General features: G+C 35.1%; 101 protein-coding genes and 1 pseudogene (2 of these 102 running past the window's edge). 52 read left to right on the top strand and 50 right to left on the bottom strand.

Annotated elements, in window-relative coordinates:
• The 6 genes and pseudogenes from CLV90_RS07970 to CLV90_RS07950 all read right to left on the bottom strand — a co-directional run.
• A protein-coding gene (locus tag CLV90_RS07970) for a B12-binding domain-containing radical SAM protein (protein ID WP_133686931.1) crosses the window boundary here: on the bottom strand, positions 1 to 39 show its beginning. Its footprint begins 2,142 nt before the window's first position; only the first 39 of its 2,181 coding nucleotides appear in the window; its start codon is at positions 37 to 39; its stop codon lies off the left edge, out of view.
• A gap of 40 nt (positions 40 to 79) precedes the next feature.
• Entirely contained in the window at positions 80 to 1,024 is a 945-nt protein-coding gene (locus CLV90_RS07965; RefSeq protein WP_133686930.1) for a tRNA dihydrouridine synthase, read from the bottom strand.
• Between the two features lie 7 nt (positions 1,025 to 1,031).
• Positions 1,032 to 2,096, bottom strand: a complete 1,065-nt coding sequence (locus tag CLV90_RS07960) for a flavin monoamine oxidase family protein (protein WP_133686929.1) — start codon at positions 2,094 to 2,096, stop codon at positions 1,032 to 1,034.
• Between the two features lie 30 nt (positions 2,097 to 2,126).
• A pseudogene (locus CLV90_RS07955) lies at positions 2,127 to 2,495 on the bottom strand (DinB family protein); the annotation flags it as partial.
• Positions 2,496 to 2,507: 12 nt separating this feature from the next.
• Positions 2,508 to 2,642: a hypothetical protein gene (locus CLV90_RS19580; protein ID WP_341777684.1), complete on the bottom strand. Its 135-nt coding sequence runs from the start codon at positions 2,640 to 2,642 to the stop codon at positions 2,508 to 2,510.
• Positions 2,643 to 2,669: 27 nt separating this feature from the next.
• Entirely contained in the window at positions 2,670 to 3,407 is a 738-nt protein-coding gene (locus tag CLV90_RS07950; RefSeq protein ID WP_133686928.1) for a CDP-alcohol phosphatidyltransferase family protein, read from the bottom strand.
• 393 nt (positions 3,408 to 3,800) lie between these two features.
• Here CLV90_RS07950 and CLV90_RS07945 point away from each other — a divergent pair, with 393 nt between their 5' ends.
• The 12 genes from CLV90_RS07945 (at position 3,801) to CLV90_RS07895 (ending at position 20,212) form a co-directional block, all read left to right on the top strand.
• Complete coding sequence (locus CLV90_RS07945; protein ID WP_133686927.1) at positions 3,801 to 7,253, top strand: pyruvate carboxylase; 3,453 nt, start codon at positions 3,801 to 3,803, stop codon at positions 7,251 to 7,253.
• Positions 7,254 to 7,424: 171 nt separating this feature from the next.
• Positions 7,425 to 8,606 carry a lipoprotein N-acyltransferase Lnb domain-containing protein gene (locus tag CLV90_RS07940; protein ID WP_133686926.1) on the top strand — a complete coding sequence of 394 codons (1,182 nt, stop codon included), beginning with the start codon at positions 7,425 to 7,427 and terminating at the stop codon, positions 8,604 to 8,606.
• A 16-nt stretch (positions 8,607 to 8,622) separates the two neighbouring features.
• Complete coding sequence (locus tag CLV90_RS07935; RefSeq protein ID WP_133686925.1) at positions 8,623 to 10,494, top strand: ABC-F family ATP-binding cassette domain-containing protein; 1,872 nt, start codon at positions 8,623 to 8,625, stop codon at positions 10,492 to 10,494.
• A 155-nt stretch (positions 10,495 to 10,649) separates the two neighbouring features.
• Positions 10,650 to 10,910, top strand: a complete 261-nt coding sequence (locus CLV90_RS07930) for a hypothetical protein (RefSeq protein ID WP_133686924.1) — start codon at positions 10,650 to 10,652, stop codon at positions 10,908 to 10,910.
• 361 nt (positions 10,911 to 11,271) lie between these two features.
• Positions 11,272 to 11,532 (top strand): hypothetical protein, encoded by a 261-nt coding sequence (locus CLV90_RS07925; RefSeq protein ID WP_133686923.1) that lies wholly within the window; start codon positions 11,272 to 11,274, stop codon positions 11,530 to 11,532.
• 164 nt (positions 11,533 to 11,696) lie between these two features.
• On the top strand, positions 11,697 to 12,206 hold the full coding sequence (locus CLV90_RS07920; RefSeq protein ID WP_133686922.1) for a hypothetical protein: 510 nt from the start codon (positions 11,697 to 11,699) through the stop codon (positions 12,204 to 12,206).
• A 30-nt stretch (positions 12,207 to 12,236) separates the two neighbouring features.
• Positions 12,237 to 12,383 carry a hypothetical protein gene (locus CLV90_RS19210; protein ID WP_166638546.1) on the top strand — a complete coding sequence of 49 codons (147 nt, stop codon included), beginning with the start codon at positions 12,237 to 12,239 and terminating at the stop codon, positions 12,381 to 12,383.
• A 79-nt stretch (positions 12,384 to 12,462) separates the two neighbouring features.
• Positions 12,463 to 13,038, top strand: coding sequence for a cob(I)yrinic acid a,c-diamide adenosyltransferase (locus tag CLV90_RS07915; RefSeq protein WP_133686921.1), 576 nt, complete (start codon positions 12,463 to 12,465; stop codon positions 13,036 to 13,038).
• A 134-nt stretch (positions 13,039 to 13,172) separates the two neighbouring features.
• Positions 13,173 to 13,397: a DUF2795 domain-containing protein gene (locus CLV90_RS07910; protein WP_027064442.1), complete on the top strand. Its 225-nt coding sequence runs from the start codon at positions 13,173 to 13,175 to the stop codon at positions 13,395 to 13,397.
• 216 nt (positions 13,398 to 13,613) lie between these two features.
• Positions 13,614 to 16,973 (top strand): preprotein translocase subunit SecA, encoded by a 3,360-nt coding sequence (gene secA / locus CLV90_RS07905; RefSeq protein ID WP_133686920.1) that lies wholly within the window; start codon positions 13,614 to 13,616, stop codon positions 16,971 to 16,973.
• Positions 16,974 to 17,287: 314 nt separating this feature from the next.
• Positions 17,288 to 18,508 (top strand): sensor histidine kinase, encoded by a 1,221-nt coding sequence (locus tag CLV90_RS07900; protein WP_133686919.1) that lies wholly within the window; start codon positions 17,288 to 17,290, stop codon positions 18,506 to 18,508.
• A gap of 144 nt (positions 18,509 to 18,652) precedes the next feature.
• Positions 18,653 to 20,212, top strand: a complete 1,560-nt coding sequence (locus CLV90_RS07895; RefSeq protein ID WP_243835314.1) for an amidohydrolase family protein — start codon at positions 18,653 to 18,655, stop codon at positions 20,210 to 20,212.
• Here the strand turns inward: CLV90_RS07895 and CLV90_RS19535 are convergent.
• From CLV90_RS19535 to CLV90_RS07885, 3 genes are all read right to left on the bottom strand, one after another.
• Complete coding sequence (locus CLV90_RS19535) at positions 20,209 to 20,331, bottom strand: hypothetical protein (protein ID WP_279586544.1); 123 nt, start codon at positions 20,329 to 20,331, stop codon at positions 20,209 to 20,211. The two genes, CLV90_RS07895 and CLV90_RS19535, sit on opposite strands and share 4 nt — an antisense overlap.
• Before the next feature lie 50 nt (positions 20,332 to 20,381).
• Positions 20,382 to 20,639, bottom strand: a complete 258-nt coding sequence (locus tag CLV90_RS07890) for a hypothetical protein (RefSeq protein WP_133686917.1) — start codon at positions 20,637 to 20,639, stop codon at positions 20,382 to 20,384.
• A 273-nt stretch (positions 20,640 to 20,912) separates the two neighbouring features.
• On the bottom strand, positions 20,913 to 22,268 hold the full coding sequence (locus CLV90_RS07885) for a DEAD/DEAH box helicase (protein ID WP_133686916.1): 1,356 nt from the start codon (positions 22,266 to 22,268) through the stop codon (positions 20,913 to 20,915).
• 288 nt (positions 22,269 to 22,556) lie between these two features.
• Here CLV90_RS07885 and CLV90_RS07880 point away from each other — a divergent pair, with 288 nt between their 5' ends.
• Positions 22,557 to 23,078: a hypothetical protein gene (locus CLV90_RS07880; protein WP_166638545.1), complete on the top strand. Its 522-nt coding sequence runs from the start codon at positions 22,557 to 22,559 to the stop codon at positions 23,076 to 23,078.
• Positions 23,079 to 23,135: 57 nt separating this feature from the next.
• Here the strand turns inward: CLV90_RS07880 and CLV90_RS07875 are convergent, their stop codons facing one another.
• The 3 genes from CLV90_RS07875 to CLV90_RS07865 are packed head-to-tail and all read right to left on the bottom strand — an operon-like array spanning position 23,136 to position 28,093.
• Entirely contained in the window at positions 23,136 to 24,794 is a 1,659-nt protein-coding gene (locus CLV90_RS07875; RefSeq protein ID WP_208295103.1) for an amidohydrolase, read from the bottom strand.
• A gap of 60 nt (positions 24,795 to 24,854) precedes the next feature.
• Positions 24,855 to 27,356 carry an ABC transporter permease gene (locus CLV90_RS07870; protein WP_133687047.1) on the bottom strand — a complete coding sequence of 834 codons (2,502 nt, stop codon included), beginning with the start codon at positions 27,354 to 27,356 and terminating at the stop codon, positions 24,855 to 24,857.
• Between the two features lie 47 nt (positions 27,357 to 27,403).
• Positions 27,404 to 28,093 (bottom strand): ABC transporter ATP-binding protein, encoded by a 690-nt coding sequence (locus CLV90_RS07865; RefSeq protein WP_133686914.1) that lies wholly within the window; start codon positions 28,091 to 28,093, stop codon positions 27,404 to 27,406.
• A 62-nt stretch (positions 28,094 to 28,155) separates the two neighbouring features.
• Here CLV90_RS07865 and CLV90_RS07860 point away from each other — a divergent pair, with 62 nt between their 5' ends.
• Positions 28,156 to 28,863: an arylesterase gene (locus tag CLV90_RS07860; protein ID WP_133686913.1), complete on the top strand. Its 708-nt coding sequence runs from the start codon at positions 28,156 to 28,158 to the stop codon at positions 28,861 to 28,863.
• A gap of 25 nt (positions 28,864 to 28,888) precedes the next feature.
• Here the strand turns inward: CLV90_RS07860 and CLV90_RS07855 are convergent, their stop codons facing one another.
• The 4 genes from CLV90_RS07855 to CLV90_RS07840 all read right to left on the bottom strand — a co-directional run bounded on the left by CLV90_RS07855 (position 28,889) and on the right by CLV90_RS07840 (position 31,072).
• Entirely contained in the window at positions 28,889 to 29,128 is a 240-nt protein-coding gene (locus CLV90_RS07855) for a hypothetical protein (protein ID WP_133686912.1), read from the bottom strand.
• 245 nt (positions 29,129 to 29,373) lie between these two features.
• The gene (locus CLV90_RS07850; RefSeq protein ID WP_133686911.1) at positions 29,374 to 29,586 is read right to left on the bottom strand and encodes a hypothetical protein; all 213 of its coding nucleotides are present in this window, start codon (positions 29,584 to 29,586) and stop codon (positions 29,374 to 29,376) included.
• An 89-nt stretch (positions 29,587 to 29,675) separates the two neighbouring features.
• On the bottom strand, positions 29,676 to 29,912 hold the full coding sequence (locus CLV90_RS07845; protein WP_133686910.1) for a hypothetical protein: 237 nt from the start codon (positions 29,910 to 29,912) through the stop codon (positions 29,676 to 29,678).
• Positions 29,913 to 30,382: 470 nt separating this feature from the next.
• The gene (locus CLV90_RS07840; protein ID WP_133686909.1) at positions 30,383 to 31,072 is read right to left on the bottom strand and encodes a peptidoglycan DD-metalloendopeptidase family protein; all 690 of its coding nucleotides are present in this window, start codon (positions 31,070 to 31,072) and stop codon (positions 30,383 to 30,385) included.
• 101 nt (positions 31,073 to 31,173) lie between these two features.
• On the opposite strand from CLV90_RS07840, the gene msrA reads away from it, so the two are divergent.
• Together msrA and CLV90_RS07830 are read left to right on the top strand one after the other, a co-directional pair.
• On the top strand, positions 31,174 to 31,881 hold the full coding sequence (gene msrA / locus CLV90_RS07835) for a peptide-methionine (S)-S-oxide reductase MsrA (RefSeq protein WP_133686908.1): 708 nt from the start codon (positions 31,174 to 31,176) through the stop codon (positions 31,879 to 31,881).
• A gap of 215 nt (positions 31,882 to 32,096) precedes the next feature.
• The gene (locus CLV90_RS07830; RefSeq protein ID WP_133686907.1) at positions 32,097 to 32,831 is read left to right on the top strand and encodes a sugar-binding protein; all 735 of its coding nucleotides are present in this window, start codon (positions 32,097 to 32,099) and stop codon (positions 32,829 to 32,831) included.
• Here the strand turns inward: CLV90_RS07830 and CLV90_RS07825 are convergent, their stop codons facing one another.
• From CLV90_RS07825 to CLV90_RS07815, 3 genes are read right to left on the bottom strand one after another with little or no spacing between them, the layout of a single operon-like run.
• Positions 32,832 to 34,277 carry a DNA-binding protein gene (locus CLV90_RS07825; RefSeq protein WP_133686906.1) on the bottom strand — a complete coding sequence of 482 codons (1,446 nt, stop codon included), beginning with the start codon at positions 34,275 to 34,277 and terminating at the stop codon, positions 32,832 to 32,834. It abuts the gene before it with no gap.
• A complete protein-coding gene (locus tag CLV90_RS07820) occupies positions 34,249 to 34,833 on the bottom strand; it encodes a hypothetical protein (RefSeq protein ID WP_133686905.1) in 585 nt (194 codons plus the stop codon). The genes CLV90_RS07825 and CLV90_RS07820 overlap by 29 nt, the downstream gene beginning before the upstream one ends.
• Positions 34,817 to 35,362: an RNA polymerase sigma factor gene (locus tag CLV90_RS07815; protein WP_133686904.1), complete on the bottom strand. Its 546-nt coding sequence runs from the start codon at positions 35,360 to 35,362 to the stop codon at positions 34,817 to 34,819. The genes CLV90_RS07820 and CLV90_RS07815 overlap by 17 nt, the downstream gene beginning before the upstream one ends.
• A 104-nt stretch (positions 35,363 to 35,466) precedes the next feature.
• Here CLV90_RS07815 and CLV90_RS07810 point away from each other — a divergent pair, with 104 nt between their 5' ends.
• From CLV90_RS07810 to CLV90_RS07790, 5 genes are all read left to right on the top strand, one after another.
• A complete protein-coding gene (locus CLV90_RS07810; RefSeq protein WP_133686903.1) occupies positions 35,467 to 36,381 on the top strand; it encodes an aldose epimerase family protein in 915 nt (304 codons plus the stop codon).
• Positions 36,382 to 36,409: 28 nt separating this feature from the next.
• Positions 36,410 to 36,982 (top strand): DUF2911 domain-containing protein, encoded by a 573-nt coding sequence (locus CLV90_RS07805; RefSeq protein ID WP_133686902.1) that lies wholly within the window; start codon positions 36,410 to 36,412, stop codon positions 36,980 to 36,982.
• Positions 36,983 to 37,020: 38 nt separating this feature from the next.
• Positions 37,021 to 38,010, top strand: coding sequence for a methylmalonyl Co-A mutase-associated GTPase MeaB (gene meaB / locus CLV90_RS07800; protein WP_133686901.1), 990 nt, complete (start codon positions 37,021 to 37,023; stop codon positions 38,008 to 38,010).
• 83 nt (positions 38,011 to 38,093) lie between these two features.
• Positions 38,094 to 39,053 carry a glycosyltransferase family 2 protein gene (locus tag CLV90_RS07795; protein ID WP_133686900.1) on the top strand — a complete coding sequence of 320 codons (960 nt, stop codon included), beginning with the start codon at positions 38,094 to 38,096 and terminating at the stop codon, positions 39,051 to 39,053.
• A complete protein-coding gene (locus tag CLV90_RS07790; protein WP_133686899.1) occupies positions 39,037 to 39,927 on the top strand; it encodes a lysylphosphatidylglycerol synthase transmembrane domain-containing protein in 891 nt (296 codons plus the stop codon). The genes CLV90_RS07795 and CLV90_RS07790 overlap by 17 nt, the downstream gene beginning before the upstream one ends.
• A gap of 6 nt (positions 39,928 to 39,933) precedes the next feature.
• Here CLV90_RS07790 and CLV90_RS07785 read toward each other — a convergent pair whose 3' ends face one another.
• From CLV90_RS07785 to CLV90_RS07770, 4 genes are read right to left on the bottom strand one after another with little or no spacing between them, the layout of a single operon-like run.
• On the bottom strand, positions 39,934 to 41,592 hold the full coding sequence (locus tag CLV90_RS07785) for an ArnT family glycosyltransferase (protein WP_133686898.1): 1,659 nt from the start codon (positions 41,590 to 41,592) through the stop codon (positions 39,934 to 39,936).
• Positions 41,589 to 42,158, bottom strand: coding sequence for a phosphatase PAP2 family protein (locus CLV90_RS07780; protein WP_133686897.1), 570 nt, complete (start codon positions 42,156 to 42,158; stop codon positions 41,589 to 41,591). Before CLV90_RS07780 ends, CLV90_RS07785 begins: the two co-directional genes overlap by 4 nt.
• Positions 42,159 to 42,161: 3 nt before the next feature.
• Complete coding sequence (locus CLV90_RS07775; protein WP_133686896.1) at positions 42,162 to 42,389, bottom strand: hypothetical protein; 228 nt, start codon at positions 42,387 to 42,389, stop codon at positions 42,162 to 42,164.
• A 53-nt stretch (positions 42,390 to 42,442) separates the two neighbouring features.
• The gene (locus tag CLV90_RS07770; protein WP_133686895.1) at positions 42,443 to 43,810 is read right to left on the bottom strand and encodes an MATE family efflux transporter; all 1,368 of its coding nucleotides are present in this window, start codon (positions 43,808 to 43,810) and stop codon (positions 42,443 to 42,445) included.
• Between the two features lie 383 nt (positions 43,811 to 44,193).
• Between CLV90_RS07770 and CLV90_RS07765 the strand changes: the two genes are divergently transcribed.
• Positions 44,194 to 44,598 carry a response regulator gene (locus CLV90_RS07765; protein WP_133686894.1) on the top strand — a complete coding sequence of 135 codons (405 nt, stop codon included), beginning with the start codon at positions 44,194 to 44,196 and terminating at the stop codon, positions 44,596 to 44,598.
• 3 nt (positions 44,599 to 44,601) lie between these two features.
• On the opposite strand, the gene mazG is transcribed toward CLV90_RS07765, so the two are convergent.
• On the bottom strand, positions 44,602 to 45,378 hold the full coding sequence (gene mazG / locus CLV90_RS07760; RefSeq protein WP_133686893.1) for a nucleoside triphosphate pyrophosphohydrolase: 777 nt from the start codon (positions 45,376 to 45,378) through the stop codon (positions 44,602 to 44,604).
• Between the two features lie 164 nt (positions 45,379 to 45,542).
• Here mazG and CLV90_RS07755 point away from each other — a divergent pair, with 164 nt between their 5' ends.
• Both CLV90_RS07755 and CLV90_RS07750 read left to right on the top strand, forming a co-directional pair.
• Positions 45,543 to 46,376 carry a sugar phosphate isomerase/epimerase family protein gene (locus CLV90_RS07755; protein ID WP_133686892.1) on the top strand — a complete coding sequence of 278 codons (834 nt, stop codon included), beginning with the start codon at positions 45,543 to 45,545 and terminating at the stop codon, positions 46,374 to 46,376.
• A gap of 8 nt (positions 46,377 to 46,384) precedes the next feature.
• Positions 46,385 to 47,287, top strand: a complete 903-nt coding sequence (locus CLV90_RS07750) for an SMP-30/gluconolactonase/LRE family protein (protein ID WP_133686891.1) — start codon at positions 46,385 to 46,387, stop codon at positions 47,285 to 47,287.
• A 2-nt stretch (positions 47,288 to 47,289) separates the two neighbouring features.
• Here the strand turns inward: CLV90_RS07750 and CLV90_RS07745 are convergent, their stop codons facing one another.
• Positions 47,290 to 47,754, bottom strand: a complete 465-nt coding sequence (locus CLV90_RS07745; RefSeq protein WP_133686890.1) for a hypothetical protein — start codon at positions 47,752 to 47,754, stop codon at positions 47,290 to 47,292.
• A gap of 228 nt (positions 47,755 to 47,982) precedes the next feature.
• Between CLV90_RS07745 and CLV90_RS07740 the strand changes: the two genes are divergently transcribed.
• From CLV90_RS07740 to CLV90_RS07725, 4 genes are read left to right on the top strand one after another with little or no spacing between them, the layout of a single operon-like run.
• The gene (locus CLV90_RS07740; RefSeq protein WP_279586546.1) at positions 47,983 to 48,744 is read left to right on the top strand and encodes an MIP/aquaporin family protein; all 762 of its coding nucleotides are present in this window, start codon (positions 47,983 to 47,985) and stop codon (positions 48,742 to 48,744) included.
• Positions 48,745 to 48,755: 11 nt separating this feature from the next.
• Entirely contained in the window at positions 48,756 to 49,631 is an 876-nt protein-coding gene (locus CLV90_RS07735; RefSeq protein ID WP_133686888.1) for an alpha/beta hydrolase, read from the top strand.
• Between the two features lie 26 nt (positions 49,632 to 49,657).
• Complete coding sequence (locus tag CLV90_RS07730) at positions 49,658 to 50,326, top strand: GDSL-type esterase/lipase family protein (protein ID WP_133686887.1); 669 nt, start codon at positions 49,658 to 49,660, stop codon at positions 50,324 to 50,326.
• A 12-nt stretch (positions 50,327 to 50,338) separates the two neighbouring features.
• Positions 50,339 to 51,949, top strand: a complete 1,611-nt coding sequence (locus tag CLV90_RS07725) for a family 20 glycosylhydrolase (RefSeq protein WP_133686886.1) — start codon at positions 50,339 to 50,341, stop codon at positions 51,947 to 51,949.
• Positions 51,950 to 52,003: 54 nt separating this feature from the next.
• On the opposite strand, the gene CLV90_RS07720 is transcribed toward CLV90_RS07725, so the two are convergent.
• The 5 genes from CLV90_RS07720 to ruvX all read right to left on the bottom strand — a co-directional run bounded on the left by CLV90_RS07720 (position 52,004) and on the right by ruvX (position 55,212).
• A complete protein-coding gene (locus CLV90_RS07720) occupies positions 52,004 to 52,390 on the bottom strand; it encodes a response regulator (protein WP_133686885.1) in 387 nt (128 codons plus the stop codon).
• 33 nt (positions 52,391 to 52,423) lie between these two features.
• Complete coding sequence (locus tag CLV90_RS07715; RefSeq protein WP_133686884.1) at positions 52,424 to 53,512, bottom strand: sensor histidine kinase; 1,089 nt, start codon at positions 53,510 to 53,512, stop codon at positions 52,424 to 52,426.
• Between the two features lie 212 nt (positions 53,513 to 53,724).
• Complete coding sequence (locus CLV90_RS07710; RefSeq protein WP_133686883.1) at positions 53,725 to 54,150, bottom strand: DUF5606 family protein; 426 nt, start codon at positions 54,148 to 54,150, stop codon at positions 53,725 to 53,727.
• A 60-nt stretch (positions 54,151 to 54,210) separates the two neighbouring features.
• A complete protein-coding gene (gene def / locus CLV90_RS07705; protein ID WP_133686882.1) occupies positions 54,211 to 54,801 on the bottom strand; it encodes a peptide deformylase in 591 nt (196 codons plus the stop codon).
• Positions 54,802 to 55,212 carry a Holliday junction resolvase RuvX gene (ruvX, locus tag CLV90_RS07700; RefSeq protein ID WP_133686881.1) on the bottom strand — a complete coding sequence of 137 codons (411 nt, stop codon included), beginning with the start codon at positions 55,210 to 55,212 and terminating at the stop codon, positions 54,802 to 54,804.
• 99 nt (positions 55,213 to 55,311) lie between these two features.
• Between ruvX and CLV90_RS07695 the strand changes: the two genes are divergently transcribed.
• Positions 55,312 to 56,127 carry a 2,3,4,5-tetrahydropyridine-2,6-dicarboxylate N-succinyltransferase gene (locus CLV90_RS07695; protein WP_133686880.1) on the top strand — a complete coding sequence of 272 codons (816 nt, stop codon included), beginning with the start codon at positions 55,312 to 55,314 and terminating at the stop codon, positions 56,125 to 56,127.
• A 3-nt stretch (positions 56,128 to 56,130) separates the two neighbouring features.
• Here CLV90_RS07695 and CLV90_RS07690 read toward each other — a convergent pair whose 3' ends face one another.
• Positions 56,131 to 57,093, bottom strand: a complete 963-nt coding sequence (locus CLV90_RS07690) for a beta-1,6-galactofuranosyltransferase (RefSeq protein WP_243835298.1) — start codon at positions 57,091 to 57,093, stop codon at positions 56,131 to 56,133.
• A 214-nt stretch (positions 57,094 to 57,307) separates the two neighbouring features.
• Between CLV90_RS07690 and glf the strand changes: the two genes are divergently transcribed.
• Together glf and CLV90_RS07680 are read left to right on the top strand one after the other, a co-directional pair.
• A complete protein-coding gene (gene glf / locus CLV90_RS07685) occupies positions 57,308 to 58,420 on the top strand; it encodes a UDP-galactopyranose mutase (RefSeq protein WP_133686878.1) in 1,113 nt (370 codons plus the stop codon).
• Positions 58,421 to 58,579: 159 nt separating this feature from the next.
• Complete coding sequence (locus CLV90_RS07680; RefSeq protein ID WP_133686877.1) at positions 58,580 to 59,374, top strand: glycosyltransferase family 2 protein; 795 nt, start codon at positions 58,580 to 58,582, stop codon at positions 59,372 to 59,374.
• Here CLV90_RS07680 and CLV90_RS07675 read toward each other — a convergent pair.
• A complete protein-coding gene (locus tag CLV90_RS07675) occupies positions 59,356 to 60,174 on the bottom strand; it encodes a glycosyltransferase family 2 protein (RefSeq protein ID WP_133686876.1) in 819 nt (272 codons plus the stop codon). The two genes, CLV90_RS07680 and CLV90_RS07675, sit on opposite strands and share 19 nt — an antisense overlap.
• Positions 60,175 to 60,272: 98 nt before the next feature.
• Here CLV90_RS07675 and CLV90_RS07670 point away from each other — a divergent pair, with 98 nt between their 5' ends.
• From CLV90_RS07670 to CLV90_RS07645, 6 genes are read left to right on the top strand one after another with little or no spacing between them, the layout of a single operon-like run.
• Complete coding sequence (locus CLV90_RS07670) at positions 60,273 to 61,103, top strand: glycosyltransferase family A protein (protein WP_133686875.1); 831 nt, start codon at positions 60,273 to 60,275, stop codon at positions 61,101 to 61,103.
• A 16-nt stretch (positions 61,104 to 61,119) separates the two neighbouring features.
• A complete protein-coding gene (locus CLV90_RS07665; RefSeq protein WP_133686874.1) occupies positions 61,120 to 61,680 on the top strand; it encodes an L-threonylcarbamoyladenylate synthase in 561 nt (186 codons plus the stop codon).
• A 4-nt stretch (positions 61,681 to 61,684) separates the two neighbouring features.
• Positions 61,685 to 63,109: a CCA tRNA nucleotidyltransferase gene (locus tag CLV90_RS07660; protein ID WP_133686873.1), complete on the top strand. Its 1,425-nt coding sequence runs from the start codon at positions 61,685 to 61,687 to the stop codon at positions 63,107 to 63,109.
• A 14-nt stretch (positions 63,110 to 63,123) separates the two neighbouring features.
• Positions 63,124 to 64,158: a COX15/CtaA family protein gene (locus CLV90_RS07655; protein ID WP_133686872.1), complete on the top strand. Its 1,035-nt coding sequence runs from the start codon at positions 63,124 to 63,126 to the stop codon at positions 64,156 to 64,158.
• A 26-nt stretch (positions 64,159 to 64,184) separates the two neighbouring features.
• On the top strand, positions 64,185 to 64,682 hold the full coding sequence (locus CLV90_RS07650; RefSeq protein ID WP_133686871.1) for an IS1096 element passenger TnpR family protein: 498 nt from the start codon (positions 64,185 to 64,187) through the stop codon (positions 64,680 to 64,682).
• A gap of 55 nt (positions 64,683 to 64,737) precedes the next feature.
• Positions 64,738 to 65,796: a nucleoid-associated protein gene (locus CLV90_RS07645; RefSeq protein WP_133686870.1), complete on the top strand. Its 1,059-nt coding sequence runs from the start codon at positions 64,738 to 64,740 to the stop codon at positions 65,794 to 65,796.
• A gap of 97 nt (positions 65,797 to 65,893) precedes the next feature.
• Here CLV90_RS07645 and CLV90_RS07640 read toward each other — a convergent pair whose 3' ends face one another.
• Positions 65,894 to 66,982, bottom strand: a complete 1,089-nt coding sequence (locus CLV90_RS07640; RefSeq protein ID WP_133686869.1) for a hypothetical protein — start codon at positions 66,980 to 66,982, stop codon at positions 65,894 to 65,896.
• Positions 66,983 to 67,144: 162 nt separating this feature from the next.
• Here CLV90_RS07640 and CLV90_RS07635 point away from each other — a divergent pair, with 162 nt between their 5' ends.
• The 8 genes from CLV90_RS07635 (at position 67,145) to CLV90_RS07600 (ending at position 91,000) form a co-directional block, all read left to right on the top strand.
• Entirely contained in the window at positions 67,145 to 79,933 is a 12,789-nt protein-coding gene (locus tag CLV90_RS07635) for a T9SS type B sorting domain-containing protein (RefSeq protein WP_133686868.1), read from the top strand.
• A gap of 144 nt (positions 79,934 to 80,077) precedes the next feature.
• Positions 80,078 to 82,129 (top strand): DUF11 domain-containing protein, encoded by a 2,052-nt coding sequence (locus CLV90_RS07630; RefSeq protein WP_133686867.1) that lies wholly within the window; start codon positions 80,078 to 80,080, stop codon positions 82,127 to 82,129.
• Positions 82,130 to 82,194: 65 nt separating this feature from the next.
• A complete protein-coding gene (locus CLV90_RS07625) occupies positions 82,195 to 83,097 on the top strand; it encodes an ABC transporter ATP-binding protein (RefSeq protein ID WP_133686866.1) in 903 nt (300 codons plus the stop codon).
• Positions 83,098 to 83,109: 12 nt separating this feature from the next.
• Positions 83,110 to 83,943, top strand: coding sequence for an ABC transporter permease (locus CLV90_RS07620; protein WP_133686865.1), 834 nt, complete (start codon positions 83,110 to 83,112; stop codon positions 83,941 to 83,943).
• A gap of 95 nt (positions 83,944 to 84,038) precedes the next feature.
• A complete protein-coding gene (locus CLV90_RS07615; RefSeq protein WP_133686864.1) occupies positions 84,039 to 85,808 on the top strand; it encodes a T9SS type B sorting domain-containing protein in 1,770 nt (589 codons plus the stop codon).
• 15 nt (positions 85,809 to 85,823) lie between these two features.
• A complete protein-coding gene (locus CLV90_RS07610; protein WP_133686863.1) occupies positions 85,824 to 87,290 on the top strand; it encodes a T9SS type B sorting domain-containing protein in 1,467 nt (488 codons plus the stop codon).
• A gap of 59 nt (positions 87,291 to 87,349) precedes the next feature.
• On the top strand, positions 87,350 to 89,338 hold the full coding sequence (gene uvrB / locus CLV90_RS07605) for an excinuclease ABC subunit UvrB (protein ID WP_133686862.1): 1,989 nt from the start codon (positions 87,350 to 87,352) through the stop codon (positions 89,336 to 89,338).
• A gap of 135 nt (positions 89,339 to 89,473) precedes the next feature.
• A complete protein-coding gene (locus CLV90_RS07600; protein ID WP_133686861.1) occupies positions 89,474 to 91,000 on the top strand; it encodes a M20/M25/M40 family metallo-hydrolase in 1,527 nt (508 codons plus the stop codon).
• Between the two features lie 74 nt (positions 91,001 to 91,074).
• Here CLV90_RS07600 and CLV90_RS07595 read toward each other — a convergent pair whose 3' ends face one another.
• Positions 91,075 to 91,500, bottom strand: a complete 426-nt coding sequence (locus CLV90_RS07595; protein ID WP_133686860.1) for an Hsp20/alpha crystallin family protein — start codon at positions 91,498 to 91,500, stop codon at positions 91,075 to 91,077.
• Between the two features lie 205 nt (positions 91,501 to 91,705).
• On the opposite strand from CLV90_RS07595, the gene CLV90_RS07590 reads away from it, so the two are divergent.
• Complete coding sequence (locus CLV90_RS07590) at positions 91,706 to 92,974, top strand: DUF2254 domain-containing protein (RefSeq protein ID WP_133686859.1); 1,269 nt, start codon at positions 91,706 to 91,708, stop codon at positions 92,972 to 92,974.
• On the opposite strand, the gene CLV90_RS07585 is transcribed toward CLV90_RS07590, so the two are convergent.
• Positions 92,971 to 93,372 carry a TerB family tellurite resistance protein gene (locus CLV90_RS07585; protein ID WP_133686858.1) on the bottom strand — a complete coding sequence of 134 codons (402 nt, stop codon included), beginning with the start codon at positions 93,370 to 93,372 and terminating at the stop codon, positions 92,971 to 92,973. The genes CLV90_RS07590 and CLV90_RS07585 overlap by 4 nt on opposite strands.
• A 336-nt stretch (positions 93,373 to 93,708) precedes the next feature.
• On the opposite strand from CLV90_RS07585, the gene CLV90_RS07580 reads away from it, so the two are divergent.
• Positions 93,709 to 94,110, top strand: coding sequence for a DUF1456 family protein (locus CLV90_RS07580; RefSeq protein ID WP_133686857.1), 402 nt, complete (start codon positions 93,709 to 93,711; stop codon positions 94,108 to 94,110).
• Positions 94,111 to 94,158: 48 nt separating this feature from the next.
• Here CLV90_RS07580 and CLV90_RS07575 read toward each other — a convergent pair whose 3' ends face one another.
• The 4 genes from CLV90_RS07575 to CLV90_RS07560 all read right to left on the bottom strand — a co-directional run bounded on the left by CLV90_RS07575 (position 94,159) and on the right by CLV90_RS07560 (position 97,408).
• Positions 94,159 to 94,494: a hypothetical protein gene (locus tag CLV90_RS07575; protein WP_133686856.1), complete on the bottom strand. Its 336-nt coding sequence runs from the start codon at positions 94,492 to 94,494 to the stop codon at positions 94,159 to 94,161.
• Between the two features lie 366 nt (positions 94,495 to 94,860).
• On the bottom strand, positions 94,861 to 95,196 hold the full coding sequence (locus tag CLV90_RS07570; protein ID WP_133686855.1) for a hypothetical protein: 336 nt from the start codon (positions 95,194 to 95,196) through the stop codon (positions 94,861 to 94,863).
• Positions 95,197 to 95,424: 228 nt separating this feature from the next.
• A complete protein-coding gene (gene sucC, locus CLV90_RS07565; protein WP_133686854.1) occupies positions 95,425 to 96,618 on the bottom strand; it encodes an ADP-forming succinate--CoA ligase subunit beta in 1,194 nt (397 codons plus the stop codon).
• A 151-nt stretch (positions 96,619 to 96,769) separates the two neighbouring features.
• Positions 96,770 to 97,408 (bottom strand): LON peptidase substrate-binding domain-containing protein, encoded by a 639-nt coding sequence (locus tag CLV90_RS07560; RefSeq protein WP_133686853.1) that lies wholly within the window; start codon positions 97,406 to 97,408, stop codon positions 96,770 to 96,772.
• Between the two features lie 151 nt (positions 97,409 to 97,559).
• On the opposite strand from CLV90_RS07560, the gene lysA reads away from it, so the two are divergent.
• Together lysA and CLV90_RS07550 are read left to right on the top strand one after the other, a co-directional pair.
• The gene (gene lysA / locus CLV90_RS07555) at positions 97,560 to 98,798 is read left to right on the top strand and encodes a diaminopimelate decarboxylase (RefSeq protein ID WP_133686852.1); all 1,239 of its coding nucleotides are present in this window, start codon (positions 97,560 to 97,562) and stop codon (positions 98,796 to 98,798) included.
• Between the two features lie 60 nt (positions 98,799 to 98,858).
• Positions 98,859 to 99,395 (top strand): thioredoxin family protein, encoded by a 537-nt coding sequence (locus CLV90_RS07550; protein WP_133686851.1) that lies wholly within the window; start codon positions 98,859 to 98,861, stop codon positions 99,393 to 99,395.
• A gap of 35 nt (positions 99,396 to 99,430) precedes the next feature.
• Here the strand turns inward: CLV90_RS07550 and CLV90_RS07545 are convergent, their stop codons facing one another.
• The 8 genes from CLV90_RS07545 to CLV90_RS07510 all read right to left on the bottom strand — a co-directional run bounded on the left by CLV90_RS07545 (position 99,431) and on the right by CLV90_RS07510 (position 110,754).
• Positions 99,431 to 101,110 carry a BACON domain-containing protein gene (locus CLV90_RS07545; RefSeq protein ID WP_133686850.1) on the bottom strand — a complete coding sequence of 560 codons (1,680 nt, stop codon included), beginning with the start codon at positions 101,108 to 101,110 and terminating at the stop codon, positions 99,431 to 99,433.
• A 47-nt stretch (positions 101,111 to 101,157) separates the two neighbouring features.
• Positions 101,158 to 102,630 (bottom strand): IMP dehydrogenase, encoded by a 1,473-nt coding sequence (gene guaB / locus CLV90_RS07540; protein ID WP_133686849.1) that lies wholly within the window; start codon positions 102,628 to 102,630, stop codon positions 101,158 to 101,160.
• 164 nt (positions 102,631 to 102,794) lie between these two features.
• Entirely contained in the window at positions 102,795 to 105,269 is a 2,475-nt protein-coding gene (locus tag CLV90_RS07535; RefSeq protein WP_133686848.1) for a TonB-dependent receptor, read from the bottom strand.
• Positions 105,250 to 106,617: an HTTM domain-containing protein gene (locus CLV90_RS07530; protein ID WP_133686847.1), complete on the bottom strand. Its 1,368-nt coding sequence runs from the start codon at positions 106,615 to 106,617 to the stop codon at positions 105,250 to 105,252. The genes CLV90_RS07535 and CLV90_RS07530 overlap by 20 nt, the downstream gene beginning before the upstream one ends.
• Positions 106,617 to 107,747 carry an imelysin family protein gene (locus tag CLV90_RS07525; RefSeq protein WP_133686846.1) on the bottom strand — a complete coding sequence of 377 codons (1,131 nt, stop codon included), beginning with the start codon at positions 107,745 to 107,747 and terminating at the stop codon, positions 106,617 to 106,619. The genes CLV90_RS07530 and CLV90_RS07525 overlap by 1 nt, the downstream gene beginning before the upstream one ends.
• Positions 107,748 to 107,833: 86 nt before the next feature.
• Positions 107,834 to 109,066 carry a DUF4856 domain-containing protein gene (locus tag CLV90_RS07520; protein WP_133686845.1) on the bottom strand — a complete coding sequence of 411 codons (1,233 nt, stop codon included), beginning with the start codon at positions 109,064 to 109,066 and terminating at the stop codon, positions 107,834 to 107,836.
• 144 nt (positions 109,067 to 109,210) lie between these two features.
• A complete protein-coding gene (locus CLV90_RS07515) occupies positions 109,211 to 110,080 on the bottom strand; it encodes a hydroxymethylglutaryl-CoA lyase (protein ID WP_133686844.1) in 870 nt (289 codons plus the stop codon).
• A 53-nt stretch (positions 110,081 to 110,133) separates the two neighbouring features.
• The gene (locus CLV90_RS07510; RefSeq protein WP_133686843.1) at positions 110,134 to 110,754 is read right to left on the bottom strand and encodes a LysE family translocator; all 621 of its coding nucleotides are present in this window, start codon (positions 110,752 to 110,754) and stop codon (positions 110,134 to 110,136) included.
• 86 nt (positions 110,755 to 110,840) lie between these two features.
• On the opposite strand from CLV90_RS07510, the gene CLV90_RS07505 reads away from it, so the two are divergent.
• Positions 110,841 to 111,251 (top strand): Dabb family protein, encoded by a 411-nt coding sequence (locus tag CLV90_RS07505; protein ID WP_133686842.1) that lies wholly within the window; start codon positions 110,841 to 110,843, stop codon positions 111,249 to 111,251.
• A gap of 77 nt (positions 111,252 to 111,328) precedes the next feature.
• Here CLV90_RS07505 and CLV90_RS07500 read toward each other — a convergent pair whose 3' ends face one another.
• Complete coding sequence (locus tag CLV90_RS07500; RefSeq protein WP_133686841.1) at positions 111,329 to 112,372, bottom strand: quinone-dependent dihydroorotate dehydrogenase; 1,044 nt, start codon at positions 112,370 to 112,372, stop codon at positions 111,329 to 111,331.
• Between the two features lie 58 nt (positions 112,373 to 112,430).
• Complete coding sequence (locus tag CLV90_RS07495) at positions 112,431 to 112,877, bottom strand: hypothetical protein (RefSeq protein ID WP_133686840.1); 447 nt, start codon at positions 112,875 to 112,877, stop codon at positions 112,431 to 112,433.
• 75 nt (positions 112,878 to 112,952) lie between these two features.
• Here CLV90_RS07495 and pepT point away from each other — a divergent pair, with 75 nt between their 5' ends.
• Both pepT and CLV90_RS07485 read left to right on the top strand, forming a co-directional pair.
• The gene (gene pepT, locus CLV90_RS07490; protein ID WP_133686839.1) at positions 112,953 to 114,176 is read left to right on the top strand and encodes a peptidase T; all 1,224 of its coding nucleotides are present in this window, start codon (positions 112,953 to 112,955) and stop codon (positions 114,174 to 114,176) included.
• 4 nt (positions 114,177 to 114,180) lie between these two features.
• Entirely contained in the window at positions 114,181 to 114,780 is a 600-nt protein-coding gene (locus CLV90_RS07485; protein WP_133686838.1) for a YdeI/OmpD-associated family protein, read from the top strand.
• Between the two features lies 1 nt (position 114,781).
• On the opposite strand, the gene CLV90_RS07480 is transcribed toward CLV90_RS07485, so the two are convergent.
• Positions 114,782 to 115,343: the 3' portion of a Gfo/Idh/MocA family protein gene (locus CLV90_RS07480; RefSeq protein WP_133686837.1), read on the bottom strand. 788 nt of this gene lie beyond the right edge of the window; the window shows 562 of its 1,350 coding nt (coding positions 789-1,350); the start codon falls outside the window, past its right edge — the gene reads right to left on this strand; the stop codon is at positions 114,782 to 114,784.

Below are 115,343 nucleotides of genomic sequence, written 5' to 3'. Positions count from 1 at the left end.
TTGGGTAAAAGGTGGTGTTATTAAAAGAAGGTCTTTCACAAAGTTATTTTAGAACAATGCCGCAAAGATAACTGTTCGCTTATTCATTATTCAATATCTCACGTACCGCTTGTTGATACGCCTTTGGATTATTTGCTTTTTTTATTTTCTTGAATGCCTTTTGCGGATTGGAAGTTGACAATGAAAAATATTCCCAAAAGCCACGCATTTTCATTTTTATAGGTGTCGGCCCTGATAATGCCTCAGCATATTGCTGATAAATAGTATCATGAAATTCTGAGAAAATCTTCCAGCGGTCTTTTGGGTATTCGGTAGTATTATTCTTAATCATATTAGGTAGAAATGGGTCGGCAATTAATCCTCTTCCCATCATAAAATGGTCAATTGAAGGGAAGCGCTCTTGCATTTCTTTAAACTTTGATACTGTAGTTATATCGCCATTATAGTATAGTTTATGCTTAGTATTTTCAACACATTTCTGAAAGGCATCAAGATCTACTCCGCCTTTATACAATTGCTTACCGATGCGGGCGTGAATGGCAATATTCTTTAATGGATACTTGTCTAGAATAGGAAATACGTCTAATATTTCTTCTGCATTCTCGTACCCCATTCGCATTTTCATAGAAACCACCACATCGGTTTCTTCGTGTGTTCGTTTTAAAATATGGTCAATTTTTTCAGGATTACAAATAAGTCCGCTACCCATACCTTGCTTCGTAACCATTGGGTAAGGGCAACCTAAATTCCAGTTGAGTTCTTTGTACCCTAAACTTTGAATGTATTTTACAACGAACAGAAACTCATCAGCATCGCCCGTCATTACCTGCGGAATAACTTCTAGGGTAGTATTATTCTCTAGTTGTAGATCTTTTTGATACGAATTCTTTATCACCATTTTACCATTCAAACGAATGTATGGCGCGTAAAACGTATCAATACCACCAAAATATTTATGGAACGCATTGCGAAATCTAAAATCGGTAAAACCCTGTAATGGGGATGATAATAAGGTAACTGACATGTATGTATTACTGCGTTAGGTGCAAACTTTTAAGTTTTGCAACAACAGATTTAGCTGCAAAAATAGCGCCTTCCATGTAACCAGAGTGATATTTTGATGTTTCTGCACCAGAAATAAATAATTTATTCTCGAATAAGGGTGCCTGATACAGTGCATGACCGCCATTTTGATGGGAAAATAAGTTACGTTCTTGCCTGTTCGATTTGGTAAATTCTTCATTGTACCAAGCCGTTTCTAGATACGATTCGTATTGTAAAGCCTCTTCACCGAACACCATTTTCAATTGCGCTTCAATTTTTTCTATTCGTTGTTCTTTAGTGAAACGAGCACAACTTCCAGAAGCAAATCCAACAAGTGCGTACGACTCCATCTCTAGATTCGACTGATCGTAAAACTCGGTAAGCGGACCAACATTACTAAATATAGTGCCCGATTTGCCTTGATCTCTCCAAAATGGCTTTTTATAGGTTAAGGCAACTTTAATGGAATCTTGCATCCAAGTGTGGGTTTGTTCTGCTAAAGAAACTATATCATTTGGCAGCGCAGGAGAAAATTCTATTTGATCTATTAATGCCGCAGGTGGTAATGTAGTAATTACAATATCTGCATATAATGTGCGGGAATTGGTTTTTATCTCATTATTGTTATCAAGCACATTTACCTCGTTAACCACTTCATTTAAAAAAATAGTATTTGGTTTCAATTTACCAGCTATCGAATTCAGTAAATCAATAGTTCCGTTTTTAAATCGGTAACTAGGGCTGTCGTTAGGTACAGCAATTTCTTGTGGCGGAACATTAGAGAAAGTTTGAAAATATGAGATACCGGTCATAAATTGTTCGAAGTACGGAACCTTGAATTCTTCAATAACATCTAATAAATGGTAGTGACTTTCATTAAACCAAGTAGCACCCATTTCAACTTTGGCCTTCCCAGATTCTATAGTGTTAATTCTACCACCAATTCTTTCTCGTGCTTCTAAAACCTTCACATCAAAACCTAGATCTTGCAAACGATATGCAGTTAGCAAACCCGTTAATCCTGCGCCGATTATTACTACCGATGTATTCATGCTATAAAGTTATTCTGATTAAATGACGGACTAAGATATTTTTGATTGCAATACACTGGCAGTTACTAATAATTGCCCGATATGCCTTTGGCTGTGCTCTGCAGCGTGAAAAAGGAGTCCGATTACCGTTGATGGTAACTTCTTTCTGCCAACCGTTCTTTTCTCTGAAAGTGTCTGTTCTGGCATCGTTTTGAAATATGCTAGCGCTTCTAACACTTTAACCGAAAATTGCTCTTGTAAATCAGCAACTTCAGTAGTTAAATTAAAGGCGGCTTCTTGTTTAAGAAATTGAAATTGTGCTTCGGATAGTGATTCCCCCTTTGCGTAGGTCAACATTCTATCTAAAACTCCTGTAATATGATTCATATGAAAACCCACAGAAGCTCTACCTGCCGTTTTTGCCCATAATAATTATTTAGGGAAATCCGCAGTATATTTTTTCAGTTCACGCTCAGATTGCAACAATGCATGAGCTGCTGGTTGCAGCAAATCTGGCACACCTTGAATAGGTCCGCTTAACCAAAACTCATATTCTTCATTTTCCATAATCGTTTTTCCTAAATAAATCTACGTTTAAAGTCTCTCTTGTATGACAGAACTTACTACATAAAATAGAATAATTAAGGGAATAGCCATGAATTTCATGGTAACGATTAGCACAAGACTAATGATAAGAAAGATATAACGCATAGCATTATCCTTGAAGCTTGTATTCTTGAATTTTAAAGCAAATAGCGGCAAATTAGCATTTAGTAAATATGCACTCACTAATGTTAAGATGATCAAGAACCATTGATTAAGAATGATTCTATTTAAAAAATCATTGTTTTGGTATAAAAGGATAAGTGGTAATGAAAGTATTAAAAGTGCATTTGCTGGTGTTGGCAAACCAATAAACGAAGATGTCTGGTTTTCATCAATATTGAATTTCGCCAAACGATACCCAGAAGCCATAGTCACTATAAACCCTAAAAAGGGTATTAAATGTATGAATTGGAATTTACCAGCTTCCATAAAAAAGTGAGAGCCATCTCCCCATCCGCTAGTTTGCGACATTGCCAATAATTGAAACATTACAATACCAGGTACTAATCCGCTAGTAATCATATCTGCCAAAGAATCTAACTGTAGACCTAATTCGCTTTTTACATCTAAAACACGCGCAGCTAATCCGTCAAAAAAATCAAAGAAAATACCAAGTGCAACGAATATTGCAGCAAGTTCTAATCTATTCATAACAGCGAACATGGTAGCCACACAGCCACAAAAGACGTTCAAAAGAGTAATAAAATTAGGAATATGCTTTTTCATAATAGTCGGTCTAATATCATAAATGCAGAAAGGCACACTACCCCAGCACAATTATGGCTCTAAATTAATATAATTATGTGGTGGTAGAGGTATTCCGCTCTAAAAAGCACTAAGCTCACCAATATTTTGCGAGACCTCGAAAACTATTTTGCAAATTAAAGGGACGACAACCATCAAATTTGCAACCACTTAGACATATCATATTGAAATATAAACTACCTTCTCTGAGATCATATCACAAATTAGTTCTCAAATGAAAAATATTATGCATGCATAGCATTGTTTAGTTGATATTTTAGAATTAAATTATAGCCTTTGTAACAATTTCAGATGAAAAATGAAGTTTTATAACAAATACAATTAAACACTAACCATTAAATACATTGCCCAAAAATGAAGATTAAAAAGGTTTTAGTAGCCAATAGAAGTGAAATTGCAATTCGTGTATTGCGCGCCTGTTCTGAGCTGAACATTAAAACAGTTGCCATTTACACTTATGAAGATCGTTATTCGCAACATCGAAATAAAGCCGATGAATCTTACCAAATCGGTGAAGACAATCAGCCTTTAAAACCTTATTTAGACATTCCGCAAATTATAGCTTTGGCAAAGGCTAAAAATGTAGATGCCATACACCCAGGTTACGGATTTCTTTCTGAAAACTCAGAATTTGCAAGACAATGCGCTGCAAACGACATTATTTTCATTGGTCCGGATCCAAAAGTAATGGATGCCCTAGGTGATAAAATTACCGCCAAAAAAGTTGCTGTAAAATGTAATGTTCCTATCATTGAAAGCAATAAGAAAAAATTAACCTCGCTTAAAGTTGCGCTATCCGAAGCGGCAATAATTGGGTACCCAATAATGCTAAAAGCTGCCTCTGGTGGTGGTGGTCGTGGTATGCGTATCATAAGAAAAGACGAAGATCTAGAAATGAATTTTGATTCTGCCAGAAACGAAGCATTAAACGCTTTTGGCGATGACACCATGTTTCTAGAAAAGTATGTAGAAGACCCTAAACATATAGAAGTTCAAATCGTAGCCGATAACCACGGTAATATTCGCCATTTACATGAGCGCGATTGCTCTGTGCAGCGTCGCCACCAGAAAGTGGTTGAGATAGCACCGTCACACAACGTTAGTGAAGATGTAAAACAGAATCTTTACAAATATGCCGTTGACATTGCCAAAGAGGTAAACTATAACAATATAGGTACGGTAGAATTTTTGGTTGACCCAAATGATAATATTTACTTTATTGAAGTAAACCCAAGAATACAGGTAGAGCATACCGTTACCGAAATGGTTACTGGTATTGACTTGGTAAAAACTCAAATTTTCGTTGCAGGAAATTATAAGCTAGACAGTCAGCAGATTAAAATATTTGGTCAAGATACGATTGCTACCTATGGTTTTGCATTACAATGTCGTTTAACCACAGAAGATCCGGGCAATAATTTTACTCCCGATTATGGTACGGTAACTACGTATAGAAGTGCCTCTGGTATGGGCATTCGGTTAGATGCCGGTAGTATTTACCAAGGGTATCAAGTGAGTCCGTTTTTTGACTCGATGCTAGTAAAAGTATCGTCTCATGGTAGAACCTTAGATGGTGCTACCCGTAAAATGGTACGTGCATTAAAAGAATTTAGAATTAGAGGAGTTGAAACCAATATCCATTTTCTACAGAATGTAATTCAGCATCCTATTTTTAAAGATGGTAAGGCAACTGTCAATTTCATACAGAACACCCCTGCCCTATTCAAAATCAAATTACCACAAGATAGAACATCGAAAGTGGTGAACTTTTTGGCAGAAGTAATTGTAAACGGAAATTCTGATGTTAAGTATATTGATCAGAATAAAGTTTTCAGAAATCCGAAAGTTCCAAAATTTAATCCGTTAGAAGCACATCCGAAGGGAACAAAAGATATGCTGACCGAAATGGGTCCCGAGAAATTCTGTGCATGGTTAATGGATGAAAAGAAAATTCATTTTACAGATACTACCATGCGTGATGCGCACCAATCATTATTGGCAACAAGAATGCGTACCTATGATATGTTGCGTGTTGCAGAAAGTTATGCGAAGAATCACCCAAACACCTTTAGTATGGAGGTTTGGGGTGGCGCAACCTTCGATGTTAGTATGCGTTTCTTACATGAGAGTCCGTGGACACGTTTACGTGAATTACGTAAAGCAGTACCGAACATATTATTTCAAATGCTACTTCGTGGATCTAACGGAGTCGGGTACAAAGCATACCCTGATAATTTAATTGAAAAATTCGTTGAGAAATCTTGGGAAAACGGCGTCGATATTTTTAGAATTTTCGATTCGTTGAACTGGGTGAAAGCGATGGAACCAAGTATTAATTATGTACGTAATAAAACGGGTGGTATTGCAGAAGCAGCTGTAAGTTACACGGGTGATATACTAAATGTAAACGAAACAAAATACACTCTAAAATACTACACGCAACTTGCAAAAGATTTAGAAAACGCAGGTGCACATATGATTGCCATTAAAGATATGGCAGGTCTATTGAAACCATATGCCGCTACTGAATTGGTTTTAGCATTAAAAGACACAGTAAAGTTGCCAATACATTTACATACGCATGACACCTCTTCGTTACAGACGACAACATACATGAAAGCAATTGAAGCCGGTGTTGATGTGGTTGATGTCGCTCTAGGCGGATTATCAGGATTAACTTCTCAGCCGAACTTCAATTCGGTTGTAGAGATGATGAAAGGTCAGCCACGAGCACATGAGTTCGACATGCCGAAGCTGAATCAATTTTCTAACTACTGGGAAGATACAAGAGAATTGTACTACCCTTTTGAATCGGGATTAAAAGCGGGTACAGCAGAAGTGTATTCACATGAAATACCTGGCGGACAGTATTCGAATTTGCGCCCACAAGCAACTGCTTTAGGTTTAGGAGACCGATTTGAAGAAGTAAAAACGATGTATGCAGAGGTAAATAAACTCTTTGGTAACCTAATTAAGGTAACACCGAGTTCAAAAGTGGTTGGTGACATGGCAATTTTCATGGTAACTAATGATTTAACCACAGAAGATGTAATGACACGTGGCGAAGAAATATCTTTCCCAGATTCTGTAATTAGTTTCTTTATGGGAGATTTAGGTCAGCCCGTTGGCGGATTCCCTAAGAAGCTTCAGAAAATCATTCTTAAGAACAAAAAACCATACACGAACAGACCAAATGCACATTTAGCACCAACAGATTTTGACAAAGAATTTAAAGCCTTTAAAAAGAAATTTCAAAAAGGCTTTACTCGTGCTATTGAAATGGAAGATTTTCTTTCATACACCTTATACCCAAAAGTGTTTGAAAAAGCACATGAGAACTATAAGTTGTATGGCAATTTAGCGTTGGTACAAACAAAGCATTTCTTCTACGGAATGAAACTTCGTGAAGAAACCTTGATAGAATTAGAACCGGGTAAAACAGTCATCGTAAGGCTACTTTCTGTAGGGATACCAAATGAATTAGGTATGAGAACCGTATTCTTTCAAGTAAACGGTGAAAATAGATTTGTTGATGTTTTAGACACCTCTTTAAACCTTAAAATTGAAGAAAATGAAAAGATAGATCCGGCAAACGATGATCAGATAGGAGCGCCGTTACAAGGATCTTTATACAAGGTATTGGTCAAAAAAGGTCAAACCATAAAAGAGAACGATCCATTATTTGTAATTGAAGCAATGAAAATGGAAACAACGGTTACTTCTTTTAAAGCCGGTACAGTTACTTCTGTGAGTCTAAAAGAAGGCAGCATGGTAAAACAAGACGATTTGATTGTTACTGTTGAGTAGCAATTGAAATCAATTTAATGTATTTAAAAAGCCATCTTTAGAGGTGGCTTTTATATTTCTGGAAAAGAGCATATTAAATAAATAGTTAATCTCCATAAAATTATAAAAAACCAATATCTGTGAAGTCTGTTATTATTCGCATCTTTGCAGCTGCTATGCGCTAGTAAAAGTATGTTCAGAATAATCACGTTTTTAATTCTACTTTTTACTGCATTTTGGGGACATTCTCAAAATGTACAACTATCTCCATTATCAAAGATCAGCTTATTGACCGTAGGTACTGGTGAAGATTTAGCAGCCAAATTCGGACATAGCGCCATTCGCTTGCAAGATCCTACTTTAGGTATTGATGAAGTATACGGTTACGGAAACTATGATTTTGACGACCCGAATTTTTATCTGAATTTCACTAGAGGTAAACTATCATACACCATTTCTAGAATTCCGTTCAAGTATTTTGAATACTCTTACCAACAAGAAAAACGATGGATAAGGGAACAAGAGCTAGATGTCAATTTAGAACAGCGCAATAATATTATCACTTTTCTAGAACACAACTTACTGCCCGAAAACAAGAAATATAAATACGATTTCTTATTTGATAATTGTGCCACTAGAATACCTATGGTATTTGAAAAAACTTTGGGCAATACCTTTAAATTCGATTATAACCACTTAGAAGAGCAGTTAACATTTAGAGAGTTGATTCGTTTAAAACTGAATCCGAATTCATGGTCCAATTTCGGCATAGACCTTGCGTTAGCTTCCGTAATTGATAGAGAAGCAACGCCATACGAGCATTTGTTCTTACCAATTTACGTGTATGAGCAAATGAAACATACTACACTAGACGGTAAGCCGATAGTCAAAAAAGAATCTGTTATTTTAGATATTGCAGAACAAGAATATCGCTCTTTAATATTTTTGACTCCTTTATTTTGGCTTAGTATTCTGCTAGTTTTAGTATGCTATATCACCTATACCGATTATAAAAACCTGCGAAGAAATAAATGGTTGGATTTCGGACTATTCGCGGTTACTGGGTTAGCAGGTATTCTAATTTTATTTCTTTGGTTTGGTACAGATCATTTGGCTACCAAAGCAAACTTTAATTCGCTGTGGGCATTTGCCCCGAATATAGTAATCGCATTTATGATGATCAAAAAGCAGATTCCGGCATGGATGATCACTTACATCATATTTTTAACCATATTACTTGGCATCACTTGTATATTGTGGATGTTTAAAATTCAAGTGTTTTCCATATTATTAATCATTGTATTACTAGCATTAGCTATTCGTTATTTATATCTGATCTATTATTTTAAAAGTAAGCATCTAACGAAAAAATAAAATCAAGTTACTTTACATGAATCTACTTACCGTTGAAAATATTTCGAAATCCTATGGCGAAAATGTTCTTTTTGATAACCTTTCTTTTGGTATCAATAAAGACCAAAAAATTGCTTTAATCGCTAAAAACGGTACAGGAAAAACTTCTATACTTAATATATTATCAGGAGCCGACACTCCCGATTCTGGTCAGGTCAACTACCGTAAATCTACACGTGTTTCCTTTTTGGCTCAAGAGCCGGTAATGGATCCAAACTTAACTGTAGAAGAAACTATTTTCGCTTCAGACAATGAAGTATTGACCGTATTAGCCAATTACGAAAAGGCATTACTAAACCCCGAAGATGCAGATGCCTACCAAAAAGCATTTGATGCCATGGATCGTTTTGAAGCGTGGGATTTTGAAACCCAGTACAAACAGATTCTTTCGAAGCTAAAACTAGATGACTTAGATGCCAAAGTAGGTAAACTATCTGGTGGACAAAAGAAACGTTTGGCACTTGCCAATGCGCTAATTAACAAACCAGACCTTTTAGTTTTAGATGAACCGACCAACCATTTAGATTTAGAAATGATCGAATGGTTAGAAGAATTTTTTGCTAAAGAAAACATGACCTTATTTATGGTAACGCACGACCGTTACTTTTTAGAGCGTGTATGTAATGAAATTATTGAGTTAGAAAACGGAAAGCTTTATCCATATAAAGGAAACTACTCTTACTATTTAGAAAAGAAAGAAGCCCGTATAGAGCAAGAAGCCACAGAACAGCATAAGACAGAATTACTATTTAAAAAGGAGTTAGATTGGATGCGTAGGCAACCAAAAGCCCGTACCACAAAATCTAAATCGAGAATAGATGACTTTGCAGTAATCAAAGACAAAGCAAGTCAACGTAGAAAAGACCACCAAGTTCAGCTAGAGTTGAATATGGAACGCGTAGGAAGTAAAATACTTGAACTTCATAAGATTTCTAAGTCCTTTCCTAACAAACCTATTCTAGACAAGTTCGAATATGTTTTTCAAAAAGGAGAGCGAATTGGTATCATTGGTAAAAACGGTACCGGTAAATCTACCTTCTTAAATATATTAAGCGGTCGTGACCAACCAGATAGCGGTAAGGTAATTGTAGGTGAAACGATCAAGTTCGGTTATTACACCCAAAAAGGAATTGAAATAAAAGAAGGTCAGAAAGTAATTGATGTTATTCGTGAGTTTGGTGATTACATTCCGCTAATGAAAGGCAGGCAGATTTCTGCACAGCAACTATTAGAACGTTTTCTATTCGATAGAAAAAAACAATACGATTTCGTTGATAAACTAAGTGGTGGTGAGCGTAAGCGACTATACTTATGTACCATATTAATTCAGAATCCGAATTTCTTAATATTAGATGAGCCTACCAACGATTTAGATATTGTAACGCTAAATGTGTTGGAAAGCTTTTTAATGGATTTTCAAGGGTGTCTAATGGTAGTATCTCACGACCGTTACTTTATGGATAAGATTGTAGATCACCTATTTGTATTTAGAGGTGATGCGGTTGTAGAAGATTTTCCTGGTAACTATTCAGATTACAGAGCATACGAAGACAGTCAGGTATTAGAGAAACGCGAACAGAAAGAAGTTCAAAGTGCCCCTAAAACTAGTTGGAAAGAACCAGATGCTTCTCCGAAAATATCTTACGCAGATCAACAGGAGTTTAAAAAATTGGAGCGCGAAATTCAAAAATTAGAAAAAAAGAAAGTTACGCTACAAGAGAAGTTTACCGATGACTCATTAAGTGGTGATGATATTAAAGACCTAGGTATAGAACTTAAAGAAGTAACCGACACTATTGAAAGCAAGACTGAACGATGGTTTGAGCTTTCAGCATTAATGGAAGGCTAGACCCTATTAACACGTTAATTTGCGAATACATTTTACAACTACATTAACCGTAGACGAATGATTTTTACCATTCGTCTATAGTTAAATGGCGCCCAACGACGAGCGGCGAAATATGTTTGGTCTTGCCTGTACTTTAGCAGTGTAAAACAAATATTATGAAATCTATTATTCTTTTAACCGCTCTTTTCTTCTCTACTTTCTTAGTAAAAGCGCAAGCTAACAACGAGAATGTTTCTTTAGAGATCGAAACTATACAAATAGAGATGGTTCAAACAATTGAAAGTAATGATATTGTTGTTCCAACAATCAAAACTGAAAACACAATCGAAGTTGCTACATTGTACAAGAACAAAAACAACAGAGTTATCAAGGCTTTAAAATTCACAACAAAATTGAATAGCGCTAAACTTTCTTAATACTGTTTTAAATACCCTTTTCGTCCCAAATTTTATACCTACACCTTTTCTTACCATTATCTACTTTTTAAGTTCAAGTTCAAGAATCAAACTCAAACTTATAAATCACATTCTAATAACCATTCAACCTTATAGCATACATGCTATAAATAGCTTACTTATCACAAAACTAATGCTGTCATCCCCTATACTCTCGGTTATTGAGCTTGCTATCACATGTTATATCTGCTTCATTTTTCACCTTCTATGAATTTAATAACCGAAGCCTATTTACCATTCGTCTATAGTTAAATGACGCCCAACGACGAGCGGCAAAATATGTTTGGGCTTGCCTGTACTTTAGCAGTGTAAAACAAATATTATGAAATCAATTATTCTTTTAACCGCTCTTTTCTTCTCTACTTTCTTAGTACAAGCGCAAGCTAATAATGAGAATGTTTCTTTAGAGATCGAAACTATAAAGGTAGAGATGGTTCAAACAATTGAAAGTAATGATATCGTTGTTCCAACAATTGAAACTGAAAACACAATCGAGGTTGCTAGATTATATAAGAACAAAAACAACAGAGTAATCAAGGCTTTAGAATTCACAACTAAATTGAATAGCGCTAAACTTTCTTAATACAATTATAAATACTCTTTTCTCCCCGAATCTATACCTACCCCATTTCTTACCATTACCTACATTTTAAGTTCAAGTTCAAGAATCAAGTTCAAATTCAAAAGGCAAGTTCAAGTTTAAAAATCAAACTCAAGTTCAATGATAATCTTTACTTTTGCTAAAATTTGAAAAAGCAATTAGTGTTTCGTTTTATATCTCATATTAAATTTCTTCTTACTTCAAACAATCAGCACGGAATTCATTCCCCTTTCGTGTATGATTATATTACCAAGTGCCTTTATCAGAAAAAAGAATTAAAGCTTCCGGCAACCCTAAAGGTGCTAATTAAAAGTATTGCCTATTTTAAATACAATTCCATACGTCTAATAGGGGATTTTAAAACATCCGAAGAAATTATAAAACAACACTACGCAAGCATTTCAATCACAGAACATAGTGCCGATATTATCGTTTGTAGCATATCTGATTTTGGTGACACTAATATAGATATCAACACTTTGTCAAATGATTGTATGTTACTTTTAGATGGCATACACACCAGTAGTGAAAACTTTAAAACATGGAAACTTCTTAAAGAATTAAAGCACGTTAGTGTTTCTATAGATATGTTTTATTGCGGAGCCCTATTTTTTAGAAAAGAACAAGTAAACGAAGATTTTAAAATACGGATATAAACCAGTAATTTTAGACTAAAGCAATTTTTAATGAGCAGTAATACAATTTATATTACCCTAGGTGTCGTTTTTGCTATTTACTTAGCTATACGTATTACCAGTAAAGGTAAATCTAGCGAGCGAAAATCAAGAAAATTCATGGGAGATTACGAACGTAAGGACAAGAAAGAGAATTAACCGTGCTATTTTTTTACCACAATAATTCTCACTATCTATTATCAAATAATCTACACCCCTACTTTCTACAATTTATAAAATGAAAATATATACCAAAACAGGAGATGACGGCACTACCGGACTTTTTGGAGGCACTCGTGTACCTAAACATCACATTCGAATCGATAGCTATGGTACGGTCGATGAATTAAATTCTTGGCTAGGTCTTATTAGAGATCAAGACATCTCCCCTACTTACAAGCAACAACTTACTGCCATTCAAGAGCATTTATTTGCTATAGGCGCTATTTTGGCCACCGATCCAGAAAAAGAAATACTAAAAAATGGTGAAGAGCGATTAAAAATAATCAAAGTAGGCACTATTGAAATCAATTTTTTAGAACAAGCTATAGATGAAATGGATCGTAAATTACCGCCAATGACCCATTTTATTCTTCCTGGCGGTCATACAACAGTGTCATACTGTCATATTGCGCGTACCGTTTGTAGAAGAGCAGAACGTATTTCAACTTTATTATTTCAAGATGAGCCATTTGATAAAAATGTGCTATCTTTTATTAATAGGCTTTCAGATTATCTTTTTGTATTTGCACGAAAATTGTCTTATGATTTACAGGCGGATGAAATAAAATGGATTCCTAAAAAAAAGGACTAATAATTCTGTAATTTATTCGTTATCAATAAACAAATGCAAAAAAAGTACGAGATAAATATGAAATTTATTATTAATTTCTTTGCTGTCTCAATTTAAAAATTACTTTTGCAAAAAATTAAAATTAAACTATTACTATGTATTGGACATTAGAATTAGCATCTTATTTAAGTGATGCACCTTGGCCGGCAAGTAAAGATGAGTTAATAGATTACTCCATCAGAACTGGAGCCCCTCTTGAAGTCGTAGAAAATTTACAATCTATGGAAGAAGAAGGTGGCGAAATATATGAATCTATCGAAGAGATCTGGCCTGACTATCCAACGGAAGAAGACTACCTCTGGAACGAGGACGAATATTAATATTCGATATTATAATAACTACTAAAAAGTCTCTTCGGAGGCTTTTTTTTTATGTAATTTTGGCAGGTTATTAGGTTAAACTGTCCAATTATCAAGACTGGAATACCTTTTGCTCTTAAACAGCATCGATTATAATTGTCGAATATAAAATATTTTGAAAGTTATTCTTGCTAGAATAATAGTCAGAAAAGTTTCAATTCTAATAGTTTAAAATATATGAGTTTCATTAATTCCATCCTAAAGGCATTCGTTGGTGATAAGTCACAAAAAGACGTAAAGGAATTACAGCCTTTAGTAGACCAAATAAAGTCATTCGAATCGAAGTTAGAATCCCTAAGTCACGACGAACTTAGGCAGAAAACAATAGATTTCAAGAAGGCTATTCAAGAATCTATTAAAGAAAAAACAGATCAAATAAGTGCTTTAGAAGAAGAGGTTAAAAACTCTACCGACATTGACAAAAATGAAGATATTTACACTGAAATAGATAGATTAAAAGAAGAATCTTATACCATTTCTGAAGAGACTTTAAATAAAATACTTCCAGAAGCTTTTGCTGTTGTGAAGGAAACTGCCAAGCGTTTTGCAAATAATGAAACTTTAGAAGTGACAGCTTCTGAATATGACAGAACGTTGTCAGGTTCCAAAGATTATGTCACTCTTGAAGGCGCCAAAGCAATTTGGAAAAACTCTTGGGACGCCGCAGGTAAAGAAGTTACTTGGGACATGGTACATTATGATGTACAACTTATTGGTGGTATAGCCATGCACCAAGGTAAAATTGCAGAGATGCAAACTGGTGAAGGTAAAACACTTGTTGCTACCCTACCCTTATATTTAAATGCCTTAAGTGGTAACGGTGCGCATTTAGTAACCGTTAATGATTACTTAGCAAAAAGGGATAGTGCTTGGATGGCACCTATATTTCAATTTCACGGACTTTCTGTAGATTGTATCGATTACCACAGACCAAATTCTGATGGTAGACGAGCAGCCTACAATGCTGATATTACTTACGGCACCAATAATGAATTCGGTTTTGATTACCTAAGGGATAATATGGCGCATACGCCAAAAGATTTGGTACAACGCCCGCATAATTACGCCATGGTCGATGAAGTCGATTCAGTTTTGGTAGATGATGCCCGTACTCCATTGATTATATCTGGTCCGGTACCAGAGGGTGATCGTCATGAATTCAATGAACTAAAACCAAAGGTTGACGAGATTGTTAGAAAGCAACGTCAGCATTTAACGGGTGTATTAGCAGAAGCTAAAAAATTGATTGCAGAGGGTGATACTAAAGAAGGCGGATTCTTATTGTTAAGAGTCTACCGTGGTCTACCTAAAAACAAAGCATTAATCAAATTCTTAAGTGAAGAGGGAGTAAAACAATTACTTCAAAAAACAGAGAATTATTACATGCAAGACAACAACAGGGAAATGCCAGTTGTTGATGAAGATTTATTGTTTGTAATCGATGAAAAAAATAACCAAATAGAATTGACCGATAAAGGAGTTAATTATATTTCGGGTGAGCAGGATAAAGATTTCTTCGTGATGCCAGATATTGGTGGAGAAATTGCCAAGATTGAAAATCAAAATCTTGAAATTGAAAAAGAAGCTGAACTTAAGGAAGAGCTTTTTAAAGATTTCACTATTAAAAGTGAACGTATACATACCATGAGCCAATTATTAAAGGCTTATACCCTATTCGAAAAGGATACGGAGTATGTGGTAATGGATAATAAGGTGATGATCGTAGATGAACAGACCGGTCGTATTATGGACGGTCGTAGATACTCTGACGGTTTACACCAAGCAATTGAAGCAAAAGAGAATGTAAAGATCGAAGCATTAACTCAAACTTTTGCAACGGTTACTTTACAGAACTACTTTAGAATGTACAGCAAACTTGCTGGTATGACAGGTACTGCTGTTACAGAAGCTGGTGAATTCTGGGAAATCTACAAGTTAGATGTAATGGAAATTCCTACCAACAGACCTATCGCCAGAGAAGATAAAAATGATCTTATCTACAAAACAAAAAGAGAAAAATACAATGCAATTATTGAAGAGGTAACCAAAATTAGTCAATCAGGCAGACCTGTATTGATCGGTACTACCTCTGTAGAAATATCAGAATTGTTATCTAAATTATTGAGTGTTCGTAAAGTGCCACATAATGTACTGAACGCGAAACTTCACAAGAAAGAAGCAGATGTAGTTGCTGAAGCTGGTAATGCAGGTATTGTAACTATTGCAACCAACATGGCTGGTCGTGGTACAGATATTAAGTTATCTGATGCGGTTAAGAAAGCAGGCGGATTAGCAATTATAGGTACGGAAAGACATGATTCTCGTCGTGTAGATAGACAGTTAAGAGGTCGTTCTGGACGTCAAGGAGATCCAGGTAGCTCTCAATTTTATGTTTCTTTAGAAGATAACCTAATGCGTTTATTCGGTTCTGACAGAGTTGCTAAGATGATGGATAAAATGGGCTTGGAAGATGGTGAAGTTATTCAGCATAGCATGATGACTAAATCAATTGAACGTGCCCAAAAGAAAGTTGAAGAAAACAACTTCGGTGTACGTAAGCGTCTTTTAGAGTATGATGATGTAATGAACGCGCAACGTGAAGTTGTGTACAAAAGAAGACGTCATGCATTACAAGGTGAGCGTTTAAAGCTAGATATTGCCAATATGGTTTATGACACCTGTGAGGTAATCGTAGAAAGCAATAAAGCTGCAAGTGATTTTAAGAATCTAGAATTTGAATTGATCAAATACTTCTCTATTACATCACCTGTAGATGAGGCTGAATTTGGTAAAATGACCGCTCAAGAAATTACCGGTAAAATTTATAAGGCAGCTTACGAATATTATAATGACAAGATGGAGCGTAATGCTGCAGCAGCTTTCCCTGTAATTAAAAAGGTACATGAAGATAATGCCAATAACTTTGAGCGTATTGTAGTGCCTTTTACTGACGGAATAAAAAGCTTGAATGTTGTCACCAACCTTCAAGAAGCATATGATAGTAACGGTAAGCAACTGATTACAGATTTTGAGAAGAACATCTCATTGGCTATAATAGATGATTCTTGGAAAACGCATTTACGTAAGATGGATGAGTTGAAGCAATCTGTACAATTAGCGGTTCACGAACAAAAAGACCCTTTATTAATTTACAAGTTCGAAGCATTTGAACTATTTAAATCAATGATCGAGAAAGTAAATAAAGATGTTGTCTCTTTCTTGTTCAAAGGAGAATTACCTTCAGAGAACCCAAATGCTATTCAAGAAGAAAGAAAAGTTCAACGTAAAGAGAATTTACAAACGACGAAAGAAGAAATTCCTAATAGCGATGAATTAGCGGCACGTAGTAGAGCGGTTAGTCAAAATCAAGCTGAACGTCCTGCAGTGACAGAAACCATTACTAGAGAACAGCCAAAAATTGGTCGTAACGAACGTGTTACCATTAAAAATGTAATGAGCGGAGAGAGTAAAACGGTAAAGTTCAAACAAGCCGAGCCACTTTTACAAAATGGTTCGTGGGTGTTGACTCAAGATTAAATTATATAGAAATTATAAGTTTTAAAAAGGCACCCTATCGGGTGCCTTTTTTGTTTTCTGATGCTAACCAGCTATAAATAAACCTTATAGAAACTATTACTAATTGAATCCTTTTTTCAAGATTATTTACTGAATTGCTTAATTAACAATTGATTTAATATTTTTAACCAATATTTAGGTAAAAAAAATATGTAATTCAGAAAAATAATAATGGCTTTTATCATACTAAAGCAAAAAATACTAGTATAATGATAAAAACATAATTAGATTTACATTACGTAATTCGTATATTTTATAGTACCTAAATAATATCTATGCCCGGATTTACCATTGACAAAGAACGTCTTCAGGATAAAACCAAACTTTTCTTAAGGGTAAATTATACCACTAGCATTATCTCCATCCTATTTGGAGCATTGTGTTATTTTGTTCTGAATATTACTCAAGTTATTCCATTTCTACTATTTGGCTTTGCCTTATTGAATATTATCAATCTACTATATTTCAAAGTTCATAAGAATATTTTACCGACATTTAATATTTCATCGATCTTCGGGTTAATATGTGCAGTAATCGTAACCTTGTATAGTGGCGGCATTCATAGTCCTTTCATATTTATGATACCTCTTATTGCCGTTGGTGGTTTTATTACAAGTACGAGATATGGTAGAGTCTATCTAAATATTATTGTAGTACTCATACTATTAGTTTTTACACAATCAATTCCTGAGTTTAGTTTTACAAAAAATGTAGTTCCAGAAAGCTCCAGTGCGATATTTAGTCTAGTTTCCGTTTTATTTTCAGTCTTTATTTTAGGTAACACTTTAGTAAAAACACTGTTGAAGACATATAACGACATGTACAGATCCAAGAAAGATTTAGCGATACAGGTTAGCGAAAAACAAAATCTTTTAAAAGAAGTACATCACAGAGTAAAAAACAACCTTCAAACAGTCTCTAGCTTGCTAAGCCTACAATCTAGAAATATTGAAACAGGACCAATGAGAGGGCTTCTGAAAGGTACTCAAAATAGAGTTATTGCGATGGCCATGGTTCACGAAATGCTTTACATGCGCAACGATATTAGCCATATTGAGTACAAATCTTACGTGCTAGAATTAGGTGAATATTTAATTCGTTCCATAAAAGGAAATGTTAATAATGTTGATTTGAAAATTGATATTCCCAACATAAAATTAGGTATAGATACCGCCATTCCATTAGGACTTTTAATTAATGAAACATTGACCAATGCCTTAAAGTATGGCATCAAAGGTGATAATGAAGGAGAAATCAGTATTAAGCTTAGACAAGATACCGAAAAAGAAAACTGTTATATTTTAGAAATTGGTGATAATGGTATAGGTTTCCCTGAAACTATCAATCATAAAACCACTAAGTCTTTAGGTTTAAAACTGATTCACAATCTTACACGTCAATTACGTGGTACTATAGAACGCGATAATTCTAAAAAAGGAACTAATTACATTATAAAATTTCAAGAAATTAAGCAGCAATTATCTCCTGTAGCTTAAAGAATACCTCTCTTAAATACTAAAATCATTATTCCAATTTAAAGTTGGTTAACTGTTACTATTATTTCTGTTGCTTTGTCTATATTTAAAGTAACTAACTCAAACAACCGCTTTATGTTCCGCAAATTACTGCTCGCCACAGCAATGACTTTCGCTGTCTTGCTTTCCGTCAACGCCCAATCACTACAAGGCGATGGTCCACATTCACAATTAATAATTAGGGGCGTTATGCTCATTAACGGTAATGGAGCTCCACCACAAGGACCAATAGATATAGTAGTTGAAAATAACATTATAAAAGAAGTAAAAGTTGTTGGTTACCCAGGTGTCGCTATCGATGACACTAAAAGACCGCAATTAAAAGCAGGCGGAAAAGAATTAGACTGTACCGGTATGTACTTAATGCCAGGCTTTATAGATATGCATACCCATATTGGGGGTGAAGCCCAAGGCGCTGATCCAGATTATGTTTTTAAACTATGGATGGCTCACGGAGTTACAACCGTACGTGAAGTTGCAGGAAGAGGTATTGACATTGCGATGGATCTAAAACATAAAAGCGAGAAAAACGAAATCATCGCCCCGCGAATTATTTCATATACTGCTTTCGGGCAAACGAGTAAATCTTTTAATCCGTTGAACGATATTCCGATTTCTACACCCGAGCAAGCGAGGGAATGGGTACGCGCCAATGCCAAAAAAGGAGCTGATGGAATTAAATTCTTTGGTGCCGAACCGGCGATTATGGCGGCAGCATTAGATGAAAACAAAAAGTTAGGATTAGGATCTGCATGCCACCATGCACAAATGAGTGTTGCCCGTTGGAATGTATTACATTCCGCTAGAGCGGGATTGACCTCTATGGAGCATTGGTATGGTTTACCTGAAGCATTATTCGATGATAGAACGGTACAAGATTTTCCGTTGGACTATAACTACCAAAACGAGCAAGATCGCTTTGAAAATGCAGGAAAATTATGGGAACAAGCTGCAGAACCATATTCTGAGCATTGGAATAATGTTATGAATGAATTATTAGCGCTGGATTTCACCTTAGATCCTACTTTCAATATTTATGAAGCTAGTAGAGATTTACAGCGTGCTAGAAGGGCTGAATGGCATGAAGATTATACATTACCTTCTTTATGGGAGTTTTATCAGCCTAGTAAAGTTTCTCACGGTTCTTACTGGCATGACTGGGGTACAGAGCAAGAAGTTGCCTGGAGAAAGAATTATAAACTGTGGATGACCTTTATCAATGAATATAAAAATAGAGGTGGAAGAGTAACAACGGGATCAGATTCCGGATTCATATTCCAACTATACGGCTTTGCTTATATACGAGAATTGGAATTAATGCGAGAAGCAGGATTTCATCCGTTAGAAATTATACAATCGGCAACCTTAAACGGAGCTGAAGCATTAGGCATGGATGACAAACTAGGTTCTGTAACCATAGGCAAATTGGCAGACTTTGTCATTGTTGAGGAAAATCCGCTTCAAAACTTCAAAGTACTGTATGGCACAGGAGCTATAAAACTGACCGATGATAATGAGGTGGTTCGTGTTGGTGGCGTAAAATTTACCGTTAAAGATGGAATCGTTTATGACTCTAAAGCATTATTGGCAGATGTCAAAAGACAAGTAGATGAGGCTAAAGCTAAAAATAACTACACCATTAAGCAGCCTGGTATAAAGAATTAAAACTTACGTTTATTTACCGGCACTTTAATTGGACGTACTTTTTTCTCGTTCTTAGCTGAAGTGAATGCAATAGTTGCAATAACAATAAGTGCTGGTATTATAATTGAAAGTAACATCATAATTAAAAATTTATAAGGTGCTTCATTACACCTTTTTTATAGGGCAAAGATTATGCCAACTTACCATATGACTTTTGGGTAGCGAATGCTAATTCTTTGTTAACTCTAGCATTAGCGTATCTGTACAGACGTGCTACTGACGTTTCATCAATAATTTGAATCTTTTTTTCGTCGCCAGTATTGTCAGAGCTATCAACCAAAACAACACCCACTTCAGTAGTGTTAATTTTATCATCTGTTTGGGGAGTTTGTGCTATTGCTAATGCGCCAGCGAAAATTATTATTAGTAAGGTTACAAGTGCTTTCATATCGTAATGTTGAACAATGTAAAAGTACTTTGAGGTCTACGATTAAGCATCTTGACCTCGCTAAACTGCTATAATTTTCGGCTAGGGTAAAAATCTGAGACGAATCGACAAAAAGTGTCGACGAACGGTTTTTGACCAAAAAACACCACACCGACTTGGTGTGTATTTCATCGAAATTTTAAATATGTGAAATGTACAATACCTCTGAAATTGGGGTCCAAAAGACTAACTATATATAGGAAATAGAATGAATTAAAATGAAGTAAATGAAGCTTACTTTTTGTGTCTTCCGCGTTTACCGAAATTCTTATCGCCACGAGTTTTCGATTTTGTGTATTTCTTTTTAATGATACGCTTATACGAACCTCCTTGATTTTCCTTTTTATTCTTGTCAGACTTTTCGTGAAAACTAGCTCCACGTTCATCTTCATTAATATTTAAAGGATTCTCATGCTCTTTGTGTTTAGGTTGCTCGTCGAAAGTAAGTTGCGTTGCAATTTGAACATCATTAGGCAATGGCAATAAATTGACTTTATGCGACATCAAATCTTCAATAGCATCTTTAGCCTCTTCTTCTTTCTCTGTAAATAAAAGAATAGAAGTCCCTTCTTTCTCAGCCCTACCCGTTCTACCGATTCGGTGCATATAGTTTTCAGGAAATTTAGGCGTGTCAAAGTTTATAACGTGAGATATCTCTTGTAAATCCAATCCACGAGCCATAACATCGGTAGTTACCAAAATACGGTTCTTACCCTCGTCAAACTGATTAATAGATCGTAGTCTATAATTTTGCGTTTTGTTCGAGTGAATAATACATATTTCTTCACTAAAGAACTCTGCCAATTCTTTAAACAGTAAATCGGCACTTCGCTTACTTGAAACAAATACTAACACCTTGTGGTACGTCTCTTCATTTTGCAATAAATTGACCAACAGATTTACTTTCGTATAAAAGTTAGGTGTAGCATACCCGTATTGGGTAATATTTTCTAGTGGAGTTCCGCTAACGGCAATCGCAATTTTCTGAACGCCCGTAAAGAAATCGGTTATAAACAATTCAATATCATCGGTCATCGTGGCCGAAAACATAATATTCTGTCTCTTCTGTGGTAAAAGTTCAAAAATATTTACCAGCTGAAATCTAAAACCTAGATCTAACATAACATCGACCTCATCGATAACAAGCTTCTTCACTTGTTTTAATTGAACCGCTTTAGTAAGAATTAAATCATACAATCTTGCCGGTGTTGCTACTAGAACATCTGTACCCAATGACAAAGCTTCTTTTTGGCGCAACATACTTTTACCACCAAATACACCCAGCACACGAATTCCGGAATATTTAGCCAGTTTCTCAGCCTCTTCTACAACTTGTACCACCAACTCACGAGTAGGCACAAGAATAATTACCTTCGGATGAATTTCTTTAGAAAACTTAAGGGTATTTAAAATAGGAAGCAGGTAAGCAAATGTTTTACCGGTACCTGTTTGAGCAATACCAACAACATCACTACCACTCATTACAATAGGGAAAGCTTTCTCTTGAATTGGGGTTGTATTTTCGAAACCTAAATCAGCCAGAGCTTTCTCTAAATTTCTAGAAATCTTTAAATCGGTAAACAACGCCATAACAATCACTTTTGTAATTAAAGCGCAAAGCTATGTCGATTAGTTGACAAATCACATAAAGTGAGAGATTTATCGATAATTAAGTCTAAAATGGCTTTTAATTATAAAAGGATAAAGCGCATTTTCATTTAAGTAGACATATTGAAATAGTTTACTTTGAAATTATTAATTGAATACAACATAAATTATTATATTTCAAATAGAACATATTACTCTTATCTAATGAAATCAAATACAATCCTATTCGTATCGATATTCCTTTTATTTGTAAATGAAATTTCTGCCCAAATGATTAATAAGACATATGATGAAGCTTTTAATGATGCCATTGCCAAACAATACCCAGAATACCACACAGCACTACTAAAAGTATTAGATGATTTTGAGCAAGAACTTATTATTAAAAAAGTAGTTTCAGATGGCAGCTATAAAAACTACGTCAACCTTTTAAAAGAAATAAGCAAGGATAGTGCTTATGAAATAGTGAGTGATTTTGCTTTGGGAGATTCGCTAACACTAAATTCTCAGCACTATAATTACGAACTGGCAAAAACTATGAAAACGATGCCATTAATACACTATAGAAATATAGCGCAATCAAAAAGCATGCTATTTAATCAACGGGTATCTGAAATTACTACAAAAAACGGAGGTTTTTCTCGTTCAAATTATGCATCACTTTTATTAGAAGTATATAATGAAGAAGACTTTCAACTTCCAACAATACGAACAAAATTGTTTCGATTTCTTGACCCGAATACAAATGACAGACTCTATATTTATATGGGTAAACCTACTCAAAGCGAATAGACATTAGGTGTTAAATCAATCAGCTTTTGTTCTTTTCTTATCAGTACATTTTATATATCACCTATTAGTATCTAAATCATTATTGTACATCTTTTTACCACCAACATAAGTCTCCAAAACTTTTACATCTTTAATAGTTGTAGCATCAATTTGAAAAATATTTTCATTAAGAATAACAAAATCAGCCAACTTGCCTGGTTCTAATGTTCCTTTTATGTCTTCATCAAAAGAGCTGTAAGCAGCATCTTTTGTATATGCAGCTAATGCTTGTTCCACATTAATTTTCTGCTCAGGAACCCAACCATCAGGATTGTTATCATCTAAGGTTCTTCTAGTAACCGCTGCGTATATACCATATAATGGAGAAGCAGGTGCCACGGGCCAATCACTACTAAACACTAAAGTCGTATTTGCATCTAATAGAGACTTAAAAGCATAGGTAGTTTTAATTCGCTGATGTCCGATAAGCTCTTCTGCCCATCTACCATCATCAATAGCATGATATGGCTGCATGCTGGTAATAACATCTAGTTTAAAAAATCTATTGATATCTTCTACATTCAAATGTTGCGCATGTTCTATTCTTAATCGTCGGTCATTTTTACCATTATTTTGAACTACACCATCATATAAGTTTAGAATAGTACTGTTTGCTCGATCACCAATAGCATGAACGGTAATTTGCAATTGCTTTTTATCGGCATTAGAAATCCAGCTACCTAAACTATCTACATCGACAATAAACAGACCCTTATCATCTTGCTTATCTGAATAGGGTTCATCAAAAGCTGCCGTGTGCGAGCCTAAAGACCCGTCTACAAAACCCTTCATGAGACCATTTTTCAACCATTTTGAATCTTTTGTATCCTTAGCAACAGTTTTCCAATACTTCAACGGATCGGCAGCATACACTCTCACCTTCAGTTGTTTATTAGAATTCATCTTATCTAAAATCTCGTAACCACCTAAACTATCTACATCATGTACGGTGGTTACGCCCTGAGAAACTAAATAATCTTGGGCTGCACTTAGGGCTTCTTCTTTTTCCGAATCGGTAAGTTTAGGTATTTTATTTAAAACTAAATACATTGCTTCACTTTTAAGAATACCGCTTGGAGTACCATCAGGATTTTTGACAATTTCTCCATTTTCTACATCAGGACTATTCTCATCTATACCCGCAATTTTGAGTGCTGCTGAATTGGCTAAAATCATATGACCGTCCATTCTATAAATCGCAACAGGGTTATCACCTGTAAATTCATCTATCCAGTCTTTATTAGGTAACTCTCCTCCCCAAAGGGTGTGATCCCAATTTCCTTCAACAATCCACTGACCAGATTTTATCTTTTTAGCAAACTCAGAGATTCTATCAATAAATTCCTGCTTTGTGCTAGCATCTCTTAATTGTACACTTAAAAGGCTATTACCACCCATTAATAAATGCACATGGGTATCTATAAATCCTGGGGCTATGAATTTTCCTCCTACATCTTTAACCTCAGTACTTGATCCTTTATACTTTTGAATATCATCTAAAAAGCCAATAGCCAAAATAGTATCTGCCTTTATAGCCATAGCCTCGGCTTTTGGAGATTTAGTATTACCTATCCAAATATTGGCATTGGTAATTATCATATCTGCTTTTACACTATCAGTACCACAAGAGCATAACAATAATGTAGTCACCAATAAAAAGAATAGTTGCTTTTTCATGCTATTAAAGGTAGAAAAGTAAAAATGCAATTGTTAGCATTTCCATTGAAAAACTTCTTCTTAATTACCCTCTTTTCTCAATACCTGCAACGGCGGACTATTCAAGACCCCTCTACTATTCATTAAACCGATGGTAAGAACCAATAGTGTAATACCAGGTAATACCACTAAAAATGGTACCCATGAAGGCACAAATGGTGTGTCGAAAATGAAATACGCCAATAAAAAACTACTAAGTAAAGAAAGTAAAACCCCTACTCCACTGCCCAAAACACCAAGAAATAAATACTCTAACGCATTAATTTTCAATATCTGTTTACTCTGAGCACCAAGTGTTCTTAGTAAAACGCTTTCACGAATTCGTTGGTATTTACTGTTACGTACAGAGCCAATTAAAACTATGATACCAGTTAGAATACTGAAAAATGCCATAAAAGATATGACCCATGAAATCTTATCTAAAATGTCTTCAACCAAGGTTACTACTTGTCTTAAATCGATGATAGATACATTGGGGAATTTTTTCACCAACTCTCGCTGTAAATCAGCTGAAGACTTTTTATCTGGTGCATTTGTGGTAACCACATGAAATTGTGGTGCATTCTCTAACACTCCTTTAGGGAAGACAATTGAGAAATTAAGTTGCATACGCGCCCAATCTACTTGACGAATATTACCCACCACGGTAGTCATTAATTTTCCTTGAACATTAAATATTAAGGTGTCACCAATAGTTACTAGAGCATCATTTGCTACATTATCTGCCAACGAAATAGGTATTACTTTGGCATTAGAATCAACAGAAGGTATCCAATCCCCTTCCAGCAACTTTTCAGAACCGATCATAGAATCTCTATAGGTTGTTCTAAACTCATGGCTAAGAATCCATTTATTTACGCTAGTTGTAGTATCTAATCGAATATCATTAACGTCTCGCTCTTTTATACGCTCTAAACGCATGGTTACAATCGGTATGTTATCTATAACTGGCAAGCCCTTCGGAGTAATGGTATTTGCTACAGCATCTCGTTGGTCTGTCTGCACATCGAATAATATCAAATTCGGACTCTCAGCACTCGCTTCGAACGAGGTTTTGGCAAGTAGAAAATCTTTTGTAAAATATAATGTACTGATTAAAAATGTACCTATCCCTATAGCTAAAATCAACACTACGGTCTGGTTATTTGGTCGGAATAAATTCAACAAACTTTGTCTGGCAGCAAAACTCCAAGACTTGGGGAAGTAGCGTTTTATCAATCGCATGAATAAAATTGACACTCCCGCTAAAATGGAAAATGTAACTAAAATTCCTGCTACGAAACTCAATGCAAACTCCCATCTGCCCAATAACCAAAAAGCAAACAACAATACAAAAAGTACAATGGCAACCACTACCCAAATTTGATAAGGTCTTGCCTTTTTACTCGTATCTTCTTGCACACGTAATACCTGTAAAGGAGAAACAAACCAAGTATTTACTAATGGCGACAATGCAAATAAAACCGACATGCATACGCCCAACAATAAGCCGACGAATATCGCTTGAAAAGAAGTAGATATTTCTACCTGAAAAGGTAAAAACTCTTGAAGTATAAGCGGGAATGTCTGTTGCAACAACAAGCCTATTACCGTACCAATGAGTCCGCCCAACAATCCCATACCTGCAATTTGAATCAGATAGATTAAAAAGGTTTGTTTACGTGTAGCACCCAAACATTTTAGCACTGCAACCGCCTTTAATTTCTCTTTTATATAAATATGAACAGAGCTGGCAATACCAACACATCCTAAGAGCAGTGCAATAAATGCGACCAAATTTAAGAACCGACCTACATTGTCATATCTACGGCCCAAACGCTCACTGGTATCTGTATGGGTATCCATATCTGCATTTTCGGCATCTAATAATGGATCTACATTTTTACTCAGTGCTTCTAAATCTGCATTATCATTATTGAAATAGTAGTTGTATCCCAAACGGCTACCACGTTGCAGTAGTCCGCTTTCTTCCATAAAACGAAATGGAACAATAACAGGTGGTGCAGCTGTAGCACCAATACCTGTGCTACCAGGTGCGGTAATCAAAGACCCAACAATGGCAAATGTGGTTGTACCCAACTTTACACTATCGCCTGGATTTAAATTATATTGAAGCATTGCGGTGGCATCGACCAACGCTCCACCTTTTTCTAAATATTCTTTTGCAGCTGAGGCAGGTTCAGTTTCCAACTCCCCATAAAAAGGAAAGTCCCCTTCAATAGCGCGTACCTGCACCAATTTTGTAGCTAGACTTTTTGGGAAAGCTGCCATTGAGGCAAAATTGACCTCACGAGCATCATATCCGCCTAAAGAATCCATTAATTCAGTTACCCTTTCATTTGCAGGCTGATTACTATCAATTAAAAAATCTGCACCCATGAGTGCTTTTGATTGTAACCCGATATTATCTTTAAGATTATCACTAAAAGATTGAATAGACACTACTGCTGCAATACCTAGTATGATGGAAGCCATGAAAAGTAACAAGCGGTTACCACTTGCCTTACCATCGCGCCAAGCCATTTTCAACAACCAATTAAATGATGCTTTTGATGTTCTCTGTGTTAGATTCAAGATATAGAAGTGGTTTCGTTGATTACTATTTTACCACCTTTAAGTCGTAATACATGTTTGTTCAGGTTTGCCAGCTCTAAATCATGAGTAACAATGACCAATGTAGTACCCATTTCTTTATTAAGGTCGAATAAAAGTTTGATGACCTTTTCACCAGTTTCCTCATCTAAATTACCCGTTGGCTCATCGGCAAAAAGTATAGAAGGCTTGTTTGAAAATGCTCGTGCCAAAGCAACCCGCTGCTGTTCACCTCCAGAAAGTTGAGAAGGGTAATGATCATGACGATTACCCAAACCAACCTTAGCCAACAACTCCATCGCATCTTTAGTAGCATTTGCTGCACCTTGTAATTCCAAAGGTACACTAACATTCTCTAAAGCCGTTAATGTGGGCAGTAATTGAAAATCTTGAAAAATGAATCCTACTTTCTCATTTCTTAAAAGCGCACGTTGATCTTCGTTCAAGGCACTTAAATCTTCCCCACAAAGTTCTATTACGCCCTCGTTGATTTCATCTAATCCGGCACAGAGTCCTAATAATGTGGTTTTTCCACTACCTGACGGACCAACAATAGCAAAAGTGTCGCCTTCTTCAATAGAAAAAGTAATATCATCAATAACTGTCAAATTCTTAGATCCGCTTGAATACGTTTTCTTTAGATTACGTACGTTTAATATCTTTGTCATAAATCATTTTGGTACAAGACAACAAAATAAACAAATGATTTTGAATCTAATAAGTTAAGACTATGTTGAAAGTATTAAAGTTTCGTTATTTTTTAGTGGTGTTGTTGTTCGTTGGATGTGGAGAAACTCCAGAAAAGAAACCATCTGACACCCAAACAGAAGTTGTAAGTAGTGTTGAAAAGGAAGCTATTTCTGCGGATGACAAAGTGATTTTGTTCTACGGAAACAGCCTTACCGCTGCATATGGCTTAGATACAAAGGAAGGATTCCCAAATAGAATTCAACAACGGTTAGATTCTTTAGGCTTGGATTACAAGGTGATAAATTCCGGATTGAGCGGAGAAACTACCTCTGGCGGATTAAATCGTTTGGACTGGGTTCTAAATCAGCCGGTAGATATTTTTGTGTTGGAATTAGGCGCTAATGACGGATTACGAGGAATACCCATTACAGAGTCTATGAATAATTTGCAATCGATGATCGAAATGGTCAAAGATAAAAACCCTGAAACACAAATAATATTGGCAGGTATGCAGATACCACCAAATATGGGTGCAGATTATGCTTCTCAATTTAAGATGATGTATCCTGCCTTGGCAGAATCGAATAATATAATGTTGATTCCGTTTTTATTAGAAGGTGTTGCCGGTATTCCGAAATTGAATTTAGAAGATGGCATTCACCCAACTGCAGAAGGGCAGCGAATAGTAACCGAAAATGTTTGGGAAATTTTAAAAACTGTCGTGTTACCTAAAGGGGAACGGAGGTAACCGAGGTACTTGGAGAAGAATTAAACTAGGCAAGAGATACTGTTCGTACTCTTGTTTTAAAAAGTAAGGCTTGTTTAACTCTTGCATTTTTGACTTTGAAAAACCTTGCAGCTGTTTGAAAACCCTGAGCGTTTACGTCAGATTTTATTGTTACATCTGCCATGGGCATAACAATAGTCTGTACTTTGGTGTCTGGTGACTTCGATTGTGCTTGGGACTGGGTTCCCAAACAGATAACAAGGAGTAAAAAAATAATTGTACGCATAATAAAGTAGGTAAATTTGGTTTATAGATAACCATCTACTTGTAAGTAAACGTATTTCGAATTCGACAAGAGGTACGGTTTTTACGATGAAAAGTTTCCTTTTCGATGTATTACTTCTTTTTGTAGTCCGTTTTCCTACAAAAAAATCTTCCACTAGACCACGTATTTGTGTAGTTCATCGATTTAATACGTTTTTTCTTACAAAATATTCTTTAAGCAAAATAGAAGGACTACAAGAGGTGAGTTTAAAATGAGAATTGAGAAGATAGAGGTGAGAGAATAGATTTTGGTTGTTCGTTGTTCGTTGTTCGTTGTTCGTTGTTCGTTGTTCGTTGTTCGTTGTTCGTTGTTCGTTGTTCGTTGTTCGTTGTTCGTTGTTCGTTGTTCGTTGTTCGTTGTTCGTTGTTCGTTGTTCCAAATAGAAAATTTAGCAAAGCTATATTTTCTATTTGGAACATCTATTTTCTTACTTCTAACTTTGTACTTTGTACTTCGTACTTAATACTCAATACTCTTTACTTAATACTTATTACTAAATACCAAAAAACTAAGCCATTTTTGGTTTATTCGCTTTCGTTAAGAAGTTTAAATCTCTTTTTATTCTTGAGTTTTTGAATTTGTATAATCTAGCTACTTCTAAAGTAGTATTAGCTTTTACTTCATATGTAGTTTCAGTAACGATGCTCATCTCAATAGTTTCAACTTTTACTTCTTCAGTAGAGTTCTGTGCTTGAGCCGTGAAGCTTAAAAAGATGATGAAGATTGTTGCTATTATTGTTTTCATGACTTGCGTTTGTTACAATAATAGAACGCCGCAGGCCTTGTTTTACTAGGTGATGAATCGCTGAAAAACCCCTAATTCTCGTTACTTGACACAACTTCAGATTAAATGTAAAATCGCATCGATAAACGACAACACCTCTAAAAACACCTTACCGATAATTGATGTCGTTAACCGACAAACGAAGTTTTATAAAATAGAAAAGAGAGAAAAAAATAGAGAAAATAGAGGTTGTTTGTTTCCTTTAAAGCTTCGCTTTTTTAGTATTAAGTAATAAGTACTAAGATGTTAACGTTAGTAATTGCTCAAGTAATTCGCTTTACTAAATACGCTATTTTCTACTTTGCAATCTAGTCTTACCGATTTTGCAATTCGTAACAAGTCTATTCTCTATACTCTATTTTCTATTCTCAATATTAACAACTTCAGATTTAATACTCATTACTCTTTACTAAGTACAACACATCATCTAATCAAACTACACCTAACTTTAATAGCGCATTCGGATCAGGACAATTCTCTTTATAAAAGGATAGCTGTCCTTCAGCACACACTCCTGGGTAATCGCCTTCGTTACCTTTTAAGTCCTGTATAATTTGAAAATGAAGGTGTGGGGCGTAGTTTATATTAATATCAGGTGTACCTAAGTTGGCGAGCACATCTCCTGCTTTAAAATCCTTTCCTATATATAAGCCTGATAAAGAATCTACAGCTAGGTGACCATACAAGGTATAGAAGGTAATATCATTTAAAACATGTTCTAAAATAATAGTTGGTCCGTAATCACCAATAGTGGTATTATTTTTAAAGCTATGAACCTTTCCGTCTAACGGGGTAATGACTTTAGTACCGGCATCACACCAAAAGTCAATTCCCAAATGAATATTTCTAACAGGTTTATTGCTAGAGGTAAAACCTTCCTTATCATTATACAAGTTTCTTTGTTCTAAATATCCGCCGTAGGCGATAACACCTTGTTTAGTTTTTAGTACACTATCGATATAAGTTTGACAAACGGCATGATCGGTAATATCTAAATCAATCAAATCATCATTGTATTTAGAGAGATCTAAAGGCACATATGCCTCTAAAGAAATAGTGGTATCTAATATACAGATCGATTCTGTCGAGTAAGATTTAAGAGCTAGAACTAGTGTATTCATTTCTCAAAAATATAGCATCCATTCATGTCATTAACATTTTTTAACCCTTTTCCTCGTAAGGTCTTTGTAAATTACCTACAAATTGCTAAAAGAAAATTGTTATGAAATTATTACAAATCACTTTATTGGCCTGTGCGACCTTGATTGCCACCAGTTGCCAATCTAAAGTCAAGAAAAATACCATTTCCGAAAACACAGAAATGGCAGAAACAGATCATGAAGATATTGAGGAAGAAGTAAAATTGAGTCCGCAACAATTAAGCAAATACGAAACCGCTTATTTTGCCAGCGGATGCTTTTGGTGTGTAGAGGCTATTTTTGAGAGTGTAAAAGGTGTAAAAGAAGTGGTCTCTGGTTATGCAGGCGGGGAACAAAAAAACCCAACATACGAAGAAGTAGGTTACGGTAAAACGGACCATGCCGAGGCAGTAGAAGTATATTATGACCCGAATGAAATTTCATTCACCCAATTGGTTCAAGTATTCTTTGGTTCTCATGACCCGACTCAATTAAATAGACAGGGTCCGGATCGTGGTAGACAATATCGATCCATCGCTTTTTATAAGAACGATGAGCAAAAGAATATCATTGAAAGCTATATTCAAGCCCTAACAGATAAAAAAGTGTATGATAATGATCCAATTACAACAGAAGTCGTACCTTATACTATATTTTACAAGGCAGAGTCATATCATCAAGATTATGAAAAGAATAATCCTAACAACTCGTATATTAGAAACGTTTCTATACCGAGATTAAATAGATTTAAAGAGAACTTTGGAGATTATCTGAAGAAGAGTGCCCATTAAAAGATCTCCCAAGAAATTTCTATAGACAAGCGCCCCAAAAGGGGCGCTTTTTTTATGCACTGATTAATTTTATGAGTTGCACATTATATTAACTAATACCGGAATTAAATGGTTGTTTTAATTTTATTATATCTTGCTCCCTGAAACGAAGTACTATTAATCTTACAATAATTAAGAAAATAGTGTGTTTACATCATAGATTCCAAACCAGTATTATGAAATGGACTATTTACCTTTTACTACTTTTAGGCGTATTTTCATGTGCAGAAGTTAAGAACAAGAAAAATTCTCAAGCAACACCAGTTTCGTATATTAAAGACGCTCCTACCCTAGATGGCAGAGCTATAGAAAACTATTGGAATTTATTGGATTGGAAACCTATTGACCAAAATTGGATCGGAGGTCCTTTTGATCATGATGATTATAATGGTAGATATAAAATTGCTTGGAACGAAGACGGACTCTATCTTCTACTAGAAATAGTTGACAATACTATTCTAGATAGAACCGAAGACCCTTTAAAACTTTGGTGGAACGATGATTGTGTTATTGTTTATGTAGATGAAGACAATTCTGGCGGACAGCACCGATTCAACCATAATGCTTTTACCTATCATGTAGCTTTAGATGGTAATGTAGTTGACTTAGGTGTTGATGAAAAACCGACATTATACAACGATCATATTACATCTAAACATCAAACAGAAGGTAATACGACTTATTGGGAAATGTTTGTAAAAGTGTACCCTGGTATATATAATGATGACCCGAACATAAAGCCGGTTGTGCTTACCGCGAATAAGAAAATTGGTTTTGCTCTAGCTTATGCAGATAATGATAGCAGCGAAGAGCGCGAGAATTTAATAGGATCTGTATTTGTAGCAGGTGAGAATAAAAACATGGGCTGGATAGATGCTAACGTCTTTGGGACCTTGCAACTGGTAAAATGACTATTGCAGCACAACTTCACTATAATCTGATGTAATTATAATAGATCGATTACTATTATTTTTTAAGTGATGCCCTTTATAGATAGTTGTAGTTCCGTTTTTAGTTTCTACGATCTGTAAACCTGTTGGTAATTTCAATGTCGATGAATTGCCTTTTACATAAACATTGGTAGCCACCTTTGGCATTATTACCGTTAACTCTCCATTTCTTACACTAATATCTAATTCTTCAAAGTCATTATCCATTTCAAGAATGTGCACTGCCCCAAAATCATTCTTTACAAAGGCATTTTTGAATAACTTATCGATTGTAACATCAGATGAAGTTGCCTGTAATTGTAATTGAACCACCTCTGACAATGATATTTCTTCTGAATACGAAGTACTTAATTGTCCGTAATTCCATTTCTGAACAGTAACCGGAGAATATGAGGCAGAAACAGTAGTTTCTTCGCCATCTATAGTAACTGCCCAAAGGCTTGAATGCGAAAGCTTCGCATTCAAGTTTTTGGTATTCTCAGCTAATTTGACCTCACCATGGCGTACATCCATTTTAATTCTGGTTGACTTTGGTAAGCTAATTTTTATGGTCTTTTTAATTTTAAAATTCTTTTGCTCCCCTTCATTTGAAAAGTAAAATACATTGGGTACATCTGCTGCATTACCTCTAGAAGAGCTTATAAAAGTTCGAAGTTCTTCTCTTTCGTTCTCTGCATGAGCACGCTTTTCTTCTAACTCTTCTAATCTTTGTTGCAAATCTTCATGACGTTGTTCCATTACCTTCTCTCTTTCTTGCATTAATTTTTCACGTCTTTGCTCATATTTTTCGCGCTTTTCAATGCTTAAAGATTCTTCCACACTTTCAGCCCATTCTTCTAATCGCTTTTGATGTTTTTTATCAAAACTCTTCTCAAAATTCTTTTGCCATTTTTTCATGTACTTATCTCCATCCTTTTGATACTCCTCATAATCAAATGTATAGGCTTCAGTTAACGGTAGTGGCGGCATTTCTGGAAAAGGCGCTATCTGAGGTACACTTACTACAAACGATGCAATCTCTGGCACCTCTATTCGCATACCACCATGATTAAAGATATTTTCAGAATCAAAACTTGAAAAGAAGTCATTGTTCTTAGATTTTGAAGATATTTTAATCTCTTTACTATTACCTAATATTTCAATAGGGCTATTCTTAAAATAGTTCTCAGCTTCCTCTTTTGTGGCTCCCTCAAGGGTGATGGTGGCCGTAATAGCCACCTCATCCTTATCCCAAGTTTCAAATTCAATATCGGCATAGCTGGTATTGATATTTACCACGGCATCTTCTGCCACAATAAATCGCTCTTGAAATGTTTTACTTTCTTCTTGCGCTAAAAACGACGTAGAAGTTAATAGACCCAATGCAATGATGAGTTGCTTAGATACTGTTGTCAATGATCTGTTCATTTTTTGATAATTTTAATTCGTTTAACTTTCTTTTTAATTTCTGTAATAATTGTAATCGTAATTGTAAATTCTCTATCAGTGCCGTAATGGTTTGGTCATTAGGTCCTAATTCTTTTAACTCTATGTTTAACGTTTTGTATTCAATATTTAAATTATTGAGCTGTTCCATAAAACTGTCGATCAACTCTTTAGTATCTGGCGACACCTCTAGTTTAGCCAGTTCCAAATTAATATTGGCAACATAATAGCTTTCTACCTTCTTTAAATCTGGCGAAAGATCTCCGAAAGTGAATTCAGATTTCTGTTCTTCAGTATTAATATTATCAACCACAGTTGTCTTGTTATCCGCATTTTTATTGAAATACAAGAAACCCAAACCGATACTTATAATTACCGCAACAGATGCCGCTATTTTCAACCAACCTTTATCAGTTTTCTTTTGCACGGGTGTGGATTCTTCTAACTTCTTTAAAAAGCGCTCTTCATGACCATGCTTAATAGTATGCCTTTGCTCTTCTCTATCCTTTTTGAACATTTCCCTAAGATCCTGTTCCATATTTTTTTCCTTTTAATAGTTCTTTTAAATGACCTTTACCGCGCGATAATCTTGTTCTGCAGGCAGATTCTGTAATTTCTAATACCTCTGCAATTTCTTGATGGTCATATCCTTCGACCAAAAACATAAGCACTACGTATTTATATTTATCTTGTAATTCATCAATTGCACATTTAACCTGTTCAATACTAATTGCTGCTGGTACATTCCAATTATCATCTTCTGCAACAACTTGCATATAACCTTCGTCTAGCGAAACCTCTTTATCTTTTTTTGATTTGAGAAAATCGATACTCTTATTTACCACTATGCGTTTTAACCATGCTCCAAAAGTTACATCGCCACTAAACTGATGTATTTTTTGAAAAGCCTTAATAAACGACTCCTGTAAAATATCTTCTGCATCATCTTCATTTTTCACAAAACGCATTGCTACAATATACATACCGTCACAATACTTCCTGTACAGCTTTATTTGTGCCGCACGGTCATTTGCCTTACATTTCTCTACAATACTGCTTTGAAACATGAATTAATTAGATTGGTTTTGGTTTGTTGCTATAATAAGGACGATATAAAAAATAGAATGTTGCAAAAATTTTTATTTTTACACCACACTATTAAATATTTCCTTTGAAACAAGTTACAATTTCCAATGCCTATTTAACACTCATGGTGCTTGATTATGGCGCTACCATTCAAAAGTTACTTGTAAAAGGAACAGATGGCGAGTACAATAATGTGGTTGTTGGTTACAACCACCCAAGTAGATATCGTTTAGATGATAATGTTTTAGGAGCCAGTGTAGGTCGCTTTGCAGGTAGAATTTCTAATGGCGGATTTGTAATTGACAGAACTAGGTATGATTTGTTTCAAGAAGATGGAGTTCACCTGCATGGTGGCAAAGAAGGTTTTCATCAAAAATATTGGATTATAGACGAGGTAGATCAAAGCGATAAACCATTTGTAAAACTTACCTATGCAAGTAAGCATTTAGAGGAAGGATATCCTGGCAACTTAAACGTAAGCGTTACCTATAAATTAATGAATAACGCATTGCAGATTATTTATGAAGGAATGACGGATAGAAGTACGGTAATCAACCTTACCAATCATTCCTATTTTAAATTAGATCACAACCCGTATATTGATGATTACGAATTACAATTGAATTGCCCCTATCGATTAGAAACGAAAGAAAACTTACTACCTACTGGTAATATAATACCAGTACGTAAAAGCGAAAACGATTTTCTTTTACCAAGAAAAATAGGAGTACAACGCTTAGATACCATATTTATAAAGGATGTTGGCAATGAAAAAGTTGCTGAATTACAATCGAAAACGTCTGGTATTAACATGAAAGTATATACCAACCAACCGGCTTTAGTAGTATATACTCCGGCAGATTTTCCGGGTATATGTTTTGAGGCTCAAAATTACCCCGATGCACCAAATCAGCCAGATTTCCCTAAAAGCGTCTTAAGACCTGGTGATATCTACAACAACATTTCTATCTTTAAATTCGATTTAGTCGCACCGAGTTAAACCATAGTTTAGCATTTCGATTCTTTACATGAAACTATTAAAAAAGCTTATTATAGGTATTGTAGTAATCGTAGCACTCGTTTATCTTGTAGCTATACCTTACATACATAGCGAAGCCAAAAAATTCAGTCCTTCAAAAACAGCTGTTTTAAATTTAAAAGGCAGCGAGCTAGAGATCGATTATTCTAGCCCGTCAAAAAAGGGGCGTGTTATTTTCGGAGAATTGGTACCCTTCGGAAAAATATGGCGCACAGGTGCTAATGAACCCACAACTTTTACAACAACCCAACCTATTCACATTATCGATAAGACACTACCTGCCGGCAAGTATTCTTTATGGACCATACCAAATCGAGATAGTTGGAAGGTGATTTTTAATTCAAAAATACCCGATTGGGGTGTTACCCGTGTTGATGGCAACCAAACCACGCACGAGAGTAAACATGATTACTTGACGGTTGAGGTACCGGTAAAAAAATTAGACGAACCTGTTGAAGACTTAGCGATACAATTTGAGATTGTTAAAGAAAATCAGCAAACACTAGACTTTTTAAGTTTAGCTTGGGATTCTACCAAAATTATGGTTCCTATTTACAAATAGTACCTTTATGCAATATTTGCATATTTTAAGTTGTTACAATGAATTTAACTAAACTTACAACATCAGATTTTCTTGAAGGCATCTATGCCAATAACGTCGCTATTGTAAGTAAAGCCATTACTATTGTAGAAAGCACAAAACCTGAGCACCGCATAATCGCTAATGAAATAATTGCCGGTTGTATTTCAAAAAAACATGATTCTATAAGAATTGGAATAACCGGAGTACCAGGAGCCGGAAAAAGCACATTTATAGAACAATTTGGTGGCATAATTACCGGTTTAGGTAAAAAAGTGGCTGTGCTTACCGTAGACCCATCTAGCAGCAGAACAAAAGGTAGCATATTAGGTGACAAAACTCGTATGGAAGAGTTGGTTAAAAACCCCAATGCATATATAAGACCTTCAGCTTCGGGTTCTTCATTAGGTGGTGTAACCCGTAAAACAAGAGAAAGCATTGTCATTTTAGAAGCTGCAGGTTTCAATTGTATTCTCATAGAAACTATTGGCGTTGGGCAAAGCGAAACCGCAGTTCATGACATGGTAGATTTCTTTCTTTTATTAAAATTGGCTGGTGCGGGTGATGAGCTACAAGGTATTAAAAGAGGCATTATTGAAATGGCAGATGCTATTGTTATTACCAAAGCAGACGGAGATAATATAAAACGGGCAGATTTTGCGAGGATGGAATTTACCCGAGCATTACATATGTTTCCACCTAAGGAAAATGGTTGGATACCTGAAGTGCTGACCTGTTCAGCAATTGAAAATAGAGGTCTAGACAAAATTTGGCAGTTGATAGATACCTATTGCGAAGACATGAAGGCATCCGGATATTTTAATGCCAATAGACAACAACAAAATGAAAATTGGTTGATTCAATACCTAGAACAAGAACTATTAACTGAATTCTACCATCATCCGAAGACCAAAGAAATGCTACCTCAATTGAAAAAAGAAGTTATTAACGGCAAAATCTCTCCTTTTTTGGCTGCAGAAAAGCTCTTGAAGGCTATAAAACAGCACTAAACCGTTGCGAATGTTACTCACATTCATGTTCATTATCTTAAGGATAAAAAACATAACTTTGCACCTATTCAAAAAACAACCCAATGCAACCTGTTACCACTTCCCTACTTTCGGTAGTTGTTCCTTTATATAACGAACAAGACAATGCGGCTCTTCTAACACAGAAAATCCACGAAAGCTTGGTTGGCTACAATTATCAAATTATTTATATAGATGATTTCTCGACCGACAACACAAAAAAAGTAGTAAAAGGTCTTAAAGATGAGAAGGTTCATTTAATTGAATTGAAGAAAAATTACGGACAGAGTTTAGCCCTGGCTGCAGGTTTTGATTACGCCGAGGGGGAGTATATTATTACAATGGATGGCGATTTGCAAAACGACCCGTCTGATATTCCTCAAATGCTGACTTATGCCGTTAGTGGAGAATATGATGTAGTTACCGGTATTCGTCAAAAACGAAAAGATTCTCTTGTCAAAAAAATTCCCTCTAAAATCGCCAACTTTTTGGTGCGCCGTGTTACAAAGTTAGATATTAAGGACAATGGTTGTGCCTTAAAGGTATTTACAAAAGATATTGCCAAAGACTTAAATCTATACGGCGAAATGCATCGGTTTATAACCCTATTGGCATTTCTAGAAGGCGGACAAATAAAGCAAGTACCGGTAAAACACCATGCACGCCATGCAGGGGTTTCTAAATACGGCTTAGAGCGCGTTTTCAAAGTAGTTGCAGATATGATGTTATTACTTTTTATTCGTAAATATTTTCAACGCCCAATTCACCTATTTGGTATTTCAGGCTCTTTAATGATCCTTGTAGGTATTTTTATCAACATTTACCTAATGATCGTAAAGTTCGGTTTTGGGGAAGATATTGGCACAAGACCTTTATTGACAGTAGGTATGATGTTCATTTTTGCTGGTATTCAATTATTCACCATAGGTATAGTAATGGAATTATTAATACGAACGTATTACGAATCTCAGAACAAAAGACCGTACCGCATTAAAAAAGTAAGCGTAGGTGGCGAAGTTAAATAAGAAGGTAACTACCACATTAAAAGTCATTATCAGTGCTGTTTTAATTTATTTCATTTTTACAAAAATCGATGTAACTGAGATAAAAGGCATCTTGATAAAGAGTAATCCGCTTTACTTATTATTAGCTACTTTTTTCTTTATAATTTCTAAGTTTATTGGGGCAATACGCCTAAATCTATACTTTCATCAACTTAAAATTATGCTTACCAATAAGAGTAATTTTGAGTTGTACTTATTGGGTATGTTCTACAACCTATTTTTACCCGGCGGTATTGGTGGCGATGCATACAAAGGTTACATTTTAAAGAAAACCTTTGACATAAAAACTAAAAAAATAGTTAGTGTATTAGTGTTGGACAGATTAGGCGGGCTATTATTACTCTTCATTTATGCCTGTACCCTTCTTGCTTTTCATAAAATAGAATTATTAGATGGGTATCGGTGGTTGTTTATTGCAGCCATACCCTTGTCAGTAATCGTCTTTTGGTTATTGAACAAGAAGTTTTTTAATTATGTATTACCCATTTTTTGGAAAACCACAGCATTATCTGCGTTGGTACAAGCTGCACAACTGGTAAGTATTTGGTTTATATTATTAGCATTGAATATTGAAGCTAATCAAATTTCATACCTTATCATATTCTTGATTTCTTCGATTGTGGCAGTCGTTCCTTTGACTTTAGGAGGAATTGGAAGTCGCGAAGTAACCTTTTTTTATGGAGCCAAGTTTTTAGGATTAGACCAAAATGTATCGGTTGGGGTAAGTGTACTTTTCTTTCTAATAACCGCTATAGTTTCTTTAGTTGGAGTGATATACCACTTTAAGGAAATTAAATTGGTACTGGCGCAAACTACGTCCAGCTCAACAGACTAAACATTTTTAGTAAATATGTAATAGGTGCATTTTACGTGTCACCTTCTTTCGGGTATTTGGATTTAAAAATTTACCCTGCAAACGTGTAATTCTAAATTGATCTACAGAAAGCTGGGAATCCCAATCAAAACCCTTTTCCTCTAACATAGCCATCTCTTCATCGTTCACATATACCCAAACATCTTTTTTGTTTCTTAAGACCTCTGGTGTCGTAATTTGAACAGGAAACTGATTATAAAAATCTAAAGACCACGTATAGTCTTTACCTACTTTATAAACTCGATCTACAGGAATATTTTTTTCAGCAATAACCTTAGACATAGAAGAACCACCTTGGTAGTCTAATAAATTAGGATAAAAATGTAAGTTCAAAACGGCATTTAAAAGTAAAGATGCACAGACCGAAATCGTTATTAATTTTGCGTATACGTTTTCTCGCTTTAAAGCATAATAAACTACCATTAATGCCGCCACTACCAAACATAGGTAAGCCAAAACGCTATGTAGTTTAAAAACATAAAAACAAATTAAAGCAGACGCAATAAATACAATACTTAAAACAAAATATTGCCCGAACATTAATCTCTTTACTGTTTGCAACTTGCTTTTAGCATAGAGATTATAGATATAAGCAGCAGTTATAACTGCAAAAAGAGGAATAGTAATATTTAAATAATGTGGCAATTTAAATTGCGCAAAACTGATGATGATAAATATTAAAGTGATTCCGCCAACAGTTAAAAATTCAGAATCTTGAACATTCTTAAATTTATGTTTTATAAATGCCTGTATTTTAGTGTAAAATGCCGCGATTCCTAAAATAGTCCAAGGAAGAAACACCCAAAGAAATGTATGAAAGAAGAAAAAATAATCGCTGCTGTTTTTACCGATACCTTCACCACTTAATCGCTCAAAACTTTGTTCCCAAAAAATAAAAAATATTCCGCTACGATTGTCTTTTCCACGAATCACCTTTTCTGGATGCAGATCAAATTGCAAATAGTAAGCATATAACATGGGTGTTATCGTCACTGCAAATACTACTAACGCCAATAGTACTTTCCAGCTTAAAAACGCTTTCCATTTACCTGTATAAAACAAATGACAAAGAATGGGCAATCCTATTACTAACAGAGCGATTTGCCCTTTGGTAGAGAAAGCGATACCTGCTGCAAAAGCACCAATTGCAATAGCCGACACACTACCCTTCTCAATATATTTTGCCAGTTGCCAAATTGCTAAAATACTGAAGCCAGTTAAAACGGCATCTGTACGAACGTCTATAGCACCTAAAACAATAGTCTGTGCAGTCATAAAAACTAAGGCCGCAAGTTTACCAACATGTTTATTATAAAGTAGACTACCTAAGCCATAACAACTATAGGCTGCTAATAAAGTGGATAATATGCCAGGAATACGGTAAGACCAATCATGAATACCGAATATTTTATAAGATAAGGCTGCTAGCCAGTAATGCATGTGCGGCTTATCTAAATATTCTTCAGGACCTTTAAACAGGCTAAAGAAATCATTCTCTTGCACCATACGCATTGCCATTACAGAAAATTGCGCAGAATCATTTTCGAATAGCGTTACAAACATACCTGCAACGTATACTAAAAAAATCAAAAGAATTAAAAACCAATACCTTAGATTAGATATCATAGGGAAAATTTGCGAAGTGCAAATATAAATAACTTTACAAACAACCAGCCGAATAACGAGCCTATAAGAGCACCGGTAATAACATCAAGCGGAAAATGCACACCAAGATATATTCTACTATAGGCAACCATAGCCGCCCACAAGAGTAAAAAAACACCTAAATATTTAAGTCTTGACTTTAAAATATTACCAAAAAAAACGGCTAATGCAAAAGAATTGGACGCATGTGCAGAGAAATAACCGAATTTACCGCCACAATAACTTTTTACCAATCGCATGTATGGTTCAATTTCTGGGTCATGGCAAGGTCGTAATCGAGCAACACCATACTTGAAAAAATTACCTAACTGATCGGTAACCGTTATTAAAAGAGCAACAGAAACTAGTAGCACCAAAGTTTTTTTGCCTCCATATTTCTGAAAAGAAAGAATCAGCAAAAAAATATAAAGCGGTATAGCGCTAAGCTTATGGGACAGGAATAGAAAAAAATTATCCCATTGTGGCATACCTAGTCCGTTGAGGTATAAAAAGACATCTTTATCTAACTGTAATAGCTCTTGAAGCATAATTTAATCTTCGTATCTAGATACTTCGCGATCATAAAAAGCGGTAGCAGCAGCAATTAAGGTTTCTGCCTCTTCTTCTAATTCTTTTTCATCTTCTTTAGAAAATTCTTCAAGCCACTCTACCTCATCATCTTCAAGATTGATTATAAACCTTGGAAACTCGGTATGTACTACAAATATTGCTGTCGGATAATCTGTATTATCGCCCAATAAAAATTTAGGAAATTCCATAAAAAATATACTATCTAAAGTTACACTAAAGACAAATAACGATAATCGGTACGTTATTGTGCGATTAGTTTTTTGGTTAAATAATTAAATCGAAGATACAACATAATAGCCGACGCCGATAAACCGGTAAGCAAGCCTATCCATATTCCCGTGCTTTTCAAATCTGTATGTAGGCATAAGTAATAACTTACGGGAAAGCCAATCAACCAATAGGAAATAAATGTAATTACCGTTGGTATTTTTACATCTTGCAATCCGCGTAAAGCACCCAAAACGACGACCTGTATTCCATCGGATATTTGAAAGAAAGCTGCTACCAATAATAGTTCGGCAGCTATAATCAACACTTCGGTGTTATCTGCAAAATTGGTCATATCGTCAATATCTAAATATAGCGACGGAAACCAATGTCTACCTAATAAGAAGAGTGCTGCAAATACAATTTCCAATATGAATGTTAATAAAAAAATAGACTGTGCAATACGCCTAAGCTCTTTAAAATTTGCTAAGCCTTTTTGGTTACCAACCCTGATCATCGCAGCAATACCCAGACCCATACCGAACATAAAGGTCATACTACTTAGGTTAAGGGCGATTTGGTTCGCAGCCTGTGCATTTTTACCTAGAACACCACTTAACCAAACTGCGGAGGTAAAAATACCGACCTCAAAAAACATTTGCAACGAAGATGGAAAACCTAATTCGATAATCTTTTTCATAACCGTTTTTTCAATTTTTTTAAAATTGAATCCGGTTACATAGTCCTTAAATTTATCTTTCGTTTTTAAAATAAACCATAGATAGAGAACCATAAAAATTCTGGAGACCAATGTACCAATAGCTGCACCTACAATACCCATTTCTGGAAATCCGAAATTGCCGAAGATTAAAAGGTAGTTTAAAACTATATTAATAATGTTGGCTACTATTGTGGCATACATTGGGTATTTCGTCTGCGATAACCCCTCTGAAAATTGTTTGAATGCTTGAAAAATTATAAGTGGCACTAATGAAAAAGCAACCAAATCTAAATATGGCAATGCCAATTCTACAACCTCAATGGGTTGCTTCATTACATACATTACCGGCTTTGCCAATAAAATGACTCCAAATAATGACAACCCTAAAATCGTACATAATACCAAACCATGCTTTAAAGCACTTTTTGCATTTTCTTTATTACCAGCACCATCAGCTTCTGCCACTAGAGGCGTAATTGCGGTCGAAAAACCTATGCCCAAAGACATGGCAACGAACACAAAGCTGTTACCTAAAGATACCGCAGCCAATTCTGCCGTACCCAATTGACCTACCATAATATTATCTGCCAATTGTACGAAAGTGTGCCCTAACATTCCTAAAATAACAGGAACCGAAAGTTTAATATTATAGCTAAATTCTTTGGTGTAATTCTGTAACAAAACCTAAACTAAATTTTTGGCAAAGGTACCGTTAATTGAACGATTTATGCACGTCAAAAAGAGGTTTAAAAAAAGGGAAATCTTCTATTTATTACAATTATTATTCTGAAGATAAAATAAGAAAAAGATATGTAATTAATTATAATTATCTCAAAATAGATGCTTAAATAAATTAGCATAAAAAAACAGGAATCATAACAAAAAGTACAATTATAACCTATTGAATTTCAATATTATAACTAACAACTAATTCTCAAATACACACAACACAATGAACAATTTACACTTAATATGTGTTAAACTATACATTTTATTAATACTAATTTGTAGTACTGTGTCGTTATTACTTACAAACACACCAATTACCATTAATTATTAGTCTTATGAACCAAGATCCATTAGTTTGGATTATCGACGATGACGATATATCTAAATATGTAATGAAGCGATATCTCAATCAATTATCGGTAAATAATATTGTCGGTTTTCCAGATTCACTTCAACCGCTGAAACTTATTCAGGATAATTATAATTTTAATGAAAAATTACCTGATATCATTTTTCTTGATTTACACATGCCAGTATTAAATGGTTTTCAATTCATCAAAGAATTTCAGAATGTGGCGATGAAAATCGATAAAAATATTAAAATTATTATGTTGACCTCTTCTATAAATGCAGAAGATGTTGAGCATGCAAAAACGTTTCCTGAAATTTCTGACTATTTCATAAAACCGATAAAACATAGAGACCTTTCTAGAATTTTAAATGTAGAATTAAAACACTAAAAATTAATCTTTAGTTTTTGCCTCATTCCAAAATACATCCATTTCTTCTAAGGACATATCTTTAAGTTCTTTGCCTATTTCCTTTGCCTTAACCTCAAGGTATTGAAAGCGTTTTATAAACTTTTTATTGGTTCGCTCGAGAGCGTTTTCTGGATTTACTCCAAGAAATCGTGCATAATTAATCATTGAGAAAAGAACGTCGCCAAATTCCGCCTCAATTTTCTCCATGTTTCCTGCTTCTACTTCTACTTGTAGTTCGCCAAGCTCTTCTTGCACTTTCTCAAAAACTTGGTGTGGTTCTTCCCAATCAAAACCGACACCAGAAACTTTATCTTGAATTCTATTTGCCTTTACCAATGCAGGTAAACTTTTTGGAACTCCCTCTAGAACACTTTTCTTTCCTTCTTTTAACTTTATCTGTTCCCAATTTCTTTTTACATCTTCTGCATCAATTACTTTGACATCACCATAGATATGTGGATGCCTATTTACTAGCTTGTTACAAATAGCATTTGCTACATCGGCAATATCAAAGTCATTGGTTTCTGACCCTATTTTTGAATAGAAAATAATATGTAAAAGCACATCGCCCAATTCCATCTTCACTTCATCGAGGTCATTATCTAAAATAGCATCACCAAGTTCATAAGTCTCTTCTATGGTAAGGTGTCTTAAAGATTGCATGGTTTGTTTTTTATCCCAAGGGCATTGCTCACGCAACTCGTCCATAATTGTCAATAACCTATCTAATGCTTCTAACTGTTCCTTTCTGCTATTCATTACTACAATTTTTACAAAAATACACAACCACTAATTCCCCCACTAAAATGCTGTTTAGTTTTCGTACATTTAAAATCAAAATACTATTTGAGAGTATGAGCATTTACCCTAGCGGGTTTTAGATAGCTAAAAGAATCAAACAACAACATTTTTTTACTATACCAATGAATACAAGAAGAAAGTTTATAAAAAGTGCCGGTCTTTTAAGTGCAGCTACAGTTCTACTACCGCAAATAACAATGGGGACAACTAGAAACTCAAGCTATGGCGTACAGTTATATTCATTTAGGGATGATATGCTTGCCAACCCTATGAAAACGTTGGAGAAAATTGCTAGCCTTGGTTTTAAAGAAATTGAAAGTGCAGGATCGTCAAAAGGGTATTATTATGGACTGACGCCCGCACAAATGGGAACCGCTTGCAAAAGTTTAGGTATGAAACTTACAAGCGGTCATGTGCATTTAGATGATAAGTTTGAACAAACAATGGCAGATGCGGTAGCTTCTGGTCAAGAATATCTTATTTGCTCTTCGCTACCTAGTGACGGACAAACAATTGATAATTACAAGAAAGTATCAGAGCAGTTTAATAAAGCTGGCGAAGCGTGTAAAAAGCATGGTTTAAAATTTGGATACCATAACCATGAGTATGAATTCGAGTCTGAAAACGGAGAAGTACTATATGATGTGCTTATGGATAATACCCAAAAAGATTTAGTACATATGGAACTAGACTTGGGCTGGGTGGTTATTGCCGGAAAAGACCCGTTACACTATTTTAAAAAATATCCACAAAGGTTTCCGCTTTGGCATTTAAAAGATATGGATATGCATGAAAAAGTAAGTACAGAATTCGGTAAGGGTATACTAGATGTTCCGTTAATGCTTGAAATGCAAGAACTATCTGGTGTTCAACATATTTATATAGAACAAGAAGAATACGCAAGTACCCCTTTTGATAGCATGATGCATAACATGAACTACTTAAAGAATTTATAGTGGCATATATGAAATTTTATAACCGATTAATTTTTACCTCTCTATTGTTTGCAGCAATTGTTTCTTGTAAATCTCAACAGAAGACACTGGTTACAGATGGCTCTGAACTAGTGCAAGTTGCGAATAATTTCAGCTTCACCGAAGGCCCGGCATCAGACAAAAATGGCAATGTATATTTTACAGACCAACCGAATAACAAAATTCTAAAATGGAACCAAGCCGACAATTCTATAAATACTTTTATGGAATCGTCAGGTAGGGCAAATGGTTTGTATTTCGACAATGATCAAAATTTATTGGCAGCTGCCGATGATAAAAATGAATTATGGAGAATTCATGAAAATGGTAAAATTGACACTTTGATTACCGATTTTGAAGGTAAAAAATTAAACGGACCTAATGATATATGGGTCGATAAAAAAGGAGGAATCTATTTTACAGACCCTTACTACCAAAGAGACTACTGGACAAGGAAAGAAGCTGATATAAAAGAAAAAAATGTCTACTATATTTCGCCAGATTTAAAAAACATCTCAATAGTAGCGAAAGGTTTAGCACAGCCTAACGGAATAATTGGCACTCCAAATGGTAAAAAACTTTACGTAGCAGATATAGGTGACAAAAAAACCTACTCCTACTCCATTCAAGAAAATGGTACTTTAAGTGACCGCACACTTTTTACAGACATGGGCTCAGATGGTATGACGATTGACAACCTAGGTAATATCTACTTAACAGGCGAAGGTGTTACCATTTTCAATTCAAAAGGTGAACAGTTAAAGAATATACCAATCAATGAAAACTGGACAGCCAACGTTACTTTTGGCGGTAAAAATCAAGATGTATTATTCATTACTGCAATGGGCTCGGTGTACACTTTACAAATGAATGTACATGGTGTTAGGTATTAGACTTATTGCTTGGTGAATTTTCTATTTAACACACCTGGCAATTCTTCATTTACACTTTCGGTTAAAATAGCTGAATTTAAAACCATGTCGCTAAAATTTGATGCATTTAAACTAAGCACACTACTTTTAAAAGTCCATTTACCGCTAGAGTTATTGGTTCTACCACAGCGAATAGCATAAAAATCACCGGTTACACTGGTAATATCTAGTGCTACCAAATCAAGATCCCATGTACCGTCTGCATAAATTTCCAATATGCCGTTTAAGCAGTCAAGTTCATCTAAGATATTATTAGAAGCAGTACCATCTTCATTCACATCTTGGGCTACATTCACATTTATTTCAGTCAACATATAGGTGCCAATGACCAAGGCACTATCATCAGTTGTGGGCTCGCTATCATCAGATGAGCAACTTGTGAAAAATAGCACCAAACAAGTAATAAAATAAAAGGTAAATTTTTTCATGATAACAACAAAATAAGTTTATGCTATATGAAAGGTAATCAAAACTATGTATAAGATGTTGCCATATTAAGCATTTGATTAGTATAAATTCACAAAGGTAGTAGCCTTCTGAAAATATTCAAATGTATTCTAAAAAGTCACTTTGTTGAAATTCATATAATTAGAGGTAATTTATTATCAATCTCTTTGTAAAATGTTTTATTTCTTATTAATTCCTTGATTTTAATTATCTTAAACGACTTAAAATCCAACCAAACTATGATTACGTATATTTTTGAATTTATCGGTACTGCAATGCTAATTCTTATAGGAAATGGCATTGTTGCCAATATTGTATTAAAGGGAACAAAAGGAGCTGATTCCGGGTGGACTGGCATTTCTCTTGCATGGGGTATTGCCGTATTTATCGGCGTGTACATTTCAGCCGATGGCAGTGGTGCTCACCTTAATCCAGCGGTAACCGTCGCTCTTGCCGTTGCCGGAAAATTTTCTTGGGCAGCAGTGCCAGGCTATATAGTAGCACAAATTTTAGGAGCCATGATGGGTAACCTTTTAGTATGGCTTAATTATAAAAAACAATACGAAGCCACCGAAGATACTGATGCAATTTTAGCTACCTTCTCCACTTCACCGGCTATTAAGAGTCCGTTTTGGAATTTGATTACCGAAGTTATTGGAGCCTTCGCGCTTGTATTCGGCGTATTCTATATTGCCGGTGGTACCATGGGTGACAGTGCAGTTTCACTAGGGTCTTTAGACGCGCTACCAGTAGCACTATTGGTAATGGGTATAGGTTTTGGCTTAGGCGGCCCTACTGGATACGCCATTAACCCTGCACGTGATTTTGGTCCGCGTTTATTACATTCAATTCTTCCTATAAATAATAAAGGAAATAGTAATTGGGGTTACGCATGGGTACCAATAGTAGGACCAATAATTGGCGGAGTTTTAGCCGCGGTAGTATATATGATCATTGAAACAATTCAATAAAATTTACAACTATGAAAAGCCTTATTTTACTTACCTGCATCTTTACTTCTATGACTGTACTTGCTCAAAAAATGGTAGACTTACCATATGAAACAAATGCCGATGTACATTGGTCCACAGCTGAAAAGGAATACTACTCTAATATATGGGAAACTAATGTGATAACCAACGTTGCTATACCTAGGTTAGAAGTTTTTGAGGCAGATCAGCCAAATGGCACGAGTGTTATTGTTGCCCCCGGTGGCGGACTTTACGGTTTAAGTATTAATAGTGAAGGTAGAGATGTTGCGAAATGGTTGAACAATCATGGTATTACTGCCTTTGTTCTTAAATATAGGTTAGTACCCACTAGTGTCGATGGCATTAAAGAAATTACAGAGGAGAGCACAAACAACCCTGCGAAAATAGGAGAAAGAGTTGCCCCTGTTTTACCACTTTCAATTGCGGATGGTCTTGCTGCCATTACTTACGTAAGAACTAATGCAAAGGCTATGAAATTAGATCCCAACAAAATTGGATTCATGGGCTTTTCAGCTGGTGGTGCAGTGACTATGGGTGTTACCTTTAACTATACTATGGCTACTAGACCAGATTTCATAGTGCCTGTCTACCCTTGGATGACCGTTATCGGTGACTATAAAATTCCTGAAGATGCACCGCCAATGTTAGTAATATGTGCTTCAGATGATCCACTTGGACTCGCCAGACCAAGTACTATACTGTATACAGATTGGGTAACTAGCGGAAAAAATGCAGGTATGCATATGTATTCAAAAGGAGGACATGGTTTTGGAATGAAAAAACAACAATTAGCCTCTGATAACTGGATTGAACAATTTTATTCTTGGGCGCTTACAGAAGGTTTAACAAAACCAACACTTAATTAGTAAGTTAATCTTTCAAATTTTCAGTTATGAGTAATTTTAAGGTTTCATTCTTAATAACGGTTTTTCTACTTTCAATAAGTAATTATTGCATTTCTCAAACAGAGAATATCTTTACCGAAGAGGTAGAGAATATTACTAGGAAATATGATACTATCTGGGATTCAAAAAAGGAAACTATAGTCTTCACTGGTAGTTCTAGTGTTCGTTTATGGAGAAAACTAGAACAAGAATTTCCTAATCATCAAATTGTAAATAGCGGATTTGGAGGATCACAAGCATCAGACTTGTTATTATTTACCGATGAATTGATTTTATCCTACAATCCTAAAAAAGTATTTATTTACGAGGGTGATAATGACTTATGGGCAGATAAAAGACCTGCAGATGTTCTTGATACGACTGCAGAGATCATCCGTCGAATAAAATCTAAAAATCCTGCTACTGAGGTTATATTAATTGCTGCAAAACCAAGTATCAGCAGATGGAAGATTCGAGGAAAATATAAGAGGCTGAACAGAAAAATGAAACGTTTTACTAAAAACGACCCACAAGTGTATTACGTTGATGTTTGGAAACCTATGTTAAACAAACGAAAACTAAAAACCGATATTTTTATTGAAGACGGCCTGCACATGAACCAAAAAGGTTACGATATTTGGTATGAAGCCATGAAAGATTTAGTAAACCAACCCTAATTACACTACATAATGAAGACCTTTTGTATTCGAAGTCTATTTTTTGCAAGCTTAACACTCTTATTAATCGCTTGTAGTAAAGAGAAGAAAGAGCGCATTTCAATGCCAACGACAGATTTATCTAAGGTTAGCTTAATACCTAAGCCTTTAAAGACCATACCCACAAACTCCGCATTTGCTTTAGATCAATTTACGGCAATTTACACCTCTAAAGATGCTACAGGTTTTGAAGAAGTAGGTACTTTTTTAGCAGACAAACTAAAAGATAAAATTAACCTGACCATACCCGTGAATACTGAAGGGGCGAATACCGTAGAAAGAGTTATCTACATTAACCAAAGCGATAGTACAGATTTGGCATTACCAGAGTCATATCAATTATACATTAATCAAGATTCTATTATTATTAACTCTAACACCGCAGAAGGTGCTTTTAGAGGCATACAAACACTTCGGCAATTGGTACCCATAGAAAGTAACGACACATTGGCTTTACAAAAAATTTGGCCCATACCTTCTGGGAAGATTATCGACAATCCTAATTTTGCTTATAGAGGTTCTATGTTAGATGTTGCACGTCACTTCTTTAGTGTTGATGATGTTAAAAAATATATTGACCTACTATCTTACTACAAAATAAATGTGCTTCACCTACACCTTAGTGATGATCAAGGTTGGAGAATTGAAATAAAATCATGGCCTAAACTTACAGCGATTGGCGGTAGTACCGAAGTTGGCGGCGAATCTGGCGGATTCTACACTCAAGAAGATTACAAAGAAATTGTACGTTACGCTTATGAAAGATATATGACCATTATACCAGAAATTGATATGCCAGGCCATACCAATGCGGCATCTGTATCCTACCCTTTCTTGAATGGGAATGGTAAAACGCCTAAACTATACGAAGGTATGCGCGTTGGTTTTAGCACCTTTGATACACATAAGGACACCGTTTATTCATTTATAGACGATGTAGTTAGAGAAATCTCTGCGATCACTCCAGGTCCATATTTTCACGTTGGTGGAGACGAGAGTCACGTTACTAAAAAGAAAGATTATATCTACTTCATCAATAAGGTAGAGAAAATAGTACAGAAGCACGGTAAGCGCATGATCGGTTGGGATGAAGTTGCCATTGCCGATATAGATTCTACCTCCATTTCTCAATGGTGGGCAAGTGAAGAGAATGCTAAAAAAGCAGTTGATAAGGGAATGCAAATAATCGTCTCTCCGGCTAAAAAGGCATATTTAGATATGGAATATGATACACTATCTAAATTCGGATTACACTGGGCGGCTTACATACCTGTAGATACTGCATACATTTGGACACCCGAAGAATATGGGATACCAATGGAAAATATTTTAGGTGTAGAAGCACCACTTTGGTCAGAAACCATAAGTAATATAGACGAGCTAGAATATTTAGCTTTTCCTAGAATTATCGGTTATTCTGAATTAAGCTGGAGTATAAAAGAAAATAGAAACTGGGATGATTATAAAGTACGATTAGCAGACCAAGCACCATTTCTAGACAGAATGGATGTAAAGTATTACCCTTCTGCACTTATCGACTGGAAGAAGAGCGATTTTACGTATGAAACCATAAAAAAGGATTAACTACCCATGCAACAATTAAAAAGCCTTGATTTAAATACATCAAGGCTTTCTTATTTATATATCATAAGATTTCAATTTTACCTTAGCTAAAATAGTATTTAGATATTGGAAATTTATAGGTTTTTCCATGTACTCTATAATATTTGGGTAGCTATCTGCCTTTAGTTTATCATCAGTCCTAAATGAAGAGGTTGTAATTACAACAGGTGTCTCTGGTGCTAGATTAAGTTCTTTTGATTTATCAAGAAAATCCCATCCGTCTAAAACCGGCATATTGATGTCCAGTAAAATTATATCAGGAGAGATATTGGTCTTTAAATAATCAAGGCCTAGCTGACCATTTAGGGCTATAGAAATATTTTTATAACCAAATCTCTCGAGATTTGTTTTAGCTATAAAGTTCGTTACTTCGTCGTCTTCAATCATTAATATTCGTATCATTTTGCGGGGTTTTAAATGGTTTGATTATTTGTTTTAAAAAATTATTTTAAACTCTGTTCCTTTATTTACTTGACTTGATACATCGATTGTACCACCGTTTTCATCAATTATAGTTTTCATGATATATAATGAGACACCTAAACCATCAACATGGGTATGTAGACGTTTAAATAATGCGAAAATTTTATCAGAAAATTCTTGTTCAAATCCTAGTCCATTATCTTTGAAAGATAATTGAACTCTACCATTGACATCTTTTGTTTCAATTTTGATGCTTAGTTTTCTTTTTGGGTGTCGATACAGAAGAGCATTTGACATAAGGGTTTGAAGAACACCCTCTAGTTGCACTTTATTATAATTGATTGAAGGGCATGCCGAGTAATCTTCTTTTATAATTGTTCTACCTTCGATAATTTCTTTAGAATAATTAGTTTTTAATTTACCTACAACCTCTGAAAATTCTAATGTAGTTTTAGATGCTCCAAAATTAGCCTTTGTAGCAATCACCATATTTAATGCAGTAATCTTATCGCACATTACTTTAGTGACCACATTCATTTTTTCAACTATAGGCATTACTTCATTAAAGGTAATATCAGATTCTAAAGCCATTCGCATTAGGCTCTTTAAATTGGTAAGCGGGGCTCTTAGATCGTGTGCCGCTACAAATGAAAAATCTTCTAACTCTTGATTCTTCTTTTTTAAATTTTCGTTGACCTCGATTAATGAAGTCTTAGTACTTTTTAATTTTTGAACGGTATCAATTACATTAGTTACGTCTAGAGTTGTAATACCTAAATAGTCTCCAATTTTAAATGCTTTTGACATAAAAATTATCTCAGAAAATTCACCTTTAAACAACAACTCATCAAAACCTATTGCCACACCTGTGTCTATAACATTTTTATAAGCATCGTACCGCTCTGTTCCCTCTAAATAAGGGAATATGTCCAATAAATTTTTACCCAAGAAATTTTCTTTTGAAATACCAATGGTATCGACACCAGCTTTATTGATGTCGACAAAGTTCATATCGCGATTTAAAATCACAAATGGTGAATAGGCATTTTCGAAAAATGCACTTTTTAATTCACAATCAATATCAAATTCACTAGTATTCATATCATTCAAATTTTGTTAAGACTATTAAGCTACACCACAAATTTGCAGCATTTAATATCTTATTTCAATTGATATATGTTAGATAAGAGAAAGGTATAGATGAATGACAAGAAACTATAGATGAGCAGCTTAAGCAATAAAATCGATTTCTATTAGGTTGTAAACAAAAAAAAGCCCTAAAAGGGCTTTTTACATATAGTGTAAGCAAAATACTATTCTTCAGAACTCTCTTCACTTGTTACTTCTTCGCTAGAGAAGTCGGTAATTTTATTATCGATTAAAATGTTATACCATTGAATAACCTTTTTAATATCACTAACATAAACGCGATCTTCATCATAATCAGGTAACACTTCAAAAAAGTATTCTTCTAATTTAATTTTTTCGTCTTTATGGCTAATTGAAGTTTTACCGCCCTCTTCTTTTGTTTGAATTTTTTGAAAAACCTCTCTTAACGGAACCTCCTCTTCAAGCGTATAAATTGCGATTTCAGACAGTACACTTACACTACTACGCAAACTGACTGTTATTCTCTTTGCATCTAATAAAGATTCTGCTACAAAACCTGTTCTGGTTTGGGTAATTAATTTATACAAACCTGGTTTTCCTGCAACAGATAAAATTTTCTCTAAACCCATAAACTCTTTTAAAATTTCAGAAAACAAATATTATACTTTTCTATTAATAATGGAGGCATTTTAACGTCCTTTTTTCATTGCAGGAAATTTCATGCGATAGTCTACACTAATCTTACCTTTTGAAATATTGGTTAATCTACCTTTTAACATTCGCTTTTTTAAGGCAGATAATTTGTCAGTAAACAAAACCCCTTCTATATGATCGTACTCATGTTGAATAACCCTTGCCAATAAACCATCAAAGGTTTTTTCATGCTCTTTAAAATTCTCATCTAAATAGGTGATTTTAATGGTACCCTTTCTGCTTACATCTTCACGAACGTCTGGTATACTAAGGCAACCTTCATTGAAAGCCCATTCATCACCAGTTTCTTCTTCAATAGTAGCATTGATAAACACTTGTTTAAAACCGTCTAACTGTTTTTGTTCCTCTTCAGTTAAATCTTCATCCCCTGAAAAAGGAGTCGTATCAACCAAAAATATACGAATTGGTAATCCTATTTGTGGTGCTGCAAGACCTACACCACTAGCATTATACATGGTCTCCCACATGTTAGCCAACAACTCATTCAGTTTTGGATAGTCTTTATCAATATCATCCGCTACTTTTCTTAATACGGAATCACCGTATGCAATAATGGGTAAAATCATTTATAATGTCTTTAAAAAATCTTGTAATATAATAGTAGCACTAATCTCATCGATCAATGCTTTGTTTTTTCGTTGCTTCTTCTTTAACCCGCTATCAATCATGGTCTGAAAAGCCATTTTCGATGTAAAACGTTCATCATGTCTTTTAATCGGTATTGCTGGAAATTTCTCTGCCAGCTTCACTAAAAATGGAGTAATATATACTTCAGATTCAGATGCGGTATTATCCATTTGTTTAGGCTCGCCTACTACAATGGTCTCAACCTTTTCTTTGGAAATATAATCAGCTAAATATTCAAAGATTTCGGCAGTGGCAACAGTCGTTAATCCGAATGCTATCATTTTCATATCATCGGTAACCGCTAAGCCAATACGTTTTTCTCCGTAATCAATTGCAAGAATCTTTCCCAAACTTAATTTTTGGCAAAAATAAAGGATAATTTGTTATATGTGCCCTTGCGCATGGCTAATTACTGTACTTCAACTTATATTTGAGAAAATTTTATGAAAATGACAGAATTAAGAGCACAAATAGAAAAAGCATGGGACAATAGAGACCTTTTGAAGGAATCTGCAACCCAAGATAGCATTAGAGAGGTTATTAACCTTTTAGATTTAGGAAAATTAAGATGTGCCGAACCAACTACAGACGGATGGCAAATTAACGAATGGGTAAAGAAAGCGGTAGTTATGTATTTCCCTATTCAGAAAATGGAAACCTTAGAAGCAGGCATTTTTGAATACCACGATAAAATGCCTTTAAAAAGAGGATACAAAGAAAAAGGAATTCGTGTAGTACCAAATGCCGTTGCTAGACATGGTGCTTATATTTCTGCAGGAACCATTTTAATGCCTAGTTATGTAAATATCGGTGCATATGTAGACGAAGGTACTATGGTCGATACTTGGGCAACTGTAGGTAGTTGTGCGCAGATCGGCAAAAATGTTCACTTAAGTGGTGGTGTTGGTATTGGTGGAGTTCTTGAACCTTTACAAGCCTCACCAGTTATTATAGAAGACGGTGCCTTTATTGGTTCTCGTTGTATTGTAGTTGAAGGCGTTAGAGTTGAAAAAGAAGCTGTACTTGGAGCCAATGTAGTTTTAACGATGAGCACCAAGATTATCGATGTTACCGGTGAAACTCCCTTAGAAACAAAAGGTGTTGTACCTGCTCGTTCAGTAGTGATACCTGGTAGTTATACCAAGAAATTTCCGGCAGGCGAATTTCAAGTACCGTGTGCATTAATTATCGGAAAAAGAAAAGAAAGCACAAACAAAAAGACATCATTGAACGATGCACTTAGAGAGTATGATGTTGCGGTTTAATTTTTAAACCAATTCTACTACTTTAGTAATAGCTTGAGAAAGGTAATGACCAGAGGCGACTTTGGTTTTTACCTTTTCTACATTAGAAACCATAGTTGCATAATCTTTTGGGTCAAGGTTTGCTAATGCAGCATCTAACTCATCTAAAGAATTTAAGGTAATACCAATTTGCTCTTTTTCAATGAATTTGGCAATAGCAGCTTTTTTCCAGACAATAACCGGTAGACCACACAAGAGATACAAAGATGTTTTGTGCGGATTATTATATAATAGATACTTTCCAAAATCCCCAGAACATTGATTCAGTGCGTTACCATTCCAAATTAAACCGAATGAACCTTGTATTTCATCAATTACCTCGTCTGGTGAAAAGACACCCTGGTAATCTAAAATGGAATTATCTCTTTCAGCATCGGCCGCATTAAAACCGTTACCATACAACTTCAGTTTATAGTTTGACGGATTAAGACTGTCCATACTATATAAAAACTCACTTTTCTCTTTCCCTAATCCGCCAGCAAAAACTACAGCATAAGGTGTGTTTAGTGTTGCATGTTTATTACTGGCATGTATATAATCGAACAATTCTAAGCTTACCAATTGTGCAGTACATCCATTTTCTTGAAACCACTTTTTCATAGATTCGTTATGAACGATGATAAAATCGGCTTTATTGAATTTTGCCATCTCATCCTTCAAATCAGTTGATTTTCCCATTAAAAATTTTACATCATGTATAATAATGATGAGGATACATTTCTTTAATGAAACAATATTAGTCATATAACCGAAAAACTTGCTTAACGGATATTGCATACAGAAAACAGATTTTCTTGGTAGTAGAAATAACCCTTTTGTTATTCCAAAAAAACTGATGACAGCACCTATTGCCGAACTAGGGTGATTACTTTGCTTAAAACCTAAATTCTTGAATCCGTTCTTTTCTAGAACCGTCTCGCAGTCCATCTTTGGTTTGGAAGCTGCGTTCTTTGAAAATTTATAATTCCTAGAAATAAAATAGAGATTATCAGAATTCATTCAATTAATAGTTATGATTTAAGCATTGCAATTTTAACGATATAAAACTACAAATGAAATAATAAATTTCAATTATAGTACACCTTTTCGTGTTAACTAATTTCCTTCTCAAACAGTATATTTGCGCTTTTAATATTGAAGGATGATGTCAACTAAAAAGTATGATTTTCTTATTGTAGGCGCCGGTTTATACGGAGCAGTTTTTGCCCATGAAGCCAAAAAAAGAGGAAAAACCTGTTTAGTTGTAGACAAAAGAGAACATATTGGTGGAAATACCTTTTGTAAAAAAATAGAAGATATTAATGTGCATGCCTACGGAGCGCACATTTTTCATACCAATGACAAGAAAATTTGGGACTATGTAAATGACTTTGTTCCGTTTAATAAATACACCAATTCACCGGTTGCCAACCACAAAGGTTCATTGTACAATTTACCTTTTAACATGAATACCTTCTATAAGTTATGGGGTACTAAGACTCCCGCAGAGGCAAAATCTATCATTGACGAACAAAGCAAGAAGTATCAAAAAAAACAGCCGCAAAATTTAGAAGAGCAAGCACTTTCGCTTGTTGGTGAAGATATTTATTTCAAGCTGATCAAAGGGTATACCGAAAAACAGTGGGGAAGAAAAGCTACAGAATTACCTGCATTCATAATTAAACGCCTACCCTTAAGATTCACCTTCGACAATAATTATTTCAACGATAGTTACCAAGGTATACCAATTGGAGGTTATAACGAATTAAGTGGCGGACTTTTAGAAGGTATCGACGTACAACTAGGCGTCAACTATTTTAAAGATAAAATAGCGCTTGACAACATGGCTCATAAAACTGTTTTTACGGGTAAAATTGACGAATATTACAACTACGAATTTGGTAAATTAGAATATCGTGGCTTACGTTTCGATCATGAAATTTTAAACATTGAAAATTACCAAGGTAATGCGGTAATAAATTATACGGAGGCAGAAATACCGTATACAAGAATTTTAGAACACAAGCATTTTGAATTCGGGCAACAGAAGAAAACAGTCATTACCAAAGAATATCCTTTAGAAGCTTCAACCGATTCTGAACCGTACTACCCAATCAACGATGACAAGAATAATAATAGGTATTTACAGTATAAGAACAAGGCTGCCAAAGACTTAGTGATTTTTGGTGGTAGGCTCGCAGAATACAAGTATTACGATATGCATCAGGTTATCGGCGCAGCGTTAGCAAAAACTAAAAAACTTTTTGATAATTAAACGCAACCATTCTAAAATACGCCCTCTTATAAACTGAACCATGCTATAACGTTGGATTTCAATTGTGTAAGAATTTTACTGCTTAACACAATTTTTTAATTCTTTTTTTGTTATAACTTTGTTCGCTCCGATTAGAGCAAACCTATCAAATTGGATTGTATGATTACCAAAAAAGAACAACTTACCGCATTAGTAATTACGTATAACGAAATTGGGTACATTGAAAAGTGTATTGAGTCTGTTTCTTTTGCCGATGAGATTATTGTAGTTGATTCTTTTAGTACCGACGGAACCTATGAATATTTAAAGGATAACCCGAAAGTAAAAGTCATTCAAAATCCGTTTGAGAATTTTACCGCTCAAAAATCATTTGCCTTAAAACAAGCTACCAATGACTGGGTTTTATTTTTAGATGCTGACGAAATTGTTTCTGATGCTTTACAAAATGAAATTTCAGAGACAGTAGCTAGTGATACTGATATTGCAGCTTTTTGGTTTTATCGCCAATTTATGTTCAAGAATGAAAAATTGAATTTCAGCGGATGGCAAACTGATAAAAACTACAGACTTTTTAGAAAAAGTAAAGCTGTATTTTCTGACTGTAAAATTGTTCATGAAACATTAGACGTTGATGGCGCTTCTGGTATTTTGAAAGAAAAACTGACGCACTACTGTTACAAGAACTACGAAGATTACAAAGGTAAAATGCTGAAATATGGTCGTTTAAAGGCTATTGAATCGTTTTACAAAGAAAAGAAGTTTAGCTATGTAATGATGGTTTTAAAAACTGGTTGGAAATTTTTCAACCATTACATCTTGCGTCTTGGTATACTAGATGGCAAAAAAGGTTTTATTATTTGCTACCTTAATTCATTAGGTGTTTTAGAACGTTATAATGAACTTAAAAGACTGGAACAAAAAAATGAGCTTGCGTATTACTTAGTAATGCCGTAAAACGTCCACACGCTTTTTTCCTTTTTAGTAGCATTTCTTATCCCCACATTTTTTGCAATAGATTCTGGTGTCTTATACCCTCTTTTATGGTCTAAATGCACACAAACAGCACTATATCGCAATTGCTTAGACTTTAACCCGAAATTGAACAGACGTTCACCTAGCTCTCTATCTTGACCGCCATATTGCATGCGCTCATCGAAGCCATTTACATTTTCAATATCTTTTTTCCACCCAGAAGAATTATGTCCGTTCCAACTTGCATTGGTAGGCGTAACCCAGTTTAAAATTTTAGAAATAAAGCCTTTAGCTGTAAGCTTGTTATTTTTAAAAGTCTGCGGTATTCCTTTATCCTTCAACCATTGAATATTGAAGCATCGTTGATTTTCAATATCGTCAAGAGTAATTAATTTAGAAATATTCATGGGTAACATGTAATATCCGCCAGAAATAAAATAACCTGGCTCTTTATTGATGTAATGCACCTGAACAAAATCTTCTCGAGGTATACAATCACCATCGGTCATGATAATATAATCTGCAGAACAGGCAGTTACCGCTTTATTTAAAATTCTAGATTTTTGAAAGCCATCGTCTTCTTGCCAAACATGCACAATTGGGTAATGCACCTTTTCAGCCATCTCTGCCAATAATTCTTTGGTAGGTGCCTTGGACCCGTCATCAGCAATAACAACTTCAAAATCTTTGAATATTTGTTGCTCAAAGCCCCATAGTACCTTCTTTAGCCACTCTTCGGCATTATATGTACTAACGATGATACTTATTTTAGGAATCTCCATACTACGTTTCAAATTACTGCAAAAATATAAAACTCTTATCTATCTTTGAGCTAGAAAAGACGGTCTCTTAATAAAGGGACAAATTACAGCATTGTAAAATGAAGTTAAAAGAAATTCCTGTATCAATTTACAATTCGGTTAAACTTTTAGCCCTTTCGTCTAAAAGTATGATAACCGAGAATAAGACAGAATTACCGGTAATTGTTTCTTTAACCTCCATTCCATCAAGATTAGTTACACTTCATCTTACCATAAGAAGTCTCTTAAATCAAGATGCGCGACCAAAGAGAATAATTTTATGGTTACATCATTCGTTAAAAAATGAAATACCCAGAAAGCTAGCGACTTTAGAAAGTGATTTATTTGAAATAATGTATTCTGATTTAACTTGTTCTCACAGAAAGCTCATTCATAGCTTAGAATTATTCCCTAATGATATAATTGTTACTTGTGATGATGATATGCTTTATAGACCAAACTGGCTTCGTTTATTACATGAAGAACATCAATTACATCCGAACAAAATTATCGCGAATCAGACCAGATATATTACATATAACAAGGCTGGAGAATTACAATCGTATAAAAGTTGGGTCTTTGATAAAGATTCAAAATTTAAAAGCTCTGCCGTAATACCAATTGGTGCCGAGGGCGTTTTATATCCACCAAATAGCCTTTCTGAAAAAGTAACCGATTCAAATTTATTTTTAGAATTGGCTCCGAAAGCAGATGACTTATGGTTTAAAGCGATGGCTTATTTAAAAGGCACCGAGTCTATGCAAGCAAATAATAAAGCTAAAACACCTATTCCCATTATTGGTTCACAAAAGCAATCTCTAAAAAAGTCGAATATTGGAGGTGACAAAAACAAGACCCAATGGTTAGCAATAACTAATTACTTCAACATTACTCCAGAAAATTTACTATAATACAAGCAAAAAACAAATGACAGAGGAAATCAACAAATGCATAGAAGTTTTAGAAAATGGCGGACTCATACTCTACCCTACCGACACCATTTGGGGTATTGGTTGTGATGCTACTAATGAAGAAGCTGTTGAAAAGGTATATAAATTAAAACAACGCAATGACAGTAAGGCATTAATATGTTTAGTTGCCAATGATGCTATGCTCGAAAAGCATGTTGAAAAGGTATCTGATCTTGCTTATGACATTATTGACCTTTCTACAAAGCCGACGACTATAGTTTTTGATAAACCTCGGGGTGTGGCCAAAAACTTAAAAGCAGAAGACAATACTTTAGCTGTAAGAGTTGCATCAGACAAATTCTGCCAATACCTAATCGGTAAGTTCAAAAAGCCAATTGTTTCCACATCTGCCAACATTTCTGGACAGAGCACACCAAAATCTTTCCAAAATATAGATTCAGCCATTTTAAAAGGTGTAGACTATGTGGTAAATTTGCATCGTGAGAAACAGAATAGCTCCGCCTCTTCAATTATTAGATTAGCTAATGATGGTACGGTGAAGATTATTCGAGATTAAGAACATGCAAGAGAGCTATACAGACGCTTTAAACAACCCAATTTTCAAGATTATTTCAGAAGCTGCAGAAGAACTTTCTGTAGATTGTTATGTTATTGGAGGTTTTGTAAGAGATTATTTTTTAAAACGTAACATACCTAAAGACATTGATGTTGTTGCAATTGGAAGTGGTATTAAACTTGCCGAAAAAGTTGCTTCTAAATTAGAGGGCAAACCCCAAGTATCGGTTTTCAAGAATTTTGGTACTGCCATGATCAAAAGTGATGGTATTGAACTTGAATTTGTTGGCGCACGTAAAGAGAGTTATCAGCGCGATAGTCGCAAACCAATCGTTGAAGATGGTACTTTAGAAGATGATCAAAAAAGACGCGATTTCACCATAAATGCTTTGGCGCTTTCATTGAACAAATCGAATTACGGAGCCCTTCTTGACCCTTTTGGCGGTATTGCCGACTTAAAGAGCAAGATTATAAAAACTCCGCTAGAACCAGGTATTACCTATTCTGACGACCCTTTACGTATGATGCGGGCCATTCGTTTTGCTACGCAATTAGATTTTCAAATAGCACTACCCTCTTTACAGGCGATTACAGAAAATAAAGACCGAATAAAAATTGTTTCTAATGAGCGAATTCTAGATGAGCTTCATAAAATTATGCTGTGCAAAAAGCCTTCTTTAGGCTTTTCGTTACTACATAAAACAGAATTATTGGGGTTAATTCTACCAGAATTAACTGCTCTACAAGGTATAGAAGAGATTGAAGGTCAAAAACATAAAGACAACTTTTGGCATACTTTAGAGGTAGTCGATAATATATCTGAAGTCACCGATGACCTTTGGTTACGCTGGGCAGCTTTGTTACACGATATTGGTAAAGCACCGACCAAAAGATTCCATAAAAAAATTGGCTGGACATTTCATGGACATGAATTCGTAGGATCTAAAATGGTTTTCAAATTATTTAAACGTTTACGAATGCCATTGAACGAAAAAATGAAATTCGTTCAAAAGATGGTCTTAATGAGCTCAAGACCTATTATATTATCTGAAGATTATGTAACAGATTCAGCTGTGCGTAGGTTGGTTTTTGATGCAGGTGACAATGTAGAAGATCTAATGACTTTATGTGAAGCGGATATCACTACTAAAAACCCTAAGAAGCAACGAAAGTACCATCATAACTTTAAGATTGTTCGCCAAAAGATTGAAGAGGTAGAAGCTCGTGATCATGTTAGAAACTTTCAACCACCTATTAGTGGCGAAGAAATAATGGAAACTTTTTCGTTGAAACCATCAAAAGAAATCGGAATTATAAAAGAAGCGATTAAAGAAGCTATTTTAGAAGGAGAAATTCCGAATGAATATAAAGCTGCTCAAGATTTTATGTATCTTAAGGGTGCAGAATTAGGTCTACAGAGTACAAAATAGAATGGATATTATTTATGGATATTACATTTAGAAAAATTGCCAAAACATCTTTGGTATTAGTTTATTTAGTAATTGTTGCCGGCGCAGTGGTTAGAATGACCGGTAGCGGCATGGGTTGCCCAGATTGGCCTAAATGTTTTGGTTATTATATACCACCAACAGAGGTTACAGAGTTACAATGGCAACCAGACCGATTATTTGAAAAAGGTCAGGTTATTATTTATCGTGAGACCTTACAAGTTTCTAAGGAAACATTCACGACTGCCAATGCTTTTGACGCTACCAATTGGGAAGCCTATACGAAACATGACTACGCAGAATTTAATCCGTGGCACACATGGATAGAATATATAAATAGGCTTTTAGGCGCCTTGGCCGGTCTAGCCACCCTACTGCTCGCCATAATGTCTGTTAAATTCTGGAAGAAGAAAAAGCGTATACCCATACTATCGTGGTTAGTGGTTGTAGGCATGGTCTTTCAAGCTTGGTTGGGCGCAACAGTTGTTTACTCCGTTCTAGAACCCGCAAAAATTACTGTTCACATGCTTATGGCCTTGGTAATCGTAGCGATGTTGCTTTATGTTATCTATTTAGCAAATGAAGAGAACAAACGCATTAAGTATGATAAAATGGTATTGAATATCAGTATTATAGCAATAATTATGACACTTGTTCAAATTGCTATGGGTACCCAAGTTCGCCAATTTATAGATGAGCAAATAGATATTTTCGGTTACAATGCCAGAGATAACTGGTTAAGAAACCCAGAAATATTATTTTATATACATCGTTCATTTTCTATACTGGTCATTTTTGTAAACGCTTTCTTGGCGTACAGAATTACGAAGTTAGATTTAGGACACTTCAAAATATACTGGGTCTTGTTTTTATTGGTAGTGGAGGTATTTACGGGTATTGCCATGTACTATTTAGATTTCCCATTTGCTAGTCAGCCATTGCACCTTGTATTGGCGTCAATTCTATTTGGTGTTCAATTCTACATTCTTTTAGATGCTTTAATGCCTAGAATAAACTCGAAAACTTCGTAACTTTGCCCTCCCACAAAAATTAAAGTATGATTTATAAAATTCGTGTTATTCTAGACGCTGATGAAGATATATTCAGAGATTTAGAGATTGAAGCCCATAATACATTAGAAGACTTTCATAATGCCATTACCCAGGCATTTGGTTTTTTAGGTAATGAAATGGCATCTTTTTATACCTGTGATGAAGATTGGAAACAAGACGAAGAGATTGCACTTTTTGATATGAGCGAATCTGGGTCTGATGTTCGCTTAATGAACGAAACCTTTTTAGAGGATATCGTTACCGAGAATAACCCAAAACTAATCTACGTGTATGATTTCATGAACATGTGGACGTTTTTCGTTGAACTTGCAGATATTCAAGAAAATGAAGATGGGCGTTCTTACCCAAATGTACTTTTTTCATTTGGTGAGCTACCAGAAACTCCGCCAGAAAAAAACTTTGAAGCAGAGAGCAGTGCTTTTGACTTTGATGATACCTTTGACAATTATGACGATTTAGATTTCGATGAAAATTGGAATTAATCTGCATGTAAAATATTTTACATTACTTTACTAACCATTTAATTTAGAACATTTTATGATTAACCTATATGCTACCCAAATCGAAAGCATTTCTATACATAGAGTTGGTAACAAAAATAAGAACGAAGGTATTTTTCTTTCAGAAGAACCCTTTAGACTTAACGATGAAACCACCGGTCTATTAAAAGAATACTTTTTTAAGCCTTTTAGAGAAAAGGAAGAAAACTATTATAAACTGGCTAATGAAATTGATGTCGAATTCAATGAACTATACAAAATAGTTAGTGAAGTTTTTGAAGATAACTCGAAGGCACATTTAAATTCTAAAAAAATAGCCTCCTTATTGTTCGAACAATCTAACCACCCACATATTAAAAGTGGTGAGGTATATGTTGCCTACCTTTCTAACTTACTTTTAGATAATAAAAAAGTAGATGCCATAGGTATATTTAAAAGTGAGTTAAAACACGATTTTATACAGTTCGAAGAAAAAAACAGCAACTTAGATATCGTTATTCAACAAGGTATCAACATCAATAAGTTAGATAAAGGATGTTTAATTTTCAATGTTGATAAAGAAGAAGGTTACAAAGTATTGTCTGTAGACAGTAACAAGTACGATACCAAATATTGGATTGAAAATTTCTTAGGTGTAGACCCACTTTCAGATGACAATTTTAAGACTAAAAACTACTTGAAATTTTGCCAGAATTTCGCAAAAGATGTGGTTTTACCTGCAGAAGACAAGCAACAAGAGGTATTGTTCATGAACCGCGCAGTTAACCATTTTGCAAAAAATGATGCTTTTGAAGAGTCTACTTTTTTGAATGAGGTAATGGAAAACCCAGAATTGATACCTGAATTCAAGCATTACAAAGCAGAAAAAGGACCGAAATTCAGTATTGAAGATGTCTCTACATTTGATATAGCGAACAAGGCAGTATCAGATGCACGTAAAAAGATAAAGAACGTCATTAATTTAGATACGAATATTCAGATAAAAATGGATTTCATAAACCCAGAATCTGCAGAGAAATTTGTTGAAAAAGGTTGGGATGAAGAAAGACAAATGTATTATTACTTAGTGTACTTCAACAAAGAACAAAAGAGCTAGTATTTTTTAAATACGCTAAACCTAAATAAAGCAAAAAGCCCATTATTTTCTTTAGAAAATAATGGGCTTTTTCAATTTTTAGCTATTAAAATATGTATTAGTTATTAATTTTAATATTGTGTTCTATAATTTGTTTTACACTCACATCTTCATAATTTCTACGAACAAAATTCAGCGCTAAATCTAGCACTTCGCCCATTGTTTTGCAGTTCTGAAAATCCATATCCATCGTAAGAACTTCAATTTGTTCTCTTAGCATAGCGATGTTTTCGGGTGTTGAAATTTCATCGGTCTTACAAATGGCACGTAATTTTTTAATTCTGTTACCTGAACTTAAAATTCTTTTGGCCACCATAGAACGTTCTTCCAATTTATACTGATCAACAGAATCGTGGGTTAGCTTTTTACGAACTAACTCGACCATTTGATAATTTTCTTTAAAAAATTGAGGCCTATAAACTTTTAGTTTTCCTTCAAAACACTGTTGATCAAAATCTATAGCACGAATTTTATAAACAACGTGGTCAAAATCATGTGTAGGTACAATTACATAGTTATAAGAGCGCATATCGCCCAATAATCGAATCATGCAACGTTCATTAAATTTTACGAATTCTTTCGCTAATTGTGCTTTTTCGCTAGGCGTGCAAAGCGGCAAATTATTTTTAATAAATTCATCGCCAGGTATACCTGCAATATGCTCCTCTATTAAAGTGTCTTTATACACCAAAAAGTTAAGGTTATAGGGCGAAAGCATATGCTCTAATTCTAAGCCGTAAATACGAGATGCATCTGTCTTTTTTATGTAGAAATAAGTGAAGTTATCGTTCAATATATTTCGAATCTTAATACGAAAAGGTTTAGAATTTCCGAACGTACAGAAATCAACGGCATCAACATTTAAATATTGATGAATATTATTACTTCCGTCAGAATGTAAAATTGAATAGACTTTCTTTAAACTATCATCTATTTCTTTTCTTTCATATTCTGAATAATAAGCCCGTACCCAAAGAGTGTCTTCATCATTTTTATCATACACTACAACCGAACCTGAAAAACGTAGCAAATCTTCGTAAAATATAGGAATTTCAATCTTACGGCTATAATGTTCCAAATAACCATCTAACGCCTCACTTACTGGGTAAGCTGGCTTCTTTTTAGACATTAATCTTTCTTCTGACATGCTTCAAATTTACTTACAAAATAATCAATTCAGCACAATTAATTTTAAGCAAGCATATAAAAATAACTCGTAGAACAACATATATCGTGCATTGACAACATTTATTTACCTAAGACCCAAAAGGTCGCTTTATTTGTTTTAGTACTACTTGAAACCATACCAATGATTACTCAGACTAAAACGAAAATTAAATACTTCCTATTTTTTTTAATTGCATTTAGCTCATTTACGGGGTTTGCGCAATTAAGTGACCTTCATTATTTACCACCAATGAAGCAGGGTCAAAATAACCAAGGTATACAGAATCAAGCGATATATTTATCAACTCCAGAAACAACTCCTTTCAACGTATACGCTTATCAAGGTACTTCTAATACAATTGTAAGAACTATTACCATTGACAATCTTAACCCAGGTGTTTGGACATTAGGTAACGGTGATAACAATATTACCCTGGTAGACAACAATAATACTGGTACTGTACTTACCAATAGTGGTTTACGATTTATTTCTGCAGGCGGAGAAAAATTCTATGTCAATTACAGAGGTAAATCTAACTCACAAGCTGCATCATTGACAGCAAAGGGCAGACAAGCTATGGGTACCAACTTTAAATGGGGCGGGGTGCCTAACAAAGGTACTCATTCTTCTAAATCAAACACCCTAGGCATAATGGCTACAGAAGACAATACTACAGTGGTACTATCTGGTTATGATCCCGGTTGCGAATTTAGAGTAGGTGCTGACAGGGCTGGTATTACAGCCAACTCACATACCATAACCTTAAATGCAAACGAATCTTTTGTATATGAGACGTATATAGGAAATACTTACACTAAAGCCCATGAAGATGGTTGGATCGGGGCTTCTATTGTTGCCACAAAAGATATTGTTATTAGTAATGGTTCTATAAATTTTGGTAGTGAAGATGGTCAAAGCCATAGAGATGCCGGTATTGACCAACCTGTGCCTATTAATAAACTAGGTAAAGATTATGTTTTCATAAGAGGTAATGGTAATACGAACGGATTAACAGAATTTCCTTTGGTTATTGCCACGGCAGATAATACAAATGTATATGTAAATGGTAATACCACAGCAATTGCAACCATTGACAATGGTGAGTTCTTTAAAATACCGAGTACTTACTATTCTTCTAACACAGTTGGTGCCAATATGTTCGTTCAAACATCGAAAGATGTATATGCCTACCAATCAATGGCAGGATCAAGTAATTTATACACCCAAGGGTTAAACTTCGTAGCGCCAGTGAACTGTTTATTACCAGATGTAATGGACAACATACCAAATATTACAAATATTGCTGGTAGTATTGTAACTGGCGGACTTACAATTATTGCTTCCGTAAATACCATTGATACTAATATAAAAGTGTACGAAAATGGTGTGGAAATCTCAAAACCAGCATCTAACACCGTAACCGGTTCAGATGATTGGAAAACATTTTATATACCAAACTTAAATGGAAATATTAGTGTGACCTCAACAGGACCAATGGCTGTTGGTTTTTTCGGTTTCAATGGAGCTCAAGGTGTTGCCGGTTATTTCTCAGGGTTTGATACCGTACCGGAAGTAGTCTTAAAAATTAATGGTGGTACCGAAGGTGAGTGTTTTTCTGGTTCAAGTATTTTTGAGGCTTCAGATGATAATTTTGATGCCTACCAATGGTTTTTTGATGGTGTTGCCATCCCTGGAGCTAATGCCTATGACTATGCCGCAACTATTGCCGGTGATTACTATGTTAGAGGTACAAAAGGACCATGTACTTATGATTCTCAAACTATTAAAATTTTCTATTGCGAGCCAGATGTTCAAATTATAAAAACAGTTGACAAACCTGAGATTACAGAGGGGGAAACTGCCACCTTTACCATTAGAGCAGAGAATTTATGGTATTTACCAATTACTAATCTTCAGGTAACCGATAATATCCCTGCAGGGTTAACTTTAAAAGAGGCTTCTACGATTACAGGAACCTGGAATGGAAGTGTTTGGAATATTGGAACATTGGCACCAGGTGAAGTTGCATTTTTGACTTTAGAAGTAACCGCAGACGAAATAGATATCTTGCCTTTACTCAACCTCGTTAATATAGCTACCAATACTCAAAACCAAACGGACGCCAATATTACAAGAGATGAGCCCTCGGCCCGAATAATAGTACATAACGATTTTGATAATGATGGCGTTGTAGATAGCGTTGATCTAGATGATGATAATGATGGTATTTATGATTCAGTAGAACAAATGTGTATCATATCTAATGATGTGAATTTTACATCACCATCTAGTACTGTGCAAGGTGGTACTGCCGTAACAGAAATTTTCTCTAATTTCTATGGTTTTTGGAGAAGTTCTACTACTTCAATAAATCCAGTTTTGCCAAATTTATCACATGAATTGTTGGCATTCACTTCTGGAGGCACCACTTTTACCACTGGGGTTGCCGACGATAATCTTTATGACTCTAACGGAAATGGTTTGTCAGATGGCATAGACTCCAATAATGATGGAATTTCGGATATTTCAGCCACAGAATCTAGCTGGATGGCCCTGAGCCCTTCAAATACAATATATAGCGAGGCTACCTTTGAGGCTAATTTAAATGATGGTAATGATGATAATGCTCTTGGATTGACCATTGTTAATGACCCATCTACAGATCTATTGAATCCGTTATTGACCCACGGGCAAAACGGACTAGATCTTGGTTCTGGTATTGTCAATATTGGTGATACATGGACTTATGAAATAGATCCTATCGTAGCGACTAACGTTGGCGATGGTATACCAGATATATTATTAACCCAAGTTGCAGACCCAAGTGGTGTGGGTCATGTTGTAAGTCTTTATGATGCAACTGGTGCCCCACTAGGCAACTCAGTACGTGTGCAGGCTTACAGCGGCGGAGCACTTGCTAATGTTGTAGGTAGATATCGATTAGACATTTACCACGCAAACGGAAGCATCTTCTATAATAATACCACTAGAGATTACCGCTTGGCAACAGTAGAATTGTCAGAATTCGGTATTCCAGCTGCTAGTTTAGCTGACGTAGCTTATTTACGATTACAACTAAGTTCAAATGCAGATGTTGCATTCTTATCTTACAATACAGCATCCTTTTCCGGATTTTGTGCCAATCTAGATACCGATATGGATGGATATCCTGATCATTTAGATTTAGATAGTGATGATGATGGGTGTAGTGATGCCAATGAATATTATAAAGATGACGCAGCTGACGGCGGTGATGGTGGCGAATATGGAACGGGAGTTCCTGCAGTTGACCCAACCGATGGTACGGTAAATGCAGCATCTTATACTGAAGTATTTGCACCGGTAATTGTATTGGGTAACACCACTGAATTATTGGGTGGTACAGATATTAATGGCGAAGATGTAGATTTAGGGGATACCTACAACTATGTATTAAGATTTCAGAATACGGGCGATGATCATGCAACTGGTTTTACGATCAAAAATGTACTACCAGACAATGTAAGCTTAGATGATATAAATATTGATGATGCACCGGGTGTAACCAGTAGTTATGAAGAAAGTACTAGAACCATAACATTTACGATACCTAATACTTTAGTTGAAATTGATGACCCCGAGTATAAGATAAAAATAACGGTTTCTGTTGCAGGCGACTGTTCTGAATTCGTCGCAGCTTGTGCCTCTCAACTAGAGAATCATGCATATGCCAACTATTCTGGAACATTAAATACTAATACTTTTTCAGACGAAGATGGAAGTAACCCTGCAGGTGCATGTACCACAACTTTAGAAGTAGCGGCCAACAATGTATCTGATGCATTGGCAAATTGTAATGTTGCAAGAACAGTAGAACTTTGTGGCGCTAGCGGAACACTTTCTGCCGGTATTGGTTTTGACACCTACACTTGGGCGATTGACACCAATAATAATGGATCAATAGATTCTGGAGATACTATTTTAGATGACGGTACCTCAAACACGTTGACTGTAACTACCGTAGGTAACTATATTGTTGAGAAAACATCAGGTTCTGGTTGTGCTAACCACACAGAATTAATTACCGTAGAGCGTTATGGTGAAACACAGACCAACCCGATCATCAGTTACTTTAACCAAGTTAATGGCGACAGTAATCCTGATAATGATATTCAAGGTGAAATCGTAACTTGTTCAAATGACAACAACTCAATGCCACATATATTTCTTTGTGGTGATACAGATAGTGCATTTATTCAATTAGGAATAACCGATGCTTTGAGTATTAAATGGGAAAAACTTGACGAAACAAGTTGTAATGTTGCTAATTGTGGCGATGTAAGTGATGATTGTGCAAATACAGCTAGTGGTTGGACATGGAACGAAGAAACAGATGCAGATAATTTTACTGTAACCGATAGTGGTAAATATAGAGTAGTTATAGGTTATGAAGGCGGATGTTTTAGTAGATTCTATTTTAACGCATACCAAAATACCTTAGACATTCCTGAACCAGATTCGTCTGATATCATTTGTGATACCGAAGGTTCAATAAGAGTAATAGATTTAGGTAGTGGTTATGGCTACCAGTTATTCGATGTAGAAAATAACAATATAGCAGTACCGTTTAGCGCTGCTCAAGGTCCCAACTTTGCTATCACAACCAGTGGTACCTATAAAGTACAGATTACTCAACTAAATCCTTCAACAGGTGCACCTATTGAAAACAGTTGTGTGTTCGAAACCGAAGAAATTGGTATTGCAGAAAGAATTTTTGAAACAAAGCTTAGTACAACTCCATTTGATTGTACCGATGCAGGAACAATTTCTATACAGGCATTGAACGTTTCACCAGAATATAGCTATGAAATTTACTTCGATAATGGTAGCGGCGGCAAAGGAGCCTTGGTAACTAATAATTTACTTTCTTCTGACAATACGCATACGTTTACAGGTCTTTCAGCAGATGATTATGTTATTGTAACAACTACAACAGATGGTTGTAATGACGAAAAAACTATAACAGTAGACGAAATTCCTGAACTGAGGTTAACAGCAACAAATCAAGATAATATTACATGTACTCCCGGTGTTATTAATTTAACGGCAACTGGTGGTACAACAGGGTATGAATATGCTATCTATAGTAAAGATGGTGTAGCTCCATATACTGATGAAACTACCATTCCAGACTCAGATTTCACATCTAACCCATCCTTTTTATTCGGATATGAAGGCACCCCTTCAACATATGTACCTAATGAAAATGGAGAATATGTATTTGTAATTAGAGATGATAATGGATGTTACGGATTATCGAATATCGTACAAATGGAAGATTTGGGTACTATTACAATAAGTGCTTCAAATACTGATATTATATGTGCAGATTCTTCTACATCCGTAATGACGATTACTGCTTCTGGTGGCAATGCACCTTATAAATATAGTCTTGATGGTGGGATAACTTACCAAACAGAAAATTTCTACAACAACATAGCCGCAGGTAATTATATCATTACGGTTATGGATTCTAGCGGTACTGCGGGAAATGGCTGTACAGAGACTTACGAATATGAAGTTACCCAACCATATACATTAACGGCGTCGCCTTCTATTATAGAAGATGCGTCATGTGATACATCTGGTGCGGCAACCCCTACCGCTTTAGTAAAGATTTTAAATGGTAGTGGCGGTCAAGCTCCCTATCAATATAGTTTTGATGGTGGTAACTCCTTTTCTTCAATTATTGAAAGACGTTTAACACCTGGCAACTATCAATTAGCTATAAAAGATGCTTTGGGTTGTGAGACACCTTTAGAAATTACAGTACCTACAGCCGCTATAGACCCAACTTTTACTAATGATATTACTTATGAGTGCGATGGGGATGGTGTAGTAACAATCACCCCTTCTAACACAACAGACTTTACATATACTTATAAATTAAACGGTACAGATAACACACCATTAGATAGTAATGTATTCAATGATGTTGCTTCAGGTACTCAAACAATAACAGTTGGCTATACCAGTTCAATTGCTGCTGAGCAGAGCACATTATTTCTTGAGGATTTTGGAGCTGGTGTAACTACACAGATTGCAGAAATAGGTCCAGGATATTGCTACGAACCACAAGATGGTACAGATACGGACTGTAATTTAGGTCCTGCCGGTATTCTTGTAAATGCTGAATATGCGGTTACCAATAGAATAACCAACCCAAATGCTTCTTGGAGAAGTCCTAATGACCGTACAGGTGTAACCGATGGTAGATTTATGGCAATTGGGGTAAGTACCTCTGCAGGTAATAACAATATTCTATGGTCAAGAACAGGCTTAGAAGCACTTGCTAATCAAGAAATAACGATATCATTCTACGCCTACAACATATTAATTGATAATGCTTCGGGTAACGACCCAGAAATATTGGTAGAATTGGTTAATGGTTCAGGTACTGTAATCAGTAGTCAGGCAACAGCAGCTATTCCGCAAAATAACAATGCAGACGATTGGCATTTAAGAACGGTAACGTTTAACCCTGGTGCAAATACTGCCGTTGGTGTTGTTTTACGTACCAACCTTGATAGTGACAATGGTAACTTCTTGGTATTAGATGATATTCAGGCGTCACAGACTCCAGAGTTATGTGAACAAACACAAAATATTTCAGTAATTGTAGAATCTGGAAAAACTTTTGAAGTAGCCATTTTAGGTAGTACTGACCCAACATGTAACGGTAGCAATAACGGTAGTATTCGTTTTGAAGTTTCTAATTTCGATCCTGCATTCGGATATCAATATTCTGTAGACGGTGGTACAACTTGGACAACGGAAACGACATCTCCAATTACTACTCCTTCTACCCTTTCAGATGGTACATATAACATTATGGTCGAAAAAATTGACGATAATACATGTACGGCAACCTCAGCAACTTCAGCAACGTTGACATCACCAAATGCATTAACAGCAGATCTTCAACAAAAAGCAGAATTTACATGTTTTAATACAGGTGCTACTTTACAAGCATCTGCAACTGAAGGCACACCTGGTTATGAATATCAATTAGAATTAACCGATAATACTATTATTAGAGCCTTTACTCCCTCAGCACAATTCTTAAATGTGCCTGCTGGCGAGTATCATGTTAGGGTTAGAGATCAGAATAACTGTGAAGTTATTTCAACGACTACAGTAAACGTAATTCAACCAGATACTATAGCTTTTGATTTAACAGCTACACAATGTTATGATGGTCTAAGCAACGGTACGGTAACAGCTACTGTAACCGATGGTAATGGTAATTATTCATTTAGAATTAATGGCGGAGCGTGGCAAACACCTTCTCCTATTACCAATATAAGTTACACCTTCAACAATTTATCAGAAGGTACGTATGATGTAGAAGTAAATGACCAATTTGGTTGTGCAACTTCTATTCAATCTATAACTATAGCGCCTACAATTTCGCTTAGCGTAGTGGCCGTAAATGCAAGTTTATGTGCCGATGGTTCATTAATTGCGACAGCATCGGGTGGAGATAATAATTTTGTCTATGCTTTCATTCCTTCTGGAAATACAGTTACCGATGCTGATTTCTCTGCTAGTAATACTACTAATATTCTATTAGCCGATATTGGACCTTATGATATTTATGTAAGAGATAAAGCAAATGGTACTGATGCTTGCCAAACTATGGTTACGGAAACTATTTCGGCAAACCCAGTATTGGATATATCAGCAGTAGCCACTGATCCAGATTGTCATAATGGCACTGGTAATATTGAAGTTACTATTAACGACGGACTTTCTCCTTTCGATTATAGATTGATAGATGTGACTAACGGCACACCAGATCAAGTACAAACGAATGTAGTAGGAACTACTAAAACATACTATAACCTGGCACCAGGTGAATATGACGTTGTAATTACAGACGAAGCAGGATGTTCAGAAACAGAAACTGTTACTATTACAGCACCAATTGAATTAACTGCAGATGCAGAAGGAAGAACGCCAGTTGCATGTACAGGAGATCCTAATGATTTCGGGTTTGACATTCTTAATTACCCAGCTACCTTAGGCACATTAGAATTTAGTGATGATGGTGGCGCAACTTGGCAAACATCTGATCAATTTAGAGGGTACACCTCAGGTCAAGAAGTTGAACCATCTATAAGAACAATAGATGGCAGCGGAAATACTATCTGTAAGACAGATTTACCAAGATTAATCATCCCTTATCCTTTAGATGATCTAGACATAACTATACTACCGATCATTGTAAATTGTAATGAACTACAAGTAAGTGTTCGTGGTCAAAATGGTACTGCGCCTTATGAATATACGTATTCAGAAGACCCTGCCAATTTCAACATAATTACCCCTGTTAATGGTTGGACAACATCTTATGCTGCAGGAACAACACATACATTTAATAATTTAGTGCCAGGCAGAACTTATGCGTTCTATGTAAGAGATGCTGTTGGTTGTGTTAGACAGAGTAGTGTTAACGTAAATGATATTATTACCAACCCAATGGATATTACATCAGTTATTACTCCTGCATGTGAAGGGTCAAGCAATGGATCAATAACGTATACCATTACAGATACAGATGGTTCCATAGAGCCTGATATGGAATGGTTTTTATATGATGTAGATGGAAATGTAATAAGAGATAGTGGCGGCATCATTAGCTTTAGCAGTACAATAAATGTAACCAGCTTACCAGAAGATGAATATTATATTGAAGTACAACAATATAATGGCGGAGCTCCACAATGTATAAGTGCGAGTGAAAATGAGATTTTAGAAATGTTGGATGAGATTACAGGAATCACAAAATCTATTCAAGATATTTCTTGTGAAAACGCTGGATTAATTTTAATCGAGAATGTACAAGGCGGTGGAGGTTCTTACTTCTATACGATTACAGGTCCTGCAACATTCACAACTATTACAGCAACAGGTGATAACCCTATAGAAATACCAGCAGGATCACCTGCAGGAACATATACGGTTAATGTAGAGGATCAATATGGTTGTTCGTATGCTCTTAATGATGTTATCATGAGTTTTACAGCAGCACCAACTATTGATAATGTGGTGATTGCAAATTGTGATACAAATGCATCGGTTACAATATTTGCTACAGGTGATGGAACTATTCTTTATTCTTTAGATGGTGGTATTTCGTATCAAAACAATGGCGGTATATACAATACTGTAGCAGCTGGTAGCTATACTATATTTATAAAAGATGCTACTGGTTGTACAGATGACACAAATATTGTGGTACACCCTACCCTACAAGCATCAGCTAGTTTAGACAAACAATTAGGTTGTGATGCCGGTTTTGAGGCAGAAATAGCTATTGAAGGTATTTCAGGTTCTGGAAATTATGAGTTCGAAATTCTTGACAGTTCATCAGCAGATGTTGAAACAAGACAAACTCTTACAGGTGGAGCAATGAATGTACCAGTAGGCGTTCCGGATAATACGATAGATACAGATTATACGGTCAATGTTTATGATATTGGTACCGCTTCTCCAAATTGTTTTAGAACATTTACGGTGACCATACCTGCGGCTATTCGTCCAGATTTCACCGCATCTCCTATTGAGGTTAGTTGTTCAGGTGCTGATGACGGTAGTATTGAATTGGTACAAGTGAATAACGGAAACAATCCTTTGACCTATGTTTTAAACCCAATGCCGGCAACTGCATCATGGGATGCAGCTACACAATCATTTATTGGTTTACCTGGTGGTTCTTACGATGTAACCGCTAGAGGTCCAAATAACTGTCCTATAGTAAAAACAGTGGTTGTAGATGAAAATGCAGCTGTAACATTTACTGCTCCGGTTCCAGTACAATTTGGTTGTGCTAACGGTAATGACGGTGACAATGCTACAATAACAATAGACGCAAGTTTAATAAATGGTGGTAGCGGAACATATGATCGTTTTGAATTCATTGATGATGCAACTTCGACTGTGCTACAAAACAGCAGTAATTTAATCTATACCCACACAGATGCGGCTGGTGGTGATATTATTGTTCGTGTATATGATGACGAAGGTTGTTCTGCAGAACACATAGTTACCATAAACCCTTATGATACATTTATTGATGCAACTGTAAATGTAGATAGAGATTTAGATTGTGTAAATAGCGGAGAAAACATTACTATTAATGTAAATAGTACAGTGACCAATACGACTGCAAATCTTGCTAATTATGAGTTTAGAATATTACCATCTGCAACATATCAAACAGGTGATAACGTATTTACCAACTTGGCAATTGGCACCTATACTATTGGTATTAAAAATTTAAATACTGGTTGTGAAATAACACGAAATCATATTGTAGAAGATCCTAATACTTTTAGTATTGAAGTCAATAAACTTTCTGATGTAGTATGTTTTGGAACAGATGGGGCTATTGAAGTAACATTTACAGATGCTACTTATGCAGGTGATTTCAACTGGGAAGTTGTAAATGCTGATGGAACAGCTACTGTACGTACAGACGATGACGGCATATTTACAGGAACAGGAACAACAGCTTCTATTCCGGTAGCTGCGGGTAGTTATATTTTAAGAGCTTCACAAGTTGGAACTCCTGAATGTATACAAGAGCGATCTTTCACAATTGCCTCTCCTACAGCTCCAATAACTTTAGCGTCAATTTTGACTAAAGATGTGGGTTGTAGTAATGATATGGGAAGTGCCAATATTATACCTAACGGCGGTAAAGCTCCGTTCAATATAATAGTAACACATACAACCTTAGGCACTACATATACCGCCAATCAAGTAAATGGTAATTTATTCACTGGTCTTAGTGATGGTCAGTATACGGTAGAAGTAACAGATAAATTAGGTTGTGCAGTAACTTTTACGAATGCGTTTACCTTAACTCCGCCAGAACCGATTGTTGCTAATATTCAATCTATTGTAGGTTTAGAATGTGAAGGTGATACAGACGGAATAATTACTGCAGCGTTTACGCCAAGAGTAGTATCAACAAATTACAGATACATTCTTAAAACGTATGATGGTGATGGACCAGGTGCTAACCTTTTACAGACTTCTAGTTCTCAGACCACAGCAACATTCATGAATTTAAGATCAGGTTACTACACTGTAACTATTCTTGATGATTTGAACTGTTCTGATGAAACCAGTATCGTTGAAATTGCTGAACCGGTTGAGGTTAAAGGTCAATTGATTACTGAGCAAAGAGCAACATGTCTAGATGATGCGCAACTTTTATTAACTGCTTCTGGCGGTACAGGACCATATATGTGGAATACCGATGGTACATCTGCTTTCAATGCAATGAACGAAACTAATGGACCAAACACCCATCTATTTACAGGTGTTCTACCAAATACATATCAATACTATATTCAAGATAGCTTTGGTTGTGTATCAGTATTAAGTAATAGTGTTACAATTAATCCGATTATAGCGTTAACCGTTACTCTAGATAATGACAACCCAACTATTAGCTGTAATGGTGATAATAGCGGAGTTATAAATGCAGAAGCGCAAGGCGGATTAGGCAACTATCAATATGCTTTATTTTCTGATGCAGGGTTCACCAATGAAGTTCGTGCAAATCAAACAACAGGTCTATTCACAGATTTATTGGCAGGATCGTATTATGTAAGAGTTCAGAGCGATGATTGTGAAGTATCTTCTTTGTTGATTTCGATTACCGAACCAGACGAACTTCTTATTGACACGGCTAACACTACAATTAACGATGTTACTTGTAATGGACAAGATGATGGTGTTATTACAGTGAATATGCTTGGTGGTTCAGGTGCATATCAATATGCTATTTCTCCAAACTTAGATCGTTTTAGTGATGACAATACATTTGACGAATTGGCGCCAGGTGATTATATTATTATAGCACAAGATACTAATGGTTGTTTTGAACTTATTGAAGCCACTATTGAAGAGCCTGAAGTGTTAGAAATTACAACTGCAACCACTCCTGAAATTTGTGTAGGTGAAGAAGACGGTACAATTGACTTATCAATAATCGGTGGTACTGCTCCATATAGTACTCGTTTAGAAAGTGAAACAGATTTTGTACAAGACAGAATAAGTTTCACCAACTTGGCAGCCGGTGATTACATCATTTATATAGAAGATGCGCAAGGTTGTGAAGAAACTATTATAGTTACCATTGACCCAGGTGTAGATCTTGGAGCTACTGTTGAGCCGGTTTACGGTTGTAATGGTACATTCCCTAGTAACTATGTAAATATTATTCTAAATGATTTAAGTATAGAAGATGATGTACTATTTGGTTTAGATACTGTAGATCCCTTAGAAATGCAGTTAACACCGATTTTCAGAGATTTGACTCCCGGTACTCACTACATCAGTATTTCTCATGCTAATGGTTGTTTAACCACATATGATGTTGAGATATTGGCATTTGACCCTCTTGAAATGACCGTTGAAGAAAGTAACATTAACCAGATAACTGCAACAGTTGCGGGTGGTAGAGAAAACTACACCTTCTATTTCGAAGATGAAAATAGAGGTTCTGAAAATGTGTTCTATATTACCGAGACTGGTACGTATGAAATTACTGTTGTTGATGAAAATGGCTGTGAAGTAACAGCAAGTATTTTCATTGAGTTCATAGATATCGAAATTCCTAATTTCTTTACTCCGAATGGTGATGGTCAAAACGATTTATGGATGCCAGATAACATAGAAATTTATCCAGAAATTTTCATTAGCATCTATGATCGATACGGTCGTACAGTCTTCACCTTCAAGGATAATGAAGACGGTTGGGACGGATTCTATCAAGAAAATGAGCTGCCAACTGGAGATTACTGGTACGTTATCAAATTAAATGGTGCTGCAGATACTAGAGAGTTTGTAGGAAACTTTACGCTCTATAGATAAATAATTTAACAGAGGTAGCTAATTCAGCCACCTCTGTTATTTAACATATAACCACTTATTACTAGGGTTTTACAACTAATCTTTGTGATTTAATCAAGATTTAATTTTCTTTATTTTTAAATATTTTACCCGGGCAAGCTTATTATGAAGCAAAAGCATTTTTTATTTATTTTATTGATGATGGTTTCTTCGGTTGGATTTTCCCAGTTAAGTGATCTTCATTACTTACCGCCATTAAAACAGGGTAGTAACAACTCATCAGTCAAAGAACAAGCCATTTATCTTTCTACTCCAGAAACAACCGCCTTTACAGTTAATGCTTATATTGGATCAGCTACAACACCAGATGCAACATTCTCTATTTCTAATATATCTCCCGGGGTTTATACATTGGCCAATGGTGACAATGATGTTACCATGGTAAAAAATGGTAACACAGGTATTGTTATAAACAATAGCGGACTCCGATTTGAATCTCCAACAGGTGAAAAATTCTATGTAAATTATAGAGGTACCTCTTCAGCACAAGCAACATCTTTAACTTCTAAGGGAAGGCAAGCCTTAGGTACAAAATTTAAATGGGGCGGCGCGCCAAATTATGCAACTACCTCAGATATATCAACATCATTGGGGATAATGGCAACAGAAGATAATACGGTAGTAGATATTACCGGCTATGATTTTGATTGTGAATTTCGCTTGCAAAACGATAGAGATGGAATTACAAGTGATAATATCCAAATTACTTTAAACAAAAATGAAAGTTTTGTGCTTGAAGCCTATACGAACGAAACTTCGGCGAACATAGATGGGTGGCTAGGCGCCTCCATAGTTTCAACTAAAGACATAGCCATTAGTAATGGTGGTTTAAATTACGGGGTTGTATCCAGCTCATCAGGCAGTAGAGACGCCGGTATAGACCAACCAGTACCAATAAATAAAATTGGTAAGGAGTATGTATTTATAAGAGGGAATGGACAAAACAGTACAGAATTTCCAATTATTATCGGTACTCAAAACAATACCGATATATTTGTTAATGGTTCCACTACCCCAATAGCAACTATTAATAATGGTGATTACTTTTTGGTTCCTGGTTCAAATTATTCAAGTGGTTCACCAGGCGCCAACATGTTGGTCACTACTTCAAAGGATGCCTATGCGTATCAAAACTTAGCAGGTAGTTCTGGGGTGCAGACCATCGGGTTAAACTTTGTTGCACCTGTCAACTGTTTATTACCAGATAATTTAGATAACATTTCCGATATTACAAATTCAGCCGGCACAACTCTTACCGGAGGTATTACCATCATTGCATCTACATCAACGCCTGACGGAAATATTACGGTATCAGATGGATCAGGAGCCGTAACACTGCCAGCTTCTTTATCGGTTGCAGGATCTACAGATTGGAAAACATTTTATATTTCTAACCTAACAGGAAATGTAAGTGTACAATCTACAGGACCAATTGCTGTAGGTTTTTTTGGTGTAAATGACAATCGTGGTATTGCAGGCTATTTCTCTGGATTTGATACCGTACCCGAAGTTGACCTGGAAGTTAATGGAGGTGGATGCTTACCTGGTGCGTTAATCAGCGTAGTTGATGCCAATTTTGATGCGTACCAATGGTACCAAAACGGATCTATTGTTACGGGGGCTATATTTTCAAGTTACAATCCTAGTGAAGCTGGCGACTATTTTGTAAGGGTTACCAAAGGTGGTTGTACCTATGATTCTCAACCTATTGCAGCTTACTATTGTCTGCCAGACGTGGTTATTAAAAAAGTTGCAGATACAAATACAGTATCAGATGGTGAAATGGTAACTTTTACCATAACTGTAGAAAGCTTAGGAGTAAACCCTATTTCAAATGTTGTAATCACAGATGTTTTACCTGACGGTATTTCATTTATATCATCATCAGTTTCAAAAGGGAATTTTTCTTATCCAAACTGGTCTGTTGGTGTTATGGACAGCGGAGATTTAGAAACCTTGACTTTAGTAACACGGGTTAATTTACCCGATGTAAATACTTCTACAGCAACATACACTAATAATATTAGTAATTCTCAAGACCAAACAGATACTAATATTACCGCTGATGACCCGTCAGAAACGATAACTGTGAATTTTAATACTCCTAAAACAGTAATTACTAACAGAAGAATTACCTTTAGGGCAACAGCAAATTAATATCTTTTGTAACATTCCGTCAAGTTTATCGTCAAGTATACGTAACCAATCAAAAAACACTTGGCGTGAGTACTATTCTAACAGTCAATCATCTTACCAAAAAATTCGGGCACCTTACCGCTGTAAAAGATTTATCGTTTACTATAGAAAAAGGTAATGTTTACGGAATTCTAGGTCCAAACGGTAGCGGCAAATCAACTACCCTTGGCATTGTATTAAACGTAGTCAATAAAACCAGCGGAGAATTCTCTTGGTTTGGCGGGGATACCTCAACCCATGAAGCACTAAAAAAAGTGGGTGCCATTATCGAACGCCCAAACTTCTACCCATACATGACGGCTTTGCAAAACTTAAAATTAGTTTGCAAGATTAAAGATGTATCAGAAGATAAAATTGAAGAAAAGCTAGATTTAGTCGGACTCCTGGACAGAAAAAACAGCAAATTCCGGACTTTTTCTCTTGGGATGAAGCAGCGCCTAGCTATTGCCTCTGCCCTACTGAACGATCCAGAAATATTAATTCTTGATGAACCAACTAACGGTTTAGATCCTCAAGGTATTCATCAGATTAGAGAAATCATAAAGACAATTGCTGCAAAAGGAACAACAATTCTATTGGCATCGCATTTATTAGATGAGGTGGAGAAAGTATGCTCGCATGTAGTCATTTTAAGAAAAGGTGAAAAATTATATTCTGGTAGAGTAGACAGTTTACAAGCCAGTTTCGGCTTTTTCGAATTAAAATGTGATGATTTGGAAAAGCTAACATCATATTTGAGCACTAATGAACATTTTGGCAGCATAAAACAAGAAAATGGTTTGGTTACGGCAATTTTAACTTCAGAACTAGATGCACAATCATTGAATAAACTACTTTTTGATAAAGGCATTATCGTATCTCATTTAGTAAAACGAAAAGAAAGTTTAGAAGAGCAGTTTCTTGCCTTAACTAAAAATGCTAACGCCTAATACACTACCAACATGATACGATTACTTCAAATAGAATTCATAAAACTTTGGAACAACAGGGCTAGCAAGGTTTTGATTATTTCATATTTTGCACTTTTAACCTCTATCGCATTGGTAGCGGCCATAAAATTCGATATAGGCCCCATAAAGTTTCATTTAGCAGATCAGGGTATTTTTAACTTCCCGTATATCTGGCATTTTAATACATTTATCACCGCATTTTTTAAACTATTCTTAGCCATTGTTATTGTTTCAATGATGTCTAACGAATACAGTAATAAGACGATAAAACAGAATTTAATTGACGGTCTCTCAAAAAAGGAATTCATCATTTCAAAATTCTTGACCGTCATTACTTTTTCACTAGTTTCTACCATATTCGTTTTTATAGTTTCTTTAATTTTAGGGCTTGTTTACTCTGATTTTAATGAATTATCTATCATTTTCACCGATTTAGAGTTCCTTTTAGCCTTTTTTATTAAACTAACAGGTTTCTTCTCTTTCTGTCTTTTCTTAGGTGTATTGGTAAAAAGGTCAGCTTTTGCTCTTGGTTTTTTAATTCTATGGCAGGTATTCGAAGGAATTTTCAGAGGTATCATTCGATGGAAGTTTTTTGATGGTGAAACTACAGATGTTATCATGGGCTTTTTTCCATTACAGGCAATGTTCAATCTTATAAAAGAACCATTCTCTAGATTAGGTGCCGTACAATCTGTTGCCAATCAAATGGGAGAAAAACTCGCGTTAGACTATTACATACATTGGCATGAAATTGTGATTGTTATGGCATGGATAGCCATTTTTATTTATGGATCTTATTCAATTCTTAAAAAACGTGACCTTTAATTCATCACACGTATCAGACAATTAATCCTATTTAATAGGGTTCTGAAAGAATAGATTTTCATTTTGTAGTATATTGTATTGTTTACGAATATGCTATGAAAAAGAAATGGGACTATAGAATACCCCAAATATTGGCTGCGCCAATATTTTTCATAGTTCTGTTATTTGCCGTTTTTAAAACATCGGCACAAGAATGTCCCGCTTTAGTTAGTCCTGCCGATGGCACCACGTTAGTTCCAGTAGATGCTACCATTAGTTGGGAAGCAGTTACAGGTGTCCCAGGTTATATTATATCATTAGGTACAACAGAAGGCGGTAATGATATTTTAAATGAGCGAAATGTTGGATCTGCCACAAGTTTTACACCCGCGACAGGGTTACCAGAGAGTACCGAAATATTCATCACCATTACCCTGTTCTTTTTCAATCAACCGAATATTGTTTGTGATAGCCAACGTTTTACGACCGCAGCCTTAAGCGAAGTACCTAATTGTAGTACATCTATTAGTCCGGCAAACAACGCCTTTGAAATAAATACAGCGACTAATATCTCATGGAATGCCGCACCAAGTGCAACAGGATATTTTATAACGATTGGCACCACACAAAGTGGAGATGAAATTCTTGTACGTACCGACGTGGCAAATACGTTAAGCTATAATCCAACAACAGAATTACCTACCGAAACTGATATTTACATTACAATTATACCTTATAACAGAATTGGTTCAGCAGTTAATTGCAGCTCTTCGGTCTTTACAACGGCTGCGGCTGCAGTATTACCTATATGCACAAGTATGATTTCCCCTTTTAATGGAGAAACGAATGTACCATTGAGCCCGACGCTAGAATGGAATGCAGTACCTAATGCAACGGGTTATAGAGTGTCTATAGGTACATCACCTTTCGAAAAGAATATTTTGGAAGATGCTGTTTTTTATAGGACCTCCACCCTGATTATCGATTTTGAACCTAACCGAACATTCTTTATATCGATTTATCCTTTTAACGAAGCAGGTGAAGCAATAGGTTGCACTCAAGAAACCTTTTCTACACTTGTTGGCTGCGGACCCTATTTTGACCCTTTAAGTGGCGAATTGTTGGTTTTAAATCCTGTTTTGACCTTTCCAGATACCATTACAATATGCTTAAATAATGAGCTCGATTTAATTACGGCAACTGATGAAGCTGATGGCTTTAGGTGGTACAAATTAGATGATAGAGGTAATGAAACATTAGTATCAAGTAGTTCTGAAGTTATGTTAGATGAAGAAGGTCTATATATTTATGAGGCTTATGATATTATTGAGGAGTCAGACAGAATATTTGAATGCGCTTCATCAAAAACCTTTCAAGTATTTATATCTGAAACTCCTGTTATAGAAAATGTAGCGGTAAAAATAAGTAGCAATTTGCTTAATTATGAAATAACTACAACCACAAATGGTAATTTTGAATATTCGTTAGATAACGAATACGGTCCTTATCAAAATTCTAATCGCTTTACCGACATTGCATTACAGAACCATATTGTTTATGTTCGTGACAAAGCAGGCTGTGGTATTACAGAACGTTTTGTTGAGCTAGACTTGACCATGAACGGATTTCCAAAATTCTTTACCCCAAACGGTGATGGCATCAATGATTTTTGGCAATTTATACCACCTGTTGAAACTGGTGAAAATAATATATCGGTAATCTTTATATTTGATAAATTCGGTGCACTACTTGCCCAAGTAGTTCCAAATACAAATGGCTGGAGCGGAAACGTAAATGGCAAAGCACTTCCCGAATCAAATTACTGGTTCAAGGCTATTGCCACAAATAATAAAATTATCAAAGGTCATTTTAGTTTGAAACGATAAATTAATTTATACAAAATGAATATTAAAAAAATGTCTTTCTTCTTGAGGTTGTTATGTCTCTTTTTGACAAGTGCATTTTTACATGCTCAAGATTGCACAGAATTTACTTTCCCAAACAACGGTGCAGGTAACATTGAAGTAAACACAACACTAACTTGGACCGAAGTATTAGGTTATAACGGCTATATACTTTCTATTGGTACCACTGCGCAAGGCACTGATATTTTAGACAGAAAACCTATTGGCACTAACCCTTTCTACACTCCGCCCTTAGGTTTACCAGACGACACCACTATTTACGCGACATTAAGTTTAGTTCCCTACGACGGTCCGCCAATCATCTGTGACAAACTTGTTTTTACAACGGTAGAAGTTACCACACCCCCTACTTGCTCCATATTAATCACTCCAGATAATAATGCAGGTAGTGTAACTATTATCACAGATATTGAATGGGCATATGTGCCGACAGCTACGGGCTATTATTTATCTATAGGCACAACACCAAATGGTAATGAGCTAGTAAACAATCTTGATATTAAAAATGAATTGAGATACAACCCGCCGGAAGATTTACCACAAAACTCAAATATTTATGTAAAAATTGAACCCTATAATGATATCGGAATTGCCACATCTTGTACTGAAGAGATATTCACTACCAGTTTTGCCGTTTATGTTTGCGACCCTTATATTTCTGAAACTACCGGCGAGTTAATATATAGGGCTCCAATTATTAATTTACTCAATATTGTAGGTATATGCAGTGACGAACTACCCTATACCATTTCATCGAACGATAATGCCGATGGTTTTAGATGGTATTTAACAAATAGCGGTAGCGAAGAAACATTGCTATCAGAAACACAAAGTGTAGCTATTTCTGCGCCAGGTAAATATCGGTTTGAAGCATATAATAATATTACTACCGACGCGGGTGATATTGAATGTATAAGTTCCAAACTTATAGACGTAGTAGCATCGGAAGAAGCTACAATTACAGCAATAAATGTCAACAACTTACCTTTGGGAAAAACAATATTAATTTCCGTGACCGGTGGCGGACAATATGAGTATTCATTGACCAGCCGAGATGGTCCTTTTCAAGATTCGCCAATGTTCGTAGAAATGCCAACTCGTAATTACATTGCTTATGTACGAGATAAAAACGGATGCGGAACAACAGAAAGGTTGGTAGACAGAGATATTTCTAAAAAAGATTTTCCTTCATTTTTTACTCCTAATGGGGATGGTATAAATGATTATTGGCAGTATGTACCGCCCATTGAAAACTTTGAATCTGTTATAGACGTAATACATATTTATAATCAATTTGGCAGTTTAATAAAACAAATCAGCCCAAATAGTATGGGATGGGACGGTAGTTTTAATACTAAGGAAATGCCTCAGTCGGATTATTGGTATAAAGCAACTTTTATTAATCAGCAACCTATAATGGGTCATTTTTCATTAATCCGATAGACGTAATCATTATTCTTATTGCACTCTTTTAAATGGCACTTCTTTCGTAATTTTATAGCATGAAATTCAAAGTAGTATCAGACTTCAAACCCACTGGGGATCAACCAAATGCCATTAAAGAATTGGTAAAAGGCATAAATGATAAGGAAAAATATCAGACATTATTGGGTGTAACCGGTTCTGGAAAAACCTTTACGGTAGCCAATGTTATTGAAGAAGTTCAAAAACCAACACTTTTATTAGCTCACAACAAAACCTTGGCTGCCCAGTTATATTCGGAGTTCAAGCAGTTTTTTCCTAATAATGCGGTGGAGTATTTTGTGTCTTATTACGACTATTACCAGCCAGAGGCATTTATACCAACAAGTGGTGTATATATTGAAAAAGATCTTTCCATTAATGAAGATATTGAGAAATTACGCCTTAGTACTACCTCTTCGCTACTTTCAGGAAGGCGAGATGTCATCGTTATTGCTTCGGTTTCTTGTTTATATGGTATTGGTAACCCCGTTGAATTTCAGAAAAATGTCATCTCTATAAAAAAAGATCAAGTTATTGCCAGAACCAAGCTAATGCATCTATTAGTGCAATCGCTCTATTCTAGAACTATGGCGGAGTTTAAGAATGGTAATTTTAGGGTAAAAGGTGACGTTGTTGATGTTTTTCCAAGTTATGCCGACCATGCCTATAGAATTCACTTTTTCGGCGATGAAATTGAAGAAATAGAAGCTTTCGATCCATTTAATAATAATATTATAGAAGTTTACGAGACACTTACTATTTACCCGGCAAATATGTTCGTGACCTCTAAAGATGTTTTACAGAATGCCATTCATAGCATACAAGATGATTTAGTCAAACAGATAGACTACTTTAAAGAAATTGGAAAGCCATTAGAAGCAAAAAGATTAGAAGAACGTACCAATTTTGACTTAGAAATGATACGTGAACTTGGGTATTGCTCAGGTATAGAAAACTATTCTAGATATTTAGATGGTCGAGAACCGGGCACCAGACCTTTCTGTTTGTTAGATTATTTTCCCGATGATTATTTAATGGTAATAGATGAAAGTCACGTAACAATACCTCAAGTACATGCCATGTATGGCGGTGACCGCTCAAGAAAAGTAAACTTGGTAGATTACGGTTTTCGTCTACCAGCTGCAATGGACAATAGACCATTAAAGTTTGAAGAGTTTGAAGCATTACAGAATCAGGTTTTATATGTAAGTGCGACACCCGCAGATTACGAATTACAATTGAGTCAAGGGGTTTATGTCGAGCAAGTAATTAGACCAACCGGACTTCTAGATCCGATAATCGAAGTAAGACCTAGCTTGAATCAAATTGATGATTTGGTAGAAGAAATTCAAATTCGTGTTGAAAAAGATGAACGGACATTGGTCACCACTTTGACAAAAAGAATGGCAGAAGAGTTGGCTAAATATATGGACAGAATCAATATTCGATGTAGATATATTCATAGTGATGTTGACACTTTAGAACGTGTAGAAATCATGCAAGATTTACGAAAAGGTATTTTTGATGTGCTTATCGGAGTGAATTTATTACGTGAAGGATTAGACTTACCAGAGGTTTCTTTAGTGGTTATTTTGGATGCTGACAAAGAGGGATTTTTACGTAGTAATCGTTCGTTAACACAGACAGTCGGTAGAGCTGCAAGAAACCTAAATGGACTAGCAATTATGTACGCAGATAAGATTACTGCAAGCATGCAAAAAACGATCGATGAAACAACTTATAGAAGGCAAAAACAGATTCAATATAACACGGATAATAATGTAACACCGACTGCTTTAAACAAGAGTTTAGACAATGTGCTTTCTAAGAATTCGGTCTCTACTTATCACTTCATAAAAGAAGAGTTAAGAGCTGCTGAGCCAGACATGGATTATCTCACTAAAGAGCAAATAGAGAAGCTCATAAAAGACAAGAGAAAGGCTATGGAAAAAGCGGCAAAAGAGTTAGATTTTATGCAAGCGGCGAAGTTAAGAGATGAAATAAAGTCGCTACAAGAACAAGAGTAGGTCTATTTTCATCCATTTACACCAAAATAGATTAAATCTCTATTTTTACTTTATATTATACTACATTAAATACTGGATAATAAATAGTTAAGTGTAATTTTTAGACAAGACTAAATATTCTGATATCTATATAAAATGAAAAATTTAGTGAATTTATTGCTTATTGCAATGTGCATAAGCAGTAGTTTAAAAGGCTTTTCACAGAAGTTAAAAAGCGATGACATTAAAGTAATGGTCGATGAAAATTTCATGACAGCTACTACGAATTTACATCATTTTTTAAGACTACCAAATGACGGTAATTTTCAAGAACAAATTGAAAATAATAAAGCGTGGTGCGATAGTGTTTTTAAGAATTTAAAATTCAAAACTCAGACCATAATTACCGATGGCGCACCCCTACTCTTTGCCGAAAAAATATTTCATAAAAACAGAAAGAGCATCCTATTTTATTTGCAAATTGACGGGCAACCAATCGACCGATCTGAGTGGTCTCAAAGCGATCCTTTTGAACCCGTATTTAAGACCTTAAAAAATGGAGAATGGACAACTGAAGAATTCAATTTTAATCAAAAAAATATACCCGATGATTTAAGAATTTTTGCCAGATCGGCATCCGATTCTAAAGGTCCGGCTATGTCATTAATTTCAGCAATGAAAATCTTACAGGAACAACAAATCAATCCCGAATACAACATTAAAGTAATCATGGATTTTCAAGAAGAACTTGGCTCACCAGATTTACCAAAAGCAGTTCTTAAAAATAAAAACTTATTACAATCAGAAATGTTGTTGATTATGGACGGCACTAGACATCTTTCTAATTTACCGACGTTGACATATGGCGCTAGAGGAATTACCACAGCAACAATTACGGTTTTTGGTTCGACCGATGCATTGCATAGCGGTCAATATGGAAACTACGCACCGAACCCCGTTTTTAAAGCAGCACAATTAATAAATAGTTTCAAAGATGAAAAAGGCATAGTTCAAATTTCTGGGTTTTACGATGGTGTTCATTTATCTGAACGTGACAAAGAACTACTTGGTGCTATACCAGAAAATATGGACAGTCTTAATTCGAGACTAGGCATAGCCGTTTCTGAAGAAGTTGCAGACACCTATCAAGAGGCATTACAGTTTCCATCTCTAAACATTAGAGGCTTAAAAGCAGGGTGGACAGGCAAAGAAGTCCGCACTTTGATACCCGAAGAAGTTATCATAGAAATAGATATGCGATTAGTACCTGAGACGCCAGGGGAAAGACAAATTAAATTACTACGGGCGCATATTAAAAAAGAAGGTTTTCATATAGTCGACTCCATACCCACCGTAGAAGAAAGAGCAGCTTACCCTAAACTTGCATCGCTTAATTACAGAATTGGCTCAAAACCGTTTAGAACCGAAATGGATAGTTCAATAGGCAAATTTTTAAATTCAGCTTTGACTAAAGTATTTGGCAACACTGTAATAAATATGAGAACTACCGGCGGATCCCAACCCATGGCTCCATTTATAGAAGCATTGAATATACCAGCAGTATCTATTCGAATACCTAACCCAGATAATAACATACATGCCCCTAACGAAAACCTAAGAATGGGTAATTATAGAGAAGGCATAATTTCATGTATTGCTGTATTGACCGAAAAACTACCATAAAAAAAGTGCCTTAATTTCTCAAGGCACTCTAACTAAACAACTCAAACCAAACTAATAAGGATACTAACTAAAACTTACTTTAACTCAATCATTCTTTTTGGCTTTGGTAAAGCCTCTTCTTTTTTCGGAAGATTAAATTTTAAAATCCCGCCTTCATAAGTAGCTTCTATTTTATCAGTTGCAACTGTATCAGGCATAGTAAATGCTCTTTTAAAAGACGAGATAGTAAACTCCTTACGCGTAAAATTTTCTTTTACTGCAATATTCTCCTCTTTGACATCTGCTGAAATTGTGAGCACATCCTTATCAATTTCAATTTTAAAATCCTCTTTTAACCTGCCAGGAACAAAAAGCGCTAACTCAAAATCTTTTTCATTATCCTTAATATTTACTGCTGGTACAGTTGCGCGTGAATTCTCAGTTCCACCAAACCAATCTGGTTTAAAAATTTCGTTCATTAATGACGGGAACAAAACATCGTTTCTCTTTGTTAAACTCATAATAGTATTTTTTAAATAAATTAATTTAATAGTCGATTTGAATAGAACAAATGCTGTACCAACCAAACTAACATGACAATATGGCGTTTTAAATATAAGATATAGCGACATAATGACACTTATATAGATTAAGAGTCTGTAATTTTAGCATACAAGACAGTTAACTGTTCTCACATTCACTAATTTTATACACAGAACTATTATAATGAACAGACTTACTAACTTCTTAGACCAAATTAGAACTAGAATTGCCTTTTTCCCCACAATTATCTCCTTAGCAGGATTACTATTGGCTTTTCTAATGATTTACTTAGAACAAAAGAACATTTCAGCGTATCTAATAGATGTGGCTCCCGCTTTAGTAATAGATGATACCGACACTGCTAAAACCATTTTAAGTACGCTTATAGGTGGTTTAATCTCTTTGACCGTATTTAGTTTCTCCATGGTGATGGTTCTTTTAAATCAGGCTTCTAGCAACTTCTCACCACGAGTATTACCAGGTATTATTTCAGACGAGAAACATCAGATTGTATTAGGGCTCTACATTGCCACCATCCTGTATAACATTTTTATTCTTATCTCTATTGAGCCCACAGAAAACTCATATCAAACTCCCGGCTTTTCGGTATTACTAGGTATTATATTGGTAGTAGGGTGTTTAGCTGCCTTCATCTACTTTATTCATCATATTTCACAAGCAATACAAGTAGGTAATATTCTAACAGCAATTCACTCAAGAACAAAATCTGAAATAGCATCAATTGTAAAAGAACAAGAAGTGAACAACTTCAAGTTTCCTAATCATGAGCATTGGGAGAAATACGAGATTACAGAAACCGGCTATTTTTATGGAGTACTGAACGATGACTTACTAGAGTTATGTAAAGAGAACTCAATGAAAGTTATCATACAATTATATAAAGGGCAGTTTATTCTAGACGGTACCATTGGGTTCAAAACTGAAAAACCTTTAAATAACGATTTAAAGAAAAAGATAACAAGCACTCTACTTTTTAGTAACGAAGAACTTATTGGAGAAAACTACATCTATGGTTTTAGACAAATTTCTGAAATTGGAGTAAAGGCGATGTCGCCAGGTATAAATGACCCCGGAACAGCTTTAAACACCATTGACTATCTAACTTCACTCTTTTTAGATTTAATGCGAAAGGCAGATTTTGAATACATTACCGATAACGAAAAAGAAAATTGGACGCAAATTAAATGTGCTACATTTTCTGAGGTTTTATTTAATGTTATGGCGACCTATAGACTTTACTGCAAGCATGATATTACGGTAATGAGAAAATTGATGCACATGTTGAAAACACTAACCAATCACGTAGTAAATTCTAATCAGTTAAAAGTTATTGAGACAGAAATAGATGAGTTAAGACTAGATGCCAATAGCAGTATTGAAAACAAAAGAGACCTTAGTAAATTGGATGCCGACTTTATATCGTGGTCTTAGTTGTAATGAGCTTTAAAGATAGAAATCAATATCTCTGGCGGCACGACTTTATTTGGGTAAGTATGCATAATAGAAAGAACCTGCTGAATTGCACCAGGTGGTAAGCCCATATTCAGACCAATATCATATATTCTTTTGACTTCATGAATATCCTGCTCATTATCAACATTCATTAGCAAAACCAACCTATGAAATTGCAACAACCGTTCTGATTCTGATTTAGGTATCACATGTTCTACATTTGAAGTAAACAGACTATCAAAAGTTTTTTTACTCACTTCTAATTGCTGGGCAACCGAAAACAGAAAATCATACTCAGATTCTTTTACCTTGTTATTTACTTTCGCAAACGAAATCATTTCTGATAAAATACTTAATTTCTCTTTAGTAGTAGGCATACTCTTACGTAACAAATTGATATTCAGATGCTACATATTTTTAACGTAAAAGTCAGCTGTTTTATTTCATTTAAGCAGATTTAGTTGCGCATAATTTTACTCTGTAAATGAGAATTCATTTAGAAATATATTTTCAACCAAAATGTTTATCTTCAATTAGGTTTTTATCGGTAAAGCATAAGACGTCTTTTTGTAAAAATATTTATATAATCATGGACCAACTATATTCTATGTAGTATATAAAATACAATATACGTCTAAGACACACCTAATAATAAGACATAGCAACCAACACGTCATATTTTTATAATAACTTGCATTCTTTAAATTTGTGGTATGACTAATAATGATATTTTTAAAAAACTAAGAGTAGCTTTAAAATTTAGAGATGATGAAATCGTAGAGATATTGGAGCTTGTAGATTTCAAAATTTCAAAAAGTGAATTAGGTGCTTTCTTTAGAAACGAAGATCATCCTAATTATATGGAATGTGGAGATCAGGTACTCCGTAATTTTTTAAACGGACTGGTTCTTCATCTTCGTGGAACAAAAGAAAATCCGAAAACACCTGGAGAAGTGCTTTTAGCAATGGCTGGCAACACCCCTAAATCAGTACAAAAACCGACTCAAAGACCGGATCAAAAAAATACCAGTAAAAGAGATTTTAAAACAAAACAGATGAAAAAGGTAGATACCGCTATTAGTTCTGTGAAATATAAAAACAAGAAAAAATCTTAATATACCTAGGTGTATTAAGATTTTTTTCAACACTAACCTATTACAAGGTTACACTTCAATACGTAAAGGAATTGTGTATATTTTACCCTCCTCTACATTTGCCAAATTAACTTTTTGATAGTTTAGTTTGGCTTTGACGAAACTTTCCATTTCATCATATTCAGTACTCACAGATAATACAACGATTTCACCGTCTGCATTTAAGGTAAAACGTACCTGTGCGGTTAAATCGTTATGTTCAATAGAAAAACTATTGTCAGATAGCATTTTTGATATCTGTCTAGAAAGATTTCTTGTTGGGTTTTCGCCCTTTGTATCGTTTGCCAATACATTACCTGTTGCTATTAGCATTGCAGCTACGACTACTAAACTTAATTTTCTCATGACTTTTTGTTTTTTGCTCCAGTTTGAACTGAAGCGTGATTAAAATTGATTGATGATGAATTACTAAAAAGACGACCAAAAACTGACAATGTTACAATTTGAGCATATTTTAACACCTCTTTAATATAAATTCCTCCATAATACACCCCAAATTTAAAAATAGAAGCCATGCAAAAAACATGATTTTAGAGCCTTAACTATTAATTCATTTCGGTAACATAAAATATAGATTTGCTCCTTTTATAATTACGATTACTTAAAGCAAAAAACACAATAAATCCCTAATAACCTGATATTTCAATATCAATTCATAAAAAAAAAGAACGCTAAATAAGCGTTCTTTAAAATTGTTAAGTAGTAATTCTACTAGTCTGCTATTTCTATTGGAATAACGTAAACTAAATCTGTATTGCCTGGCTCAAGATTTTTAAAATCAATACCATTCTTCAAAAATTCTTTTAATTGACTGTTGGTAGATTCAATTGATAATAACCTATACATACCATCTTCTGCAACGGCAATTTTAATTTCGGCTTTAGCACCTCTTATTTGTTCAGGTATATCCTCATCGGCTAACATGTCATGAATTTGAGCAGTTATCCACTTTGTTCCTTTATCATCTTTAGACTCGGTATCATGAGCCTTAACAGTTCCAATCCCAAATGCTAACATTGCGATTAAAATAATTTTGACTTTTTTCATACTATATATTTTAAAGGTTCGAAATTATACGTCCATATTGCGCATACTACAAAATAACGGATTAAAAATATTAATATGATAATTTTAACATCTATTTAATATTATATTGATAAAATATGTAGATTTTCATACTATAAACTACATTTTCAATAATACAAAGAAGTGAAAGGGTAAAAAAAAAGACCATTCTAAATGAATGGTCTTTATATATTATGAAAAGTAACTTGTTTAAGCCAATACAGCTTTCACTTTATCTGCAGCCTCTTGGAACTGTACAGCAGATTGTACTGCAAGTCCAGAGTTATCAATAATCTCTTTTGCTAATTCAGCATTTGTACCTTGTAATCTTACAATAATCGGCACTTTCATTGAATCGCCCATATTCTTATAAGCATCAACAACACCTTGTGCTACACGATCACAACGAACGATACCACCAAAAATGTTAATTAAAATTGCCTTAACGTTTGGATCTTTTAAAATAATTCTAAACGCCTCTTCAACTCTTTTAGCATCTGCAGTACCACCAACATCTAAAAAGTTAGCTGGCTCACCACCTGCCATTTTAATCAAATCCATAGTTGCCATTGCAAGACCTGCACCGTTAACCATACACCCAACGTTACCGTCAAGATCTACATAGTTAAGACCAACTTCTCTTGCTTCTACTTCAATAGCATTCTCTTCTCTAAGATCGCGCATATCAGCATATTGCTTTCTACGGTATAGTGCATTATCATCGATAGAAACCTTGGCATCAACAGCCATGATCAAATCATCAGATGTTTTTAATACCGGGTTAATTTCAAACATATTAGAATCACTTTCTACATATGCCTTATATAATGATGCAACGAATTTTGTCATTTCTTTGAACGCAGTACCTGAAAGACCTAAGTTAAAAGCAATTTTTCTTGCTTGAAAACCTAATAGGCCCGTAGCTGGGTCAATTTCTTCTGTAAAGATTAAGTGCGGAGTGCTTTCAGCAACCTCTTCAATGTCCATACCACCTTCTGTAGAATACATGATCATATTCTTACCAGTAGCTCTGTTCAATACAACAGACATATAGAATTCACTAGTTTCGCTTTCGCCTGGGTAGTATACATCTTCGGCAACCAATACTTGATGTACTTTTTTACCTTCCGCAGAAGTTTGCGGTGTAATTAAGTTCATACCAATGATCTGGTTTGCTATCTCTTCTACCTCTTTTAGGTTTTTGGCTAATTTAACTCCACCACCTTTACCACGACCACCTGCGTGTACTTGCGCTTTTATAACATGCCATCCAGTTCCGGTTTCAGCAGTTAATTGCTTTGCAGCCTCAACAGCCTCTTTTGCATTTTGGGCAACTATTCCTCTTTGGATGCGCACCCCAAAACTTGCTAATATCTCTTTTCCTTGATATTCGTGAAGGTTCATATATATGGTGAATTTAATTGTTAAGCAAAAATAGGAAACAGGAAGTAATAATCTAAAAATACTGGTGATTAATTAGAATAACTAGTATAATTAACTTGATAAAAACCCAAATCGCTTGCAATACAATCGAATTTTCAAGCTAAAAAACGAGCTAAATCTCTAAATCTTTAAAATCTAACGGATCAAAATTTTTGAAATGACCATTAAGTTCGATTGTTTTTTTGGTTCTGTTCACTTCAGAAAGTACCGTAATTGTAGAAGTTAAATGAAGACTTATAAAATTAAGTCGATCATTTTCTGAGGGTATCTGTAATAGTTGATATTCTTGCTCGAAAGACAATCCTATTTTGTGGGCAAGTGTAAAACTATTGAATTCTTTTACGTTCAATTTGGTATATGGCACATCCATAATAGCATATAACTGCTCTATACCATTGATAATGGTTTGCTTTTTTTCTTCGGATGCTTCATAGTCGTAATCCAATAACTTAACAATACCTCCTGAATATAACTTATCATCCATGATATTATCAAAAGCCAGCAATTTAAATACTTGTCGTGCAACACATACCACATCCATCTCGCCGGTTTCGTAAGTTGTTACCACTTCTACCAGCTGTACTTCTACCCCATATTCCATCTTATTATTTATGAAAACCGGTATACCAAAAGTGATAGCTTCAATTCTACAATCTTGAATTAATTGTTTGTAGCGATCTTCAAAAACATGCAGCGGCACGGTCTCTCCTGGAAAGAAAATAGACTGTAATGGAAATAAAGGTAATTTCATGTGCTAAATGTACAAAGGACTTTATTTAGCACCAAAATAAATACACTTTTCCAAAGTTACAAATATCACAATTTGTTATTTTTATCATTTTTATGTTATTATTTTTGTTCTTGATGAATTAGAAAAGTAACTTTGAGGAAAATTGTATAGTATGAGAAATGAGGATTTATTGCAAATCGCAAAGACCTATGGTGATCCGGTGTATGTTTATGACTCCGAAAAAATAGTTTCACAGTTCAATAGACTAACCAAAGCATTTGGTTCTGTAAAGAAATTGCAACTTAACTATGCAGCCAAAGCACTTTCAAATATTACTATTCTAAGATTAATGAATAGTTTAGGCAGCGGTTTAGATACCGTATCTATACAAGAGGTACAATTAGGATTATTAGCTGGTTTTAAACCAGAGTCAATCATATTTACCCCTAATGGAGTTTCATTAGAAGAAATTGAGCAAGCTGCCAAATTGGGAGTTCGCATTAATATCGACAACCTTTCTATATTAGAGCAGTTTGGTAGTAAGCATCCAAATATCCCGGTATGTATACGTATTAATCCGCATGTTATGGCGGGCGGAAATTCTAATATTTCTGTAGGTCACATAGATTCTAAATTCGGTATCAGCATTCATCAAATTCCGCATTTACTTCGTATTGTAGAATTAACTAAAATGAATATCAATGGTATTCATATGCATACAGGTAGTGATATTTTAGATATCGACGTATTCTTATATGCCTCTGAAATATTATTCGATACGGCACGTAATTTTAAAAATCTTGATTTTATAGATTTTGGTAGCGGCTTCAAAGTACCTTATAAAGAAGGTGATATTGAAACTAATGTTGAAGAACTAGGTAAAAAATTAAGTACTCGTTTTAATGAGTTCTGTAAAGAATACGGTAAAGATTTAACATTGGCTTTTGAGCCTGGCAAGTTTTTAGTTAGTGAAGCAGGTGTTTTTCTTGCAAAAGTGAACGTGGTTAAACAAACGACATCAACAGTTTTTGCAAGTGTAGATTCTGGTTTCAATCATTTAATTAGACCAATGCTTTACGGTGCAACACATAGTATAAGTAACATATCTAATTCTGCTGGTAGAGAGCGCTATTATTCTGTCGTAGGGTATATCTGTGAGACCGATACTTTTGCCAGTAATAAAAGAATTAATGAAATTAAAGAAGGCGATATTCTTTGCTTTAAAAATGCAGGTGCGTATTGCTTTACCATGGCAAGTAACTACAACTCAAGATTTAGACCGGCAGAGGTTCTTTGGCATAAAGGAAAAGCAATTCTTATACGCGAAAGAGAAACTTTTGAAGATTTAATTCGTAACCAAGTAGATGTAAAAGATTTATTCGCTGTTAAAGAAACAGCAAAAGTGAAATAAAGCATTTGAAAATACGTTAGTTTTGGTATAATAGTTGGTCTAAACACTCAAATTAAACTCATGAAGACGTATTCTTTATCTTTTTCCAAATCATTATTATTTTTAGCCGTGCTCTTTGTTTCGGCTGCTAGTTATGCACAAGAGGTAAATTGGATTTCTTGGGAAGAGGCTGCCGAATTAACGGTAACCGACACAAACCCGAAGAAAGTTTTTATTGATGTGTACACAGATTGGTGTGGATGGTGCAAGAAAATGGATAAGGACACTTTTCAAAATCCTGAGGTAGCTGCTTATATGGCAGAGAACTACTACATGGTTAAATTTGATGGCGAAGGTAAAGATCCTATCGAATATAAAGGAAAGACGTACAAATTTGTTCCATCTGGCAGAAAAGGATATCATGAATTTGCAGCAGCCTTAATGCAAGGTCGCTTAAGTTACCCAACTACTATCTTCTTAGACGAAGAATTAAATATGCTTTCACCAATACCTGGTTATCAAAAACCAGAGCCATTCTTAGAAATAGCGCGTTATTTCGGTAGCGACATTTATAAAGAAAAAAAATGGGATGCTTACGTAAGCAAAACTCGTAAATAATACTTTACTTAATAACAACATATTTAAATAGATTGCTATTCAGTTTCAATAGTTACCAAGCCCCATTGTGTAGTGGTATTCTCTTCATTATTAGATTTAACCAAAACATAAAAAGAACTTCCAGTATTATTAAAAAATCCGTAGTGCCCTTCTGCATCAAATAAGCGGGTATCTCCAAAAATATCCGTTCCTAAAAATTTAGGTAAGGGAATTTCACCATTGAAATTATAAAAATCAGCTGTATACTTTCTTACTACACTACCAGGTTTATTCGCCCAAGAATAGCCATTATCTGAGATACCATAAATTAAATTAGCATTTTTATGAAAATCTACGGTCGTAAATCTTACCTGATTTTCAATAATTAATTTACCATTATACGTCAAATCACTTTGCTGACCAATTGTTGTGTTAAAGATATTACCACTTCTGGCAATTAATTTTTCACCATCTTCTGATAACCATAAATTACCGTCGAAATCAAAATCTCCATGATAAGGAGAATCATAAAGAAACTGAGCAGTTCCTTCGCTTATATCATATTTCTCAACATCTGAAGGGGACAAACCATTATTAGCACCGTAAATAAAGCTACCAGATGGGTGTAATTTTCCTCTTGTACCCGCATAAATTGTATTGCCAGTATGCAATGTTTCAACACCATTTGATAAATCTAAACAACGAATACGCTCATGCTGGTCAGTTCTTGGAAAGGCATACACGAAATTATTAGGAGCTAAAACAACATCAAAAACATCAGCCGTTACTGAATAAAATTCTAGTAATTGCATAGTCTCTAAATTAATATATGACACACGAGCATCATGCCCCACGGCTGCAAATTTGCCATCTTGACTAATAGAAATACAATTTGGAGGCATGTTTAAATTCAAAATCTCTTCGTATTCACTTACCGGATCCAATTTTCTAAGTTGATTTGGGTTACTTGTCACCAACAACAATTTGTCCCCAACACGGTCATATTCAGCATCTATCACTAATCCCTCATTAAACAACCACTTTTCTTCTTTAAAATTTTTGACGCTAATTGGAAATACAATAGTCTGGTCCTGGTCATTAGAAAATGTAATACTAAACTCATATAAATCAGTTTCCAAGGTGGATCTATCAAGTAAAACATTTACATCCATAGCCCCCCCTGCTTTTAACATACCGCTTTCAATAGAAAAATTCAAAGAACCTTCTGTATTATTTAGATTCCAAACAAAATCTACCTCACCCCCATTTATAACCTGAAAATTACCGGTATCTTGATTATAATCGAAAACAAGTTCTTCTGTGGAAAGTCCAAATTGTGAAACCGGAGGTATTTCAACAAAATATTCCACCTCAACAGAAATTTTCCCAGCTCCTACTGTTATAAATTCAATAGTTCCAGTAACAGTTGACCCAGCAATTAAATTTTCAGAAATTGGAAGAATATCAATTTGAGTTAATTGGTTCCCTAAAACACCAGAACTTGGAGTAACCGATAACCAATCTGGCTTTGAACCAACTTGCCATTCTAATGAGCTAACTGGGCTTGATGAAAGGAAAATTTTAGTAATTACATCTTTAGTTAAAACGGCATTTTTCGGAGAAACAACTAATTCTGTATCCGAAGAAATATCATCACTAGTGTTACAATTTATCAACAAAATGGATAGCCCTATTAGAAGAAAACACCAAAAATTTAGACGCATAAATTTTTTCATAAACAAGCAGAAAATTTTATAATAAATGTAACTAAAAAGTCTACGAATTACCTACTATAATTAGGACTCTCTTTAGTGATAGTAACATCATGTGGGTGACTTTCATTAATACCACTAGCGGTAATTTTAACGAATCTACCAGTATCTTGTAGTGTTGCAATATCTTTGGCTCCGCAGTATCCCATACCGGCTTTTAATCCGCCTATAAATTGATGAATACTTTCATACAATTCCCCTTTGTAAGGTACACGACCAACGATACCTTCAGGTACTAATTTTTTAATATCATCTTCAACATCTTGAAAATAACGATCCTTGCTACCTTGTTTCATAGCCTCTACAGAACCCATCCCTCGGTACGATTTAAACTTTCTACCTTCATAGATTATCGTTTCTCCAGGAGATTCTTTTGTTCCTGCTAAAAGTGACCCTAGCATTACCGTATCTGCACCGGCTGCAATAGCTTTTGGAATATCACCGGTGTAACGAATACCACCATCTGCAATTACCGGAACACCTGAACCTTTTATAGCTGCCGCTACTTCTAATACCGCAGAAAACTGAGGAAAACCAACACCTGCAACTACCCTTGTAGTACAAATAGAACCTGGACCAATACCCACTTTAACGGCATCTGCACCTGCATCTACCAAATATTTTGCTGCCGCTCCTGTAGCAATGTTACCTACGATAACATCAAGATTCGGAAATTTCTTTTTTACTGCCTTTAATACCTCTACTACACCTTTGGTATGACCGTGAGCTGTATCAATTACAACTGCATCTACACCTGCATTAACCAATGCCTCTGCTCTTTCTACAGCATCGGCTGTAACACCTAAAGCAGCTGCAACACGAAGCCTGCCGAACTGATCTTTATTAGCACTGGGTTTTTGGGTAAGTTTTGTAATATCTCGAAATGTGATCAAACCTACCAACTTATAGTTTTTATCTACGACAGGTAATTTTTCAATTTTATGTTCTTGCAGTATATCTTCCGCCTCTGAAAGTGAAGTCCCTTCTGCAGCTGTCACCAAATTCTCTGAAGTCATTACCTCAGAAATTGGTCTTTCATTATTTTTCTCAAAACGTAAATCTCTATTGGTTACAATACCTAAAAGTTTACCGTTGGCATCTACGATCGGTATACCTCCAATACCGTACTCCTTCATACTAGCTTTAGCATCTTGTACTTTAGAGTCAAGTGGCAAAGTAACAGGATCTAAGATCATACCACTTTCAGCTCTTTTCACTTTTCTCACCTTCATTGCCTGTTGCTCAATAGACATATTTTTGTGCAACACACCAATACCACCTTCCTGAGCCATGGCGATTGCCATTCTAGACTCGGTAACCGTATCCATCGCTGCCGATATTATAGGTACGTTTATAGTAATATTTCTTGTGAATTTTGTCTGAATACTGACTTCTCTTGGAAGTACTTCAGAATATGCAGGTACTAATAATACGTCGTCGTACGTTAGACCTTCTCCTAGAATTTTGTTTTGGTGAGCTTGCATAGCAATTAAGGATTTAATTGCGTGCAAATATAGTGAATATAGTTGGTTTATTAATTCTTCATGAAACCTTAGTAAAAGCTTCACATAAATTAAACATCGATAGCTTAAAAACACCGATAACCGAAACACCATTAGTAACCACAAAAAAACTCAAGAGTACTATTCTAAAGTTTAAACTGCAGCGTAGCATAAAACGTTCTAGGTTCTGAAGGAATAATGCCCGGCCCTGGATAACCAGTAGCTCTGCGTGTAAAATAACTGTTATTAAGAACATTGTTTATACCTGCCTCAAGCTTCCAGTTCTTGTATGTATATGCTAATGAAAAATCAAGAATATCATAAGCAGGTATTTCGCCCTCAATGCCTCTTTGATTATCATTTATATCTTGTGGAGCATTGGTAGCATCTGTATACTGTCTTGATAGATAGGTATACTGTAAACTTCCCAGTAAGTTACCGTAACCAAAATTTAACCCTGTTTTTAAGTTTACAGCTGGTATAAACTCCACATTATTACCTTCTACATTTGTCTCTTCAGAAGACAAATATTCAGATTCTGTAAGGGCGAGGTTTAAAAAGTAGTTCAATTTTAATTTATCATTTCCACTAAAAAAAGTTTCCTTGATACTCCAATTCCCAAAGCTTTCTAATCCATACATAAAAGCGGTACCAATATTCCCGCGAAAGCGAATAATGCTCCCTGTCTCTACTTCTACACCAGCTGCATTAATCTGAGTTTCACTTTTAAGAATTTCGCCAAGTCTATTATCATACAACAGACCAAAAGCACTAACATCATAAGAAAAGACATTATTATGCCTTCCTCGCAAACCAAAATCCGCAGTAAAACCATCTTCATCACTAATGTTCTCATCTACTTGAAACGAAGGATTAACAACCCTAATATCACTAAAAGTGACCGACCTGTAGTTTTGAGAAAAATTACCATAAAATTCTACACTTGGGTTTAGTTTATACGTAGCACCTAAACCAAGTAATAAAAATGTTCTATCAAAAGCCCTATTATCCTCTACATCTTCATTTAACAATGAGTTACCTGCCAAATCTAATACGATGTTTTTGTAGCTACCTATACTTTCTGTATTAATATGCTCTAGCCTAAAACCAGGTGTCAAAGTCAATTTAGAGTTTATATTAAAAATATTCTCTCCGAAAAAAGCAAGATTGGAGTTTGGAAAATTAAATTGAGACTGCCTTTCATAATTAGGAAATTCATCATCAGCAAAATTAAAATCGGCATTTGAAGCCGTTGTACCTGGCCCCTGTCTTTGATTGTTATCTGTTCTATAAATTTTAGACCCGACCAATAAAGCAGATTCGGTATCACCCAGTTTATATCTGGTAAGCAATCTTGCCTCTGCACCCCAGTTTTGAAATTTATCTATGAGCAATTCTCTGGGTTCTTCTAAATCATCGGGCTGTGATACTCTATTTGTTCTAAACCCAAGCGCACTTCTTGATGCATCTAAGCCAAAAACATTTAAGCTAAAATCCATTTTTGAAGAGAATTTGTGATCTAAACGAAGAGAATATAATTTCCAATCAACATCGAACCAGTTTCTATCTCTATTACTAAACGTTGGGTCTTCGATAAATTGAGCATCGGTTAAGCCTCCAGGTTGCTGGGCTAAATAATTTAAAAATGTTGTCTCTAGTGTAACCTTAGTTTTATCTGAAAATTCATAACCAACATGAGCAAAATAATTTCTACTGTTATACGCAGAATTTGGTCTAAACCCATTACCTTCTTTATAATTGAAATAGGTATAGTAACTAACTTTACGAACCGTACCACTTAAGCTATTAAAACTGGTTTTAAGGTTATAAGACCCTACAGTTTGTCTACTCACCAATTCTATTTTCTTTGTGGTATTTGGTTGCTTAAACTTAAAGTTCACCAAACCACCAAATTGGGTGCCATATTGCAAAGAAGCGGCACCTCTAACCACTTGAATTTCTTCTAGTGCCTCTGCTGGAGGTGTATAGTAACTTTCTGGATACCCTAAAACATCCGCACTAATGTCATAACCATTCTGTCTGGTGTTGAAATTTGCCGTTCTATTGGGATCTAAACCTCTACCGCCAATATTAAGTTGCAAACCAGCATCACCATTATCATAAATATTTAGCCCCACTACTTGACTATATATTTGCCTAGGGTTATTGGCTGCTAAATTTCCTGTTATACCTTCTAATAATACCACTTCACTTTTTTTACCTGCATAAATTGCGGTACCATCTACTTTCTTTAATTGTTTTAAAGCAAAAACTTCTTCTCTTTTCTGCGTAAGTACCACTTCTGATAAGTTTTGAGTTTTCAATCGCTGCAAAACTATATTGAATGTAGTATTACCGTTGACAACAAGATCTTGTTCTAAAATCTCAAATTCATATGCAAATGCAACAAGTGTATAAGTCCCAGAAGTTAAGTTATCTAGCACATAATATCCTTGAGAATTGGTAGTTTCTAAGCGCTCTAGTTCCTTAATATACAATTCTGCATCTGGTATTGGCTCGCCATCAGTATCCAATACTTGCCCAGTAATATTAAATTGCCCAAAAACAGGGAACGACAGAAATACTAACAATAGCAAAAAACTAAATTCCTTTAATCTCATCTTTAAATGGTGTTATCCAATTCTTATGTAAAAAAGACTCTTCCTCTTTGGTTAAATCAATAGTAGGGTCTATATATGTTGTACTTAATCTTCCGTTTAAACTTACTTGGCAATCTACATATACTTGTACATTTTCATGTCCATCGTTTTCAAAATGTTCTTTCAAAAAATGAGCATATTCCAATATAAAGTCGGGCTGAAAAGCCATTTGTTTTTCTTGAATAGGAGTTAGAAAATCTGAATTGTTCACATAAAACCATCGACCCGTATCTCCATTTACTATTTTAAATTGCGCATATCCCGTTTTTTCCATTAACATCACTCGCCATGAAAAACGATATCCCTCTTCTGTCCAAAACAACTCACCCGGATACAAAAGATATCTAAATGGTAATATAAGCTGTAGACAAAAGAAAAGTGCCAGTATTCCATATTTCATTTTGACTTTAAAAGTCGGTATTTGCTTGAAAACTTTACCTGTATTGAAACTACTAGAATCAATCTTGAAAAGTTTGGAAATGAAGCCTATTATTTTTGAATGAATACTGACGTCGAAAAATATCATGGCAGAGATGATCATTACAAAAGGAAAAACGCCAATTGGGAACAATACTCTGGTAAGTACATGAAATAGTACAACGATTACGAATGCAAAGGTTCTTGTCTTTTTATTAAGGAGTAAAAAAGGAATACATAAATCGAACAAAGCACCTGACCAACTAAAAGCATAGTGCACCCACTCTTCGCCAAGTAAACTGCCTATTAAAGGAGTATCAAATTTAGAAGGCAACCAGATTTTTAAAGGCATGGCTTTTAGCAACCAATCTGAATTCAATTTCGCCAAACCTGCATAAAAATAGACGATTCCTAATAACAATTTTATGCTATTTATGGTCCAACTTGGTATGTACTGAAATGCTTTTTTAGAATTTCTACGGGCGTCTAAAGAGAAATAAGCATTTGCCGGTAAAAAAATCAACAAAAAACTTAACAGACTAATAAAGTAATAATGATTTAAATACGTAGTCTTATCCATAAGCTCTATATAGGTAAAGCTTAAAAAAAACACTATAATTGCGAGTTTATAACGATAACCGAGAACTACCAACATGGCAGAAATTGCGCATACAATAAAAATCAAATAAGTGAATTCACCAATTGGTTTCACCCATTCAAAGCCATAATAAGAGAAAAAGAACTTAGGCTGCAGATAAAATTTATCGATCCAACCATAAGCCCAAAATCTAATTATACTTAAAAGCATCATTAAACCGAATAAAATACGAAAGACCGCCAATGGGGCGGCCTCTACGGGAGCTTTTATATATGTATCTATTATCGACTTCATTAATCACCATCTGCATCAACAAAATCAATACTGATACTCATGGCAGAAACCATGTCTACCTTTAGCATTGGTACTGCTTTTTGTACTTCGTCATATGCCAAAAACATAGCAGTGGGCGTACTATTATTTTCAATTTCTTCTCTAAAGGCCGCCAAATCTTGAACCATAACTCTAGCTGTATTGAATTGAGCATTAATAAGAGAAGATAAATCTTCGCCATCTTTTACTGTATTCAGCGCATCTAAATAAGAAGCAAGGCTTTCACCTTCAGTTCCGGAATTAAAATGTTTACCGTTGAAAAAATCTTGAACAGCATTTAGTCCTTCTAAAAATAAATCATTAGAAATAGTAGCATCAAAATACCCTTCAACATTCTGAGCTAAGGTACTACCAGAAAAAACACCTAATGGAATTCCCATTTTACCCGCTCTCAAATATTTTTCAAAATAAAAAATATAATCATTTACCATGCGGTCTACAGAGGCTGTAGACGAAGCTCCATCATTAGCAACGAACGTATCTCTATAGCCATCTTTCCAGCCTGTCAATACAGTACCGGTCAACGTTTTCATATCTAACAAAACATCTTCTGTAAACGTAAATAGAGTATCTTTATCATCGCCGTTATAGAAAGCTAAAATCGCTGCATCATCCTCTCCTAAACCATTCAACAAATAATCTAGTGCCGGAAAACCTTTAGAGCTTCTATTGGATGAAAGCGACAAATCATATGTATCTGTAGTTATGAATTCATCTATATTATCGGTATTAGTAGGGTAAATATTCATATTTAACTGAAACCCCACAGTTTCTGCCGGACCAATTTCATACATGGCAACATTTTGATAAGATATATATGCATTTACCCAAGATGAACGTAATTCAACCAAGTTGACCTCACTTGCATCCTCTTTAAAAGTATTAAATGAACTTACCAATATTTCTAAGTCAGAAGAAAATGCTTCATAAGATGGTATAATAATATTATCGGCCCAATTTATTAGCATAGCGCTACGCTCAAAAGAAACTTCATCAACCGGGTTTACAACCTCAGTAACTTCAGAATCACTATCACTGGAACATGCCCAAACCAAGGTCAAAACAATTAAAAATCCAATAATCCTTTTCATCTCTTATTTTTATTTATTCTAATTAAATACAAAAATAAAAAAAGCTGTTCATACTATTTAGCATGAATAGCTTTTTTTATACCCAATTAATCGGCAGCTTGTGCTACCGTAAAATCAAATCTCGCTGCTATATCTTCTGAAATAGAATCTAATGTTGTTGATTCTACATTCCATAGACCATTATCCCCATCATCTAAAAAATCTGTTAAGAAAGCATCAACCTCAGCTTTTGTAAAATAAGGATCAGTAGAGTTTGGTTTTCTAGTAAATTGTAAACTATAGATAAAACCGTATGCCTCTGAAAGTGCATGGAACGCTCCACCAATATTAGGAGCTTCCCCTTCTAATTTTGTTTTACCATTTTGCAAGTAATAAACCGCTCTAATAGCAATTACTTTAGAAATGTTAGCCTTGATTATTTCTGCTTGTAAATCTCTAATATCATAATCTTTAGCAACAATTGCTGCACGACCTAATTTAAAGGCGTCAAATATATCATCTGCTATACCTTCAAAATCTAAATCTCCATTGGCACGTTCTATATATTCGTTCAAGAAACTATCTGCCCCCAAATCGGCATTAGGATTTGCTTGATCGGTATTTAAACCATAGGCATAACCATAAGCTTCATCCCATTTGTGCTCCATTGTAGTATAGTCCTTACCTTCCTCTACTACATCTGCATCATTATTAGCAACATTGTCCGCCTCATCCAATACAGCAGTACTTAGGTAGTTATTCAGCATCTGATCTGTCATTAAGCCACCTATTAATGATTTTGCAAACATTTGATTATATTCCAAGCCATTCGCATTTACATAACGGGTACTTTCACCATCAGATAATTGCCCTGCAGTACCAACTGTAGCAGCCACTTCCCAGTTAGGATAAATTTCTATTACCTGAGCACTAATAAATCCATCAAGATCACCTCGAATTATAGCTTGGTCTGTTGCATTTGTAGAAAAATAATCTGCAGAAGCTGCTACCTTACTTCGAAGACTTTTATCTGACTCATTTAATGCTGCTTCTCCAAAATCGATATCTCCTTCTACATGAGCGAACATCCCCCTTAAATCATCAAGTGTATTTGTTGGGATATTAAAATTTGACAAAAGCTCTTGCCCCATTTTTATTCTTGTCGTTTGCCCATCAAAACTAACCGAAGAAGAACCGTTTCTGGTAAATACGTAAGAATTTGGCACTTCAAATTCAACAAAACAATTGTCGCAAGGCGAAAGCTCTAATCCATCATCAGAACTACAAGATGTCATTGCTAAACCAGCAAACATGATTATCACTAAAAAATATTTATTCATTTTATTATCCGTTTTTATTTAGACTTGTTTAAAATAACAATGCAAACGTATAACATGTTTCAATACGAAACAAGATTATCTATAATAAATCTAAATAACCTTAACCTTAAATTAAAGTTTGGAATATGTACAGTATCTTATGTACTAATGATATTTTGAAAATAACTCAGTAGCTTTATTATAAGAAGCTTCAAATGTCATCCAATTAACTCCAGAATCTACTTTCTGCGAAGTAAAATAAGAAAGCATTTTCTCGGTAGGCATGTTACCGGTTAAATCATCTTTCGCCATTGGGCAACCACCAAAGCCTTGTATGGCACCATCGAAACGTCTACAACCAGATTCGTAAGCCGCGGCAACTTTCTCGTGCCACTTGATAGGTGTAGTATGCAAATGTGCACCAAATTCGATATTCGGATATTTTGGAATAAGATTCGAGAATAAGTATGAAATCATTTCTGGGTCAGATGAGCCTACAGTATCTGAAAGAGATAATATTTTAGCGCCCATTTTTGCGAGTTTTTCTGTCCACTCCCCTACAATATCAACATCCCATGGGTCGCCATAAGGGTTACCAAACCCCATAGAAATATAAGTCACCACCTCTTTGTTTGCGGCATCGGCTAAATTGAATATTTCTTGTAAAGTCTCTATCGATTGTGCAATAGTCTTATGCGTGTTTCGCATTTGAAAATTTTCTGAAATAGAAAAAGGGAAACCCAAATAATCGATTTCCGGATACGAAACGGCATCTTCTGCACCGCGAATATTGGCAACAATAGATAGCAGTTTTGTATTCGTTTTTGACAAGTCTAATTTTGCCAAAACCTTGGCAGTATCTACCATTTGTGGTATTGCTTTTGGCGAAACAAAGCTTCCGAAATCTAGCGTATCAAATCCACAACCCAATAACGATTGTATATATCTCACCTTTTCATCTGTAGGTATAAATTGCTTAATGCCTTGCATGGCATCTCGAGGGCATTCTACAATTTTGATATTTGAATTAGACATTTCGTAAAAATACAAACTCTAAATAAGTATCACCTATTAATAATTCAAATAAACTACCCAAAAAATAAATAAACAGCAATACCAATGAAGACCATAATCTGAACCCATTTTAAAACAAAACCGGTTTTCTTATTAGCGGTTAAAAAAATTGAAATTTGACCAGATAGTAGCGCAATACTGCCAAAGACAACCGAAGAAACCAATATGAACAAAAAACCAAGTGTATAGAATTGTATGACAGTACTTAAGGAATCTGAAAATAGAAACCCTGGAAAAAAGGCAAGAAAGAATATAGTCACTTTCGGGTTTAATACATTCATTATAAAACCCTGTTTATATAATGACCTTAAGCTTTTTTTATTTTTCGTTTCTCCACCAATAGCTATAACATCTCCTCCTTTATAAACCATTACTGCTAAATAAATCAAGTAGGCGGCACCGAACATTTTTATAAAAGTAAATATCGCGGGATTATTCTTAATAATCGCAGAAACCCCGAATGCCAGTAAAGTAGTATGCACTAAACAACCCGTCATTAAACCTGCTACGACCGCTAATCCATTTCTTTTACCATTGGTCATACTTTGTATGAGCACAAAAATATTATCTGGTCCTGGTGAAAGTGCTAGAACAAAGGTTGCCATAGAAAAAGCCAATAATATATCGTAATTCAATCTAGAAGATATTAGTTTGACCTGAAAAGTACGAATAACCATGTATTACACCTATTTTTAATATCTTGTATAAAAATCAATACACTATGAAAATTAAAGTACTTCTATTACTAATTAGTATTTCGTTCATGTCAAACGCTTTTGCGAAGACAGATGAAAACATGACCAATACAACCATGATTCAAACCGATAGTCTTTTAAGGCATACTGTCTTTTTTAAGTTCAAAGAAGGTACAACTGCAGAACAAATAAAAAAAGTAGAAGATACATTCAGCGCATTACCTTCAAAAATTGAGCAAATTAAAGGATATGAATGGGGATTGAACAATAGCCCAGAAGGTTTGAACAAAGGCTTTACCCATGCCTTTTTCCTAACTTTTGAAAGTGAAGAAGATCGTGCAATTTATTTACCGCACCCAGACCACAAAGCATTTGGCGCTGTATTGACTCCTTTTTTAGATGATGTCTTTGTTGTTGATTACTGGACCAAACCATAAATTAAAATCTCACATATATAAAATGCCCTTGCACAATTTGTACAAGGGCATTTATTTTTATAGGAATAGTTAAAATCTTAAACCGCAGCTTTTTCAATAAGCGCTTTATTAATTTCTTTAATCAAAGCCGGACCTTCATAAACAAAGCCTGTCCATAATTGAATTAGATCTGCACCAGCTTCTAATTTCTCGATAGCATCTTCTGCAGAGTTTATACCACCCACACCGATAATTGGGAATGCCTTGTTACTCTTTTCCGCTAAAAATCTTATTACCTCAGTGCTTCTATCTTTTAAAGGAGCACCACTTAGTCCGCCAGCTTCTTCTGTTACTAAAGCATGTGATTTTAAGTTCTCTCTAGAAATAGTTGTATTCGTAGCTATAATACCATCAATAGTTGTTGTTTTTACAATATCAATAATATCTAACAATTGGCTATCGGTAAGGTCTGGCGCTATTTTTAATAAAATAGGTTTACGCACAGTCGACTTGCGTTCACTTTGCTTTGAATTCTCTAATTGAAGCTCATTTAGCAAAGCTGTTAATGGCTCTTTATCTTGTAATTCTCTTAAGCCAGGTGTGTTGGGTGAGCTTACATTTACTACAAAGTAATCTACGTGATCGAATAAAGCGTCAAAACAGATTAAGTAATCTTTAATTGCTTCATTGTTCGGTGTCACTTTGTTCTTACCTATATTACCACCAATAAGTACTTTATGATTTTTCTTTAAATTCTCAACTGCTTCAAAAACCCCGTGGTTATTAAACCCCATTCGGTTTATGATAGCCTTATCTTCTTTTAAACGAAATAATCTTTTCTTCGGATTTCCATCTTGAGGCTTTGGGGTAAGAGTGCCAATTTCTACGAATCCGAATCCGAAATCTGATAATTCGTTATATAACACCGCATTTTTATCAAAACCAGCAGCTAAACCAACAGGATTCTTAAATTTCAATCCGAATAGTTCACGTTCCAAAAGTTTATCTTCTACTACGAACATTGATTTAATAAGTCCTGATAATCCTATTTTGGAGAAAAACTTAATGCTCGAAAAACTAATATGGTGAACTTTTTCTGGGTCAAGAAGAAATAAAAGAGGTCTAATAAAAAGCCTGTACATGTATATATTTTAGAAGCCGTAAAAATACAAACTGTAATTGAGAAAGTTAAGCAATACTTTATCTGTTTTCACTAGATATACTATCTGTGTAGACAGCGGGCACAACAATGTAAGGGGATCGCGAAGCATTTTTACATAAAGACAAGTACAAATCGTATTGTTTTGAATTGAACAAAGCCAACATTCTTTTATCGATCATTTTCTGAACCCTACCCATACTATCCATAACACTTTTATATTCATCGGCTAATTGTTGTAGCTCTTTAACACTACTTTGAGGATGTCTATTCTTTACGTTTTCTAATTCATTGCTCAAAACATCATTTCGGTATTTTATCTCGCCACTAAAACTTTCTAATTTCTCGCGTTGCATTTCGTTCAATTGAAAAATATCAGAAATAATAGAATCGTTCGTAACACCTACCCCAAGAATACAATCTGCCTGTGCATTTACATTTGCGAAAAGTAAAAGAAAAGCTATTGCCACTACATATCTAATTTTCATCATCATTTAATTTATCGAATCTTACGTTTACCAATTTACAATTTATAACCTTATTTTTGATAAAACCCATTTTACATGCAGCACATCATCGATCGTTTCATAAGTTATATTACTATTGATACGCAGAGCGACTCATCATCAGAAACTACACCAAGTACCCAAAAACAATGGAATTTAGCGAATAAATTAGTAGATGAATTACGCGCTATAGGTCTATCTGAAGTTACGATAGATGAAAATGCCTATATAATGGCCACCTTACCTTCAAATGTAGATCATGAAGTACCTACCATTGGTTTTATTTCTCATTTTGATACATCTCCTGATTTTTCAGGTACGAATGTAAATCCGCAAATAATTAGAAATTACGACGGTAAGGACATTGTGCTGAACAAAGAAGAAAACATCATATTGCCATCTAGTTATTTTGATGATCTATTACAATACATTGGTCAAACCATTATAACTACAGATGGCACCACCCTCTTAGGTGCAGATGATAAAGCAGGTATTACCGAGATAGTAACTGCTATGGAGTATTTGGTAAATAACCCAGAAATAAAGCATGGCACTATTAGAATTGGGTTTACACCTGATGAAGAAATTGGTCGTGGAGCACATAAATTCGACGTTGAAAAATTTGGCGCAGAATGGGCATATACTATGGATGGTAGCCAGATTGGTGAACTGGAATATGAAAATTTCAATGCAGCAGGTGCCAAAATAACGATTAAAGGAAAAAGTGTACACCCAGGTTATGCAAAAGGGAAAATGGTAAATGCACTTTTAATCGCCAATAAGATTATAAGCGATTTACCCAAGCATGAAATACCTGAAGAAACATCTGGCAGAGAAGGCTTTTTTCATGTGAATCATTTTAACGGAGAAATCGAAAATGCTACCGTAGAATTGATTATAAGAGACCATGATTTAAAGCATTTTGAGCAACGTAAACAACTAGTAAAAGACATTGTCCAAAAATATAATAACGTTTACGACAATTGTATTGAGCTAGAATTAAAAGATCAATACTTTAATATGAAAGAAAAGGTAGAACCTGTTTTTCATATTATAGAGACCGCTAAAAAGGCAATGGAAGATATTGGTATAAAACCAATCATTAAACCAATACGCGGTGGCACCGATGGTTCTCAGTTAAGTTATATGGGCTTACCATGCCCTAACATATTTGCTGGCGGTCATAATTTCCATGGCAAGTATGAATATGTACCTGTAGAGAGTATGCAGAAAGCAGTTGAAGTTATTGTACGTATTTGTGAGCTGACAGCAAACCAATGACACAATGGAAAAGCAAGAGAAATTAGAGGAATTCTATACAACAGCACATCGTTTTAAAAATGAAGTAACTGTATTAAGAACTCTTGCCTTAGCCTGTGGAATAACAGAAACTTACAAATGGAATTTCCCAACATATATGGTAGATAATAAAAACATCATCGCCATAAACAAATTCAAAAATCACTTCGGAATTTGGTTTTTTAACGGTGTCTTTTTAAGTGACCCTAAAAAGGTTTTAGAAAATGCACAAGATGGAAAAACCATGGCGATGCGCCACTGGAAATTTACAACACTTGAAGGCATTGATAAAAAAGATATTACATCTTATATAGATGAGGCTATAGAAAATCAAAAGAAAGGCTTACAATTAAAAGTCGAGAAAAAACCTAAGACCAAAATTGTTATTCCCTCTCAGTTATATATTACATTGGAAAACAACGACGACATTAAAGCTGCTTTTGAAAAACTAACTTATTCTAAACAGAAAGATTTCGCTGAGTATATAGCAAGCGCCAAACAAGAAAAAACAAAACTGTCGCGTTTAGAAAAGATAGTTCCGTTAATTTTAGTTGGCAGGGGAATTCATGACATTTACCGTAAATAAATTACAAAGACGGTAATTTCCAGCCATTGTGATAAGTGGCTTTTAAATACTGATTTGCTTCTTCATTTTTAAATTGCCCTGTAGTTTCATCCCAATAAATTCTATTTCCGGTCTTAAAGGCAACATTACCCATATGCGATACCAAAGCAGCATCATAACCAACTTTTATAGGTGCATTCAATTTAGAATTATCCCTACTTTTTACCGCATCGATAAAATTCTGCGTGTGTAAATCCAATCCGCTAAGTCCGCCATTATCATGTCTTACCGCTTCCATTTTTGGAATACCATCTTTACCCCAACCTTGAAATTCTTTTTCAGGAATAATTTCCCAACCACTTCTATCTAAAACAAGGGTACCATTATTACCTATAAAAGCAATTCCATGGTTTCGACCATAATTACCTCCATCAATACCTGTTGCATGTTCCCAAAGAATTGAGAATCCGTCATACTCATATACTGTTTGCAATGTATCCGGAGTTTCTGATGCATCGTTAGGATACGCAAATTTACCACCTAACGCCATTACAGATTTTGGAGTTTCTGCTTTCATACCATAC

The organism is Maribacter spongiicola (assembly GCF_004364165.1).
Taxonomy (GTDB): domain Bacteria; phylum Bacteroidota; class Bacteroidia; order Flavobacteriales; family Flavobacteriaceae; genus Maribacter; species Maribacter spongiicola.
This window is presented reverse-complemented; position numbering and strand designations above follow the sequence as displayed.

Bases quoted from the DNA above. Each gene is read 5' to 3' on its own strand.
- CLV90_RS07965 (WP_133686930.1), bottom strand. From the start codon at position 1,024: ATGTCAGTTACCTTATTATCATCCCCATTACAGGGTTTTACCGATTTT.
- CLV90_RS07960 (WP_133686929.1), bottom strand. From the start codon at position 2,096: ATGAATACATCGGTAGTAATAATCGGCGCAGGATTAACGGGTTTGCTA.
- CLV90_RS19580 (WP_341777684.1), bottom strand. From the start codon at position 2,642: ATGGAAAATGAAGAATATGAGTTTTGGTTAAGCGGACCTATTCAAGGT.
- CLV90_RS07950 (WP_133686928.1), bottom strand. From the start codon at position 3,407: ATGAAAAAGCATATTCCTAATTTTATTACTCTTTTGAACGTCTTTTGT.
- CLV90_RS07945 (WP_133686927.1), top strand. From the start codon at position 3,801: ATGAAGATTAAAAAGGTTTTAGTAGCCAATAGAAGTGAAATTGCAATT.
- CLV90_RS07940 (WP_133686926.1), top strand. From the start codon at position 7,425: ATGTTCAGAATAATCACGTTTTTAATTCTACTTTTTACTGCATTTTGG.
- CLV90_RS07935 (WP_133686925.1), top strand. From the start codon at position 8,623: ATGAATCTACTTACCGTTGAAAATATTTCGAAATCCTATGGCGAAAAT.
- CLV90_RS07930 (WP_133686924.1), top strand. From the start codon at position 10,650: ATGAAATCTATTATTCTTTTAACCGCTCTTTTCTTCTCTACTTTCTTA.
- CLV90_RS07925 (WP_133686923.1), top strand. From the start codon at position 11,272: ATGAAATCAATTATTCTTTTAACCGCTCTTTTCTTCTCTACTTTCTTA.
- CLV90_RS19210 (WP_166638546.1), top strand. From the start codon at position 12,237: ATGAGCAGTAATACAATTTATATTACCCTAGGTGTCGTTTTTGCTATT.
- CLV90_RS07915 (WP_133686921.1), top strand. From the start codon at position 12,463: ATGAAAATATATACCAAAACAGGAGATGACGGCACTACCGGACTTTTT.
- CLV90_RS07910 (WP_027064442.1), top strand. From the start codon at position 13,173: ATGTATTGGACATTAGAATTAGCATCTTATTTAAGTGATGCACCTTGG.
- secA (WP_133686920.1), top strand. From the start codon at position 13,614: ATGAGTTTCATTAATTCCATCCTAAAGGCATTCGTTGGTGATAAGTCA.
- CLV90_RS07900 (WP_133686919.1), top strand. From the start codon at position 17,288: ATGCCCGGATTTACCATTGACAAAGAACGTCTTCAGGATAAAACCAAA.
- CLV90_RS07895 (WP_243835314.1), top strand. From the start codon at position 18,653: ATGACTTTCGCTGTCTTGCTTTCCGTCAACGCCCAATCACTACAAGGC.
- CLV90_RS19535 (WP_279586544.1), bottom strand. From the start codon at position 20,331: ATGATGTTACTTTCAATTATAATACCAGCACTTATTGTTATTGCAACT.
- CLV90_RS07890 (WP_133686917.1), bottom strand. From the start codon at position 20,639: ATGAAAGCACTTGTAACCTTACTAATAATAATTTTCGCTGGCGCATTA.
- CLV90_RS07885 (WP_133686916.1), bottom strand. From the start codon at position 22,268: ATGGCGTTGTTTACCGATTTAAAGATTTCTAGAAATTTAGAGAAAGCT.
- CLV90_RS07880 (WP_166638545.1), top strand. From the start codon at position 22,557: ATGATTAATAAGACATATGATGAAGCTTTTAATGATGCCATTGCCAAA.
- CLV90_RS07875 (WP_208295103.1), bottom strand. From the start codon at position 24,794: ATGAAAAAGCAACTATTCTTTTTATTGGTGACTACATTATTGTTATGC.
- CLV90_RS07870 (WP_133687047.1), bottom strand. From the start codon at position 27,356: ATGGCTTGGCGCGATGGTAAGGCAAGTGGTAACCGCTTGTTACTTTTC.
- CLV90_RS07865 (WP_133686914.1), bottom strand. From the start codon at position 28,093: ATGACAAAGATATTAAACGTACGTAATCTAAAGAAAACGTATTCAAGC.
- CLV90_RS07860 (WP_133686913.1), top strand. From the start codon at position 28,156: ATGTTGAAAGTATTAAAGTTTCGTTATTTTTTAGTGGTGTTGTTGTTC.
- CLV90_RS07855 (WP_133686912.1), bottom strand. From the start codon at position 29,128: ATGCGTACAATTATTTTTTTACTCCTTGTTATCTGTTTGGGAACCCAG.
- CLV90_RS07850 (WP_133686911.1), bottom strand. From the start codon at position 29,586: ATGTTCCAAATAGAAAATATAGCTTTGCTAAATTTTCTATTTGGAACA.
- CLV90_RS07845 (WP_133686910.1), bottom strand. From the start codon at position 29,912: ATGAAAACAATAATAGCAACAATCTTCATCATCTTTTTAAGCTTCACG.
- CLV90_RS07840 (WP_133686909.1), bottom strand. From the start codon at position 31,072: ATGAATACACTAGTTCTAGCTCTTAAATCTTACTCGACAGAATCGATC.
- msrA (WP_133686908.1), top strand. From the start codon at position 31,174: ATGAAATTATTACAAATCACTTTATTGGCCTGTGCGACCTTGATTGCC.
- CLV90_RS07830 (WP_133686907.1), top strand. From the start codon at position 32,097: ATGAAATGGACTATTTACCTTTTACTACTTTTAGGCGTATTTTCATGT.
- CLV90_RS07825 (WP_133686906.1), bottom strand. From the start codon at position 34,277: ATGAACAGATCATTGACAACAGTATCTAAGCAACTCATCATTGCATTG.
- CLV90_RS07820 (WP_133686905.1), bottom strand. From the start codon at position 34,833: ATGGAACAGGATCTTAGGGAAATGTTCAAAAAGGATAGAGAAGAGCAA.
- CLV90_RS07815 (WP_133686904.1), bottom strand. From the start codon at position 35,362: ATGTTTCAAAGCAGTATTGTAGAGAAATGTAAGGCAAATGACCGTGCG.
- CLV90_RS07805 (WP_133686902.1), top strand. From the start codon at position 36,410: ATGAAACTATTAAAAAAGCTTATTATAGGTATTGTAGTAATCGTAGCA.
- meaB (WP_133686901.1), top strand. From the start codon at position 37,021: ATGAATTTAACTAAACTTACAACATCAGATTTTCTTGAAGGCATCTAT.
- CLV90_RS07795 (WP_133686900.1), top strand. From the start codon at position 38,094: ATGCAACCTGTTACCACTTCCCTACTTTCGGTAGTTGTTCCTTTATAT.
- CLV90_RS07785 (WP_133686898.1), bottom strand. From the start codon at position 41,592: ATGATATCTAATCTAAGGTATTGGTTTTTAATTCTTTTGATTTTTTTA.
- CLV90_RS07780 (WP_133686897.1), bottom strand. From the start codon at position 42,158: ATGCTTCAAGAGCTATTACAGTTAGATAAAGATGTCTTTTTATACCTC.
- CLV90_RS07775 (WP_133686896.1), bottom strand. From the start codon at position 42,389: ATGGAATTTCCTAAATTTTTATTGGGCGATAATACAGATTATCCGACA.
- CLV90_RS07765 (WP_133686894.1), top strand. From the start codon at position 44,194: ATGAACCAAGATCCATTAGTTTGGATTATCGACGATGACGATATATCT.
- mazG (WP_133686893.1), bottom strand. From the start codon at position 45,378: ATGAATAGCAGAAAGGAACAGTTAGAAGCATTAGATAGGTTATTGACA.
- CLV90_RS07755 (WP_133686892.1), top strand. From the start codon at position 45,543: ATGAATACAAGAAGAAAGTTTATAAAAAGTGCCGGTCTTTTAAGTGCA.
- CLV90_RS07750 (WP_133686891.1), top strand. From the start codon at position 46,385: ATGAAATTTTATAACCGATTAATTTTTACCTCTCTATTGTTTGCAGCA.
- CLV90_RS07745 (WP_133686890.1), bottom strand. From the start codon at position 47,754: ATGAAAAAATTTACCTTTTATTTTATTACTTGTTTGGTGCTATTTTTC.
- CLV90_RS07735 (WP_133686888.1), top strand. From the start codon at position 48,756: ATGAAAAGCCTTATTTTACTTACCTGCATCTTTACTTCTATGACTGTA.
- CLV90_RS07730 (WP_133686887.1), top strand. From the start codon at position 49,658: ATGAGTAATTTTAAGGTTTCATTCTTAATAACGGTTTTTCTACTTTCA.
- CLV90_RS07725 (WP_133686886.1), top strand. From the start codon at position 50,339: ATGAAGACCTTTTGTATTCGAAGTCTATTTTTTGCAAGCTTAACACTC.
- CLV90_RS07720 (WP_133686885.1), bottom strand. From the start codon at position 52,390: ATGATACGAATATTAATGATTGAAGACGACGAAGTAACGAACTTTATA.
- CLV90_RS07715 (WP_133686884.1), bottom strand. From the start codon at position 53,512: ATGAATACTAGTGAATTTGATATTGATTGTGAATTAAAAAGTGCATTT.
- CLV90_RS07710 (WP_133686883.1), bottom strand. From the start codon at position 54,150: ATGGGTTTAGAGAAAATTTTATCTGTTGCAGGAAAACCAGGTTTGTAT.
- def (WP_133686882.1), bottom strand. From the start codon at position 54,801: ATGATTTTACCCATTATTGCATACGGTGATTCCGTATTAAGAAAAGTA.
- CLV90_RS07695 (WP_133686880.1), top strand. From the start codon at position 55,312: ATGACAGAATTAAGAGCACAAATAGAAAAAGCATGGGACAATAGAGAC.
- CLV90_RS07690 (WP_243835298.1), bottom strand. From the start codon at position 57,093: ATGGACTGCGAGACGGTTCTAGAAAAGAACGGATTCAAGAATTTAGGT.
- glf (WP_133686878.1), top strand. From the start codon at position 57,308: ATGATGTCAACTAAAAAGTATGATTTTCTTATTGTAGGCGCCGGTTTA.
- CLV90_RS07680 (WP_133686877.1), top strand. From the start codon at position 58,580: ATGATTACCAAAAAAGAACAACTTACCGCATTAGTAATTACGTATAAC.
- CLV90_RS07675 (WP_133686876.1), bottom strand. From the start codon at position 60,174: ATGGAGATTCCTAAAATAAGTATCATCGTTAGTACATATAATGCCGAA.
- CLV90_RS07670 (WP_133686875.1), top strand. From the start codon at position 60,273: ATGAAGTTAAAAGAAATTCCTGTATCAATTTACAATTCGGTTAAACTT.
- CLV90_RS07665 (WP_133686874.1), top strand. From the start codon at position 61,120: ATGACAGAGGAAATCAACAAATGCATAGAAGTTTTAGAAAATGGCGGA.
- CLV90_RS07660 (WP_133686873.1), top strand. From the start codon at position 61,685: ATGCAAGAGAGCTATACAGACGCTTTAAACAACCCAATTTTCAAGATT.
- CLV90_RS07655 (WP_133686872.1), top strand. From the start codon at position 63,124: ATGGATATTACATTTAGAAAAATTGCCAAAACATCTTTGGTATTAGTT.
- CLV90_RS07650 (WP_133686871.1), top strand. From the start codon at position 64,185: ATGATTTATAAAATTCGTGTTATTCTAGACGCTGATGAAGATATATTC.
- CLV90_RS07645 (WP_133686870.1), top strand. From the start codon at position 64,738: ATGATTAACCTATATGCTACCCAAATCGAAAGCATTTCTATACATAGA.
- CLV90_RS07640 (WP_133686869.1), bottom strand. From the start codon at position 66,982: ATGTCAGAAGAAAGATTAATGTCTAAAAAGAAGCCAGCTTACCCAGTA.
- CLV90_RS07635 (WP_133686868.1), top strand. From the start codon at position 67,145: ATGATTACTCAGACTAAAACGAAAATTAAATACTTCCTATTTTTTTTA.
- CLV90_RS07630 (WP_133686867.1), top strand. From the start codon at position 80,078: ATGAAGCAAAAGCATTTTTTATTTATTTTATTGATGATGGTTTCTTCG.
- CLV90_RS07620 (WP_133686865.1), top strand. From the start codon at position 83,110: ATGATACGATTACTTCAAATAGAATTCATAAAACTTTGGAACAACAGG.
- CLV90_RS07615 (WP_133686864.1), top strand. From the start codon at position 84,039: ATGAAAAAGAAATGGGACTATAGAATACCCCAAATATTGGCTGCGCCA.
- CLV90_RS07610 (WP_133686863.1), top strand. From the start codon at position 85,824: ATGAATATTAAAAAAATGTCTTTCTTCTTGAGGTTGTTATGTCTCTTT.
- uvrB (WP_133686862.1), top strand. From the start codon at position 87,350: ATGAAATTCAAAGTAGTATCAGACTTCAAACCCACTGGGGATCAACCA.
- CLV90_RS07600 (WP_133686861.1), top strand. From the start codon at position 89,474: ATGAAAAATTTAGTGAATTTATTGCTTATTGCAATGTGCATAAGCAGT.
- CLV90_RS07595 (WP_133686860.1), bottom strand. From the start codon at position 91,500: ATGAGTTTAACAAAGAGAAACGATGTTTTGTTCCCGTCATTAATGAAC.
- CLV90_RS07590 (WP_133686859.1), top strand. From the start codon at position 91,706: ATGAACAGACTTACTAACTTCTTAGACCAAATTAGAACTAGAATTGCC.
- CLV90_RS07585 (WP_133686858.1), bottom strand. From the start codon at position 93,372: ATGCCTACTACTAAAGAGAAATTAAGTATTTTATCAGAAATGATTTCG.
- CLV90_RS07580 (WP_133686857.1), top strand. From the start codon at position 93,709: ATGACTAATAATGATATTTTTAAAAAACTAAGAGTAGCTTTAAAATTT.
- CLV90_RS07575 (WP_133686856.1), bottom strand. From the start codon at position 94,494: ATGAGAAAATTAAGTTTAGTAGTCGTAGCTGCAATGCTAATAGCAACA.
- CLV90_RS07570 (WP_133686855.1), bottom strand. From the start codon at position 95,196: ATGAAAAAAGTCAAAATTATTTTAATCGCAATGTTAGCATTTGGGATT.
- sucC (WP_133686854.1), bottom strand. From the start codon at position 96,618: ATGAACCTTCACGAATATCAAGGAAAAGAGATATTAGCAAGTTTTGGG.
- CLV90_RS07560 (WP_133686853.1), bottom strand. From the start codon at position 97,408: ATGAAATTACCTTTATTTCCATTACAGTCTATTTTCTTTCCAGGAGAG.
- lysA (WP_133686852.1), top strand. From the start codon at position 97,560: ATGAGAAATGAGGATTTATTGCAAATCGCAAAGACCTATGGTGATCCG.
- CLV90_RS07550 (WP_133686851.1), top strand. From the start codon at position 98,859: ATGAAGACGTATTCTTTATCTTTTTCCAAATCATTATTATTTTTAGCC.
- CLV90_RS07545 (WP_133686850.1), bottom strand. From the start codon at position 101,110: ATGAAAAAATTTATGCGTCTAAATTTTTGGTGTTTTCTTCTAATAGGG.
- guaB (WP_133686849.1), bottom strand. From the start codon at position 102,630: ATGCAAGCTCACCAAAACAAAATTCTAGGAGAAGGTCTAACGTACGAC.
- CLV90_RS07535 (WP_133686848.1), bottom strand. From the start codon at position 105,269: ATGAGATTAAAGGAATTTAGTTTTTTGCTATTGTTAGTATTTCTGTCG.
- CLV90_RS07530 (WP_133686847.1), bottom strand. From the start codon at position 106,617: ATGAAGTCGATAATAGATACATATATAAAAGCTCCCGTAGAGGCCGCC.
- CLV90_RS07525 (WP_133686846.1), bottom strand. From the start codon at position 107,747: ATGAAAAGGATTATTGGATTTTTAATTGTTTTGACCTTGGTTTGGGCA.
- CLV90_RS07520 (WP_133686845.1), bottom strand. From the start codon at position 109,066: ATGAATAAATATTTTTTAGTGATAATCATGTTTGCTGGTTTAGCAATG.
- CLV90_RS07515 (WP_133686844.1), bottom strand. From the start codon at position 110,080: ATGTCTAATTCAAATATCAAAATTGTAGAATGCCCTCGAGATGCCATG.
- CLV90_RS07505 (WP_133686842.1), top strand. From the start codon at position 110,841: ATGAAAATTAAAGTACTTCTATTACTAATTAGTATTTCGTTCATGTCA.
- CLV90_RS07500 (WP_133686841.1), bottom strand. From the start codon at position 112,372: ATGTACAGGCTTTTTATTAGACCTCTTTTATTTCTTCTTGACCCAGAA.
- CLV90_RS07495 (WP_133686840.1), bottom strand. From the start codon at position 112,877: ATGAAAATTAGATATGTAGTGGCAATAGCTTTTCTTTTACTTTTCGCA.
- pepT (WP_133686839.1), top strand. From the start codon at position 112,953: ATGCAGCACATCATCGATCGTTTCATAAGTTATATTACTATTGATACG.
- CLV90_RS07485 (WP_133686838.1), top strand. From the start codon at position 114,181: ATGGAAAAGCAAGAGAAATTAGAGGAATTCTATACAACAGCACATCGT.